The sequence below is a fragment of the Homoserinibacter sp. GY 40078 genome, from assembly GCF_008017545.1.
Classification (GTDB): Bacteria; Actinomycetota; Actinomycetes; order Actinomycetales; family Microbacteriaceae; genus Homoserinibacter.
Genome location: NZ_VRTZ01000001.1, coordinates 450,063 through 562,624, shown reverse-complemented (window position 1 = coordinate 562,624; position 112,562 = coordinate 450,063). Strand labels below are relative to the sequence as shown.

Genomic DNA, 112,562 nt, shown 5'->3' with positions numbered 1-112,562 from the left:
TGCGGTCGCCCGAGCCAGGGCGCCATCGTGAGGCCGTCCCCCGCCTGCTCCAGCTCCTCCACGAGCGTGAAGCTGCGCATGCCGCGCAGCACCGTGAGGAACGCGCACTCACCGGTCGCGTCCGCCGTCGCGGCGACGAGTTCCGCGCCCAGCCCCCGCATGAGCGGCTCGGCGACGGCACGGTGCCAGGCGTGCACGCCCCAGGAGATCCGGGCATTTCCGCTCGGCTCGACGGCCACGATCCCCGCCCGGCGGGCCGACCCGAGGATGCGATGCGCGCGATCCGCTCCGATTCCCGCGGCCCGCGCGGCGGCGGCGATCGTCCGGGGTTCGGTGGCCAGCACGTCGAGCACCTCCAGCGCTCGGCCGATGCTCGACGCCTCAGTGGTCGGGGGCGCAGGTGAGGTCGGAGTCGGCCCAGGCACCTCCGGCGTGATCAGGGTGCGCTCGAGCTCGCGTCGCGCTGCCGCGAGCGCCCGCCGCGCCCGCGGCACCCCGCCCCGCGCGCGATCGACCAGCAGCCGGACGGCGAGCACGGCGACGCAGTCGCCGTCGGGGCGGAGCACCGGGGCGGCGACCTCCACGACCCGGCCGCGCGTCGACTCCCGCACACCTCCCGCGGGATGCGCGAAGGCGAGCCGGATGGCGGATCCCGGGTCGTCCACCTCCGTGCCGAGGTCGGCGGAGGCGTGGAGCGTCCACGCCGAGCCCACGCTCGCGACGACCCGCATCCGTTCACCGCAGGCGGCGGCGAGCAGCACGGTCTCGCCGGTCTGCTGCGCGGCGAGCGTGAGCGCGAAGCGCGTCGCGCGGGCGTGGGGCGACGCCGCGCGCCCCGAGAGGCGGATGGCCGCGGGTCCCAGGCGGTAGTCGCCGTAGCCGCCCGCCCGTTCGAGCATCCCGCAGCGGTCCAACTCCGCGGCGAGGCGGGATGCGGTGCTGAGCGTCAGGCCGAGTGCGGTCGCGAGCTCCCCGACCCCGAGCGGCGCGAGCGGATCGGGTCGCTCCGCGACGAGACGCACGGCGAGCAACGCTCGTTCCAGTCGATCGGCCATGCCACCCTCGTCTCTGCAATCCTGCGCGCACCTCTTTGCAGTATCCGCGGCGTGACGATCGGGTGAAACGGGCCATCCCTACAGTGATCCCACCGCGAACCCGAACAGGAGCACACCGCATGGAGAACTTCGACGTCGCCGTCGTCGGGATGGGCGCGCTCGGCAGCGCGGCCGCGTACCACCTCGCCCGTCGGGGAGCGAAGGTCGTCGCCTTCGAGCAGTTCGAGCTGGGGCACGTGAAGGGCGCCTCGCACGACACCTCGCGCATCATCCGCACCTCCTACGGCGCCGAGCGGTACGTGCGTCTCGCGCAGTCCGCCTACCGCGATTGGGCCGACCTCGAGGCGGCCACCGGCGAGCGCCTCACGACCATCACGGGCGGCGTCGTCTTCATCCGCACGGGCGGGCCTTATGCGGCAGCCGACTTCGCCGAGGCGCTCACCGCGACCGGCGTACCGCACGAACTGCTCAGCCCGGCCGAGGTGCACGAGCGCTGGCCGCAGTTCCGCATCCCCGAGGGCGTCGAGACCGTCTACACGCCCGACTCCGGCATCGCCCACGCCGCCCGCACGGTCGCCACGCTCCAGATGCACGCACGTGTGCACGGTGCCGACATCCGCGATCGCACGCGCGTCGAGGCGGTCGAACCGGATACCGAGGGCGTCGTCGTGCGCACCTCCCGGGGCACCGTCCGCGCCCGCAAGGTCGTCATCGCCGCCGATGCGTGGACGAACGAGCTGCTCGCACCGCTCGGCGCGGAGATCCCGCTCGTCGTCATGCAGGAGCAGGTCAGCTACTTCAAGCCCGCCGACGCCGAGCCGTACGACCCCGAGCGCTTCCCGGTGTGGATCTGGGAGGACGACCACTGCTTCTACGGCTTCCCGAGCTACGGCGAGCCGACCGTGAAGGCCGCCCGCGATGTCTCGGACAACCTCATGACCCCCGACGAGCGCACCTTCGAGCCGTCCGCCGAGCTGCTCGACGAGCTCCGCGGCTTCATGGGCTCGGTCATCCCCGGGTCGGGCGAGGTGCTGCGCACCGTCACGTGTCAGTACGCCCTCACGCCCGACCGCGAGTTCGTGCTCGGGCCGCTCCCGGAGCATCCGGATGTGCTCCTCGCGCTCGGCGCGGGGCATGCCTTCAAGTTCACCCCGGCGATCGGACGCGTGCTCGCCGAGCTCGCGCTCGACGGCGAGACCTCCGACGACATCTCGGGCTTCGCCGTTCCCGTCGCCGCGGAATAGACCCCGTCCGGGATGCGTGCCGCGCAGCCGGCCGCATCCCGGACGGCCCCCCGCGCGGTGCGGGTCAGGCGGCGCGTCGAGCCGCGCGCAGGATGCCCGCGATGAGCTCGGGCCACAGTTCCCACGGGATGAGGTGCCCCATGCCGGGGTGCACCTGGAGCTCGGCGTCGGGCATCGCGTCGGCGATGTCGAACGCGGCGTACCAGTGCAGGGTGCGATCGTCGCGGCCGTGAAAGACGAACGTCGGCACCGTGACGGAGCGGAGCGCGTCGAGCCGGTCCGTCGCGCGGTAGAGCGCCGACCACTGCCGCACGAAGCCCTCGGGCGCGTAGCCGCGGTCGTACGCGAGCGCGGCCCGTTCACGGTTCCAGTCGAGCCGGGGGTCGTAGATCGTGCCCTCCGCCCACGCGAGTGCGGCGGCATCCGCGAAGCCGACGATCTGCTCCCGGGTGAAGCGCTCCGGCACCTCGATCACGGGGTGCTCGTGCAGCACGTAGCGGTCGCTCTTGTCGGGGATCGTCGAGAGCAGGCCCAGGCTCAGCACGCGGTCCGGATGGTCGATCGCGAACCGCTGCGCCATCATCCCGCCCATGGAGTGCCCCACGACGTGCGCCGCGGCGACACCCAGCTGGTCGAGCACGCGCCCGATGTCGTCGGCCATCTCCTCGAGCCCGTATCCGCCGTCGATGTCCTCCGGACCGCCGAAGCGGTGCGACATGCCGGTGTCGCGGTTGTCGAACCGCACCACGCGGAAGCCCTCCGCGACGAGCAGCGCCACGAACTCCTCCGGCCAGCTGAGCAGCTGCGCCCCACCGCCCGAGATCAAGACGATCGCGGGATGCGCCGGGTCGCCCTCGACCTCGAAGTAGATGCGGATCTCGTCGGTCTCGGTGTACGGCACGATCAGTCCTTCGCGATGGTCGTCGGCGCGGGTGCGGCCTGCACCGTGTAGGGAGTCTGCCCGGTCGGCTCGCCGAACAGGAGCACGAGCTCCGCGGGCGCGTCCGACTCGTTCCTGACGCCGTGCCGCACGCCCTCCGGGACGTACACGGCGTCACCGGGCCCGAGGGTCGCGCTCTCGTCGCCCACGGTCATGACGACCTCGCCCGAGACCACGAGGTAGAGCTCGTGCTGGGTCTCGACCGAGCAGCTGTCCGGGTCGCCCTCGAGGTGATGGTGCTCGCCCTCCGAGGTGCCCGGCTCCAGGTGGTAGAGCATGATCGACGTCGGCAGGGCCGACTGCTCGCGGAAGTACCACTCGATGCCGACCCGACCCTCGCCCCGGTAGAGCGCCCAGTCGTGGTGCTCCTCGCCGCGTCGCTGGATCAGCATCGCGCCCTCGTCAGACCAGCCCGACGGGGCTCATCGTGAACCCGAAGAGATCCTTGGGGTTCTCGGGCTCGGCCACGAGGTCGATGTCGGCCACGAGCTCGGTGCCGGTCACGTCGTCGCGCAGGTAGTGCAGCGCGGAGAAGTCCTCGATCGCGAAGCCGACGGAGTCGAAGAGAGTGATGTCGCCATCCGAGGTGCGGCCGGGCAGCCGCCCCGCGAACACCTCCCACAGCTCGGTCACCTCGAAGTCGGCGGGCTTCGACTGGAGTTCGCCCTCGATGCGGGTCTGCGGTTCGTACTCCACGAACACGCGGGCGCGGTCGAGGATGCTCGGCTCGAGCTCCGTCTTGCCGGGGCAGTCGCCGCCGATCGCATTGAGATGCACACCCGGCCGGACGTCGGCGTCGCGCAGCACGATCGCGTTGGCCTTGTCGGCCGTGCACGTCGTGATGACGTCCGCGTTGCGCGTCGCGTCGGAGGCGTCGGTCGCCACCTCGACCCGGAAGCCCAGCGGCTCGAGGTTCCGGGCGCACTTCTCGATCGCCGCGGGGTCGGTGTCCCACACACGGACGGTGTCGATACCGAGCACCTCGCGGAACGCGATCGCCTGGAACTCCGACTGGCTGCCGGCGCCGATGAGCGCCATCCGTCGCGAGTCGGGGCGGGCGAGGAGCCGCGCGACGGCGGCGGACGTCGCCGCGGTGCGCAGTGCCGTGAGCATCGTCATCTCGGCGACGAACACCGGGTATCCGTTGTGGACGTCGGCGAGCACCCCGAACGCGGTCACCGTCTGGTAGCCGCGCGCCGGGTTGAACGGGTGCCCGTTCACGTACTTGAAGGCGTAGGAGTCGGGGTCGCTGATCGGCATGAGCTCGATCACGCCGAAGGGGGTGTGGCTCGCCACCCGCTCGCGCTTGTCGAACGACTGCCAACGCACGAAGTCGGCCGCCACGCGATCGGCGATGCCGCGGATGATCGGGCCGGTGCCACGGTCGGCGATCCAGCGGGTCAGGTCGCGAACGCCCACGAACTCGGTCATCCTCCGAGCCTGTCACGCACGGCCCACGGTCGACATGGTGGAGACCGCCACGCATCCGGCTCGGAGGTGTGAGCATCACCCGTGCCCGGGCGGGTCAGCGGGCGGGCGCCCGAGCGCGTCACCGCGCCTCGCGCATCCAGCGGGCGAGCGCCGGGTTCGCGTACGGGCCCGACGACTCGAGTTCGCCGAGGATCCGCTCGACCACCTCGGCGGGCTTGTCCTGGCTCATCTTGTCCTTCGCGACGACGCGGGTCACGCGCATCCGGAAGCCGACGGTCCCGTGCACGATGCGCTCGGCGTAGGCGGCGTTCTCGAGCGTGCCGCGCATGCGGAACGGATGCGGGAGCGGGTCTTCGAAGTGGTCGACGAGGCGCTCCAGCACCGCGAGGTTCTGCTCGTCCGAGAGGATCTCGGGGGTGCCGTAGGCGTGGACGGTCGCGAAGTTCCAGGTCGGCACCGCGGGAGAGACCCCGTACCAGGACGGCGAGATGTATCCCGACGGCCCCGAGAACACGACCGCGACCTCCGATTCCCCGAGCCGGTGCAGCCGCTCGTCCGGTCGCCCGACGTGGCTCAGCAGCACGAGATCGTCATCGACCTCGTCGAGCAGGAACGGGTAATGCGAGATCACGACGCCCTCGTCGGTGGCGCTCGCGAGGGTCGCCCAGGGGTGTCGACGGATGAGGTCCTTCACCCGTTGCGGGTCGGTGAGTGCATAGCCGGGGTTCTCGCGCATCACCCCAGCATGCGGTTCTGCCGCGCCGATCGAGACCGGTGGTTCGCACACCCGGACGCCGGGGCTGTGGGTGGACTTCACATACTCCCGCGTTCACCCCCGTGATTAGCCTCGGAGCACCCGTTACACCTCCGCACCACCCTGATCGCAGCCAGAGCCGAGGAGGCCCCTTCAATGACGTCCCCTATTTCTCGCAGCCGGCGACTTGTCGCCGCAGCGGCCGCACTCACCGCGACCGCACTCGTCATCACCGGATGCACGTCCGGCGGAGGCGACGAGGACGCCCCCGACACCCTCTACATCCTGAGTACCGACACGACGATCGGCTGGGACCCCGCCACCAACGTCAACTTCCCGAGCACGTGGAACGGGCTCATCGCCCGTCGTCTCACCACGTGGAAGGTCACCGACTCCGGTGTCGAGGTCGTGCCCGACCTCGCGACCGACACGGGTACGCCGAGCGACGACGGCACGACGTGGACCTACACCCTGAAGGACGACATCTTCTTCGAGGACGGCACGCCCATCACCTCCGCCGACATCAAGTACGGCATCGAGCGCAGCTATTCGCCCGATCTCGCGGGCGGCCTGCACTACCACAACGCCATCATCGTGGGCGGCTCGGAGTACACCGGCCCGTTCGACGGCGCCGAGCTCGAGGGCATCGAGACCCCGGACGACACCACGATCGTCTTCCACCTGACGACCGCCTACGGCGACTGGCCGTGGATCGCGGCGACGAACCCGTTCGCCCCCGTGCCGGTCGGCGAGGGAACCGACCTGGCCGCATACGACGAGGACCCGGTCGCATCCGGTCCGTACCAGATCGACTCCAACGTGGCGGGCTCCGAGACGGTGCTCGTGCGCAACGAGTACTGGAAGCAGGAGACCGACGAGGTCCGCACCGCACAGCCCGACACGATCGTGATCCGGCAGAGCCAGAACCCGTCGACGACGGCGCAGGCGCTCATCTCCGACACGGGCGACGCCGCCACCTCGATCAACGCCTACCCGCTGAGCGCATCCGAGCTCGCGCTCGTGAACGCCGACCCGGCGGCCCAGGAGCGACTCGTCACCTCGGACGGCGGCGTGCTGTACTACGTGGCCCTCAACAACGACAGCGAGGAGCTCTCCAACCCGCTCGTGCGGCAGGCGGTCCACTACGCGACCGACCGCAACGCGATCGTGCTCGCGCAGGGCGGCGACCAGGCCGCCGTCGCGGCCACGACCCTGATCCCTGACGGCATCGCCGGCCACGAGGACTTCGACCTCTACCCGGAGGACGTCGACAAGGCCAAGGAACTGCTCGCCGAGGCGGGCTACCCCGACGGCGTGACGCTGGATCTGTGGGTCGCGAACGAGGACACCGCCGCGGCCGAGGCGCTGCAGCAGGGTCTGGCCCGGGCGGACATCACCGTCAACATCAACCCGCTCGACATCGGTGTGATGTACGGCGACGCGATGGGCGGCAACCCGGACTACGACATGATGCTGACCTACTGGATCGGCGACTACCCGAGCGCGAACGCGTACGTCAGCCTGATGTTCGACTCGTCGTACATCGACGGCGGCTACAACCTGTCGCGCACGAACGACCCGTCGGTCGACACGGCCCTCCACGAGGCGATCGCCGAGACCGATCCGGACACCGCGGCCGCCGACTGGACCGCGATCGACAAGCAGATCATGGGTCTCGGGTCGATGCTGCCGCTGTACCTCACGCGCAACTCCTACCTGGCAGGCAGTGATGTGGAGCCTTTCGCGGTGCCGGCGTACCCGCCGTACCCGGACTTCACCACTCTGAGCCTGGCCGGATGAGCCAGGGGGATCACGCCGAGGCCGTCCTGGCGGTGAGCGCGCTCCGCATCGCGTTCGCCCGTCAGGCCGGCCCGGCGGATCTCGCCCCGCCCGCGGTCGACCTCGTCTCGTTCGAGGTGGAGCGCGGGCGGGTGCTCGCCCTCGTCGGCGAGTCGGGTTCGGGCAAGAGCGCCACGGCGATGTCGATCCTCGGGCTCCTGCCCGGCAGCGCCGAGGTATCCGGAAGTGTCCGGCTCGAGGGCCGGGAGCTGATCGGGGCGGATGCGGCGCACCTGCGTCGGGTACGAGGCGGGCGGATCGGCACGATCTTCCAGGAGCCGATGAGCGCCTTCACCCCCGCCTACCGGATCGGATGGCAGATCGCTGAGGCGATTCGCGCGCATGATCCGCGTCGCCCGCGGGGCCAGGTGCGCGCCCGCACCCTGGAGCTCTTGGCCTCGGTGGGCCTGCGTGACCCCGAGCGCGTCGCCCGTGCGTACCCGCACGAGCTGTCCGGTGGGCAGCTCCAGCGGGCCATGATCGCGATGGCGATCTCGTGCGACCCCGTCGTGCTGATCGCCGACGAGCCGACGACCGCGCTCGACGTGACGGTGCAGGCCGGCATCCTCGAGCTGCTGCGGGGCCTGCGCGCCACGCGCGGCACGGCGATCCTGCTGATCACCCACGACATGGGCGTCGTCGCCGACCTCGCCGACGACGTGGTCGTGATGCGGCGCGGGACGGTCGTGGAGACCGGGCCCGTGCAGCAGATCTTCTCGGCCCCCGCGCACGAGTACACGCGCGAGCTGCTCGCCGCGGTCCCGACGCTCGCCACCCTGCAGACCTCCCAGCGCGACGCCGAGGAGGAGGCCGCACCCCTCGACGAGACGCTCGCGGCCGAGGTGCGCGACGCGGTGATCGCCTACGGACGACGCGGACGCGGCGGAGGTGTCGTCGCGGTGAGCGGCGCGTCGTTCCGCATCCCCCGGGGCCGGACCTTCGGCCTCGTCGGCGAGTCGGGATCCGGCAAATCGACCCTCGGGCGGGCGTTCGCGGGGCTCCTGCCGCTGCGGTCCGGGTCGATCGAGGTCGCCGGCATCGATCTCGCCGCCGCCTCCGCCTCGCGGATGCGCGCCCTCCGCCGATCGCTCGGGTACGTGTTCCAGGATCCTGCCTCGTCGATCAACCCGCGCACCCTCGTGGGCGACGCGGTGACCGAGCCGTTGCGGCTGCACACGAGCGCCTCGTCCGTCGAGCGGAGGGCGCGGGCCGCCGAGCTCCTCGACGCGGTGCACCTGCCCCGCACCACGATCGACCGCTTCCCTCACGAACTCTCGGGGGGCCAGCGGCAGCGCGTCGCCATCGCACGTGCCATCGCCCTGAATCCGACGCTCCTCATCGCCGATGAGCCCACGAGCGCCCTCGACGTGTCGGTGCAGGCGCGGGTGCTCGAGCTGCTCGCGGAGCTGCAGTCGGAGCTCGGGTTCGCGTGCCTCTTCATCAGCCACGACCTCGCGGTCGTGCAGGCGCTCGCGGACGAGGTGGGCGTCATGCGCCGCGGTGAGGTCGTCGAGATCGGTCCGGCGGATCGCGTGCTCACCTCCCCCGAGCACCCGTACACGCGGCGCCTGCTCGCCGCCGCGCCCGTCGCCGATCCGGTCGCGCAGAGCGCCCGGCGCGAGCTCTGGCTCGCGCTCGACGGCGAGGATCCGGAGGTGGCCGCATGACCACGACGACAGCGGTCCGCGACGATCTCGCGGTGCCGACCCGGAAGACCGGCTTCCGCACGCTGCTCGGCAAACTGGCCCGCGATCCGTGGGCGGTGGCGTCGTCCACGACGATCGTGGTCTTCGTGCTCGCGGCCGTCTTCGCCGACCAGCTCACCGGCATCACCGGCAACGACCCCTACACGTATCACCAGGACCTGCTCGATGCGAAGGGGCAGCCCACGGGATGGGGCGGCGGCATCGGCGCCGATCACTGGTTCGGGGTCGAGCCGCTCACGGGCCGCGACCTGTTCGCGATCGTGGTCTACGGCGCGCGCACCTCGCTCTTCATCGGCATCTCCGCCACGGTGCTCTCGGTGCTCATCGGCACGATCGTCGGCATCACGTCGGGCTACTTCGGCGGCTGGTACGACCGCATCGTCAGCCGCGGGGTCGACGTGATGTTCGGCTTCCCGACGCTCGTGTTCCTCATCGCGCTCATGGCGATCATCCCCGCCGACGTGCCGCGTCCGCCGTTCATCGCGCTCGTCATCGGCCTCTTCGGTTGGCCCGGGATCTCGCGCATCGTGCGCGGGCAGGCGCTCGCGCTGCGCGAGCGGAACTTCGTCGTCGCGTCGAAGGCCATGGGTGCCCGCTCGTGGCGGATCGTGCTCGGGCAGGTGCTGCCGAACGTCGGCGCGACGATCATCGTCGTCACCTCGATCATCATCCCCGGCATGATCGCGGCGGAGGCCGCGCTCTCGTTCCTGGGCGTCGGGGTCACCCCGCCGACACCGTCCTGGGGGCGCACCATCGGCGACGCGGTGCTCTGGGTGCGCACGAGCCCCATGTACCTCGTGTTCCCGGGAGCGGCCCTGTTCCTCATCACCCTCGCCTTCAACCTGTTCGGCGACAGCCTGCGCGATGCGCTCGACCCGCGGACGGCCCGACGATGAACTTCCTGCGCTACCTCTCGTTCCGCCTGCTCGGCATCGTGATCGTGCTGCTCATCATCGCGGTCGTCACGTTCGCGCTGTTCTACCTGCTGCCGTCCGACCCCGCACGCCTCGCCTGCGGTCGCCCGTGCACCGACGCGAACCTCGAGAAGGTCCGCGAGTACATGGGCGTCGATCAGCCGTGGTTCGTGCAGCTGGTCGAGTTCCTCAAGGGGATCCTCTTCGGGCGCACCTTCGGCTCGACCGTCACGGTCGAATGCGACGCCCCGTGCTTCGGCTATTCCTTCTTGCGCAACGCGAGCGTCACCGACCTGATCGCCGAGCGCTTCCCGGCGACGGCGTCGATCGCCCTCGGCGCGGCGATTCTGTTCCTCGTGACCGGCGTGCTGGGCGGCCTCATCGCCTCGCTCCGCCGCAACTCGGTGATCGACCGGGGCATCATGGTCTTCTCGATCGCGGGGATCTCGACGCCGGTCTACCTCGCCGGCATCCTCGTGATCCTGATCATCGGGTTCACCCTGCGCTGGCTGCCGACGTCCGGGTACGTGCCCTTCGAGGACTCGCCGATCGAGTGGTTCAGCCACCTGATCCTGCCGTGGGTCGCGGTCGCGATCGTGTCGGCGGCGGTCTACGCCCGGCTGACCCGCAGCGAGATGCTCGAGGTGATGAGCCTCGACTACATCCGCACGGCCCGGGCGAAGGGTCTCTCCGAGGGGCGGGTCATCGCGCGGCACGGCCTCCGCACGGCGCTCCTGCCGGTCGTGACCGTCTTCGGTCTCGACCTGGGCGTGCTGCTCGGCGGCGCGGTCATCACCGAGCGGGTGTTCGCGATCCCCGGGATGGGATCGTTGCTGATCGAGGCGGTCGGAGCGGTCGACATCCAATTGATCGTCGGTCTCACGATGTTCGCCGCGTTCCTCGTGGTCACACTGAACCTCGTGATCGACCTCGTCTATGGCCTGCTGGACCCCCGAGTGAGGATGGGCTGATGCTGTTCACCAATGCGACCGTGTTCACGGGAGCGGGGCCCGACTCGCGTGCCTCCGCCTTCCGCGTGGAGGACGGCGTGATCACGTGGGTGGGCGACGCCGCGGATGCCGCGGACGAGGCGGCGATCGACCTCGGCGGGCGCACCGTGCTGCCGGGCCTGCTCGACCTGCACACGCATCCGGCGCTCATGGCCGAGGCGGCGGATGCCGCCGACTGCCTGCCGCCCCGGGTCACCTCGCTCGCGGGGCTGATCGAGGTGCTGCGCGCCCACGGCGCGGAACGCCCCGACGACGCATGGATCGTGGGACGCGGATACGACGACTCCCGCTTCCCTGAGGGGCGCGCACCCACGGCCGCCGACCTCGACGAGGTGTCGGCCGACCGTCCCGTGCTCGTCTGGCGCTGCGACGGGCACTCCGCCGCCTGCAACACCCGCGCGCTGGAGATCGCCGGCATCGATCGCGAGACGCCCGACCCCGAGGGGGCGCGGTTCGAGCGCGACGCCGACGGCCATCCCACGGGCGTGCTGACCGAGCTCGCGGCGGTCGCGGCGGTCGCCGACTGCAGGCCTGAGCCCGATCACGGCGAGCTTGTGCGCCGGGTCGTGGGGCTCGATGAGCACTACCTCTCGCACGGGATCGTGGGTGTCTGCGACCTGCTGTCGAGCGTGATCCGCGAGCCGCTCGCCGTGTTCCGCGACGCGGCCGTCGCCGGATTCCGGCCTCGCGTCGCGCTCTACCCCGGCTGGGACCCCGAGGCGCTGCCGGAGACGCTCGACGACGACGCCCGAACCGGACGCATCCGGATCGCGGGGGTCAAGATCCTCATGGACGGCGCGTTCTCGAACCGCACGGCGTGGGTGCGCGAACCGTACCCGGATTCGGACGGCTGCGGCATCCAGATGATCTCCGACGAGAGCGCGCTCGCCGCGGGAGAGTGGGCTCGCCGCAACGGCGTGCAGCTCGCGGTGCACGCGATGGGCGACCAGGCGCTCGAAAGGGTGATCGAGCTCTTCGGCGACCAGGAGCCCTGGCTCGATGACGTGCCGTCGATCCGCCTCGAGCATGTGACCCTCGTGCCCGACGAGCTGCTCTCCCGCATCGTCGGCGGCCGGATGCGCTTCGGCATCGCGACCCACACCGTGTTCCTGTTCGCGGAGTACGAGGCCTACAAGCTGAACCTCCCCGATGTCTCCGACGGCCGGGCGTACCCGTTGCGGGCGCTCGCCGACACGCCCCTGCCGCTCGCGCTCTCCTCCGACCGTCCCGCGACGGCGTGGAGCGACGCCGACGACGTCTTCCTCTCGGTGCAGGCCGCGGTCGATCGTCGCGCCGCCGATGGCACGGACGTGGGGGCGCCGTCGGCCATCACGGTGGACGAGGCCCTCACGCTGTACACCTCGCGGGCGGCACGACTTGCACCCGTCGGCACCCCCGCGACCATCGCTGCGGGCGCAGCGGCGGACTTCGTGGTGCTGGACGCGGACGTCCTCACGGTTCCCGCGGACGAGATCGCACGGGTGCGCGTCGCCGAGACCTGGCTCGCCGGCGAGAAGGTGTGGGCGGCGGCTCGCTGATCCGCGGCTAGTCGAGCAGCGTGCCCGACCAGGTGGCTCGCCCGCCGACGAGCGTCGCCGCGACCGGCAGCTCGCGCAGGGCGTCGCGCGGGAGTGTCGCCGGGTCGCTCTCGACCACCACGAGGTCGGCCGGATCCCCCACGGCTACCGTCGTGCGGCCGCGGGTCGACGCCGCGAACGCGACCTCGAAGGGGAGGCGCTGCTCCGGATGCCACGCGTCGCGGTCGCCGCGGCTGCGCGAGATGGCGGCCGACATCGAGATCCACGGATCGAGTGGGGCCACCGGAGCGTCCGACCCGAGGCGCAGCTCCGCCCCCGCGGCATGCAGCGACCCGAATGCGAAGGCGCGACCCGTGCGCCCGAGCCAGTGGTGCTCCGCGACGTCGCGGTCGTCCATCGCGTGCTCCGGCTGCACGCTCGCAACCAGCCCGAGGCGCGCGAACCGCGGGAGGTCGCGGTCCGAGATGAGCTGGGCGTGCTCGACGATCCCGCTCATGCCGAGCTCTTCGAAGGCGTCGAGCACCTCCGTCGTGGCGTGGTCGCCGATCGCGTGGACCGCCGCGCCGATCTCTCCGCCGCGGGCGTGGGCCAGCAGGCGGCGCAGCTCCGCCGCCGAAGTGCTGACGACGCCGTACGCGTCGTCCGCGGTCGGCTCGGCTCCCGGGTACGGATCCCAGCACCACGCGGTGCGGGTGTTGAGCGATCCATCGACGACGACCTTGAGCCGCCCCATGCGGATGAGCCCGGAGGGCTCGAGCAGATCGCCCGTGCGGTGGCCAGCGGCGAGGGCCTCATCGAGACGATCGGGCCAGACGGCCACATCGACGCGCAGCTGATCGACGCCCTCCCGAACGCGCTCCCGCCACTCGGCCACGTTGTCGGCGTATTCGTAGTCGACGATCCCCACGACCCCACGTCGGGCGGCCGCCTCGGCCGCGTCGCGGTATGCCGAGATCGGCACTGCGTTCGCGGCCTCGAGTCGTGCGGAGGCTGCGATCCACGGTCCCTCGCGCACCACGCCGCTCGCATCGGGTTCGAGCTCCAGAAGCCGTGCTGCCGGGGTGTTCACCCAGGCGCAGTGCAGGTCGGCGCTCACGAGGGCCACCGGGACCGTCCGCGAGACGTCGTCGATGGCTGCGAGGGTCGGAGACTCGGTCCACAGGCCGTCGCGGAATCCGTAGCCCATGATCAGCTCGCCCGCGTCGAGGTCGGTGCGCCGTGCCAGTTCGGCGCGCAGCCGGTCGAGCACCTCGGCGGGGCTCGTCGTGTCGGCAAGGTCGAGCCGCCGACGCCGGATGACGTGCTGGGTGAAGTGCACGTGCTCATCCCACAGCCCCGGGAGCAGCAGGCGCCCGCCGAGCTCCACGGAGCGTGCCCCGCCCTCGGCGATCCGGCCCCGCGGCGCGATCTCGGCGATCTCGCCGCCGCGCAGCAGTACGTCGCACTCGCCGTCGAGGCGGGGGAGGCGTGCCCCGCGCAGCACGAGATCGGGCACGGTCGCAGGGGTCGTCACCCTGTCACGATACGAGCCATGGGGCGACATCCGTATGTGATGTTCAGCCACCCCCAGGGCATACTCATGTGAGTTCCGCCCTCCCGTCGCGACGGCTGCCGCACGAGACTGGAAGGGCCCGTGCACGACGGAGGACCCCGATGACCCAGGACGACGCCGCCCGGCTCGCCGACGAGGTGGATCGCCTGCGCCGCGAGAACACCCGGCTGCGTCGGCGCGAGCACGAGCTGAGCGCCCTCTTCGCGAGTGCGCGCGAGCTCGCCGAGCTGCGCGACTCGGACGCGGTGCTCGCCCGGCTCGTCCAGCGCGCCCACGAGATGATGGGCGCCGACGTCACGTATCTCTCGGAATTCGATCCCGCATCCCGCGAGCTGCGGGTGCGCGAGACGGCCGGATCGGTGAGCGCCGCATTCCAGCAGCTGCGGGTCCCCGCCGGCGCGGGCCTCGCGAGCGCCGTCGTCGAGAGCCGCGCCGCCCAATGGGTCACGCGCTACGCCGAGTACCCGAGCGACCGGCACGAGGCGGGCATCGACGACGCCGTCTCGGCCGAGGGCCTCGTCTCGATCCTCGGGGTGCCCATGCTGACCGAGGACGAGGTGCTCGGCGTGCTGTTCGTCGCCGACCGAGAGGAGCACGACTTCAGCCCAGAGGAGATCGCCCTGTTCCAGGCGCTCGCCGACCACGCCTCGATCGTGCTGCAGACGGCGCGGACCCTCCGCGACCTGCGGCGGTCGGAGGACGAGACCCGGCAGGCGCTCGACGACCTCACGGGGCACCTCACCGAGCGTGACCGCGCCAACACGGTCCACCAGGAGCTCGTGCACGCCGTCCTCGCGGGCGGCGGGTTCTCGCCCGTCGCAGAGACGCTCTCCACCGCGCTCGGCCGCACGGTCGCGATCGTCGACGCGAGCGGGCGGCTCATCGCGGCGGCGGGCCTGCCGTTGCCCGAGGGCATGGTCGAGCTCGCTCCGTCGACCCTCGCCGCGATCGACGAGAGTCGCGCATCCGCACACTGCGTGGTGGTCTCGGGTGCCTCCGGCGTGCACGGTGTCGCGGCCCTCATGGCGGGCCCCCAGTACTTCGGGACCATGCTGCTCGGCGAGGGGGACTTCGAGCTCGGCGCGGTGGACCGCCGCACGGTCGAGCGTGCCGCCCAGGTCGGAGCGCTGCTCGCGCTTCAGCAGGAGGCGGTCGCCGGTGCCGAGCATCGCACCCAGAGCGAACTCGTGGCCGACCTTCTCGACGCCGTGCCCGAGCGCCGCGCCGATGTCGAGCGCCGGGTGCGTCGCCTCGGCGTCGACCTCGATCGCCTCGACGCGCTCCTGCTCTTCGTGGTCCCCGGGGAGCACCGTGCGAACGCCGCGCGCACCCTCGCCCTGTCGCTCGATCAGCGCGCGCTCGTCGGTGAGTACCGCGGATTCGTGGTCGCCTGCTACGACGGGCAGGCGTTCTCTCCGGATGTCGAGCAGCTGCGAGCCCGCCTCGCTCGCGCCGTCCGGCACCCCGTGCTCGCGGTGGTGCCTCCGCGCTCCCCCGGTGCGCTGCCGGCCGCCGCGTCGCAGGCGCTCCGCACCGCACGGCTGCTCGCGGCGCTCGGCACCGACGGGGTCACCGCGCGCACCGACGACTACCTGCCCTATTCAGCAGTGCTGGACGCCGACGAACGCTCGCTCGCGACCTTCCTCGATGCGACGATCGGCGCCGTTCGGCGCTACGACGAGACCCGCGGCACCGATCTGCTCGGCACTCTGCGGGCGTTCGTGCGCAACAACGCGAGCCCCACCCGCACCGCCCGTGCCCTCAATTTCCACACCAACACCATCCTCCAGCGGCTCGCTCGGCTCGACGCCGTGCTCGGTGAACGGTGGCGCGACGACGAGCAGCTCTTCCGCATCGGTCTCGCGACTCGGCTGGATGAGCTGAGCGAGAGACTGCACGGCGGTTGATTCGCACACGGCATTCGCCCACGCATGGGTCGACCCCCCATACGCGGTCGCTCAGCCCGTTCCTAGGGTGAAGTCGAGGAGGTCGACCGCGAGGCGCGCGGCTCGACCGGCTCGCGATCCCGAAGGAGCACCTGTGCCGATCACCAGCCGCCTGTCGGGACTGCGCGACCTCGATCCGAGCGAGCGCCGTTCGGTCGTGACGCGTGCGGCGGAGCTCGACGAGGCCTCGCTCGACGCCCTCGATCCCGAGCACGGCCTGGGTGTCGAGGCGGCAGACCACCTCATCGAGAACGTCATCGGGATCATCGGCATCCCGGTGGGGGTCGCCACCAACTTCACCATCGACGGCGTGGATCGCCTCGTGCCGATGGCCACCGAGGAGCCGAGCGTCGTGGCGGCCGCGTCGAACGCCGCCCGCATGACCCGCCAGCACGGCGGATTCCGCACCTCCAGCACGGGCAGCATCATGATCGCGCAGATCCAGGTGGTCGACGCGGTCGACCCCGAGGGGGCGCGACTGCGCCTGCTGGAGGCGCGCGACGAGCTCCTGGCATTCGCGGATGCGCAGGACCCGGTGCTCGCCGGTCTCGGCGGAGGCGCCCGCGATCTGGTCGTGAGAACCCTCTCGACCCGCACGGGCGTGCACGTCGTCGCACATCTGCACGTGGACGTCCGCGACGCGATGGGTGCGAACGCCGTGAACACGATGGCCGAGGCCCTCGCCCCCCGCATCGCAGAGCTGGCCGGCGGGCGTTCGCTCCTGCGCATCCTCAGTAACAAGGCCGATCAGCGTCTCGTCCGTGCGCGCGCGGTCTTCGACGCCGAGCTGCTCGGCGGGCCGGATGTCGTGCGCGACATCGTGCACGCGAGCGCCTTCGCCGAAGCTGACCCGTACCGCGCGGCCACCCACAACAAGGGCATCATGAACGGGGTCACCGCGGTCGTGCTCGCCACCGGGAACGACACCCGTGCCGTCGAATCCGGCGCCCACTCCCACGCTGCGCGCGGGGGCGGGTACACGGCGCTGTCGCACTACGAGGTCGGCGCTGATGGCCACCTCGTCGGAACCCTCGAACTGCCCCTCGCCGTGGGTCTCGTGGGCGGAGCCACCCGTGCGCACCCCGCCGCCCAGGCCGCGGTGCGCCTGCTCGGCGTCGCGTCGTCGGGGGAGCTCGCGGCCACGATCGCCGCGGTCGGACTCGCGCAGAACCTCGCCGCGCTGCGGGCGCTCGCCGCCGAAGGGATCCAGCGCGGACACATGACGCTCCACGCCCGCACCATCGCGGCGTCCGCCGGCGCTCTCGGCGACGAGATCACGCGCGTCGCCGAGCGGATCGTCGCCGACCGACGCATCCGCCTCGAGCACGCGCAGGACGTGCTCGCCGAGCTGCGGGGTGCGCGATGAGCGACGCCGAACGCACCCGCCCGGTGTGGCATCCGCGCCCCCAGCCGGTCGCCGACCCGAGCCTGCCGAGCCGCGTGCGCGTGTACGAGGTGGGTCCGCGCGACGGGCTGCAGGCGGAGCCCGAGATCCTGCCCGCCGACGTGAAGATCGAGCTGTGCCGCCGCCTCTACGCGAGCGGCCTCGGCGCGGTCGAGCTCACGAGCTTCGTGCCCGCCCGCTGGATCCCGCAGCTGGCGGATGCCGAGGAGGTCGTCGGCGAGGTCGAGGTGCCGGAGGGCGCGCGCGGCGTGGCCCTCGTGCCCAACGTCCGCGGACTGGAGCGCGCCCTCGCGGCCGGGGTCCGCGAGGTGTCGGTCGTCGTGAGCGCCACCGAGACCTTCGCCCAGGCGAACCTCAACACGACGCTCGCGGGAGCGCTGGATCGCGCACGCGAGGTCATCGCCGCGGCGAGCGTCGAGGGCGTGCCGGTCCGCGGGTACCTGTCGATGTCGTTCGGCGACCCGTGGGAGGGGTCCGTGCCGATCGAGCGGGTCGCGGATCTCGCGGCGGAGCTGCACGGTGCGGGCGCCGGGACGGTCGCGTTGAGCGACACGATCGGCACCGGCACCCCCGGCCACGTGATCGAGGCGGTCGAGCGCACGGTCGCGGCGGGCGTGTCCCGCGAGCGGATCGCCCTGCACCTGCACGACACCTACGGGCAGGCGCTCGGCAACGTCCAGGCGGCGCTGCGCGTCGGGATCACAGAGTTCGACAGCTCGACCGGCGGCCTTGGGCGCTGCCCCTTCGCCAAGGGAGCGACCGGTAACCTCGCAACCGAGGACCTCGTCTGGCTGCTGCACGGGCTCGGTATCGAGACCGGGGTCGACCTCGAGTCCCTCGTGCGGACCTCGCAGTGGATGTCCCGGACCCTCGGCCGCCCGATCGCGTCGCGGGTCGCCACCGCCCTGACCGCCGCCGGGGTCTCCTGAACCGCGCGAACGGAGCCGCACCATGAACCAGCCGACACCGCATCCGCTGCTCGCCGCATCCGCGGGCTCGCTCTCGGGGGTCGTGGTGCTCGACCTCTCGCGCGTGCTCGCCGGGCCCTACGCCGGGTCGATGCTGGCCGACCTGGGCGCCACCGTCGTGAAGATCGAGAACCCCGCCGACCCGGACGTCTCCCGGGGCTTCCCGCCCTACCTGCGCCACGGCGACGAAGAGGTCAGCGGCTACTACGGGCAGTACAACCGCGGCAAGCTGGGCCTCGCGCTCGACCTCGCGAGCGACGAGGGCAAGGCCGTCCTGAAGGATCTCGTCGCGAACGCCGACATGCTCATCGAGAACTTCCGGCCGGGCACGATGGCGAAGCTCGGCGTCTCGTACGAGACGCTCGCCGAGATCAATCCGCGTCTCGTGTATCTCGCGATCTCCGGCTACGGCCAGACCGGATACCGCAGCAGGCGACCCGCGTTCGACAACACCGCTCAGGCCGCGGGCGGGATCTGGTCGATGACGGGATACGCGGATCAGCCGCCCGTCCGGGTGGGCGTGACGATCGGTGACCTGTCGGCGTCGCTGTTCGGCGTGATCGGCGCCCTCGCCGCGCTGCGTCACGCGGAGGCGACCGGCGTGGGGCAGCTCGTCGACGTCGCGCAGGTCGACAGCATCATCGCGATGACCGAGACGGCCGTCGTCGATTACACGGTCGAGGGAAAGATCGCCCGCCCGAACGGCAACGCGCACGCCTGGGTCCGGCCCTACGAGCTCTTCCCCTGCGCCGACGGCCAGGTGTTCTTCGGCGCGTACACCGACAAGCTGTGGCGCGCGAGCTGTGGGCTGTTCGGCACCCCCGAGGTGGCGTCCGACCCCGAGATCGACACGATGCGCAAGCGCTTCGATCCGGAGGTGTACGAGCGTCGGGTGAAGCCGATCGTGCTGGCATGGTTCGCCGACCGCACCCGCGCCGAGCTCGAGGAGCTCGCGGGAGACCTGATCCCGCTCACCGCCGTGCGCGATATCGGCGAGGTCGTCGACGAGCCGGGCACCGCCGAGCGCGAGATGGTCGTCGAGGCCGACTACGGCGAGTTCGGGACGCTCCGGATGTTCGGGCAGCCGATCAAGCTGAGCGCGACCCCGGCGACCCCGGCGCGCCCCGCGAACCGGATGGGCGAGCACGCCGACATCGTGCTCGCCGGCCTTGCGGGCTACGACCAGGAGCGCATCGATGCGCTGCGCGCGGGAGGCGTCGTCTGATGCCGACCCGGCGCGAGACGCTCACCACGGCTCCCGCGAGCGCCTACCGCGGAACCTTCGCCCCGCACGCGGCGGCGCCGGAGGCCGGGGCGGAGCTTCCCGCCGGCTGGGAGGGCCTCTACTTCCCCTTCGATCAGACCCTCGACGAGCTGCGCCCGGATGGCACCCCCGCACGCGACGGGGTGCTGCCCGAGTTCGACCTCCCCCGCCGGATGTACGCCGGCGAGCGCACGGTGTTCCACCAGCCGCTCCGGTACGGACAGCTCGTCGAGCAGCACGCGCGGGCGGGTGAGATCGTCGAGAAGACCGGGCGCTCCGGTCGTCTCGTGTTCGCCGACATCGTGCGCGAGTACCTGGTTGACGGTGTACTCGCGATCGAGAGCACGTGGCACGACGTGTTCCTCGAGGCCTCCGACCCGAACGCCCCCGCCCCGTCTCCGGCGACGGCGCCCGACGGCCCGGCGGACTGGGAGAGCGAGATAGCCGTCGACGCGCGGCAGCTCTTCCGCTTCTCCGCGATCACCCTCAACACGCATCGCATCCACTACGACCGCGTGTGGGCGCGCGAGGTGGAGGGGCTGCCCGACCTGCTCGTCCACGGGCCGCTGCTGCGCATCCTGCTGCTCGACGCGGTCGCGGCGCACGAGCCGGGGTTCGCCCCGCGCGTGCTCGACTACCGCTCGCACGCGCCCGTCCTCGTGGATGCGCCGGTGCGGCTGCGCGGTCGGAGCACCGAGCGCGGTGTCCAGGTGACGGTGGTCGGTCCGGCGGGTGAACTCGTGGCCCGCGGTGTCGTCGAGGGCGAGCGGCCGTGAAGCTCCGCGAGAGCCCCGCGGCGGCGCTCGAGGGCCTGCTGACCGACGGCATGACGATCGCCGTCGGCGGGTTCGGCCTCTCGGGCATCCCGGCCGATCTCATCGACGCCGTGCGCGACGCGGGCGTGACCGAGCTGACCGTCGTCTCGAACAATATGGGCGTCGACGGCAAGGGCCTCGGCATCCTCATCGAGAGCGGACAGGTGGCGCGCGTCGTCTCCAGCTACGTGGGCGAGAACCGCCGCTTCGCGGCCGACTACCTCGAGGGGCGACTGGCCGTCGAGTTCACGCCGCAGGGCACGCTCGCCGAGCGGCTGCGGGCGGGCGGGGCAGGCATCCCCGCGTTCTACACCCGCACCGGCGTCGGCACGGTGGTCGCCGAGGGCAAACCGCACGCCGAGTTCGACGGCGTGCTCTATGTGCAGGAGCGCGCGATCGTCGCCGACCTCGCGCTCGTGCACGCCCACACCGCCGACACCGGCGGCAACCTCGCCTACCGGTACACAGCGCGCAACTTCAACCCGGTGGTCGCGACCGCGGGCCGGGTGACGGTCGCCGAGGCTGAGCATCTCGTCGCGCTCGGCGAGCTGGACCCGGATCGGGTGGTGACGCCCGGCGTGTACGTGCAGCGCCTCGTACGCGGGAGCGGACGACCGAAGGACATCGAGCATCGTACCGTGCGTGCGCGCGGCTGAGTCGAGGAGGACCCATGCCCTGGACGCGTGACGAGATGGCCGCGCTCGCGGCGGCCGAGCTCGCCGACGGCGACTACGTGAACCTGGGGATCGGCATCCCCACGCTCGTCGCCAACCACATCCCCGAGGGGGTGCGGGTGACCCTGCAGAGCGAGAACGGGCTCCTCGGGATGGGCCCGAGCCCGTGGGAGGGCGAGGAGGACGCCGACCTCATCAACGCGGGCAAGCAGACGGTCACGATCCTGCCCGGCGGCAGCGTCTTCGACTCGGCGACGAGCTTCGGCATGATCCGCGGCGGGCACGTCAAGGTCGCGATCCTCGGGGCGATGCAGGTGTCGGGCACGGGCGACCTCGCCAACTGGATGATCCCCGGGAAGATGGTGAAGGGGATGGGCGGGGCGATGGATCTCGTCGCCGGAACCCCGCGCGTGATCGTGCTCACCGAGCACGTCGCGAGGGACGGCTCGCCAAAGCTCGTGGGCAGGTGCACGCTGCCGTTGACGGGTGTGGGCGTCGTCGACCGGATCATCACCGACCTCGCGGCGTTCGATGTGAGCCCCGAGGGACTCGTGCTCACCGAGCTCGCGCCCGGCGTCAGCGTCGCGGGCGTGCGCGCGGTGACGGACGCGGAGATCCGCGTCGCGCTCCGCGAGGCCTGACTCCGCGAGCGCTGACTCCGCGAGTCCTGGCGCCCTACTCCTCGCTGGGGATCGGCTCCGCGGGAAGCTTGCGCACCTTCGCCCGGCGGCGGCGGCGCTCGGGGATCATCGAGCGCATCTCCTCGAGCTTGCCGAAGCACAGCAGCCGGTCGCCCGACTCGAGCAGCTGGCCCTTGCGGGGGTTGGGGATCACGGCCGTGCCGCGGTGCAGGGTGAGCACCGTGATGTCGCGCTCCCAGAGGCCGGATTCGCCGAGCGTCTTGCCCACGAGTTCCGCGTTGGTGTGCACGAGCAGCTCGGCGACGCCGTAGCCGGTCGACACGGAGAGTCGCTGCCGCACGTCGATCTCGGGGAAGGCCACCTGCCCGGCGATGTAGTCGATGATGGCGCCCGCCACGTCGAGCTGGGTCGCCTCCTCGATGCCCTGCAGGCCCGGCGACGAGTTGACCTCCATGACGAGCGGACCGTCGTCGCCCTCCAGCATGTCGACGCCGGCGACCCGCAGACCCATGATCTGCGCTGAGCGGACGGCGGCCTGCGCGTACTCGGGCGAGAGCTCGACGCGCTCCACTGTGCCGCCGCGGTGCACGTTCGAGCGGAACTCGTCACCCCGGGCCCGGCGACGCATCGCCGCGACCACGCGGTCGCCCACGACGAGCGCCCGGATGTCGCGCCCGCGGCTCTCGCTCACGAAGCGCTGGATGAGCACGTTCTGCTTGGTCGACTGCAGCGTCTCGATGATCGCCTCGGCTGTCTTCACCTCGGGGGCGAGGATCACGCCGATGCCCTGCGTGCCCTCGAGCAGCTTGATGACGACGGGCGCACCGCCGACCTGCTCGATCGCCGGTCGCACATCCGCGCGGTTGCGGACGAACGCGGTCGCCGGCATACCGATGTTGTGGCGCGAGAGGATCTGCGTGGCCCGCAGCTTGTCGCGCGCGTTCGAGATGCCGTTCGCCGTATTCGGCGTGTAGACGTCCATCTGCTCGAACTGCCGCACGACCGCGGTGCCGAAGTAGGTGATCGAGGCGCCGATGCGCGGGATGATCGCGTCGTAATCGCTCAGCTGCCGCCCGCGGTACTGCAGGTCGGGTTCGTCGCCCGAGAGGTCGATCGCGAAGCGCAGCGTGTTGAGCACCTTCACGTCGTGGCCGCGTTGTACGGCAGCCGCCCGGAGGCGCTGGGTCGAGTAGGCGCGCGGCGCTCGGGACAGGATCGCGAGTTTCATGGGGGAGGCCCTGCCAAGATGGGTGGGTGAGCGTGACCACTCATTCAAACATCCTCGCGGGGTGGCGGGAATGGGTGCAGTTGCCCGGAATCCAGGTGCCGTGGATCAAGGCGAAGCTCGACACCGGCGCGCAGACCTCGTCGCTCCACGCCTACGACGTCGAAGGCTTCACGCGCGACGGTCAGGACTGGGTGCGCTTCGGGATCCGCCCCTGGCAGATGTCCGATGAGGACGAGGTGATCGCCGAGTGCCCGGTCGTGGATCGCCGCCGCGTCCGCAGCTCGTCGGGCCACGTGCAGGAGCGCGTGGTGGTGAGCATCCGGCTCGTCCTCGTGGGCCAGGAGGTCGACGCGGAGGTCACGCTCAGCAACCGCGATCAGATGGGTTTCCGCATGCTGATCGGCCGCGAGGCGCTCAGCCGAGGGTTCGTGGTCGACTCGAGTCGATCGTTCCTCGGTGATCGCGCCCCGCGGCCGATGCGCCGCCGCAATCGCGGCCAGTAGCGGGCGTCGCCGCAGCGTCGGTCTCGACGCGTCAGTCGGCGAGGATCAGGTAGAGCGCCCGGCGCACCTCGTCGAGCTTCTCGACGGCAGCGGCGCGCTGCTCGTCGGTCGCGGCGTGATGGAACTGCCCGACCACGCCCATGAGCTTGCCGACGCTCTCCTGGAACACGGCCTCCTGCTCGGTGCGCTTCGGTCGCGAGGACTCCCAGGCCCGAGCGAGTTCGTCTTGGTGCTCGGCGACGTACGCCTGCCCCTCGTCGGTGAGCGCGAACTCGGTGCGCTTGCCCTCGCCGGTCGGGGCGATGAGGTCTTCGTCGACGAGCTGCTGCAGCGTCGGGTAGACCGATCCGGGGCTCGGGCGCCAGGCCCCTCCGCTGCGTTCGGCGATGGACTTGATGAGCCCGTATCCGTTCGACGGACCGTCGGAGAGCAGGGAGAGGATGACGGCGCGGATGTCGCCGCGGCTGGCGCGACCGCGCCCTCGCCCGCGGGGCCCGAACCCGGGGCCGTACGGGCCGAATCCGGGGCCGAAGCCCGGACCGAATCCGGGGCCGAATCCGGCGGGTCCGAAGTGGTGCGCGGAGCGGTCGTCGTGGGAGCTGCGGCCCTCGTAGGGGTGCGGCTCGTGGTGGAACCGGGCCTGGTGGCCCAGGTGCCGGAGGTGTGACTTCTTCATGGCGTGCTGCCTTTCATGGGTGGGGGTTGAGGTCTGGATCGCGGATTGTCGCGATACGTCAACGATATATCGCAATATGTCTGGTCCGCAAGGCGGTCCGATTAGTCCCCCGGTTGACATCCATTTGTCAAGCCCTGGCCAACGAGGATTCGTCGGCGTACCGTGACTGCCAATTCGGGAACCATTCACGCTCGACCAGTCGAATGTGGGGGAATCATGGAGCCGGGGGGCGGCGTCGTCATAGACGCCACAGAGGTGAGACGCCGGGGGTGGCGCGCCGCGATCGTGGGCGCCGCGATCCCCGTGGGCGTCGGTCTCCTCGTGCTCTTCGCCCCCGGAGCCGCCCATGCGGACGACGGCGATGGCCTCGTCGGCGGGCTGCTCGACAAGACGACGTCGGTCGTGTCGAAGACGGTCGACACCGTCGTGGAGCCGATCTCGAACGTTCCGGACGTGCCCGTCGTGGGCAAGGTCGTGGATCCCGTGGTCACGAAGATCGTCGATCCGGTCGTGACGGAGGTCGTCGACCCCGTCGTGGACACGGTCGATGAGACCGTCGGCGCAACCGTCGGAACGGTCCCCATCGTGGGCGACCTGCTCGGCGACCACCCGGTGGGCGACATCGTGGACCCGGTGATCGGCACCGTGGACGAGGTCGTCGACACCGTCGTCGGAGCCGTGAGCGACGGCGAAGGCCCTGTGATCGGCGGCCCGGGGATTCTCCCCTGGAGCCCCGCCGACACCGGCCTTCCGAGCGTCGCGGTCGGCGCCGCGAACGCCCCTGAAATCTCTGCTGCCGCCGCCCTCGCCGCCGTGAGCATCGACTACGCGGCGCGGTCGTCGAGCACTTGGGCTGCCGTTGTCCGCACCGCGGGCGACGTTCTCGGCCCGGTGCTCGGCGATTCCGCACCCGTAGCCGTGCTCTCGGCGGCTGGCGGCGCCGGAGCGCTCGCCGGTGCGCTCCTCGGCAGCTTCATGCTTCCCCCGCTTCGTCGGGGATCTCTGCGTCCGGCGGTGTTCCGCGCACCTCCGGCTCCCGTCTACGCAACCGACTCCTCGCCTGACTGATCGGGGACGAGTCCGCCTGCGGCCACCGGCCGTCTGATGCGGACACGTTCCGTCGCGCCCGCCCGGACGCGATGTCGATCACTCAGGCAAGGAGCCGAAGCAATGAACAAGTACGTATCTCGAGGACTGTGGACAGTCCTCGTCACGGGGGGCTTCATGGCCCTCGGTGTCGGCGTGGCTCACGCCGACACGAACGGAGAGGACGGGGTCGCCTCCGGCACTCAGGGCATCGCGGGGATCGAGATCCCCGTCACCCTCGGGGGCAACGCGATCTCCCTCCTCGGAGACGCCGAGTCCGACGGGGCTTCCACAAGCTCGTCGTCCGGTTCGGACGCCCCGAGCGGATCCACGAGCGGCGAGGACTCGACCGCCGGCGGCACCCAGGTGCTCGGCGGCGTGGACCTGCCGGTCAAGCTCGGGGGCAACGCGATCTCGGTGCTCGGCGACGCATCCACCTCGGATTCGTCGACGACGAGCAGCGGGTCGTCGAGCGACTCCGGTGACAGCACCGCCACGACCGACGGTACCGACGGCGTCGCGAGCGGCTCGCAGGTCGACGCGGACGCCGACGCGCCCGTGACGCTCGGCGGCAACGCGATCGCCGTGTTCGGCGACGCGGCCACCTCGGGCGCCTCGACCTCCGGGTCGGGTTCGGGCGAGAGCGCGGACGGCACCGAGGGAACGACCGATGGCAGTGACGGAGTCCTCGGGGGCACTCAGGTGCTCGCGGATCTGGGGGCTCCGGTCGAGCTCGGCGGCAACGCGATCTCGGTGTTCGGCGACGCGTCGACGTCGGATTCCTCGACCTCCGGGTCGGGGACCGGATCCGAGGCTGACGGCACCGACGGCACCACCGACGGCACGGACGGGGTGCTCGGTGGAACGCAGGTGCTCGCGGACGCGGGGGCGCCCGTGACGCTCGGCGGCAACGCCATCTCGGTGCTGGGGGACGCGTCCTCGACGGGCGCGAGCACCGAATCCGGCTCCACCGCGGAAAGCGACCAGGAGGGGTCGACCAGCGGTGAGAGCGGGATCCTCGGCGGCACGCAGCTGCTGGCGGACCTGGGAGTTCCGGTGACGCTCGGCGGCAACGCCATCTCCGTCGTCGGTGACGCCACGACCGGTGGACCCGGCACGGGTGGCACGACCCCGGGCGACCCCGGCGACCCGGGCGACCCGGGCGACCCGGGCGACCCGGGTGACCCCGGCGACCCCGGCACCCCTGGTGACGGCGGTGACGGAGGAGAGGAGCCCGGTGACGGGTTCGGCGTGCTGGGCATCCAGGTCGCGAGCTACGGCCTCTCGCCGCTCGCCGCGACGGGTGCCGAGGGCAGCATGGCGACCCTCGGGCTCGCGCTGCTGCTGATCCTGGCCGGCGCGATGGCGCTCGGTCGGGCGGTCATCGCGCGCCGCCGCTGAGAGAAGCCGGGGCGGAGATCGTGAACCCTGTGATCGCGGCCTCCGCCCCGGCGGACCTCCCCTGCTGCCCGAATCCTGCCCCCCGTTGGCAGGAATCCGGCGAACGCTGACCGGTCGCCGACGGTGCGTGAGCGCCGCGCCGAATAGTGTCGCCCTATGACCCTCAGCGAGACCCCCGTATCGCCCCTCTCCGCGGATGCGCGCGAGGCGGCGATCGCTCATTTCGCCGCCAAATTGCGGTACGAGACCGACCCGTCGGACGTCGCGGCGGCACTCGCCGCGGGCGAGCGCTTCACGCTCGTCGATGTGCGCAACCACGCCTCGTGGCACCAGGGTCGCGCGGTGGGTGCGGTGCACCTCCCGCGGACGGAGGTCGCTGCGCGTGCCCCGCAGGAGATCCCTCTCGACACCCCGGTCGTCGTCTACTGCTGGAGCCCCGGCTGCAACGGCGCCGACAAGGCCGCGCTCGAATTCGCGATGCTCGGATACGAGGTGCGGCTCATGATCGGCGGTTTCGAGTACTGGGCTCGAGAGGGCTTCGACGTGGTCGACGACGCGGGCCCGGTGATCCGTTCGGCCGACCCGCTCGTCATCCCGACCGGATCGACCGACGACTGCGGGTGCTGAGAGGGGCGTCAACCCCCTCGACCGCGGCACCCGCGGCGCGTAGCGTTCGGGAATGAGTCGAGTCGCGGCAGTCGCCCCTGTGCTTCCGGACCACGAGTCGACCCAGGAGGAGATCGCCGCCGAACTCGGCGCGCTGATCACGCCCGATCCGGCCCGCCGGGCTCTGCTCGAGCGGCTGCACGCGGCGAGCGGCATCTCGACCCGCCGAACGGTCCTTCCGCTCGGCGCCTACCGCGACCTCGGCGGATTCGAAGCCGCCAATGACATCTGGATCCGCGAGGGCACGCGGCTCGCGGCGGTCGCGCTCGAGCGAGCACTTGCCGACGCCGGCATCGCCCCCGACGAGCTCGACTTCCTGCTCTTCACCTCGGTCACGGGCATGGCCGCCCCGTCGATCGACGCGCGACTTGTGCCACGGGTGGGACTGCGCTCCGACCTGAGGCGACTGCCGTCCTTCGGGCTCGGATGCGTCGCCGGTGCCGCGGGCCTCGCGCGCGTCGCCGACTACCTCGACGGTCACCCGGATCACGTGGGTGCGCTCGTGTCGGTCGAGCTGTGCTCGCTCACGCTCCAGCGCGACGATCCCTCGATGGGCAACCTCGTCGCCAGCGGCCTGTTCGGCGACGGGGCGGCTGCGGCCGTGCTCGTCGGTGAGGGCCGCGTGGAGCGGATGGCGGCGTCGGTCGGTCGCCCCCGCCCCCGGGTGATCGGCAGCCGCAGCGCTCTCTACCCGAACAGCGAAGGTGCGATCGGATGGGACATCGGCGCGAGCGGCTTCCGCATCGTGCTCACCGCGGAGGTGCCGGTGGCTGTGGAGGCCAACATCGCCGAGGGCGTCGACGCGCTGCTCGGCCAGCACGGGCTAGCGCGGGACGACATCGACCTGTGGATCGCGCATCCGGGCGGACCACGAGTGATCGACGCCTTCGCGCAGGGTCTCCAGCTCCCGGATGCGGTGTTCGCCGCGAGTCGTCGCTCGCTCGCCGAGGTGGGCAACCTGTCGAGTGCCTCGGTGCTGCACCTCCTCGCCGACGTGCTCGATCGACCCGCGGGCACCCGTGCGGTGCTGTTCGCGCTGGGCCCAGGCGTGACGAGCGAGCACGTGCTGCTGGAGTGGTCGTGATCGCCTACACGCTGCTCGTCCTCGCGACCGGCGCGGAGCGTGTCGTCGAACTCGTGATCTCGCGGCGGAACGCGGCCTGGTCCTTCGCGCGCGGGGGCATCGAGTCAGGAAGGGGTCACTTCCCGGCGATGGTGGCCCTCCACACCGGTCTGCTGCTCGCCTGCATCGTCGAGGTGTGGGCGCTCGGGCGCCCGTTCATCCCGGGTCTCGGTTGGCCGATGCTCGCCCTGACGCTCGCGTGCCAGGCGGGGCGTTACTGGGTGATCTGGTCGCTCGGCCATCAGTGGAACACACGCGTGATCGTCGTCCCGGGGCTGCCGCTCTCGACGCGAGGCCCCTACCGCTGGGCATGGCTGCGGCACCCGAACTACGTGATCGTCGCGGTCGAGGGCGTCGCCCTGCCTCTCGTGCACACCGCATGGATCACGGCGCTCACGTTCACGGTGCTCAACGCGGTGCTGCTGCTCGGCTTCCGGATCCCGGCGGAGGAGCGCGCGCTGCAGGATGCGGCCCCGGTCGCCGCCCCTGACCCCGATCCCGACGGGCGCACCCCGTGAGCGATGCGGAGCTCATCGTCGTCGGCGGGGGCCCGGTCGGGCTCGCGACGGCCATCGAAGCACGCCGTGCGGGTATCGACGCCCTCGTGGTCGAACCTCGCGAGGGTGTCATCGACAAGGCGTGCGGCGAGGGGATCATGCCCGGCGCGATCCCGGCCCTCTCGCGACTCGGTGTCGCACGGACACACGGTTCACCGATCGCCGGGATCGACTACCGCGATCCGCGTCGGTCTGTCTCGCACCGATTCGCGGGTGGTCCGGGTCTCGGCATGCGCCGCACGGTGCTTCACGCCGCACTGCTCGAGCGCGCCGCGGAACTCGGCGTGCGCTGGCGGCACGCGCGCGTGACGCGCGTCGATGCGGGCGGAGACCTCGCGACCGTGTGGACCGATGACGACGCGACCGTGCGGGCCGATTGGCTGGTCGCCGCCGACGGCCTGCACTCTCCCGTCGCTCGCTCCGTCGGGCTCGCGCTGCCCGAGCTGCGAGCGCGGCGCAGGTTCGGGCAGCGGCGGCACTTCGGCGTCGCCCCCTGGACTGACCTCGTCGAGGTGTACTGGACCCCCGCGGGCGAGCTCTACGTCACGCCGCTCGCGGGCGAGGTGGGCGTGGCTCTGCTCGCGCCGCGGGGTGTGCGCTTCGCGGATGCTCTCGCGGCATCCGGCGAGCTCGCCGAGCGTCTCGACGGGGCGGACGCGACGAGCGAGTTGCGCGGTGCTGGTCCCTTCCGGCAACGCACGCGCGCGAGGTCGCGGGGGCGGGTGCTGCTCGCGGGAGACGCCTCGGGTTACGTCGACGCCCTCACCGCCGAGGGGTTGCGCATCGGGTTCGATCAGGCACGCCTCGCGGTCGAGGCGATTCGCGCGGGCGATCCGGCTGGATACGAGCGCGCGTGGGCGCACAGCACGCGGGACTTCCGGGTGCTCACCTCGCGGCTCGTGCGGGTGGCGTCATCACCCCTGCGCGGAGCGGTCGTGCCGACGGCGGCGACGCTGCCCGGCCGGTTCGCCGCAGCCGTGGAGCGCATCGCCCGCTGAGCGGGCTCCGGCTCAGAGCCCGAGCTCGACGCGCAGCTGATCGATGTCGTCGACGACAGCGATCGCGCCGTCCGCCTCCGCGGGGTCGCCGTATCCCCAGTTCACGAAGATCGTTCCGATGCCGTGCTCGCGCGCGCCCTCCACGTCGTGGAAGCGATCGCCCACGAGCACCACGCGCGTGAGGTCGGCGCCGTCCGCCGCGAGACGCCGCAGGGCCTCCTCGACGACATCCGCCTTGCTGCTACGCACCTCGTCCTCGGAGGCACCGGTGATCTCGGTGAACGCATCCGTCGCCCCGAGGTCGTCGAGGATCAGGCGCGCCATCGACTCCGGCTTCGACGTCGCGAGCGACAGGGGGATGCCCGCCTCGCGGATCTCGTGCAGCAGATCGACCACTCCGGGGTAGGGGGTCGCGTCGAAGACGCCCTGCGTGCGGTAGCGCTCGCGGTAGATGCCGAGGGCCACCTGTGACTCCTCGGGGTCGAGCCCGGCCCGGTCGCGGAACGAGTCGAGGATCGGGGGCCCGATCCAGTGCACGAGCTCGGCCCGTTCCGGCACCGGCTTGCCGAGCTCTGCGTAGGTGTGCTCGAGCGTCGCGAGGATTCCGGGTGCGGAGTCGACGATCGTGCCGTCGAGGTCGAACAGGATGGCGGTGAAGCGGGAGGTCACGGAGTTCCGATCGTGGTGGGCGGATGCGCGGTCAGAACAGCCGGGAGTGGCCGGTCTCGAGACCGCGCATGGCGTCGTAGTCGAGCACGAGGCAGCGGATGCCGCGGTCTTCGGCGAGGGTGCGGGCCTGCGGTTTGATCTCCTGCGCGGCGAAGACGCCCGCGACCGGAGCGAGCAGCGGGTCGCGGTTCATGAGCTCGAGGTAGCGGGTCAGCTGCTCGACGCCGTCGATATCGCCGCGGCGCTTGATCTCGACGGCGACCGACACGCCCGACGGGTCCTTGGCGAGGATGTCGACCGGCCCGATGGCGGTCATGTACTCCCGCCGCACGAGGGTGTGCCCGTCGCCGAGCAGCTCGATCTGCTCCGCGAGCAAGCGCTGCAGATCGGCCTCCACGCCGTCCTTCTGCAGACCCGGGTCGACGCCGAGGTCATGCGAGGAATCGTGCAGGATCTCGTGGATCGAGATCACGAGCAGATCGGCGGTCTTCGCGTTGGCCACGCGCCAGAGCTCTACGACGCCCGCCTCGGCGCGCTCCTCATCGACCTCGTCGATCGTGAACGTCGTGGGCGGGCTCATCCAGTTGAGCGGCTTGTAGCTGAGCGAGTCCGAGTGCACGAGCACCGAGCCGTCGGCCTTCACGACGAGAAGACGTGTCGCGAGCGGGAGATGCGCGCTCAATCGACCCGCGTAGTCGACGGAACACCGGGCAACGACGAGACGCACTCCCCCAGCGTAATCGCGCCGCGAGAGGCTGGCGACTTTTCCGTATTCTCTGTCTGTCTGTCGGTGGTCGTCACGCGGCGATCGACTTAGCGTCGAGTCGTGCTCCAGAATCACCCGTCGGTTATCTGATGCCGTCCTGCCTGGTAGCGCCCCGGAGTCTGCCCAACGCTGGCGCGGAACGCCTCGACGAAACTGCTCGGACTCGACCATCCGCACAGCACCGCCGTCTCGGCGACCGTGTGCCCATCCCACAGCAGCACGAGCGCGTTCTGAATGCGCAACTGTGTGCGCCACTGGTGAAAGCCCATCCCGAGCTCATCGTGGAACAGCCTGCTCAACGTTCGTGCGCTTGCGCCCACCTCGTGGCCGAGTTCGGTCAGGGTGCGCGCATCGGTCAGGTCGGCCCGAAGGAGCGACGTCACCGCACTCAGCCGATCGTCGCGCGGCTCGGGAAGGTGGGCTGCCTCGGGCGCCGCGTCGACCAGCTCGTCGATGACCACGCGCTCGAGGCGCTCCCGAGCCTCGACGCGGAGGGGTCGGTCGCCGGTGAGCGCGAGCAGCACCTCGCGCAGCAGTGGCGACGCGGCGAACACCGCCGGCTGACTTGGCAGGCTCTCCGCGAGCTCCCTCGGGACCGCCAGGGCGGCGATCTGGGTGCGCGCCGGAGCGCGGTGGGCGTGCGGCCAGCCGGCAGGCGTCCATCCGACGCGGTTCGCCGCGGCCATCCAGGTGCCGATCTCGGTCGTGATCGCGAGCACCCCGGCGATCGGGTAGATCAGCTGGCCGTCGGCGTGCTCGTGCATCGCCTGAGGCTTGCCATCCCACCAGCCGACACCCGTGAGCGGCCAGGGCTCCTCATCGGAGTCCGGCTGGCGACTTATCTGCATTCGAACACGATATTGCGGGCGACCGCACGAACCGGAGGACAGTAATGGGAAGGGCCACCTTCACCAGCAAGACCCACGAATACGACGACGTCTACACGTTCCGCTTCCGCCAACCGGAGGCGAACTATCAGTCCGGGATGTACGTCAACCTCGTCGTCGGGGCTCTCTTCTCCGCCAAGCGGGACTTCTCCTACGCGTCGGCACCGCACGAGGGCGAGTTGGCGTTCGTCGCCCACGTGGACACGGGGAGCGCGTTCAAGCGTCGGCTCTCGGCGCTCGAGCCGGGGGATCCTGTCTGGGTCTACCGCAGGGCCGGGCATGTCCGCCTGCCGGAGACGCCCGCCCGCCCCCTCCAGTTCATCGCGGGCGGAGTCGGCATGGCGCCGTTCCGCTCGCTCATCCTGACGGCGGCCGCCCAGGGCGGGTTCGACCTGAACCTCATCCAGGTGCAGCGCGGCGACGACTTCCTCTATCGCCGCGAGCTCGAGCCGCTGCTCACCCGGTACGCGCCGGTCGCGCCCGAGCAGTTCCTCGCCGAGGTCGCCCGTGCGGCGCGCGAGCGCCCCGAGTCGATCTTCTACGTCTGCGGATCGAGTCGGCTCATCAAGGCTGTCCGCCGCGAGCTCCTCGACGCCGGCATCGACCGACGCCAGCTCATGATCGAGAACTTCTTCTAGAAGTGGAGACCGCGCTCGATCTCGGGTTGCCTCGCGGTCCAGTACGACTCGATCGTGGCCTTGTCCACCGGGAGCCCGGGATCGTCGTCGACGTCATCGAAGTAGCCGAGCCCTTGCATGATGTGGGGTAGCGCGCTGGCGGTCTTGCCGTTCTCGTACTTGCGCCGGTAGAGCACCAGGCCCTCGTCCACGGTGAGGTCGGTCGTGGTCTCGATGACCATGAGGTCGAAGTAGTCGCGGAGGGCGGCGCGGTCGCCGATGACCTTCACCTTGTTGGCGAGGATGTCGGGAAGGCTGTCGATTCGGAGGCCCGCGAACACAGTGGGCTCGTCGAGCCGACTCAGCTGCGTCGCGCGGAGGAACTGCAGCTTGGCCCGCCCGAGAACCCCGTTCACGGTGCCCTCTTCGATGCGGGTTGCGCCGAAGTCGGGGAAGTATTCGGTGAGAAGCGCGGCGAGCGTGTCGGCGTCGAAATCGCGTTCCGCGAAGAAGTCGAGGTCGCGGCTGACCCGGTGTCGCAGATGCACCGCAAGTGCGGTGCCCCCGGAAAGGTAGGCCCAGTCGGGAACGTACGGAACGATCTTGGTCCAGGCGTCGGAGGTCTCGGGCGGCAAGATCTCGGCCAGCATCGCGACCTCGTTGGCGACGAGGGTGACTTCGTGCCTCCCCATGGAGCGGCGCGTGAACGCCGCGAGCTCTCCGCGCGGCCCCCCGGTGTGCGCTGCGCTCACCTGGTCGCGTTCCAGTTCTTCACGACGGAGGTCAGCCGGGGGTCGATACCGCGCCCCGTAGAAGCGAATTCGAGGTCTGCGGCCGGGATGTTGCGCAGCGACCACTGGATGGCCGCGGGATCGTTCGAGGTGAGCATCCGGCGGGCGATGTATGCCCCGTTCCCCTGAACCGTGAGCGCTGTCGGGTCGGAGTTCCAGAACAGGTGGTAGAACCGCCGCGGTACTCGATTCGCAGGCTCCTCGGATCGCTGAGGGAGGCGGACTCGACGAACTCGGGGAGCCAGCTCCTTCCATGAGGGGGCCGTGGGGTCGAGTCGGTACACGTCTTCGTCGCGGGCGGTTCCTCTGACCACGCGCTGCCGGGTCTGCTCGACCACGCCGACCGCAACGAGTTCCCGAAGCCGCCGTGACGCCGTGGTGGGGCTGGTCCCGGCGGCAACGGCCACACGCCGGGCGCTGTGCAGCCCCAGCGGCGCGTGCATCAAGGCCGCCAGTACCCGCACGGCGCCCGACTCCGTGCTCGCCGGTTGCGCGTCCCGGAGCTTTCGGGCCACTGACGCGGGGACGATCCGTGGGCGCCCACGCCCGCTCCGGGGCACGCCCTCGCGGTCGAGAAGCGCGTGCGCAGTCGGAAGCGAAACGCCCAGGTCTCGCGCTAGAGCAGGCACAGAAGTGGCGTCCACCTCTTTATTCTATCGCCGCCCGGGACATGTGCGCGGAGAATTCTCAGCCCGGGCGATCCCGCCCGCCGCGGTCGGTCAGGCGACCGCGCGACGGCGCCGTACGGCCAGAGCCAGCGCGCCCAGCGTGAGCAGCAGCCCGCCGAGGATCGCCATGGTTCCGGACTCGACGCCGGTGTCCGGCAGCTCGTCGACGCTCGACGGGTCGCCGTCGCTCGCGGGGTCGGTGGTCGTCGGAGGCGTGAGCTCGGCCGCGGTCGCCTCGACGGCGCCGAGGTCGATCTCGTCCACCGCGACGCGCGATTCGCCGCGCTGGTCGGTGGCGGGCGCGTCCGTGATGCTCGCCGCGTCACCCGCGTCGACCACGGGGCTGCCGATCTGGGGAAGGTGCGTGAGGGTCGGGCCGCCGTTGTCGGCCAGGTCCCCCAGCTCCGGGTCGACGCCCACGATGTTGCCGGTGCCGCTGGAGAGCGCCGTGGTCGTGTTCGCGTCCGCAGACACCTCGACGAGCGAGTGAGCCACGGTGACGTTCTGGGGGTTGGCGATCAGCAGGTCGGAGGCGTCATGCCCGGCGATGATGCTGTGGTCGATGGTGAGCGAGTCGATGTTGTCCAGCCACACTCCGGGCGCGCTGAACGCGCCGATGTTGTCGACGATCGTCGACAACAGGATCGTGACCTGCTCGCCCTCAGCGGCGCCGTCGATCTCGAGAGCGGCCGGGCCGAAGCTCCCCGTCGTGTTGCCCGAGATCGTCGAGTTCGTGATGCCCACACGTGTGCCCTGATCGATCGACGCGAAGAAGCCGGAGGAGCCGTTGCCCGAGATGGTCGACTCGTCGACATCGAGCGCGGCCGACTCGGTCATGTCGATTTCGACACCGGTGTCGGAGTTGTCGGCGATGGTCGACTGGGCGACCGTGAGGTGCGCCGAGCCGGCGAGGGAGGCCGTGATGCCGTCCCCGCCGCTGCCCGTGATGCTGTATCCGGTGATGTCGACATGTCCAGACAGCTGGGCATCGATGGACAGGCCGGGGTAGTCCGTGTTGTCGGAGATCGTGCCGTTGCTGAGGTCGACGTCCGCGCCTGCCGCGACGGACAGTTCGACTCCGCCCTCGCCATTGCTCGAGGTGGTCAGGTCGTCGATCCCGAGAACCCCGGAGTCCTTCACCTCGAGGACGAGACCCGAGCTCGCGTTGTCGTTCGTGACCAGACCGTCGACCGACAGCTTGCCGCCCTGGCTGACGCCGAAGTAGACCCCCGACGAGTCGGTCGACTCGGAGCCGTCCACGTTCGTCAGGGTGAGCTTGCTGCTGCCCTGGACGTCGGTGTGGACGTTGTCGCCCGCGTTCCCGGTCGCCGTGACGTCGGTGAACTCGACGATGGCTCCTGCTCCGTTGTCGATGTCGATGCCGCGAGCCGTCGCCGAGCCCGTCGTGACGACCGTGTTCGCGTCGAGCGTCGCGGAGTCTGCCGCGTCGAGGTAGAGGTTCGTGCCGGCGTTCTCGGTCGCCGTGATGTTGGTCAGGTCGAGCCCAGTTGCCGCGCGGAGCTTGAGGTGGAGGCCCTCACCGCCGTTCGACGAGAAGGTCGAATTCGTGATGGAGTCGCGCACCGCCGCGGCACCGGCGAGGTCGATCTCGGCCCCGTCGCCGGAGTTCGACGAGAAGTCCGAGTCGCTGATGAGGAGCACGTACGGGGGGTTGCCCGGGGCGAAGCGCAGGCCGTCGTCGGCCGAGTCGTTCACCGTGATGTCATCGAGGGTGAGGTTCGTGTCCGCGGCGTAGATGCCGTCACCGCTCGCCCCGGTGATGCGCAGCCCGCTGATCGAAGGCGTGCCGCTGACCGACTGAACAACGAATGCGTCATGGCCGTTCGCGTCGATCGTGAACTGATCCGCCCCGGGTCCAACGATCTGGACGGTGTCGGTGATGGCGGGTAGATCCGCGGTGAGGGTGACCGTCCCGGTCGCCGTGATGGTAATGGTGTCGAGACCGGGGTTCGCGTTCGCGTCGTTGATCGCGGTGGTGAGCGCCGACTCCGTCGGGCTGCTCACCGAGTAGGTGGCGGCGGAGGCGGGCGCGGCGGTGAGGCCCACGAACGCGAGCCCGAGGGCGATCGATCCGGATGCGGCGAGAAGGCGGCGGGGTGTGGAGGTCACGGGTGGTCCTTCGGCTCGACGATGCGAACGCCGGGGCACGACAGATGACGCCTCCGGCAATGTGCCCCACGAACCTAGAAGCCGGCAGACCCCGGTTTGAGGGGAAACCCGAGCGTCCTACCCCCGTGAGGCGACAAGGTGTACCGTCCCCGGCAGGCCGGGGGACGTGCGCTGACGCGAGATCGGCGTCTAGGAGGCCTCGGCGATCGGAGCCGCGGCGCGCTCGTGCGCGATCACCTCGAGCAGTGTCTCGGCGGCACGCCGATCGGCGGCGGTCACGACGCCGCGTCGTGTGACGCCCACGATGAGCGCGTCCCAGCGGTGGTCGTGCAGGTCGGTGCGCACGATGCCACGGGTGGCGAGCTGAAGCAGTTCATCGAGCTCGTCACGGTCGGGGAGGGGGGTAAGCGAATGTACGGGCGGCATGGGGAGGCCTTTCCGCGGGTCGGGAGGCCCGCGCGGGGAGACGCTCACTGTACGGCCGGGTCTCGACCGTCGGACAGACCCGAGAACGGGTGATGGACAACGCGTCCCACCCCTGGCAAAAGTAAGGACGCCGCTACGCGTCTGCAGCGGCGAGTTGCCCGCAGGCGCCGTCGATCTCCTTGCCGCGGGTGTCGCGCAGCGTCGTGGGGATGCCGGCGGCCTCGAGGCGTCGGATGAACTCGGCCGTCACGTCCGGGTCGGACGAGGTCCACACGGATCCGGGCGTCGGATTCAGCGGGATCGGGTTCACATGCACCCAGCCGCGACCGCGCTCGTTGAGCTTCTCGGCCAGCAGGTCCGCTCGCCAGCCGTGGTCGTTCATGTCCTTGATGAGGGCGTACTCGATCGAGACGCGACGGCCGGTCACCTCGAAGTAGTGGCGGGCGGCGTCGAGCGCCTCGTCGACCTTCCAGCGCGAGTTCACGGGGATGAGCTCGTCGCGGAGGGTGTCGTCTGGGGCGTGGAGGCTGAGGGCGAAGGTCAGCGGGAGGTCTTCGTCGGCGAGCTTGCGGATCGCGGGGGCGAGGCCGACGGACGAGACCGTGATCTGCCGGGCCGACATCCCGAGTCCGGCGGGCTGCGGCGCCACCATCGTGCGCACCGCCTTCATGAGCCGGTTGTAGTTCGCGAGCGGTTCGCCCATGCCCATGAACACGATGTTCGTGACCCGCGGCGCGTCGTGGCCGCCGTCGCGGCGGAGGCCGCCGAGCTCGCCCGCGGCGATCGCGCGGTTCGCCGCGACGACCTGGTCGACGATCTCGGCTGCGGACATGTTGCGGGTGAGCCCCGCCTGGCCCGTGGCGCAGAACGGGCAGTTCATGCCGCATCCCGCCTGGCTCGAGACGCACAGCGTGACGCGACCGGGGTAGCGCATGAGCACCGACTCGACGAGCGCGCCGTCGAAGAGGCGCCAGAGGAACTTGATCGTCTCGCCGCCGTCGGTGCGCAGCCGCCGCACCTCGGTGAGCAACGGCGGGAGCATCGCCTCGACGAGCTCCTGACGACCGGCGGCGGGCAGGTCGGTCATCTGCTCGGGGTCGGTCGTGTAATGGGTGAAGTAGTGGGTGGCGATCTGCTTCGCGCGGAAGGCGGGAAGGCCGAGCTCCTCGACCTTCGCCGCGCGCTCGTCGGGGGTGAGGTCGGCGAGGTGCACGGGCGGCTGGGTGCGTCGAGGGGACGCGAACTGCAGCACCGGTCGGCCGTCGGCCGCGACCTTCTGCGTCCACCCCTCGGTCCGGGGTCGCACCTGCCGCACGTCGCTCATCCGTCGATTCTCGCAGACAGGCCCTGTGACGGCCCCATCCAGCGCGTACCCGCTGCGCGCACCCCGAGGGTGAGGGCGCGGATGCCGTAGAAGCCGACGCAGTATGCGAGCTGGATCGCGAGCACCGCGGCCCCCGCCCCCGCGACCTCCGAGCCCTCGGGCACCTGCGCGGCGAGCCACAGCAGCGGCAGATATACGACCAGGTTCACGAGGCCGGCGAGGGCGAGATAGTGCCCATCGGCGGAACCGATCAGCACCCCGTCGAGCACGAACACCACCGCGGCGAGGGGCATCGTGACCGCGACCACGAGGGCACCGGCAGGCACCGCCGCGATCACCCCGGCGTTTCCGGAGAACACCGCGCCGAGCCACGGCGAGGCGATCGCGAGCACCACCCCGAGGGCCACGCCCGACCCGAGGCCCCACAGCAGGAGCCGCCGGACGAGCGCCCGCACGGCATCCCGATCCCCGGTGCCGAGGTCGTGCCCGACGATCGCCTGGGCCGCGATCGCGAACGCGTCGAGCGCGAGGGCGAGCAGGAACGTCAGCTGGAAGAGCACCTGGGTCGAGGCGAGCGTGACGGTGCCCGCGGATGCCGCGGCAACGGTGGTCGCGACGAGCGCGATCCGGAGGGTCAGGGTGCGCAGCAGCATCCATCCCCCGGCGCGGGCGGCGGAGGCGACGCCGGGCAGGCCGGGCCGCACGGATGCGCCGGTGCGTCGGGCGTGCCGTACCGCGATCGCGAGACAGGCGGCGGCCATGCCCCACTGTGCGGCGACCGTGCCGATCGCCGATCCGGCGATGCCCCACCCGGCGCCGTAGATGAGCGCCGCGTTGAGGAGCGCGTTCGCCCCGAATCCGGCGACCGCGATCACGAGAGGCGTGCGGGTGTCCTGCAGGCCCCGGAGGAGTCCCGTGGCGGCGATCACGACGAGCATCGCGGGGACCCCCGCCGACGAGATCGCGACGTAGAGCGCGGCGAGGCCGGTCACCTCGTTGGAGGCGCCGAAGGCGGCGGAAAGAGGATGCGCGACGAACGGTCCGACGATCGCCAGCGCGACCCCGATGCCGAGGGCGAGCCAGATGCCGTCGATACCCGCCCGTACGGCCGCGGTGCGCTCGCCCGAGCCGAGCAGCCGCGCGACGGCGGGGGTCGTCGCGTAGGCGAGGAAGACGAGCAGGCCGATCGCTGTCTGGATGATCGTGGCGGCCACGCCGAGCGCCGCGAGCTGGTCGACGCCGAGGTGGCCGACGAGCGCCGTGTCGGTCGCGAGGAACAGCGGCTCCGCGATGAGCGCCCCGAGCGCCGGGACCGCGAGCCGCAGGATCCGCCGGTCGACCTCGCGCACGGTTCCACGGTATCCGGGCCAGGCGACAGCCGTGCGGGCGCCGGGGCGGCGGATCAGCGCATCTGCTCGGATGCCGGAGGCTCGGCGGTCGCTGGTGCCCGCGATCCCGAGCCGACCGGCCGCGCCGCGGGGGCCGCGATGGTCGCGACCACGATCAGCACGAACACGATGAGCAACGCGTTCAGCAACCCGATGTGCTCGCCGACGAAGCCGATGAGCGGCGGGCCGATGAGGAACGCGCTGTAGCCGATGGTGGCGACCGCCGAGACGCGCGCCGCCGCTCGCGCGGGGTCGTCGGCCGCCGCCGACATCGCCAGCGGGAACCCGAGCGAGGCCCCGAGCCCCCACAGCACGACCCCCGCGAGCAGCAGCGGCACGATCGGCACGAAGATGACGATCGCGAGGCCGATCGCGGCGGATGCGCCAGTGGCCCAGAGCAGACGCACCCGGCCGTAGCGGTCGACGAGCGGGCCGCCCGCCAGGCGACCGATCGTCATCGCGACGGTGAAGAGGGTGAAGGTCGCGGCGCCCTGGCCGTTGTCGAAGCCGCGGTCGTCGACCATCGCGAGCGCGATCCAGTCGTTCGCGGAGCCTTCGGTGAAGGCCATGCCGAGCACGATGACGCCGAGGAGAAGCGTGCGCGGCTCAAGCCAGATCGCCATGCGCTCGCGGAAGGAGAGCCGCACGACGGCCTGCCCCGACTCGTCGTGGGTCGCGGCCGGCGGGATGAAGCGGGGAACCACAATCGCACCGGCCCCGAGCACGACGGCCATGACGGTGAGGTGGATCGCGGGATCGACGCCTGCGAACGCCGCGGCGGTTCCGATGCCCGTGCCGACGACGCTGCCCGCCGACCACGAGGCGTGGAAGAGCGGCAGCATCGTGCGGCCGATCGCCTTCTCGACGCCCGCGCCCTCGACGTTCATCGCCACGTCGCACACGGCGGTGCCGAATCCGTACACCGCCATGGCGACGACGACCACGCCGAAACTGCCGAGCACCGAGGTGCCGATGCCGATCCCCGCGAGCGCGACCGCGCACATGCCCAGCGTGATGCCGATCACTCGACGGTCGCCGAGCCAGTGCATGAGGTGGCTTGCGAACAGCAGCCCCACGATCGACCCGACCGAGACCGAGAGGATGAGCAGCCCCACCACCGAGGTGCTGAGCTCGAGGTGGTCGCGGATCGCCGGGATGCGGATCGCCCACGTCATGGCGCCGATGCCGTTGAGGGCGAAGGTCGCGAACACGGCGTTGCGCCAGGAGGTGGCGTGGGCGGGGCGTGCGGTTCTGGTGGTCATGCGATCCGGGGTGTCCTCTGGGAGTGGAGCCTATCCGCCGAAGCGGGTCGAATCGATTCGATCGAATCGTTTCGAGTAGGCTAATGCGCGATGTCCGACACCGCAAACACCCGCCCGACGCTCTCGGCCGTCGCCGCGCGCGCAGGCGTGTCGGCCTCCACCGCGTCGCTCGTCTTCAGCGGATCGGGTCCCGTCGCCGAAGCGACCCGGGAGCGAGTGCTCGAAGCCGCGTCGGCCCTCGGCTACGCGGGCCCGAACCCCACCGCCCGCTCCCTGCGTCGCGGTCGCACCGGCATCGTCGGCGTCGTCACCGAGGACCGCCTCGGCGACGCCTTCCGCGACCCCATCAACCTGGCCCTCCTCGACGGCCTGGGCGACGAGCTCGCGGACGAGGGCCTCGGCCTCCTGGTGCTCCCCTGGTCGCCCGGATCGCGCGCCGATCTCGCCGCAGCCCCCATGGACGCTGCGGTGCTCCTCGGCTGCAGCGCCGATCTCGCCGGTTCCGTCGAGCTGCTGCGCCGTCGACGCATCCCGCTCATCGCGATCGAGGCGCCGCCACTCGATGGCGTGGTGCCCATCGACCTCGACAACGCGGATGCCACCCGTCGGGGCGCCGAACTGCTGCGCGAGCTCGGGCATGAGCGTGTCGCGCTGGTCACGCTGCCGCTCGACATCGACCGCCTCCGCGCCCCTCTCACCCCGGAGCGCGAGGCGGAGGCCACCGCCTACACGGCGATGGAGCGGATCCGCGGCGCGCGCGAGGTCTTCCCCGACGCCACGGGCGTCTCGGCCGGAGCCAGCACCGTCGCCGAAGGCTACGTCGCGGGTCGGGCGCTGCTCGACGTGCCCGGTGACCGCCCCACGGCGATTATCGCGCAGAGCGACCTGCTGGCCGTGGGGGCGATTCGAGCGGCCGAGGAGCTCGGCCTCGCCGTCCCCACGGATCTCAGCGTGCTCGGATTCGACGGCGCGCGGCTCGATGGCATCACCTCGCACGTGCTCACGACGCTCGCCCAGCCCGCGGTCGAGAAGGGTCGCGCGGCGGGTCGCGCCGTTCGGGCCTCGCTCGTCGGTGAGATGCCGGCGGGGGTCGCTCTCGGCGCCGAACTGCGCCGCGGCGAGACGGTCGCCCCGCCCCGCGCCTGAGGCGGCGGCTCAGCGGGTCAGCCCGGTCAGCTGCTCAGCCCGCGGATGCGGCCAAGCGGTCGAACGCGGCGTCGAGTTCGGCATCCACCGACCGGCGCGAGCCGTCCGCGAGGTACCACTCGGCGATCTCGCGTGCGCCCTCCTCGAAGGGAGTCGTCGCCACCCAGCCGGGCACGAGGGTCTTGATCCGTGTGTTGTCGAAGAGCACGGAGTGCGCCTTGTCGCCCACGAGGCCGGGACCCATCGCGGGGATCTCGCGGGCGATCGACTCCGACGCGATGTGCACGATCCGTGGCTCCACCCCGAGGGCGCGGCCGAGGGTGCGCGCGATCTCGTCCCAGGTGAGCGACTCGTCGCCCGTGATGTGGACGGGGCTGCCGATCGCGTGCGGATTGCCGAACAGGCCGACGAAGGCGCGTGCGAAGTCCCGCGCGTGGGTGAGCGTCCACCAGCTCGTGCCATCGCCGTGGATCACGATCGGCTTGCCGTCGAGCATCCGCTGCAGCGGCGTCCACCCGCCATCGAGCGGGATGAGCGTCTCATCGTAGGTGTGGGAGGGCCGCACGATCGTCGCCGGGAACCCGGCCTCGCGGTAGGCGGCGACGAGCAGGTCCTCGCTCGCGATCTTGTCGCGTGAGTACTGCCAGAAAGGATTGCGCAGCGGCGTCGACTCGACGATCGGCAGCTGCGCGATGGGCTTCTGGTAGGCGGATGCCGACGAGATGTAGATGTACTGCCCGGTGCGTCCGCCGAAGAGCTCGATATCGGCGGCGACCTGCTCCGGAAGGAACGAGCGGAAGTTCACGACCACGTCGAACTCGCGCTCCCCGACCGCCGCCGCGATCGATGCGGGGTCGCCCGCGTCGCCGATGAGCGTGCGGGCTCCCTCGATGGGCGGGCGCGTGCTCGAGCGGCCCCGGTTGAGCAGGGTGACATCCCACCCGAGCTCCACCGCGCGGCGCGAGACCGAGCCGCTGATGATCCCGTTGCCGCCGATGATCAGGACCGTCCTCGCACCCATGCCGCCGAGTCTACGGACGCCTCGGTCGACGCACCGGCAACGCCGGATCTCGACTACCGCGGGCGCCGGTATCGGCGGTTCTTGCTCTGAGGCGCGGCCGTCGGGACGACGGCGCCCTGATCGATGAGTACTCGCAAGCGCGGCCGGATCGCGTTCGGCGTGCTGTCGATGAACAGCGCGAGATCGTGGATGTCGGCTTCCTCGACGACTTCGAGCATTGCGATGATCTTCTCGTCAAGACTCAGCTCGGCGAATCCCGCAGGCCGCGTCGGCATCCGGGTCATCTCGAACAGCGGTGTCGATCCCCGATCGAGATGATGGGCGAGCAGCGCTCCGGGTCGGTACGGATCGCCGGGCCGCTTCGGGAACGCGAGCCACCCGCCGATGACGAGCCCGCGGAGGGTCTGTTTCGCTTCCTCGGTGTCGACGCCGAGCAGCGCTCGGAGCAATTGGTCGTGGAGGTCGAAGCCCCGATAGACCAGGGCGAGCGCGAGGCGCTCTGGTCGATCGAGTCGGCTCGCTCCGACCTCCTGAAGCCATGGTTCGACGTCCGGGCCGAGGATGCCATGACGGTCGAGCACAACCGTCATCCCGGTGATGGTCGGAAGAAAGCGCGGTGCGAGGAGGCCCGCACGGCCCATCACGCCCGTCATTCGCGGAATCCCCGAGCCCGCATTCTCGCTGACGGTCTCGCTGCGGTCGGGGAAGGGGACCTCCGTGAGCAGGCTCGCGAGCACGCGATTGCGGGACCGCGAGCTGCCGTCGTAGAGGTCGACTTCGCGTCTCCCTCCCCAGATCCCCCCAGGATTGGCGATCTCAACACGGTCGGGATACACCTCGATGCGCACCTGGTCGCCGGTCGCGTATTCGCTGTAGTCACGGTGCGCGAGCGCGTTGACGATCGCTTCACGGAGGGCATCGACGGGGATCTCCGGTTCGTCCGCTGCACCTGCACCGCGTGAGACCCGCCGCGTCTGCAAGTTCTTCAGGGTCGCGCTCACCGCGTCGTCGACCATCAACGGAATCGAACCCTCGATGATGCGGCGGTCGAGCATTCGCACGTCGCCTCGCACGTCGGCTTTGTCGTGACCGGGATATGCGGCAAAGCTGATCATCAGCTGGGGGAGGAAGTGCTGAGGGTAGCGACCGAACGACATGAGCCCCGCGAGCGTCGGTGTTGACCGATCAGCTGAGAGGACGTTGTGTCGTGTGAGGATGTCGCGTTCATCAGTGAGGTCGGCGACGGATCGCGGCCGGGTCTCTCGAAGCCTGGTGACGAAGCGCGCAACCTGAGCGGGGTCGAGGTCATCGATCGTGGCGCCGTCTACCGGCCGCAGGTCATCCGTCGGCTGCTGCGCGGAGGTGCTGAGGAGGAATACCGCGTAGGTGCTCATTCGGCGATCGCCGTCGCCGACGCGCTCGAAGCTCCCGCTCTCCTTGCCTTTGCTCGACACGAAACATGGTTTCTGATCAGGCGGAAGCTCGTCGACATCGACCACGACGATCGGCCGGCCGTCGATCGTGTCGATTTCTATGGTTCCCTGCGCCCGGGGGGTGACGGGGCCATCCGGCTCATGCGCGCGGCGCGGGCGGAAACCCTCGGCGACCGCGTCGCGAATCGAGGTGGCGTCGAACCCGGGGGCGGGCGCGAAGTTGGCCCCCTCATCGAGGCCGAGGAGGATCACGCCACCGCCGTCGTTGCTGAAGGCCGAGACCGTCTCCCAGATCGATACGGGGAGTCGGCCGACCGCCGCCTTGGCCTCGACGTGGGTGAGGTCGGTCTTCGCGGCACGAAGGCGCTCGACGACGACCTCAAGGCTCCCTTGGCTGGTCTCCCACATCACTGACTCCTCACTGATGCATCACTATACCCTCAGTGATGCTGGTTGTCGGCCGGCATCCATTCGCGATGTAGATCGACGTCGGTAGTGAGTTCAGTGCCTAGGCTGACATCCATGAACGACCATGCCGCGGCCTCCATCGACGTGACGCATCGCAGTGCATCCGGCATCGCCCTCGACGAGCTCGACCCCAGCATCCGCCCGCAGGACGACCTGTTCCGCCACGTCAACGGAAAGTGGATCGACCGCACCGAGATCCCCTCCGACAAGGCGCGCTACGGGTCCTTCTACCTGCTCGCCGAGGCGGCGGAGCAGGCGGTGCGCGAGATCATCGAGGAGGCGCAGGGCGCCGAGCCCGGCACGGAGGAGCGCACCTTCGGCGACCTCTACGCGAGCTTCATGGACGAGGAGCGCATCGACTCCCTCGGGTGGGAGCCGCTGCGAGCCGACCTGGCGTCGGTCGCCGGACTGCTCGACATCCCGTCGTTCCTGCGTGCGCTGGGCGCCTTCGAGCGCACCGGCGTCGGCGGGTTCTTCGCCGCCTTCGTCGACAACGACCCCGGCGACCCGGAGCGCTACCTCGTGTTCCTCGAGCAGGCGGGGCTCGGGCTTCCCGACGAGTCGTACTATCGCGAAGAGAAGTTCGCGGGCATCCGCGAGGCGTACCTGGCCTTCCTCGAGCGGATGCTGACCCTCGCCGGGTTCGACGAGGCCCCCGCCCGCGCGGCCCGGGTGCTCGAGCTGGAGACGGCGATCGCCTCGCACCACTGGGACAACGTGCGCACGCGCGACAGCCAGGCCACCTACAACCCGATGACCTGGACCGAGACGGCCGCCCTCGGGGCTGACGCGCCGCTCGGCGTGTGGCTCGAGGGGCTCGACGTGCCCGCCGGGGCGTTCGAGGCGGTCGTCGTCCGCGAGCCGAGCTTCGTGACGGGACTCGCGGGCCTCCTCACCGAGAACCGCCTGGAGGCCTGGCGTGACTGGCTCCGATTCCAGCTGATCCGCTCGGTCGCGCCCTACCTGCACTCGGAGGTCGTCGCCGCCAACTTCGACTTCTACGGCAAGACCCTCACCGGAACCCCCGAGCTGCGTGCCCGCTGGAAGCGCGGGGTCTCGCTCGTCGAGGGCGCGATGGGTGAGGCGGTCGGTCGTATCTACGTCGAGCGTCACTTCAGCCCGGCCGCGAAGACCGCTATGGATGAACTCGTCGCGAACCTCGTCGAGGCGTACCGCGGCTCGATCGCCGAGCTCGACTGGATGACCGACGAGACCCGCGCGCGTGCCCTCGACAAGCTCGAGAAGTTCACCCCCAAGATCGGCTACCCCGTGAAGTGGCGCGACTACTCCGCGCTCTCCGTCGACGCATCCGACCTGATCGGCAACGTGCGGGCGACCGCCGCCTTCGAGTTCGCGCGCGAGCTCGGCAAGATCGGTCGTCCCATCGACCGCGACGAGTGGTTCATGACGCCGCAGACGATCAACGCGTACTACAACCCGGGATTCAATGAAATCGTCTTCCCGGCGGCGATCCTGCAGTTCCCGTTCTTCGACGAGACCCGCGACGCGGCCGCGAACTACGGGGCGATCGGCGCGGTCATCGGGCACGAGATCGGGCACGGCTTCGACGACCAGGGGTCGCGCTTCGATGGCGACGGCAGGCTCACCGACTGGTGGACCGCCGACGACCGCGCGGCGTTCGAAGAGCGCACCTCGAAGCTCATCGCCCAGTACGACGCCCTCGAGCCTGCGCAACTGACCGGCCACCACGTCAACGGGGCGCTCACGATCGGCGAGAACATCGGCGACCTGGGCGGGCTCGGCATCGCATGGAAGGCCTACCTGCTCTCGCTCGGCGGAGAGGAGCCGCCCGTGGTCGACGGCCTCACCGGCGCGGAACGGTTCTTCCTCAGCTGGGCGCAGGCATGGCAGATCAAGGTGCGCGATGAAGAGGCGCTGAGGCTTCTGTCGATCGACCCGCACTCCCCCAACGAGTTCCGCTGCAACCAGATCGTGCGCAACATCGACGTCTTCCACGAGGCGTTCGGCGTGAGCGCGGACGACGCGCTGTGGCTCGCTCCCGACGACCGGGTGGCCATTTGGTAGACGCCCCCCTCCTGCGCGACCGCCGCGCGCGCGTGCCTCAGGTGCGCGTGCCGCGGCATCGTGCCGAGCACCCGGAGCCGAGCTTCGGGGGCGCGTTCACCGCGTTGGGCGAGTTGGCGTACGGCGGAGCGCAGGTGTCGGCATCCGTCATCGACCTCGACACCGGGGCACGCGTGCTGTCGATCGACGACCGGATCGTGCTGCCGACCGCGTCCGTCGGGAAGATCCTGCTGCTCATCGAGGTCTCCGCTCGGCTGAGCGCGAACGAGAACCCGGTGCTCGAGACGCTCGACAAGACGCCGCGGGACGCCGTGGGCGATTCGGGGCTGTGGCGGCACCTGCAGGCGCGGTCGCTTCCGCTCTCCGACCTTGCAACCCTCGTCGGCGCCACGAGTGACAACCTCGCGACGAACGTGCTGCTGCGAGAGGTGGGTCTCGATGCGGTGCGACACCGCACCGAGCAGCTGGGCCTCCTGCGGACGGCCCTCATCGACCTCGTGCGCGACACCCGCGGCCCCGACGACGCCCCGCAGCTGTCGGTCGGATCGACCGCGGAGCTGTCGTGGCTCTTCGCGGCGCTCGCCCGCGGCCAAGTGGTGGACTCGCTGACCTCATCTCGGGTGCTCGGATGGCTCTCTCTCAACACCGACCTCTCGATGGTGGCGAGCGCGTTCGGCGTCGACCCGCTCTCGCATCGCGGAGTGGATCACGGCCTCCAGCTCGTCAACAAAACGGGCACCGACGAGGGCGTGCGGTCGGAGGCGGGCATCCTTCGCGGGCCCCGTCGCGGGGTCGCGTACGCCGTCTCCGTGCAGTTCGCCGACACCTCGATCGCGGCGCGACTCCGGGTGCTGGACGCGTTGCGGATGGTCGGTCTCGATCTGCTGGAGTACGTGCACTGAGCGGTCGGCGCGTTCTACCCCCGTTCGGCAACCAACCGGTGTTCGGCCTTGCCTCGTCGGCGTGGCGGGCCCTAGGTTGAGGATCGCACCGCTATAGCCCGTCCCCACGGGCCTCCCGAAGCCGTGCGACCCGAACACCCCGAAATACCCGAACACCCCCGAATATCCCCCCACATCCCGATCTGCTCTCATCGAGCGCACCCCCACCGGTTCCCTCCGGCGCGCTCGAGGGTGGGTCCTTGCCCGTGCGCTGCCATACGCGCGGGTCCCCCTGCAAGGACTGTTCATCGTGCTCAAAAAGTCAGTGGCGACGCTCGTCGCCTTCCTCCTCGCCCTCGGGCTCTCGATCGCCGCGTTGTCCCCGTCGTACGCCGACGACGCGACGCCGACGGAGCCCGTCGCCACCGAATCGCCCTCGTCCGAACCTCAGGAAGAGCCGGCGGCCGACGAGTCGCCCGCTCCCGCCGAGGAGGACGCCGGCGACGAGGCTCCGCCCGCGCAGACCTCGTCTGCCGCGCGCTCCGCATCGGCGGCCACCTCGTACCCGACCACCCCTCCTGCGCAGGTCGATCCGATCCCGACGGATCCCACCTGTGAGAGCGACGGCAGCATCCTGCTGCCGGACGTGGCCGGTGTCACCTGGTACGTCAACGGCACCGTGACGGCGGCCGGCACGGTCCCCGCCGCGGCCGGAGACAACATCGTGGTGAAGGCCGAGGCCGCCAGCGATGGCGTCATTCCGGGCGCGACCCGTGACTCCCGCACCGGCAAGTGGACCCGCACCTGGACGTTCTCGATGCCGTTCGTCGAGTGCGAGCCCGAGCTGACGGGCGAGATCTCGGCGATCTGCCTCAACGACGCCCCGTACATCCACTACAGCGTCACGCTCATCGACCCTGATCACCTCTCGACGAGTGACCAGGCGGTGCTGACCCTCGCCGCGGGCAGCGACAGCTTCACCTACTCCCCCGCTCTCGGGACGATCACCGACGGCACCACCCTCGAGGGCGACCTGCTGTGGCCCGGCGCGAGCGTGGATCCGATCACCGGTGAGGCCAACGGCTGGCCGGGCTGGGAGTACGCGGGCGGCGTGTGGCAGGAGACCACCGGCAACTACGCCTGGTCGCGTGACGGCGTGACGGCGACGATCGCGGTCAACCCCGAGCTCGTGGCATCGCTCGAGTACCCGCCCGGCAACCCCGACTGCTACCCCGGCCCGCAGGAGGTGACCCCGACGCTCACGACCGTCGAGACCGACTGCGACGCCGTCGGCACCTACACGCTCGACGACATCGAGGGCATCCAGTGGTGGGTCGACGGTGTTCCGGTCGACCCGGACACCTACCCGGGAAGCATCTCGGCGACGGCCCACGTGACCGCCACCGCGACGGGGCCGTACGTGCTCGATCCCGATGCGACGACGAGCTGGGATCTCGACTTCCCCGTGGGCGAGGATTGCCTCGGCCTCGTCGGATCGAGCGCGACGGGCACCTGCGAGGCGGGTTCGCCGTGGATCCACTACCAGGTCGTGCTGACCGATCCGTTCGGTGAGGCCACCAGCCACGACGCGGAGCTCATCATGAGCGACGGCACCAACACCGTCACGATCCCGCTCGGCACGATCGACCCGACCACGCTGAGCCTGTCCGGCGACGTGCTGTGGCCCGGCGCCAGCATCGATCCCGTGACCGGAGAGCCGAACGGCTGGCCCGGATGGGAGCTCGTCGACGGCGAGTGGCAGGAGACCACCGGCAACTACGCCTGGACGCGCAGCATCACCTCCGCCACGATCTCGGTGAACCCGACCATGACGGTGGCGCTCGCCTACCCGACCGCATCGCCCGACTGCCTGCTCGACCCGCCCTCGGGTGAGCTGCCGACCGACGGCCTCTTCCCGACGAGCGCGACGCTCTCGGAGCAGTGCACGACCGACGGCAGCGGGGTGCTCACGCTCGGGCTCGTCGACGGGGTGTCGTTCTTCGAGGACGTCAACTACTTCGTCGACGGCGTGCCGGCCGCGTCCTCCACGGTGTACCTCAGCAAGGGCGTGCACCAGGTGACCGTGACCACCAAGTCCCCGACGGATGGCCTCGACGGCCCGACCGCCTGGCAGATCGTGGTGACCGGCGGGCAGACCTGCGGTCAGCTCGACACCCTTGCCCTGACGGGCGCTCCCACGGGCGGCTGGATCGCCGCCGTGGGTGCGCTGCTCGCGATCGTCGCGGGCGCCGTCCTCGCCCGGAAGCGTCCCCGCACCGAGGCGTAAGTCCCGCGACCCCACCCGCTGCAGGGGCGGGTGGGGTCGCGGTCATCCTGTCACCCCCCGTGCGGGCGAGTGGCGGATCAGGCGGATGCGATCCCGTCGGTCTCGGTCTCGGCGTGCGTCGGAGCGGTCGGCGTGATCCCGTAGACGGCGTCGAGTCCTGCCGCGAAATCGTCGATGCGTCCCTCGGATGCGAGCAGGCGTGCGCGTTCCGACGGCCCGTGCACGAGAACGCCCGCGAAGTGCCGCAGCGCCGTCTCGATGCGACCGTCGTCGCCGCGGGTGCGGGCGCGACCGATCTCGGCCTCGAGCACCTCGTCGATGTGCCGGCGCAGCGCGACGATCGCGGGTGCCGCCGTCTCGTCGGCGGTGAACTCGGCGACCGCTCCCCCGACGAGGGCGTGCGCCGAGTCGGCGAGCTCGGGGAGCGGCGCGTGGAGGGCCAGCAGCTCGAGGTCGATCAACTCGACGCCGGGGATCGCGCCGACGGCGGGGTCGACGTTGCGCGGCAGGCCGAGGTCGATGACGAGCAGCGGGCTCCCGCCCGGGATCGCATCCGGAGTCACGGTGTAGCGCGCCGTGCAGGTGATCACGACGTCGACGTCGCGGAGTGCCTCGGTGAGTGTGGTCTCGGGCCGGACGCCGTATTTGGCCGCGAACATCGCGGCACGTCCGGTCGCGGAGTAGACCCGCACGTCCGCGGCGCCGCGCGCTCGTAGGGAGGCGATGGTCGTCGCGGCGTACCGGCCCGTGCCGACGAGCAGCACGCGTGCGCTGCCCCAGTCGGGGATGCGCGCGGATGCGAGGTCGAGCGCGAGCCGGGCGAGCGAACGGTCGGCACCGCTCAGGTCGCCAGCCGAGCGCACGGATCGCGAGGTCCGCGCCGCCTGCTGGAAGAGCCGGTCGAGCGGAGAGCTCACGGTGCCCGCGCGGCGGGCGTCCTGCGCGGCACGCTGCACCTGCCCGGCGATCTCCTCCTCGCCCACGACCATCGACTCGAGACCGGACGTCACCGCGAAGAGGTGCCGCACGGCGGAGTCGCCGGTGTGGGCGTGCGCCGATTCGCGCAACGCCTCTGCATCCTCGGCGGTGAGCTCGGCGAGTGCGCCCACGACGGCCTCCGCGGCGATCGCGTCGGCCGCGGCGAGCGGATCGTCGAGGTCGAGGTACGCCTCGAAGCGGTTGCACGTGGAGAGCACGACCGCGCCGCGCACGAAGTCCAGCTCGGCGAGTCGGGTCGCCGCCTCCGACGCCGGGATACGAGACACCCGATCGAGGAGGGCGAAGTCCGCGTTCGCGTGATTCGCCGTCAGACAGAACAGCACGCGCTCCATGCTAACCGGCACCGGTGCGAGGATGGTCGGGTGCTCTCCCCCCTGCATCCTCTCGTCGACGGCCGAACCACTGACGCGGCGTTCGTGCGCGCCCTGCGCGGCGAGCGTCCCGACCGCACTCCGGTCTGGTTCATGCGGCAGGCGGGTCGTTCGCTGCCCGAGTACCGGGCGGCGCGCGAGGGCACCGAGATGCTCGACGCCTGCCTGCGGCCGGACCTCGCCGCCGAGCTGACGCTCCAGCCCGTGCGTCGGCACGGCGTCGATGCGGCGATCCTGTTCAGCGACATCGTCGTGCCGGTCCTGCTCGCGGGCGTGGACGTGCGGATCGTCCCCGGCCGGGGTCCCGTGATAGACGATCCGATCCGCACCGCGTCCGACGTGCTGCGCCTGCGGCCGGTCGACCCGGAGGCGTTCGCCCCGATCGCGGAGGCGGTGGGGCTGATCGTCGCCGAGCTCGGCAGCACGCCGCTCATCGCGTTCGGCGGCGCGCCGTACACGCTCGCGTCGTATCTCGTCGAGGGCGGCCCGTCGAAGGACCAGTTGCGCGCCCGATCCCTCATGTACGCAGACCCGCACACCTGGGCCGCGCTCCTGAACTGGTGCGCTGATGTGACCGGGGCGTTCATCCGCGCCCAGGTGGAGGCCGGCGCGAGCGCCGCCCAGCTGTTCGACTCGTGGATGGGCTCGCTCTCCCGCCGTGACTATCAGCGGCGGGTCGCGCCGCACTCGGCACGGGCGCTCAGCGCGCTGCGGGGGCTCGATGTGCCGCGCATCCACTTCGGCGTCGGCAGCGGCGAGATGCTCGATCTGCTCCCCGGCCTCGGGGTGGACGCGGTGGGCGTCGACTGGCGGATCCCGCTCGACGAGGCGAGCGCGCGTCTGGGTGGGGGAGTGCCGCTGCAGGGCAACATCGATCCCGCGTTGCTGGCCGCCCCGTGGAGCGTGCTGAGCGCGCACCTCGAGGATGTGCTCGATCGCGGTCTCGCCGCGCCCGCGCACGTCGCGAACCTCGGCCACGGGGTGCCGCCCGAGACCGACCCGGACGTGCTGACCCGCGTCGTGGAGTTCGTGCATGCCCGAGCCTGAGCTGCCCGTTGCGATCGTGGTCGGCGGCGGGATCGCCGGTCTCGTAGCTGCGCGCGAGCTCGTGTTCGCTGGGCGCAGCGTCGTCGTGCTCGAGGAGCGCGACCGCCTCGGCGGACAGGTGGCCAAGCATTCCGTCGCCGGAATGGACCTGGACGCGGGCGCTGAGGCGTTCGCCCGCCGGGGCGAGGAGCTGCCGCGGCTGCTGCGCGCCCTGCACCTCGACGATCAGGTGGTCTCCCCCTCGGGCGCTCCCGCGTGGGTCTATCGGGCGCGCGGTGCGGCGCCGCTTCCCGCCGCGAGCCTGCTGGGCATCCCCGGAGTCCCGCTCGCCCGCGACGTGATCGATGTGATCGGCACCGGTGCGGCGCTGCGTGCCCAGCTCGACAACCTCCTCCCGTCGCTCGTCGCCTCGAAGGCGGAGACGGTCGGCGAGCTCGTCCGTCGGCGGATGGGCGCGCGCGTCGTCGACGAGCTCGTCGCCCCGGTGACCCGTGGCGTGCACTCGCTCAGCCCCGACGAGCTGCCCGTCGATCGCGCGGCCCCCGGCCTGCGAAGCGCTCTCCTGCGGAACGGATCGCTCGCCGCCGCGGTGCGGGCGATGCGCGAGCAGGCCCCCGCCGGCGCGCTCGTCGCAACACTTCGCGGCGGCATGTTCCGGCTCGTGGAGGCGCTCGAGGCCGAGCTCGATCGCTTCGGTGTCGAGGTGCGGACGGGCGTGCGCGTCACCGGATGGGATTCGTCGGGCGTCGAGACGGACGTGGGGGAGCGCATCGAGGGCGAGGTCGTGCTCGCGGCGCCCCTCGGGATCGATGCGCCGCGGACTCGGGTGCAGGTGGCGACGCTCGCCGTCGACGCACCGGAGCTCGCGACGGCTCCCCGGGGCACCGGAGTGCTCGTGGCCGCCGGCGTTCGCGATGTCGCGGCCCGAGCGCTCACCCACGTGACGGCGAAGTGGCCTCACCTGGCCGAGCAGACCTCCCTGCAGATCGTGCGGCTGTCCTACGACGAGGGAGTCGACGTGACCGCCGAGCGCGCACGATCCGACGCGGAGGCCCTGCTGGGGGTTCGGCTCCCGGCGCCCGTCGACTCCGCGATCGTGGTGTGGGAACGCACCGGGCGTCGGTCGGATCCGTCTCATGCCATTGACGGAATGCGTCGGGTGGGGGAGGCTGAATCGGGCACGGGATTGGCATCCGTCGTCACATACGCGCGAACCGTGGCCGGCGCAATCCCCTCGGACGGACCGTCTACCGAGGGTTAAGCTGGGACATGAGCCCCCTGGGAGCCACCAGAACCGCGACAACCTCGCGAGATCGGAGTGCACCGTGAAAGGCAAGATCCTCTTCCTCGCCGGACTCGGCGTCGGGTACGTGCTGGGCACCCGCGCCGGCCGCGAAAGGTACGAGCAGCTGAAGTCGACAGCGTCGCAGCTGTGGAACGCGCCGCTCGTGCAGAAGCGGGTCGACACCGTGCAGGACTTCGTGCGCGACAAGACCCCGGAGGTGGTCGAGTTCGTCGCAGAGGGCGCCAAGAAGGTCGCCGCTCAGGTGTCCGGCCGTACCACGTCGCGCACACAGGGCTCCGGCTCGCGCAGCACGGCGTCGAGTTCGTCGGCTGCCAAGAAGTCCGGGACGACGAAGTCGAGTTCGGGCGGATCGAAGTCCGGGTCGAGCACCGCCAAGAAGTCGTCGAGCACGCGCAAGCCGGCCTCCGGCTCCTCGTCCTGATCGGAGCGGCGTGATGACCGACACCCCCACCGGTCCCGAGACCACCAAGCCGCGCAAGCGCTCGCTCATCGACCTGCTGACCGCACTGCCACAGCAGGTGCAGGAGCTCGTGCAGCGCGAGATCGACCTCGTCAAGGCCGAGCTCATCGCGAAGCTCAAGGCGCTCGGCACGGGCGCTGGATTGCTCGTCGGCGCGCTGGTCGTGCTGCTCTTCTTCATCGGGGTGCTGCTGACCCTCGCGATCATCGGGCTCAGCTACGTCATGCCCGACTGGGCGGCCGCGCTCGTCGTCGCCGGCGTGCTGCTCATCGTCGCGGTCATTCTCGGGCTCGTCGGCTACCGGACGCTCATGCGCGGCATCCCGCCTGTTCCCACCGAGGCCATCGAATCCATCCGGAAAGACATCCACGCCGTCCGCGGCGTGGGGAAGCGAGGCGGATCATGAACGCAACCGCAGACGCCAAGGCGGCAGCCACGAAGGCCCGCCACGACCTGGCCGACACCCTCGATGCTCTCGAGGACAAGCTGAACGTCCCCAAGCGTGCGGGCGAGCTCGGCCGGAAGGCCAAGAGCGCATACGAGAAGAACCCCGTTCCGTGGATCGTGGGCGGCGCCGCCGTCGCGATCATCGCGGTCGGCCTCGTCGCCTGGGCCGTGTTCGGCGGCGACGACTGAGCCGTCCGAACTCGATGCACCGCCGCGATTCGCGGCATTCGCGGGATCGGGGGAGGATGAAGGGGTGACATCCGCTCCCCATGCCTCCTCGTCCCCCGGCTCCGAGGAATCGGGGCCGTCGGGGTTCGCCCTGTGGGCGATCTGGCGACGCGACCCGGCTCGGCCGGACGCACCCGGCATCGAAGGCCTCGCCGAGGCGATCGCCGAGATCGAGTCCACCGGAGTCGTCGTCCGCGGGCTCTACGACGTCTCGGGGCTTCGGGCTGACGCCGACCTCATGGTGTGGCTGCACGGGCCGGTCGCCGAAGACCTCCAGGCAGCGGTCCGCACCCTGCGACGGGTCCCCGCGATCGGCGCACTTCTGCCCACCTGGAACGCGCTCGGCGTTCATCGCGACGCGGAGTTCAGCCGCTCGCACGCACCCTCCTTCCTCCGCGGGCTCCCGCCCAAGGAGTGGGTGACCGTCTACCCGTTCGTGCGCAGCTACGACTGGTACCTGCTGCCCGACGACGAGCGACGCGCGATGCTCGCCGACCACGGACGCAAGGGCTCGGAGTACCCGAGCGTGCAGGCGAACACCGTCGCGAGCTTCGCCCTCGGCGACTACGAGTGGATCCTGGCGCTCGAGGCCGATGAGGTGGTCGAGCTCGTCGATCTCATGCGGCACCTGCGCAAGACGGAGGCGCGCATGCACATCCGCGAAGAGGTGCCGTTCTTCACGGGGCGCCGTATCGGCGTCGACGAGGTGGCGGAGGTGCTCTCGTGACGATCACGAACGGCGAGGCGCCCGGCTACGTGCGCGCGGCGACGCCCGCCGCATCCGCCGGTCCGGAGCACGTCGAGGAGCCCGTCGCCTACGACGCGATCATCCTCGCCGGGTTCGGTGGGCCCGAGGGTCAGGACGACGTCATCCCGTTCCTGCGCAACGTCACCCGGGGCCGCGGCATCCCCGACGAGCGGCTGGAAGAGGTGGCGCACCACTACCGCCACTTCGGTGGCGTGAGCCCGATCAACGAGCAGAACCGTCAGCTGAAGGCCGCGCTCGAGGCGGAGCTCGCCGCGCGCGGCATCGACCTGCCGGTCATCTGGGGCAACCGCAACTGGGATCCGTACCTCGCCGAGGCCGTCCAGGAGGCGCACGACCGCGGGTTCCGCACCCTCATCGGACTCGCGACGAGCGCCTACTCGAGCTTCTCGAGCTGCCGCCAGTACCGCGAGGACTTCGCGAACGCGCTCGAGCAGACGAGCCTCGGCGACGAGCTCCGCATCGACAAGGTGCGCCAGTTCTTCGACCACCCCGGATTCGTCACGCCGTTCGTCGAGGGTGTGCGCGATGCGCTCGCCGAGCTCGCGGACCGCGGAATCACCGGATCCGAGATCCGCGTGCTGTTCGCCACGCACTCGATCCCCACCGCCGATGCCTTGCGCTCGGGGGACCGCACCGTCGACTACGGCGAGGGCGGCGCCTACGCCGCGCAGCACCGGGCGGTCGCCGAGGTCGTGATGCGCGAAGCCGGATCGGACGTCGCGTGGGAGCTCGTCTACCAGTCGCGCTCGGGTCCGCCGACCCAGCCGTGGCTCGAACCGGACGTCAACGACGTCATCGAGGGTCTGCCCGCTGCCGGTGTGAAGGCGGTCGTCGTGGTCCCGCTCGGCTTCGTCTCGGATCACATGGAGGTGCTCTGGGACCTCGACACCGAGGCCACCGAGACCGCCGAGGAGGCGGGGCTCATCGCGATCCGCACGCCCACGCCGGGCACGCATCCGGCGTATGTGCGCGGTCTCGTCGACCTCGTCATGGAGCGCGTCAACGGCACCCCGACCGGCGAGCGCCCGGCGCTCACCGCGTACGGGCCCTGGTTCGACGTGTGCCGACCGGGCTGCTGCGAGAACGTCCGAGCGGGGTTCAAGCCGGCGATCGCGGGGCTCCAGCCGTGAGCCCGCTGCGCCTCGGCACCCGGGGGAGCGCGCTCGCGCTCGCTCAGGCGGGCGCCGTGGCGACCCGGCTGGGGGCCGAGCTGGTCGTGATCGAGAGCGAGGGCGACCGCACGGATGCCCCCCTCGCGGACCTGGGCGGTGCGGGCGTCTTCGCCGCGGCCCTGCGCGAGGCTCTGCTCGCGGGCGAGGTGGATGCCGTCGTCCACTCCTACAAAGACCTCCCGACGGCCCCGCTGCCGGGGCTCACGGTGGCGGCCGTGCCGAAGCGGGCGGATGCGCGCGACGCGCTCTGCGCATCCGGCGGGCACGACCTCGACGGCCTCCCCGAGGGCGCACGGGTCGGCACCGGGTCGCCTCGGCGACGGGCGCAGCTGCTCCAGCGTCGCCCCGATCTCGAGGTGATCGACATCCGCGGCAATGTGGATACGCGCCTCGCCAGGCTCGAGTCCGACGATCCCGACCGCCGTCTGGACGCGGTGGTGCTCGCCTCCGCCGGGCTCGAGCGGCTCGGACGTTCCGAGGCCGCGACCGAGCGCCTGAGCCTGGACTCCTGGCCCACCGCGCCCGCTCAGGGCGCGCTCGCCGTCGAGACGCGCACTGGCGACGAGAAGCGGGTGGCGAAGCTCGAGCACCGACCGAGCAGGCTCGCCGCCGAGGCGGAGCGCGATGTGCTCGCGCGCCTCGAGGCCGGCTGCGCGGCGCCGCTCGGTGTGAGTGCGATCCTCGACGACGGCCTCCTGTTCCTCTCCGCCCGCGTCTACGCCCTCGACGGATCGTCGTACCTCACCGCCTCGCACGCGTTGTACCCGGAGGACTCGCTCCACCCGGGCGCCGAGCTCGCCGAGCGCGTGGCCGACGAGCTCCTCGCGGCAGGCGCCGCCGAGCTCGCACCCCTCGGAGGGAGCAAGTCGTGACCCCCACCACCGCCGTGAAGCCGCTCGCCGGATGGCGGGTGCTGGTGCCGCGCGGCGGCAAATGGGGCGACGGGGTCGCGGCGGCCGTTCGCGGATACGGGGGCGTCCCGGTGATCGCACCGCTCATCAACTTCGCCTCCACCGAAGACCCCACCACCCTCGCCAATGCGCTGCACGAGCTGCAGGACGGCCAGTTCGCGTGGCTCGTCGTGACGAGTGCGACGACGGTCGACGTGCTCGTGAGTCAGCGGGTGAAGGTGCCGGATGCGACGCGCATCGCCGCCGTCGGCGAGACGACCGCGGCCGCGCTTCAGGTCGCCGGGTACCGAGTCGACTTCGTCCCCACCTCCGACAACTCGGCTCGCGGGCTCGTGAAGGAGTGGCCCGACTCGGGAATCCGTGGGCGTGTGCTCATCCCTCAGTCGGACATCGCCGAGCCCACTCTCGTGGCGGGGCTCTCACGGCTGGGCTTCGAGGTGGAGTTCGTGGCTGCCTACCGCACCGTCGGCGTTCCCGCCGCCGAGCCCGTGAAGGCCGACGTGGCATCTGGCCGCATCCGCGCGATCCTCGTGACCTCCGGGTCGGTTGCGCGCCAGGTCTCCGAGCAGCTGGCCCCGCTTCCCGAGCAGACGGTCGTGGCCTGCATCGGGCCGCGCACCGCGTTCGACACGCGCGCGGCCGGACTGCCGGTGCACGTCATCGCCGAGGAGCGCAGCGTCGACTCCCTCCTCTCGGCGCTCGTCGAATACGCGGAGGACGAATGAGCGCGCCCCACATCCGGCCGAGGCGTCTGCGACAGAGCCCGGCATGGCGCCGGCTCGCGCGCGAGACGCTAGTGCATCCGGCGCAGCTCGTGCTGCCCGTGTTCGTCGCGGAGGGCGGCGATGAGCCGCGCCCCATCGCCTCGATGCCCGGCGTCGTGCAGCATTCGCTCGACTCGCTGCGTGCCGAGCTCGTGCGTGCGGCGGAGGCCGGCATCGGGGGAGTGATGCTCTTCGGCGTGCCGGTCGAGAAGGACGCGCGCGGATCGGGCGCGACCGACCCGGACGGCATCCTGAACGTGGCGACACGGGCCGCCGTCGCCGAGGTGGGCGATGCCCTCGTCGTGCAGACGGATCTCTGCCTCGACGAGTTCACCGATCACGGGCACTGCGGTGTCCTCGACTCCGAGGGTCGGGTCGACAACGACGCGAGCCTCGTGAGGTACCGCGAGATGGCGCTCGCCCAGGCGGATGCGGGATCGCAGCTGCTCGGACTCTCGGGGATGATGGACGGCCAGGTCGCCGCGGTGCGCGACGAGCTGGATGCGGCCGGTCGCCACGACGTGCCGATCCTCGCGTACGCGGCCAAGTACGCATCCGCGTTCTACGGGCCGTTCCGCGAGGCGGTGCAGTCGTCGCTGCAGGGCGACCGGCGCAGCTACCAGCTCGACCCCGGCAATCGACGTGAGGGCCTGCGCGAAGTGCAGCTCGACGTGGAGGAGGGCGCCGACGTGGTGATGGTCAAGCCGGCGATGAGCTTCCTCGACGTGCTGGCCGACGCCGCGGATGCTTCTCCCGTGCCGGTGTGGGCGTACCAGGTCAGCGGCGAGTACGCGATGATCACGGCCGCCGCGCAGAACGGCTGGATCGACGGCGACCGGGCGGTCGACGAGTCGCTCCAGAGCATCGTGCGCGCGGGAGCGGACGCGGTGCTCAGCTACTTCGCGCTCGACGCGGCCGAGCGATGGGCGGGGGAGCGCCGATGACCTCCGCGAACGACGCCGCGTACGCGCGGGCGCGCTCGGCGCTGCCCGGCGGCGTGAACTCGCCGGTGCGCGCCTTCGGTTCGGTCGGCGGTACCCCCCGCTTCCTCGTCTCGGCGCGCGGTCCGTACGTGACGGATGCCGACGGCCGCGAGTACGTCGACCTCGTCGCGTCGTGGGGGCCGGCGCTGCTCGGGCACGCGCATCCGGACGTGGTCGCCGCCGTCCAAGAAGCGGCCGCACGGGGGCTCTCGTTCGGGGCGTCGACGCCCGCCGAGACCGAGCTCGCCGAGCTCGTGCGCGACCGCCTCGGCCCCGCGAGCGGCGTGGAGCTGCTGCGGCTCGTCTCCACCGGCACCGAAGCGACGATGACGGCCATCCGCCTCGCCCGCGGCGCCACCGGCCGCGATCTCATCGTGAAGTTCGCCGGCCACTACCACGGCCACTCGGACGGCCTGCTCGCCGAGGCGGGTTCTGGCGTCGCGACGCAAGGGTTGCCCGGTTCGGCGGGAGTTCCCGAGCCGATCGCCGCCCAGACGCTCGTGCTGCCCTACAACGACCTCGATGCGGTGCGCGCCGCGTTCCTCGCGCATCCGGGGCGCATCGCCGCAATAATCACGGAGGCCGCGGGGGCGAACGCGGGAGTGCTCGCCCCCGCCCCAGGGTTCAACGCGGCCCTCGTCGAGGTCGCTCACGCCGAGGGCGCGCTGCTGATCCTCGACGAGGTGCTCACCGGATTCCGTGTGGGCCCGGCCGGATGGTGGGGCCTCGACGGCGACGGCTGGGCGCCCGACCTCTTCACGTTCGGCAAGGTCGTCGGCGGGGGGATGCCGCTCGCGGCGCTCGGCGGACGCCGCGAATTCATGGAGCTGCTCGCACCGCTCGGCCCCGTGTACCAGGCCGGCACGCTGAGCGGGAACCCGCTCGCGGTCGCGGCGGGTCTCACGACGCTCCGCGCCGCGGACGCCGCGGTCTACGCGCGGATCGACGCGGCTGCCGAGCTGGTCGCGACGGCGGTCTCTGAGGCCCTCACCGCGGAAGGAGTCGCCCACGTGATCCCCCGCGCCGGGAGCCTCTTCTCGATCGCGTTCCGCGACGCTCCCGTGCGCGACTACTCCGACGCCCGCGATCAGGAGTCGTGGCGCTACCCGCCGTTCTTCCACGCCCTCCTCGACGCGGGGGTTTCCGCGCCCCCGAGTGTGTTCGAGGCGTGGTTCCTCACGGCCGCCCACGACGAGGCGGCCCTGGCGCGGATCGCGGAGGCGCTCCCGGCGGCCGCCCGAGCCGCTGCCTCGGCCGCGCGCCCGGGAGGGCATGCGTAGCCGATTGGCTTAACAGGTCAGCCATATGGCATGGCCTTCTGAAGGGCGGCGTTCGCCGCCGGGACGGAGATCACATTCATGAAGAAGACCAGCATCCTCGCGGGAGCGATTGCGGCGATCGTGCTCGCCGCGGGCGCCGCCGTTCCCGCTCAGGCATTCAGCGGATCGCGCACGGTCACACTCCCGGGGACGAGCATCAAGCTGCAGGCGAACGCCTGGAGCCCCAACATCCTGTCGGGCGGCCGGATCGATTTCGCGACCTCGTCCAAGACGACCCTCAACGGGAAGTCGAAGAACGTCGAGCAGATCCGCAACACGGCCACCATCGAGGCGCGCGGGATCAACCCCTCCGTCTCCCTCCCGAAGGGCGTCGGCGGAAGCGGCACCGCCAGCAGCAAGTCGATCGCGTGGACCAACAAGAACTCGTGGATCTCCGACCTCAGCGGCACGGCGTCGTACTCGGGGCTCACGATCTCCGTTCACGTCAACTCGTCCGCGTTCGCCCTGCACCAGGGAGTCAAGAAGTACGTCGACGTCTGGTCGTGGTGACCCGAGCATCCATGAGGCGGTGGGCGGCGGCCCTCGCGACACTGACGGCCGCCGCCCTCGTCGTCGGCTGCAGTGGCGAGGTGGATCAGACGCAGCCGACGATGTCGGCGGATGAGGCGCGGGCGTATGTCGCGCAGTTGCGCGCCGCCGATGACCTCGTACACGCGTCGTTGGAGCATCCGCCCGCCGCGTCGCTCGCCGGGCTGAGCGCGATCGCCGTCGCCCAGCGCTACGCCGAGGTCGAGGTCGTCACCATCGACGACACCGACCTCGAGCGTCTCTCTGCGCGCGCCATTGAGGACGCGGTGGCGACATACGCGCAGCTGTGCGAGATCGTGGGCGGCGAGGCCGACCGTGCGGCGCGTGCGTTGCCGACCTCGTCGCGAGGTGCCATCGATTCGCTGAGCTGGGCATCCGTCGGTCGGATCGGAAACGAGAACGAGGCCGCGCTCGCGGCTGACATCGTCGCTGCGATCCGCTGTCGCGACGGGGAATCGGTCGCGGTGCCTCAATCGCTCCGCGAGCAGCTGTGGGACGCGACGAGAGATCACTCGCTGCCGTTCGTCGCGATGCGTGCGCAGGGGGTGATCCCCGCCGACGCCGTGCCGAACCTCTCGGATGACCTCGTCGAGGACATCGCGCAGTCGCTTCGGGAGTCTGGCTGCGACGAATGGGTGCAGGTCTACGCGAACATCGTGCGGAGCGCCGGCCGAGCGGATGATGCGCTTGCGCAGTGCGCCGGTGAGTCGCCCATCGTCTCCGATCCGACGGTACTCAGGTACCTCGCCGCATCCGGGGCGTCCCGGTCGGTCGTCGCGCGCGTCCTCGCGGCCAACGCCGCCTCGATCGAATCGTGGAGCACCGCGCGCGCGACCTTCTCCGAGGTCGGAGATTCGCCGGTGGGGGCAGGCACCCTGGCCTCCGCACGCGACGCGGTCGCACTCCTTGCGGTCACAGGTGCCGGGCAGCCTCCGGAATGGCTTCGCGCGGGCGTGGGAGGCGCGGTCGCGGCCGCGGGTGAGGTGAGCGATGGCCCGCTCACGAGCGACATCGTGTTCCTCTGCGCCCGGTTGACGGGTGTGTGCCCCCGAGACGTGGACTCTGCGGCGAGAGAGCGGGTACGCGCGGCGATGGCCGACCTCGACCTGACACAGGGTGACGACCTCACGACGGCACACATGATCGAGGCAGCCACGGAAGCGGGGATCGAGGTGCCGGACTGCGACGCCTCGGACGTCGACGCATGGTTCGCCGCCGCACCCCTCGCCTTCGCGACACTCGCGGTCGCCGCGGACGGGTGCGCGGAGGCGCTGAATCTCACGGACGACGAATACCTCGCCCGCGGCATCGCCGCGCTGGAGGGTGAGCGGTACGGGTCGGCGCTCGGGTACGTCATGATGCGCAGCCTCGCGAACGACCCGCGACCCGACCCCGACTTCCGCGCCGCGATGGTCGAGGCATTGGACGAGCTCGTCGCCCGCATCGACGCGGCCGAGGGAGACCGGTACGTGGAGCGAGCCCGCCCACTCGCCCTTGAGCTGCTACGCGCTCGCATCGAGAACTGGAGCTGACGATGCTCATCGTCGAACGACTGAATTACGCCTACGACGCAGTCGAACGGGGTGTCCGAGACGTCACGTTCTCGGCTGCCCCCGGGGCCGTCACCGCCCTCGTCGGGCCCTCCGGCGCGGGGAAGTCGACGGTGCTCGCGTGCGTCGCCGGTGTGCTCACGCCGGAATCCGGCGACGTCCGGGTGACGAGCGGGGCGGCAAGCCGGGTCGGTGCGCCGTGCGCCCTCGTCACCCAGAACTGCGTCGTCTTCGAGCGCCTCACCGTGTGGGAGAACGTCGCCCTGGCGTGGGGGAGGCCGACGTCCCGATCACGTGCGCGCGCGATGGGGGTGCTGCACGAGCTCGGCATGCGGGGTCTCGGCGACGAGTTGCCGTCGTCGCTGTCGGGCGGACAACGCCAGCGGGTGGCGATCGCCGCCGCGCTCGCGGGCCGCCCCTCCGTGCTCCTCGCGGACGAGCCGACGGGAAGTCTGGATGCTCTCAGTACGTCGCGCGTGATCGCGAGCCTCCGTGGTGCCGCGGCGGCCGGATCGGTGGTGCTCGTCGCGACCCACGATCGCGCCGTGATCGACACGGCCGATGCCGTCATCGAGATGACAGGAGCACAGCCATGAGGTTCCCCGGCCCGGCCAGCTGGCTCGGGATCTCGATACGCCGCCGTTTCTCGATCGCGCGGTCGCTCGTGCTCACCGTGGCTGGTGCGAGTCTCGTGGTCAGCGCCCTCGTCACGCCCACCGCGGCTCTCGCCGGAAGTGTCGCGGACTCGCTCGGCGGTGAGTCCGCGCTCGCACAGATCGAGGTGGCCGCCGCCGATCTCGCCGCGAGCGGCATCACCTCGGCGCAACTGGATCGGATCCGCGAGATCCCCGGAGTCGCCGACGTTCGAGCCGATGCATCCGTCGGTGTCTACGGCGCGGACGGCGAAACCTGGTCGATGACCCTCCAGGTGCTGAACCCGGCGCTGCTTCCCCCCGACGCGCCTGCCGACCTCGACGCCGCCGTACGCGGCCCCGCGATCGTCGTGCCGACCGCTGTCGGGGGCACCACCCTTGAGGTCAGCCCCGGCGACGAGCTCCGCGTGACCTACTCGCGGCTCGGATCGGATGGTGCGGGCAGGCTCGAGGAGCGCGCGCTCCCCGTCGTCGCCACCTACGCGGCCGACTGGCAGGGCTACGGGCCGGACGCCGCGCTCGCCTCCGAGGCGCTGGTCGTCGAACTCCTCGCCGCGCGCTCCGGGCTCAGTGCGGACGACTTCCTCCGCACGCAGGGAATCCCCGCGGCGACCGTCGTCGCCGACTCCGCGGATGAGGTCTCCGCGATCACCGAATCCATCCGCGACCTAGGGCTCACCGCCGTGCCCGTGCGTGACCGACTCGGCGAGCTCCCCGGCATGTTCGCGATCTTCCCGGCGCTCCTCGCCGTCGTCGGCGCGGCCGTCGGCATCCTGCTGGTTCTGCACCTGAATCGCGCGATCCGCACGGCCGTCGCACGCCGCACCGACGAGTTCGCGCTGCTGCGCATCCGCGGATGGACGAAGGGGCAGGTGACGCGCCTCGTGATCGCCGACGTGGCACTCGGGGCGGCACTCGGCGCTGTCCTCGGGACGATCGCCGGCGTCGGGCCGGGCGCCCTCCTGATCTCCTCGCTCGCGCCGACGCTCGAGCCTCAATGGGATCGCGTCGTCCTCGCCGCGGGCGGGCTGGCGGCCCTCACCGCGCTCATGTGCGCCGCGGCGGCATGGCTGGTCGCCGTGCGCGTGCTGCGGGCCGATCCGTACCTCACGGCGATGTCGCGGGACCGCTGAGCCCCGGACCGCTGAGCGCCCGGCGCCGCTGGGCCGAGGGGCTCAGCTGGCAGGTGCGCTGATGTACTCCGCGAAGGAGATCGAGAGCAGCACGATCGCGACGAGCGGGGCCAGACCCTGCGCGAGTACCGCCCGCAGCATCCCCGGACGCGACAGCAGCAGCACGAGCGAGGCGAGCACCATGCTCGCGCACGCGTAGAGCGCGATCGCGAGGCCGGCCTCGACCAGACCAGACAGCGCGAGCGACACCCCCGCCCCGGCTCCGAACGCGAGGAAGAGGTTGTAGAAGCCCTGGTTGTACGCCATCGTGCGCAGCACCTCGCCCTCTTCGCGAGTGCGCACGCCGAAAGTCCGCTGTGTTCCCTCGGTGCCCCAGCGGATGCTCTCGAGGATCCAGATATAGACGTGGATGCCCGCGGCCAGAGAGGCCACGCCAGCACCGACACCCAGCAGCAAGGGGTCCACGGGTGTCAGTCTCCCACCTCTACGACGAAACGGCCACGATTTCTCCCCGTGAGGATATCCGCGGCGCGCTCGACGACGTCGTTCAGCGGGATCGTCGTCGTGAGCGCATCGAGACGGTCGACGTCGATCCGCCGCTCCAGAAGGTCCCAGACGCGGGCGCGTTCGGCGGCATCCGCTTCGACCGAGTTGATGCCGAGCAGCGCGACCCCGCGGAGGATGAACGGCATCACCGTCGTGTGCAGTTGAGGGTCCTCGACGAGGCCGCACGCGGCGACCGCGCCGCCGTGCCGGGTCTGCGCGAGCAGGGTCGCGAGGGTCGAGCCGCCCACGACATCCACCGCCCCCGCCCACCGGGCCGACTGCAGCGGCCGCCCGGACTGCTGCAACTCCGTGCGGTCGATGATGGTGGACGCGCCGAGCCCGCGGAGGTAGTCGGCACCAGCGGGGTCGCCCGTCGCGGCGGCGACCGTGCGTCCGCCTGCCGAGAGCAGCATCACGGCAACCGAGCCCACGCCGCCCGTCGCGCCGGTGACCAGCACGTCGCCATCCGGGATCCCGCGGTCGTCGAGCGCGAGCACGGACTGCCCCGCGGTGAAGCCGGCGGTGCCGATCGCGGCCGCCCGTCGCATCCCGAGCGCAGCGGGGACGCGGATGAGGAGCTCGCCCGAAACACGCGCCCGGCGGGCGTAACCCCCGTTGCGGGTTTCGCCGAGCCCGGCACCGGTGAGCACCACCTCGTCGCCCGGACGCCACCGGGCGTCGTCGGACTCCGCGACCGTGCCGACGAGGTCGATGCCCGGGATCAAGGGGCTCACGCGGGCCACCCCGCGGTCGCCCCGCAGTGCGAGGGCGTCCTTGTAGTTCAGGCTCGAGAACGCGACATCCACGAGCACGTCGCCTTCGCCCAGTTCCGTCTCGGGAACATCGACGAAACCGGTCGAGACGTCGTCGTCATCGCGGGTCACCTGCACTGCACGAACCATACGCCCCACCCTAGGCGGGTGCGCACGGGGCTCAACCGAAGAGGATCGCCGCCTCGTCGTAGCGCGACTGCGGCACCGTCTTCAGGCGGCCGAGGGCATCCTCGAACGGCACGGTGACGATCTGGGTGCCGCGCAGCGCGACCATCTTGCCCCACTGCTCCTGCAGAACCACGTCGACCACGGCCATGCCGTAGCGGGTCGCGAGCACGCGGTCGTAGGCCGTCGGGGTGCCGCCGCGCTGGATGTGGCCGAGCGTCGTGGCGCGGGTCTCGATGCCGATGCGCGCCTCGATCTCGGGCGCCAGCATGTCGCCGATACCCCCGAGGCGCGGACGCCCGAAGGCGTCGAGGCCGCGCTCGGAGTGCGCGTCGTCCATCGTGTCGAGCTTGAAGCCCTCGGCGACCACGATCAGGGGCGCGCGTCCGCGGGCGCGGGTCGAGTCGACCCATCCGCAGATCTCGTCCATGCTCGTCTTGCGCTCCGGGATGAGGATCGCGTGCGCGCCCGCCGCCATGCCCGAGTGCAGCGCGATCCACCCGACGTGCCGACCCATCACCTCTGCGACCATGCAGCGGCCGTGCGAGTCGCCGGTGGTGCGCAGCCGATCCATCGCCTCGGTCGCGATCTGCACCGCCGTGTCGAAGCCGAAGGTGTAGTCCGTCGCCGAGAGGTCGTTGTCGACCGTCTTCGGCACGCCCACGATCTGCACTCCCTCGTCGGTGAGGCGCTTCGCGGCCGCGAGCGTGCCCTCACCGCCGATCGCGATGACCGCATCCATGCCGGTGTCGCTCATCACCTCTTTCACCCGCTCGACGCCCCCGTACTCGAAGGGGTTCGTGCGCGAGGTGCCGAGGATGGTGCCGCCCTGCTTCGAGATGCCCATGACCTGCGGGCGTCCGAGCGGGTGCAGGTCTGCTTCGACGAGGCCCTTCCACCCGTCCTTGATGCCGACGAACTCGAGGTCGTCGTGCTGGGTGAGGCCCGCGAGCACTGCGCCGCGGATCACCGCGTTCAGGCCGGGGCAGTCGCCGCCACTGGTGAGGATTCCGATCTTCACCCGCTCATCATGGCGCATTTCCGGGGCTGCCTCTCCCGCCGAAGGTCCCGCGAAGGCTACAGTTCGTCAACGAACGGCCATCTCGTCGCCGCAACCACCATTTTCAAGGAGAGTCATGACCGACCCCGTTGACCCCGCCGTCCCGCCCGTCCCGCCGGCGCCCCCGGCTCCGCCGCAGCCGGCCGCCGCGCCCGACACCTACCCGGGCAAGGGCCTCGGCATCGCGGGCCTCATCCTCGCGATCTTCCTGCCCCTGATCGGCCTGATCCTCAGCATCGTGGCCCGCTCGCAGTCGAAGAACGCGGGATACAAGAACACCCCCGCCACCGTCGGCATCGTGATCGGCATTGTGCTGATCGTCATCGGCATCATCGTCAGCATCATCATCGGCGTCGCAAGCGCCGCGATCATCAGCACGACCGACCTCAACTACTGAGCACAGCCCGCCGACGTCTGGGACGTCGCGGGAATCATCGACACCCACAGCTGAGCAGCTGAGCAGCTGACCACCGCTGGCCCGGGCGCTGAGCTCGGGCCAGCGGCGTCTTCTGCCACGACGAAGGAGACCCATGACCCACCCCGACGCCCCCACGCCGGCGGATCCGCCGTCGCCCGCCCCGGCAGGCCCGCCGCCTTACTCCACCGGCGCGCCGGCCTACGTCGCGGCGGAGCCGCCCGCTCACGCCGGGCAGGGGCTCGGACTCGCAGCGCTGATCGTCGGGCTCGTGGGCCTCGTGGTGTGGTTCGTGGCGCCGATCGCCGCGATCATCCTGGGCGGGATCGCGCGCTCCAAGGCGAAGGCGGCGGGGGCGCGCACCGGTACCGGCACCGCGGGGCTGATCATCGGGATCGTGCTCGTCGTGATCCACACGCTGATCGTCGTCGGTTTTGCGCTCTTGCTGGCACAGACCATCCAGACCTGCCAGGAGCTCGGCCCGGGCGTCTGGCACCAGGGCGGCGTCACCTACACCTGCGGCGACGTCCGGTAGCGAGAGTCGCGGGCGTCCGCGTCGGCGCCCGGGGTTAGCCTGACCCCGATGGACGCGATCACCACCCGGTATGCGCCGGCCGAGCCGGTCGCGCTCCGGCTCGTGCTCGCGCCGCTCGTGCAGGGATCGACCGACCCGGTGGCCCGCCGCACGGCCGACGGCTGGTGGCTGACGGCACGGTTCGCATCCGGAACCGCGACGCTGCTGCTGCGCAAACTCGCCGACGCGATCGAGGCGCGCGCGTGGGGCGCCGGAGCCGCGGAGGCGATCGAGGGGGTGCCCGCGCTGCTCGGCGCGGAGGACGACGCATCCGGATTCGACCCCTCGCGGCATCCGCTCGTCGCCCGGCTGCACCACGAGCTCCGCGGCCTGCGTCTGCCGCGCGCGGGCCGCATCCTGCCGTACCTCGTGCCCACGGTGCTCGGGCAGAAGGTCACCGGCATCGAGCAGAGGGCGGCGTGGCGGCAGCTCGTCGTTCGGTACGGCGATCCGGCACCCGGCCCCGCACCCCTCGGCATGCGTGTCGTGCCGAGCGCGGAGGTGTGGCGACGCATCCCGTCGTGGGTGTGGCATCGCGCCGGCGTCGGGCCGCAGAGATCCGACACGCTCATGCGCATCTTCGCGGTGGCCGACTCGCTCGAACGCGGTGCGCGCATGCCCTCGCTCGAGGCGGGGCGGCGCCTCGGAACGATCCCGGGGGTGGGCCCGTGGACGGTCGCCGAGACGCTGCAGCGTTCGCACGGCGACCCCGACCTCGTGAGCGTGGGCGACTTCCACGTCTCCAAGCGCGTGGGGTGGGCCCTCGTCGGCGAGCGCGTCGACGACGACGGCATGCTCGAACTGCTCGAGCCGTGGCGCGGTCACCGGCAGCGGGTGGTGCGGCTCATCGAGGCGGCCGGCATCGGCTACGAACGCCACGGACCGCGGATGGCGATCCCCGCCCATCGCACGCGCTGATCCGCGCGCCGTGTTGTCGGATGCGTACATCGGGAATGCGATCCGCGTCACGGAGTCCTAGCGTTCCCGAGTGGGATTCATCCGACGCTTCTCGCGCCTCGTCTGGCTGAGCACGCGCGCCCCTAAGCTGCCGCCGCTCGACATCTACGACGTCTGCCGCTCACCGCGGCGGGTGCTGCTCGGCGACCTCGACGAGCTGCGCCACATGAACAACGGCGCCTACCTCTCGAACCTCGACCACGCACGGCAGGAGCTCGTGGTGCGGACGGGCCTCTGGAAGCGGATGCGCGACGCGGGCATGTACCCGGTGGTGGGGGCCCAGACGATCGCCTACCGCAAGTCGCTCACCCTCGGTCAGCGGTACGTCATCGAGTCGCGCTTCCTCGGGCTCGACGACCGCGCCGCGTATCTCGAGCAGCGTTTCGTGGTCGATGGGGAGGTGTACGCCCGCGCCTGGGTGCAGGGCCGGTTCCTCTTCGATGCGGGCGGAACCGTGCCGATGGACGAGCTCGCGCGCGTGAGCGGCATGGACCCCGTGTCGCATCCGATCCCCGGATGGCTGCACGAGTGGGCAGCGCAGGTGCGACTTCCGGGCACCCGGCAGCCCGCGCCGAGCAACTGGGAGTGAGCGACTCCGTCCTGGTTGGGCTTCACGAATGAAGTCGATCCGCCTTCCCTGTCGCGCGGTGGCTTCGGCGCTCAACTGTCCGTAGCCCGTGTTACCAATGCTCATGTAGATCTGTTCGATCAGCCACGAGGCTGAGGATCGAATGTCGGGCTCCCACCGCGAGTCCTCATATATTGTCAGCAACGCGAGTCGAGGGGTGGTCAGCATGGTCGTACGCGTGCCCGTCAAGCCAGCCCTGCTGACGTGGGCCGCGGATCGTTCGGGCCTAGAGCGCGACGTCTTGAGCAAGCGATTTCCGAAGCTGGACGTATGGGAATCGGGTGATCTTGATCCGACCTTCAATCAGCTGCAGGACTTCGCGTCTGCTACTCACGCCCCTCTGGGGTTCCTTTTTCTGGACGCCCCGCCCGAAGAGCCATTGCCGATTCCCGATTTCCGCACGATCAAGAACGCATCTCTTCGTCGTGCGAGCCCCGACCTATTGGACACGATCTACCTGTGTCAGATGAGGCAGGACTGGTACCGCGAACATGCCATCGCGGAAGACTATGACCCGGTTCCCTTCGTAGGATCCGTTAGCGTCGGCGATCCAGTGGAGAGGGTCGCGGACGACATTAGGCGCGCAATCCGCTTCGGTCTCGATGAACGATCCAGGTTCTCCAACGGTGAGGCCGCACTTCGAGGCCTCATCGATCTGATCGAAGACACCGGGGTGCTTGTGATGGTCAGTGGGATCGTCGGGAGCAATACTCATCGTGGCTTGGATGTCGACGAATTCAGAGGATTTGCGCTTTCGGACCCAGTTGCACCTCTGATCTTTGTCAACGGGGCCGACACGAAGGCTGCACAGATCTTCACCCTCATTCATGAACTCGTACACGTGTGGTCGGGCGATACGGCGCTGTCTGATGCGCGTATGGCGCAGAACGTGGCCAATGACGATGAACTTTGGGCGAATCAGGTTGCGGCCGAAGTACTTGTGCCACTCGAGAGCATCGCGGCGGACTACACGAATTCCGATGTTGTCGAACTCGAGCGTCTCGCGAAGCGTTATCGGGTGAGCACGCTCGTGGTGCTGAAGCGCATTTACGACGCCGGGTTTTTGTCGTGGAAGGCTTATCGCGAACAATACGACGAGGAACAAGGCCGCATAATGGCGATCGTCGATTCGAGTAGGCAAAGTGGAAGCGGGGGAAACTACTACTACACGCAGCCGATCCGCATCAGCCGCCAATTTGCGCGCGCGGTGATAGTCGATGCCCTTGAAGGTCGCACACTTTATCGGGATGCCTATCATCTGCTGGGGGCGGCGAAGCACGAGACCTTCACCCATCTCGCGGCGGAACTTGGGGTGGCGCCCTGATGTATCTACTGGACGCGAACATCTTCATCCAGTCCAATAGGGCCCATTACGGGCTCGACTTTGTGCCCGGCTTCTGGGACTGGCTTGATCGAGAGCATGAGGCGGGCGTGCTCTGCAGCATCGAGAAGATCGCAGATGAGATCAACGCTGGAACCGACGATCTTACGAAGTGGGCGGCCGGCCGCAAGCCGATGTTCCTGAAAATGGACGGCACGGAGGGCCCGAGCCTCGCGGCCCTGTCGGCGTGGGCGAACTCGGGTGGTGTCGGGTACACGCCAGCTGCCGTCGCGACATTCCTGGCAAGCGGCGACTACCAATTGGTCGCATACGCGCACTCGCACGGCCACACGGTCGTCACCTACGAAACTTCGGCGCCCGAATCGAGGAAGCGTGTCAAGATCCCAGACGCGTGTGCCGCGCTCGACGTCCCGTGGCTTGATCCATTCACAATGCTCCGCCGAGAAGCGGCCCGTTTCGACTTGCGCTGAAAGCGCGGATGACGCCGCGCCGGCCGCCCCGCTCAGCCCAGGCCGAGCTCCGCCAGCACCTCGGAAGCCGTCGCCTCGCCGGAGCGCACCGCGCCCTCCATGTAGCCGCTCCACACCGGTGAGCACTCGGTGCCCGCCCAGTGGATGCGTCCCACCGGCTCGCGCAGCGCGGGGCCGAACGCCGTCCAGGTGCCCGTGGTGAAGTGGGCTCCGTAGCATCCGCGGCTGAACTCCTCGGCGGCCCAGTCCTGTTCGACGTACTCGACCGGATGGCGGGCCTCCTCGCCGAAGTAGCTCACGAGGTTCGCGATCATCGCGTCGCGCCGCTCCTCGCGCGTGCGTCGCGCCCAGTGGCGTCCGTCGTCGCCCTCGAAGAACCCGAGCAGGATGCCGCGGTCGTATCCGGGCGGTGTGTTGTCGAACACGACCTTCACGGGGCCTTCGTCTGACCCAACCTGCCCGTTGAGGCCGGCGTCGCGCCAGAACGGGCGGTCGTAGACGCAGTACGCCTTGATGACCGTGCCGGCGGGGGTGCGCTGCACGAGCTGGTCGCGCCACGAAGGCAGGATCGGCGCATAGTCGATGCGCCCCGCGAGAGTCGGCGGGGTTGCCACAATCACGCGCGCAGCCTCGAACGTGCGCCCGTCGCGGGTCGTGACGACCACGCCGCCCTCCGCGTCTGCCGGGTCGTGCGCGATCGATCGAACCGGGGCGCCGAGCACGACCGCGTCGCCCAGCGCCGCCGCCAGCAGCTCGGCCACGCGCACCGAGCCGCCCGCGATGCGGTCCTGTTGGGCGCCGCGGTCGACGGCCATGAGCGTCTCGATGTCTTGGCCGGAGCGCATGTAGAACGCGGCATGCAGCACCGAAAGGTCGTCGGGGTCGGCCGAGAAGAGCGCCTCGCACGCGATCTGGAAGTACGCGCGCCCGCTCGGGGTGCGCAGGTTGCGCCGGATCCAGGTGCGGAAGGTCTCGCCGTCGAGCCGTTCCGCATCCGGAGCCTCCCACGGGGCGTCCAGAGGGATGCGGTTTGCGAGGGCGGTGAAGCGCGCGAGCCCCTGCGCCAGATCCGCGAGCGCGAACGGGCTGAGGCGGGGCACGGCCCCCTTCTTCTCGCCCATCAGGGAGCTGCGGCCCCCCAGCCGGATCACCGTCTTGCCGGTGTTGTAGGTCGGCACGACGTCGAGCCCGAGTTCGGCGACGAGCTCGTACATGCGGTCTTGGGTGGGGCCGATCCACTGGCCGCCGAGCTCGACCCACTGCCCGTCGCTCAGACGACCGCCCATCGTGCGTCCGCCGACGCGGTCGCGGGCCTCGAGCACCCGCACCGTCGCACCTGCTGCGGTGAGGCTCCGCGCGGCGGCGAGGCCCGCGAGCCCCGCGCCGACCACGATCACATCCGTTCGGCTCATGTCGTCCCGTTTCTCTTCTGAGGTGCCGCGCCCTCGGCGGCGTCGAGGTGTGCCCGCACGAGCGCGGGTACGTCGGTGGTGATCTCGTCGACGCCGGCGGCGAGACAGTCGCGCACACCGTGCTCGTCGTCGACCGTCCACACCCGCATGCGGAGGCCGGCGTCGCCCCACGCGGCGATCCGCTCCGGATGGGCGCGCACGAACTCGAGGTCGGGCCCGACCCAGCCGACCGCGCCGGCGTCGAGCAGCTCGCGCCCCGCCTGGAGCGCTGCGTCCAGCTGGGCTGCGAGGTCGGCGGACCCCGCAGGATCGAGGTCGGGCGGCAGCTCTGCCGTGATGTCTTCCACGCGGATGTCGGCGGTAAGCAGCATGAGGTGCTGCGCGGGCACGACCGGGGAGAGGGCGGCGACGCTGTCGGGGTTGAAGCTCATGAGGCTGACGGTGAGCGATCCGAGGCGCGCCGTCTGCGGATCCCACCGATACTCGCCGAGCACGCGCAGCACTGCCTCCTCGAGCGCCGTGCCCACGGGGTTCGGATGCTTCAGCTCGATCGCGAGCACCAGCTCCCTGCCCGCCGCCGTCAACAGCTCGATGAGATCGCCGAGCGTCAACAGCTGCGTCTCGCGGGGCACATCCGCACCCGCTCGGAAGTCGAGCGTGCGGAGCTCGGCGAGGGTCAGCTCGTGCACGGCACCAGAGCCGTCGCTCGTGCGGTCGACGCTCGCGTCGTGGATGCACACCACCTCGCCGTCGGCCGTCATCCGCACGTCGCACTCGACGCCGTCGGCACCCTCGTCGAGTGCGCGCAGGTAGGCCGCGCGGGTCTGCTCCGGAAGTTCGCTGTGCGATCCGCGGTGCGCGATCACGAGGGGTCGTGTCACCGGGCACCGCCCAGCGGGAACGGGTCGTCCCAGCGCCGATGCCCCACGTGCGCCGCCCAGCTCGTCCAGGCGAGGTATCCGGCGACGCTCGCCATCGCCGCGCCCGTCACGACGACGCCCGTCTGCGGGTCCCACGACTCGCACGCGAGTCCGCCATCCATCGGGGTCTCCACGAAGGCAGCGAGCGGGTCGCCGAGGTCGTCGACTCCGGTGAGGATGCGGTTGCCGAGGTCAAACGACGACGGCGACGCGAAGTGGGGTGCCCCGGCGCCCGGGAACGGTCCCGGGTAGTGATGCGGGTAGCCGCCGATGAGCCAGCGGGAGGTCGCGGCGAGGGCGGATGCGGCATCCGCGCGCTCGGGGTCGTCGACGCCGTCGAGTATGCCGAGGTAGGGCAGCAGGCGGAGTCCGAGAGGCGGCTCGTCGCGCCATTCGGGCTCACCGGCGGCGTCGATGGCCCAGGCCCAGCGCCGCTCGCCGTCGATCTCGTGCACGAAGGCCCGGCGCACTGCCGCGCGCAGGGCACGGGCCCGAGCGGTGTGCGGTGGGCTCTGCTGGAGCCGCCCGACGATGTCGAGAGCGACCGCCACGAGGGCGTTCCCGGTGGCGGTGAACGGATGCGTGACCGGGTCGTCGGTCGGAAGCAGGAACGTTCCCGCGAGGCCGGTTCGGGAGTCCGTCCACTCGCGGAGCTCACGGTCGAGCAGGGCGACGAGCGCGTGCCACTCCGGTGCAGTGAGCACGCTCCGGTCGCCGGTCGCATCGACGTAGCGCCAGACGGCGAGCACGGGGGCTGCGAGCTGGTCGAGCTCGAAGCCCGGGTAGAGGCGCGTGCCCGTCACGTAGAGGGCGTGGTGTGCCACGTGCTCACCGGCCGCGGCGAGGGTCGAGAGAAGGAAACGCCGGGCGCGGGTCGCATCCGCGAGCAACAGCGCCGGGAACGACCACCAGTACGCGTCGCGGCTCCAGAAGGCGCCGCTCACGTAGTAGCGCGGGCTGCGCGAGGTGAGGCCCACCGTGCGACCGGTGTCGACGGTGTCGGCCTGGGCGAAGAAGTGCGAGAAGAACAGATTGGAGCGCAGGCGCGCGTCGAGCGCCGCGTCGCCGGTGCGCGCGGGGGCGGCGTCGAGGTGGGCCCGGGTGGCCGTGTGCAGGGCATCCGCGCCGCGCCGTCGGAGGTGCAGGGCTGTCGCGCTCGCGCCATCCGGCTCGCCCGCGACGCCCACATAGACCTCGAGCTCGAGCCGTTCTCCTGGGTCGAGCACCCCGTCCCGCGCGACCGACCATCCGTGATCGGGCTGCACCGGATCGAAAGCGGCGCCCGGCCCCGGTCGCCATGACACCGCGAGCAGAAGTCGGTCCTCGCCCGCGTACACGACGCGGGCGCCCGTCCAGGTGTCGTCGCGCTCGCGCAGACCGAGCGCGAGCTCCTTCGCGCGGAAGTGCTGAACGACGGTGGAACCCCACTGGCCGCTCCACCGCAGCTCCACCTTTCGCGGTGCAGCGCCCGGGTTCGTCACGGCGATCCGCGCAAGCAGCCCCTGCTCTCCGTCGGGAGCCAGGTAGTCGAGCCGCAGAGCGAGCCCCGAGACGTCGGCCGATGCGGTGGGAATCCAGTCGGACACCCGCTGCCACCCCCACTCGGGTGCGAGCGGTTCGCCATCGACGCGCAGCTCCGGAACGAGCAGCCCCCCACCGGCAGGGGCGATGGCAGCCACGACGCCGCGCTCCGCCTCGCTCACCACGCTGATGCTGCGACAGCGGCCCGCGTCGTCGATCTCGGGCAGGCTCACGAGCAGGTTCCCGGTCGGATGCAGCGACTCGATGTCGTCGACCACCGGTGCGAAGGTCGTGAGCTGCTCGGTCATCGTGCGCCGTCCGCCTCGCCCGCGCTCGAGGTCGCGCCGACGGTCGGCAGCTTCAGCAGGCGCGCCGCGTTGTCGTGGAAGATCAGCGACAGGTCGCTGTCGGGGATCCCGACCTCGGCGACGGCGGCGAACTGGGTGTCGTAATACTTCCGGGCGAGGCCGCGGGGAAACGACGCCGAATCCGACCCGAACAGGATGCGCTCGGGGCCGACGGTCTCGTAGAAGCGGCGGAACAGATCCGCCACGGTGAGCTCGTACGGCATCCACCGGATCCACTCGTTGTTGCCCGAGGTGTCGACGTGCACGTTGCGACACGCCCACGCGAGGTGCAGCAGCTCACGCGGATACCCGCATCCGAAGTGCGGGATCACGAAGGGCACGTAGGTGAAGGCCTTCGCCACGTCGTGAAGGCGCAACGGCGAGATGTTCTCGTGCCACGCGGTGCCGCCGCCCCCGTCGAGCGGCCCGAAGTGCACGAGCACCGGAATGCCGAGCTCCTCCGCCGCCGCCCACACCGGGCGCAGATCGGGGTGGTCGATGGGGCCGCGCAATGCGGGAGCGATGAGCTTGTAGCCGCGCATCCCGTCGTCGACCACTGCGCGGCGCAGCTCGTCGGCGGCGCCCGGCGCGAACGGGTCGTGGTGGGCGAAGCCGACCATCCGCGGGCTTGGCGCCACGATGCGTGCGAGCTGGGCGTTGCCCCCTCCCGTGACGAAGACCACCGCGTCGAGCTGTGCCGACTCGATCTCGGCCTCCCAGCGCGTGCGCTGCACATCCTCGGGCGGCTCGATGTCTTCGGGGAAGGGGAAGCCGTAGGCGGTCCACCACTGCTCCTGGTACCAGCGCCAGTCGTCACGGAGCTTGGCGAGCTTCTCGGCACCGTTCGCGGCCGCGTAGGCGGCGTCCGCGTCGGGCGTGAACTCCTCGGGCACCGGGAAGTGACAGTGGAAGTCGATCACCGGGCGGCCCCAAGCGCTCACGCGGCCGTCGAGCTGCTGGGCGCTCACGAGGTCACCCGAGGTGTCGTCGAGCGCCGCAGGTCGGCGTAGATCGCCGTCTCGACGTAGCCGTTCTCGATCGGCGACCCCGATCCGGGCGCGAGTGCGGCGGTCACCGCCATCAGCTCGTCGCGGTCGCCGTCGGGCACCACCCAGGGCGCCACGGCGAGGAACTCCGCCTTGTCGCCTGCGTATACGGCGTACTCGGCGGGGTCGAGCGGTCCCGGTGCCTGGTCACCGACGAATCGCGTGGGCACGCCCCGATGCTCTCGCGAGGTGATCGACGACTGCCCGTCGAACATCAGGTCGAGCAGGTTGCCGGTCATCATCGGCGTCACGTTGTAGGTGAACCTCACGGTCGGATCGGCCACAGCACGCCAGGTGGAGCCCATCCACTCGAGCGGCTGCCAGGCGCCGCTCGCGACGGGTGCAGCCCACGGGCCCGGGTTGGCGTCCGCCTGGATCATCACGTCGACGCCCAGGGCGTCTTGGGCGGCCGCGTAGCTCACCCGAAGGTCGGCGAACGGATCGAGATCTGCGGGACGATCGCCGAACGGATACCCGTAGGCGAAAGCCGGGAGGCTCGTGGCGAAACCGACGCGGAAGCCCTCCACCTCGACCCAGCCGGCATTGCGCCGCGCCGCGTCGCCGGTGTCCGGGCCCTCCGCGAGCGCGAGCAGCTCGTGTTCCATGTCGGTGAGGGGGATCTTCTCGTTGCGGAAGAGCAGGTTGCGCTCGCCGGAGGGCGCCTCGGGGTCGACCTCGTGCGGTGCCCAGAGGAAGGTGGCGTTGGCCACCCGGGGCTCGACGGGCACGAACGCGACACCGTCGTTCGACTCCGGATCGCCGAAGGTGGCGACCTCGGCCCGTTCCCGGCTCTCGCGGTAGCGCGGCTGCGCGTTCCCCGCGACGACGTACACGCCGTAGTCGCGCGCGATCTCGGAGAACACGAGCGAGACTGCGCGCACGGAGGTGTCGGTCGCCGCGAGTGGCAGAAGCGCACGCGGATCGATCTCGCCGAAGAGCTGGAGGCACGCCATGATCTGAGGCTGGTAAGCGGCGGCGAGCTCTCCCATTGCCTCGAGCAGCGAGGCGGGAAGTTCGCTCGGCGGGGGCACGGGAGCTGCCGCCCGCTCGCGGAAACTCGCGCCTCGGGCGCCGAGCGCGAGAGCGGGAAGCCCCACCGACTCCGGGAACACGACGAGCGCGGGGCGCCCCTCGACCAGATGCGGAACCACCAGTTCGTCCATCGCCCGGCGCAGGTGCGCGCGCCACGTGGCCAAGTCGACGGTCGCGGTGACGTCGATCCGCAGCTGCACCGCGAAGACACGCAGCTCACCTGCCGGATCGTCGTGGCCGCTGACGGGCCGTCGCCCCGGGCGGGCTGCGGTGAGGAGCTGCTCGTGCATGAGTCCTTCTTCGGGCGTCGACTTCGACGTCGACGGACGCCTGTTGTCCGTCGGCTGGTGGCGTGCTACAACTGACCCACCAAGCAGGTCACAAAGTGTCCTACCGCAGAGCTTAGCCACAGAGGAGCGCACGTGGTCACCGAAAAAACCACTCCCGCAGTGGCGGGAGGGCGCGCCGGAATCTTCGGCTATTCGCTCGGCAACCTCGCGATCATGCTGCCGAGCACGGCCTTCTCGCTGTTCTATTCCTTCTACTACATCGACACCCTGGGGCTGCCGGTGGCGATGTACACCCTCGCCCGCAGCATCTACGTCGTCTGGGATGCCGCCGTGCAGCCGCTCAGTGGCTACCTCTCCGACCGCACCCGCACGCGCTGGGGGCGCCGGCGGCCGTGGATCATCGTCGGCATCCCGTTCTATGCGGGGCTGTTCATCCTGCTCTACAGCGTTCCGGACGGGCTCGTCGACTGGGGCCTGTTCGGGTGGTTCCTCGCGTTCCAGCTGCTGTTCGAGACGTCGATGGCGATCGTCTCGGTGAACTACCTCGCGCTCTACCCCGAGTTGTTCACCGACCCCGCCAAGCGCGCCCGCGTCTCCGTCGTGCAGCAGGCGTTCTACATCGTCGCGTTGCTCGTCGGCACCGCGGTCACGCCGATCCTCTACGACTCCATCGGCTTCTCGGGCATGGCGCTCATCTACGCGATCGCCTTCGTCGTGCTCATGCTCGTGAGCATCCTGCCGATCCGCGAGAACCCGGCCGCCAGCCTCGAAGAGCCGCTCCGCATCCGTCAGGCGTTCACCGTGACGCTGCGCAACGGACCCTTCTGGGTGTTCAACATCTCGTGGATGCTGGCGTCGGCGGTGCTCGGCCTCATCTCGGCGAGCATCGCGTTCTTCGCCAAATACGTGCTCGGCATCGAAGGCGCCATGGTGTCGGTGCTGCTGCTGACGACCTTCGTCGCCGTCATCCCCACGTCGGTGCTGTGGTATTTCGTGGTCAGGCGCTGGGCGCCGCTGCGCAGCTACCAGATCTCGATCGCCGTCTTCGCGCTGAGCGTCCTGCCGATGTTCTTCGCACGTGACCTCGTCTCGGGGCTCGTGGCGGGAGCTGTGCTCGCGGTGGGACTCGGCGGGCACTTCGTGGTGCCGGTCATCCTGCAGGCACAGATCATCGACGTCGACGCGGCCCGCACCGGACGCCGACGCGAGGGCATCTTCACCGCCGTCAGCAACTTCGTGGTCCGCTGCTCAGCGCTCGTGACGGCGGTCGCGTTCCTCATCGCCGGTGGACTGTACGGCTACGTGAGCGGCGAGGAGCCGGGCCAGCACCCCGCCGACGCCTTCATCTTCCTCACCTCGACGGTGCCGCTTGTGCTGCTCATCCTCTCGTTCGGCGTCGCGCTCCTGCTGCGGCCGACGCACGTCGCTCTCCCGGAGGCACCGGAGGGTGGCCCGGATGCCGATCAACCGGATGCCGACCCCACGGCGCTCCCGGTGACGCCCGACCTGCGGTGAACGGGCCCACCGAGGTCACGGCGGGTGCGCCGGGGCTGCTCAAAGCGATCAACATCCGGGCGGTGCTCGAGACGGTCGACCGACACGGACCGCTGACGCGAGCGCAGTTGCGCCGCGCAACGGGGCTCTCGAAGACGGCCATCGCGCAGACGGTTCCGGAACTGCTCGAACGCGGTGTCGTGGTCGACGTGGGGTTCGACGATGAAACCGGGGGACCCGCGGCCGTGCTCTACGCGATCGCCCGCGGTGCTGCCACCGGCGGCGCGCTCGACATCACGCGCGGCACGGTGAGGGCGGCCGTCTTCGACCTCGGCACCGGCGTACGAGGACGCGCCGTCGAGTCTGCTGCCGAGTCCGCGGTCGACATCGCGGATGCCGCGTTCCGAGCGCTCGAACGCGCCGCGACCGACGCCGGGCTCACTGTCGACGGACTCGATCACATCGTCGTGGGGGTGCCGGGCGTCGTGGGGCCTGACGACGTCATCCGTCTCGCTCCGGGCCTTCCCGACGACGGGGCGGGCCTCGCGAGCGCACTGCGGCACCGACTCGGCGACCGGGTGACCCTCGAGAACGACACCAACCTGGCCGCCGTCGCCGAGCTGCGCCTCGGGGCGGCACTCGGCGTCGCCGACTTCGCGTTCCTCTTCGTCGGGGAGAGCGTGGGATCGGGTCTCGTGCTCGATGGCCGACTTCACCGCGGTCGACGGGGCGCCGCGGGCGAGGTGGCCTACCTGCCCGGGCCCGCCGGTGAGACGGACGCGAGCCTCGGGATGGCGAGCGTGCGCAGCGACGCCGAGGCTCTCGGGGCCGAGGCTCCCACCGATCCCGCTGAGCTCTTTCTCCGTGCGCGCATCGACCCGCAACTGGCTGCCGTCGTCGAGCACACCGCCGAACGCGTGGCCAGAGCGACGGCGGCCCTCGGCCTCGTTCTCGACCCCGAACTCGTCGTCCTGGGCGGGTCGATCGGAGCGGGTGATCCGTCGTTCGTCGAGGCAGTGTCGCGCATCCTCGTCCGCGATCACCCGGAGGTCGACGTGGAGATCGTGGCGAGCGATATCGGAACCGATGCGGTACTGCGGGGTGCTGTGGAACTCGGGCGCGACCGCATCCGCGACGCCGTCTTCGCTGCGGCCGCGGCGGGCGGGTCGGACGGCGACTGACGGCGCCGCGGTGTCGAGGCGTCGCGGAAGCTCAGCCCTCCAGCAGCGCCATCGCCGCGTGGAACCCGCCGAGACCCGACACGGCACCGCCACGTCGGCTGCCGGATCCGCACATGAGGATGCGCGGATGGTGCGTCGCCACGCCCCACCGCTCGGCGGACGTGGCGAGCTCGTCATCGTCCTCGGCGAAGGGCCACTCGAGCGGGCCGTGAAAGATGTTGCCGCCCGGCATCCGCAGGCCTTCCTCCAGGTCGCGCGTCGTCGCGGTCTCGATGCACGGCCGACCGTCGGCGTCGGTCCACAACAGCTCGGCGAGCGGCTCCGCCAGCACCGAGTCGAGTGAGCTCAACGCGGCGCGCTGGAGGGTCTCGCGCAGCGTGTCCGGGTCGGCGCCGTCGAAGAGGCGGTCGGGGGTCTGCAACCCGAACACCGTGAGCGTGTGGGCACCGGCGTTCTGCAGCGCGGGCGACAGGATGCTCGGGTCGGTGAGCGAATGGCAGTACGTCTCGAGGGGGAGGGGCGTGGGGATGGCGCCCGCGCTCGCTCGGGTGTGGGCATCCTCGAGCGCCCCGAACGACTCGTTGACGTGGAAGGTTCCCGCGAAGGCGGCGCGGGGGTCGACCGCGTCGTCACGGAGGCGGGGGAGGCGGCGCAGCAGCAGGTTCACCTTCACCTGTGCGCCCTCCGGCCGTGTCGGAGTCTCGCCGAGCAGCCGGGCGAGCTCGGCAGGCGCGACCCCCGAGAGCACGCTGTGGCCGACAAGCTTGCGCTCGTCGTCGCCGACCTGGAACCCGACCTCGCCATCCGGGGTCACGGAGGTGACCTCCGCGCCGGTGATCAGCTCCGCACCCGCCTCGCGCGCAGCTCGGGCGAGGGCGCCGCTCACAGCGCCCATGCCCCCGACGGGCACGTCCCAGTGGCCGGTTCCGCCGCCGATCACGTGGTACAGGAAGCAGCGGTTCGCGGCGAGTGTCTCGTCGATGGTGGGCGCGAACGTTCCGATGAGCGCGTCGGTGAGGACCACGCCGCGCACAGTGTCGTCGGCGAAGCGGCGCGCGATCGTGTCTCCGATCGGGGCCTCCATCACGTCGTGCCAGATGCGGTCGTCGCCCACGGCGCGGCGGGTCTCGGCCCGGGTGAGGAGCGGCCCGGTGATGGTTGGCCAGATCGCCGCCGCGACCCGGGCCGTGTCGTCGCCGAAGTCACGGAATGCGCGGATATCGGCATCCGCTCCGATCGCCGCGAACGACGCATCCGTCGCGGCGGGGTCGTGGGTGTCGACCAGGAGGCCGCGATCGGTGCCCGGCACGGGCGTGTACGAGGAGTAGCGGCGGCGGGCGAGGCGGATGTCGAGCCGCAGGTCGCGGCGGATGCGCTCGGGGAGCAGGCTCACGAGGTAGGAGTAGCGCGAGAGCCGGGCATCGACTCCGGGGAACACCTCCGCCGAGATCGCCGCGCCCCCGGGCTGCGGCCGGCGCTCGAGCACCGTGACGCTGCGCCCCGCGCGAGCCAGGTACGCCGCCGCGACGAGCGCGTTGTGCCCCCCGCCGACGATGACGACGTCGCGCGCCCCCGTCTCCATACCGTGAGAGTACGCACTTCTGCGTGCTCTCACGGTTGAGAGGCCGCAGAAGTGCGTACTCTCACGGGGTCGGGGTCGGGGTCGGGGGCGGGCCCGGGGCCGGGGTCAGGGGGTCGGGGTGGGGATGAGGCGGGCGCCCGCCACCTCGGAGGTCGGCGCCGTGAGTACGCCCGCGAGAGTGGCGGCGAGCTCGGCGGCCGAGATGCCGCCCTCCCCGATCGAGCGGATCGCGACGACCGTCGCCGCGCCGCCGGATGCCGCGAGCACCGGTGCCGCCGAGCCGAGCACGAGGCGCTCCGCCGCGGCCTTGGCCCGCGCGTACGAGCTGTTCGGCTCCTCGCCCGGCACGACCGCCGTCGAGCTGACGAGCACGAGTCGCCCCGCGGATTCCGCCAGAGCGGGCATGAACGCACGGATCGCGGAATCGAGAGTTGTGACGAGCCGGGGGCGCAGCCATGCATCCGCCTCCGGGGTGTCGCCGGGCTTCCAGCCGCCCACGAGGTGCAGCAGTGCATCGACGCGCCCGTGCTGCGCGACGATGTCGGCGGCGAGCGCCTCGGCGGCGGCGGCATCCGTCAGATCCACGACGCGGTGCTCCGCGGCGACCACGTCGGTGAGCCGCCCCTCGTCCGTGCCGAGCGCGATCACCGTGTCGCCGCGCTCGGTCAGCAGCCCGCTCAGCTCGCGTCCCGCCTCGCCCGTCGCACCCGCGACGACGACGATCATCCGGTGATGCCCTTGGTCGACTCGATCACGTCGACCATCTTCCTCCCGAGGGCCTCGTAGAACATCGACAGCGGGAATTCGTCATCGAGGACCTGGTCGGTGTAGCCCTTCGGCGGCCCCGCGAGCACCTCATCCGGCAGGCCGCGGGCCCACACGGATGCCGGATTCGGTGCGAGGGTTCCCCGCACCAGCTCGTAGGCGGCCAGCCAGTGCGCCGTCTTCGGTCGGTCGATCGAGCGCCAGTACAGCTCGTCGATCGCATCCGAGAGCGCGATGACGGCGGCGGGCACCGCATCCCAGTCGAAGGCGAGCTGGGTGTCGGTCCAGTGCAGCACACCGTGCTGGTGCAGCCACGCGAAGAGCAGCTGACCGCCGAGCCCGTCGTAGTTGCGCACCCGCGAACCCGTGAGCGGGAAGCGGAAGATGCGGTCGAAGAGGATCGCGTGCTGCACGTGGAGCGCCCGATCGCGCGTGTGCGCGTCGGCGCTCTCGTCGGCGGCGAGCTTCACGCACTCGCGGAACGCGGTGAGGTCGCACCGCAGCTCCTCGAGCGAGTACAGGAAGTACGGCATCCGCTGCTTGATCATGAACGGATCGAAGGGCAGGTCGCCGCGCATGTGGGAGCGGTCGTGGATGAGGTCCCACATCACGAAGACCTCCTCGGCGAGCGCCTGGTCGTCGAGCAGCCGGCGCTGACCGGGTAGCAGTTCGAGCTTCGTGATCTCGGCCGCCGCGTCGACCACGCGTCGGAAGCGGGCCGCCTCGCGGTCTTGGAAGATCGCGCCCCAGGTGAACGGCGGGATCTCGCGCATCGCGACGGTCTCGGGGAACAGTACCGCCGAGTTGGTGTCGTAGCCCGGGGTGAAGTCGATGAGACGGAGCGATACGAACAGCGCGTTGGTGTATCGCTCCTCGAGTCGCTCGATGAACTCCGGCCAGATGACCTCCGCGATGAGCGCCTCGACGTGACGATCCGGCGATCCGTTCTGCGTGTACATCGGGAACACCACGAGGTGGCGCAGCCCGTCGATGCGGTGCGCGGCGGGGGCGAAGGCGACAAGCGAGTCGAGGAAGTCCGGCACGCCGAAGCCGCCGTCGGCCCATCGACCGAAGTCGCCCGGGAGGGCGTCGAGGTAGGCGGCATCGTGGGGGAACGCGGGGGCCAAGGCGCGGATGCCGGCGACGATGCGCTCGACGTAACCGCGCGCGGCGTCGTGGTCGCCCGCGTCGGGGATCGAGCCGTCCTTCTGCTGCAGCTGCTGGAGGGCGATCGTCGCGTCCTTGAGCTGCCGCCAGGCGGGGCTCTGCTCGGCGGTGGAGGCGTCCTCGACGACCTCCGGTTCTCCGATGACGGACGGGGTGCGGGCGGTCGTGTTCATGGGTGCCTCCTCTCGATCTTTCAGCCTACGAAGGATCGTTGTGCAGAGGGTTGCCGTAAGCGCGGGATCGTTGCGTGAGAGGCGCTCGGACGCAGGAATCACGATCCCAGGGTGGCGAGCGCTACGGAGTTCGCCAGACCACCTCGAAGCGCTCGAAGACGACCTCCAGGTCTTCGCTCCACGTGAATCCGAGGCGTTCGGCGGCGCGCGACCAGTAGCGGCGATGTCCGTCGCGCCACGAATCGAGGGTGCGGTCGTCCTCACCCTCGTCATAGGCGAACGCGGCATCCACGCTCGAGAACGGGCCGATTCGCAGTTCGGTGCTGCGCAGGATCGCCCGCGGCCGACCCGTGGAGTCGCAGGCGACCCAATGGTCACCGATGCGCGGGAGCGGCTCGCCCTCCGCGGCGAACTCGGCGACGAGAGCGGCTGTTGCGCGCTTGGGTCCGTGGAGGACGAGCTCGATGAGCTCGTCGGTGAGGTCCGAGTTGTCGCCGAACTGCTCGACGGCGCCTGGCTCGGCGACATCGGCGAGTTCCGGTCGCGTCTCGGCATACTCGCGCCACACGCGGATGGCGGCGTCGCGGTCGACGGGTGCGTTCTCCATGGTCGACAGGGTACGACCCTCGATACGATCCATCGCGTGGCGGTGACATCGGGGCGGTTCCGCCCGGAGACGTGGATGGCTGTCGTCTTGGTCGTCGGCGGCCTCGCCATCGCTTGCGCTGGCGGCTTCGGCATCGCGGACGCACTCCAGGGCGGACCTCCCGTCGGCCTCATCGTCGGTTCGCTGTTCGGCGCCGGCGGAGTCCTCCTCGCCGTGCGGAGTCTCCTCGTCCGAGTCGAGTTCGACGAGCACCGTGTGCGCATCGTGGGCCATCTTCGATCACGAACGATTCCGCGGGAGCGCGTGATCGAGGTCGATCACGATGTAGCGCTGCCCGTGGCGAAGTGGGTCGACGGGCGCGGCCGAGTCCGCTGGACGATCCTGAGCCCCGTCATGCTCTCTGAGACACGACGACGTTCGGATGCGTGGCGGCGTCGGCACAAGTTCCTGCAGATTCTCGCGACCTGGGCGAGGGGCGACCGCGCGGACGCGAGGGGCCGTGGGGCTGCCGAAGCGACCGCGGACGCGTTGGTGAACGCCCTCGAGTGGTTCGAGGGGCGAGCGCGGGCGCGCGTGATCCTCTCGATCGCGCTCGCCTTGGTGGGTGTCACGCTCTACGGCCTGTTGTGGTGGCTGCTCCTCACCTCCGGGCCGCCGACCACGTACCGCGGGTCGTTCGTGTTTCTGCTTCCGATGCTGTTCGGTGCCGCGGCCCTCGGGGTGTGGCCGCGCCTAGCCAGAGCGGAGCTGGTCGTGTGGCCGGTCATCATCGTGCTCTCCTTTGCTCAGCTCGCGGCCGCCTGGGTGGTCCCGTTGAGCGCGGCGCCGCACCCATAGGCTGATCGGGTGGGTGGGGTGCTGATCGGGTTCGCGATCATCGCCGTGATCATCGGCACCGGGTACCTCATCGGACGCTTCGACATCGTCGGAGAGAACGCCCACCAGGTGCTCAGCCGTCTGGCCTTCTTCGTGCTGTCGCCCGCACTGCTGTTCACGGTGCTCGCCGAGGCCGATCTGCGTTCGCTCTTCTCCGTGCAGCTGCCCGTGGCGGCGGTCGCGGCGCTCGTCCCGATGGTGGCGTTCCTCGTGGTGGCGCTCGGCATCTGGCGCAGGCGCGTGCCCGAAGCGACGATCGGCGCGCTCGCCTCCAGCTACATCAACGCCAACAACATCGGGATTCCGGTCGCGGCATACGTGGTGGGCGATGCGGCCGCATCCGCCCCCGTGATCCTGCTGCAGCTCATCGTGTTCGCCCCGATCGCACTGACCGTGCTCGACGTCACGACCTCCGGGCACGTATCGCTCGGGCGGATTCTCAGCCAGCCGGTGCGCAATCCGCTGATCATCGGGTCGGTGCTCGGTCTCATCGTCGCGCTCACCGGCATCGACCTGCCCGATCCCGTGCTCGCGCCCTTCGAGCTGGTGGGAGCGGCGGCCGTGCCGGTGATCCTGCTCAACTTCGGGATGTCGCTGCACGGCCGGCGCATCCTCGACACCCCGGGTTCCCGGCGGGACGTCGTGCTCGCGGTCGTGCTCAAGCTCATCGGTATGCCGCTCGTGGCATGGGCCGTCGCGAGGTACGGGTTCGGTCTCACCGGGCACGAGCTCTTCGTCGCCGTGGTGCTCGCCGCGCTGCCGAGCGCACAGAACGTCTTCAACTACGCCCAGCGGTATGGGCGCGGCGAGGTGCTGGCGCGGGATGCCGTGCTGCTCACGACGCTGCTCTCGCTGCCGGTCATCGTGGTCGTCGCGGCTGTGCTTTACGCGTAACGCCTAGGCTTCGGCTGCCGCATGCAGTCGCGCGGCGAGCACGCGCAGCTCATCGCGGAGCTGCGGGGGCTCGTCGATCACGAGGGGGCTGCCGAGCCCGGCGATCGCCGCCGCCACCCAATCGAGACGCTCGGCCTGCAGAACGATGCGCCACCAGCCGTCCCCTGCCTCCTCGACCTCGGCAACTCCGGGAGGGAAGCGCCGCAGCACATGTTCGAGCGGTGCCGCGACCCGCACCTCGACGCGGTGGGCGCGCGGCACCGACGCGAGGCTCGCGATGAGGTGCGATCGCGCATCGAACCCGGTGGGGGCCCGAAAGACGGCGTCACGTGTCCGCTGACGGAGCACGCGGTCGATCCGGTACACGCGGGGCGCATCGTCGTCGACCGAAGCCGCCACCAGGTACCAGCGGCGATCATGTGCCACCACGCCATATGGTCGCACGATCCGATCGAGGCGGGTGCCGTCACCCCGTGTGTAGACCAGCTGCACCTCGCGGTGCTCCCGCACGGCGTCGGCGAGATCGAGAACCGTGCGGGTTGCGGCGGGGGTGGTCGGAAGTGCGGATCCCGTCGCGGCCACCGAGGTCAGCAGGGCATCGACCCGCCGTCGCAGGGCAGGCGGCAGGGTGCGCCTGAGTTTGGCGGCGGCGCTCGCGGCCGCGCCGTCGGCGTCGCGCAGGAGCCCCGCCTCCCCCGCGAGCAGCAGGCCGACCACCGTGGTCAGCGCCTCGTCGTCGGTGAAGAGCAGCGACGGCGTGCGATATCCGGGCGTGATCCGATAGCCGCCGCGCCTCCCGCGCACCGACTCCACGGGAACGCCTGCCTCGAGCAGCAACTCGATGTCCCGCCGGATCGTGCGCTCGGCGACGGCGAACCGCTCGCGCAGTTCCGTCACCGGATGCGTTCCACCGGACTGCAGAACTTCGAGCACGGCAAGGGCGCGTGTGGCCTGGTGCATCGCAACCTCGATTCCACATACCGGGCATCAGCTGACCGGTATTGCTCCTAGCCTGCCCGCACGAACCATCGAAAGGAAATGCGCATGCAGTTCGCATCCGTCCGCATCATCACCGACGACGTGCCCCGGCTCGCCGACTTCTACGAGGCGCTCACCGGCCTCACCCCCGAGCGCGTCGGCGAGGTGTTCGCCGTCTTCCGAGCCGACACGGGCACCCTCGCGATCGGGCATGTCGCGACGACGGCGAGCTTCGCGGACGCGATGCCGGCACCGGGCAGCCGAGCTCCGCTTCTCGTCGAATTCCTCGTGGACGACGTCGAGGAGGCGTGCGACCGCGCTCGTCAGCTCGGGGCCGAGGTCGCGCTCGAGCCGACGACCATGCCGTGGGGCAACCGCTCGGCGATCGTGCGCGATCCGGACGGCACGCTCATCAACCTGTTCGCGCCGCCCGCGTCCTGAGGCGCGCTACGCCGAGCGTCGGGCGAGCCAGTCGCGCAGCTGCGCGGTGAACCGCTCCGGATGCTCGACGCTCGGCAGGTGCGCCGCGTCCGGGAAGCGCAGCTCCTCGGCATCCGGGATGCCCGCGAGAAGCACGTCGGCGGCGACCCGGCAGTCGGTCACGTCGTGATCGCCGATGACGACGAGCGTCGGCACCGCCACCTCCCCGAGGCGGTCGATCGCGGGATGCTCGGCAGGCACCGGTGTCCCCGCGAAATCCCAGTGGGCGGCACCGACGTTGAGCTCGATCGCACGCTCGACGAACGCGGGATCCACGTCGTCGACGTCGCGATCTGGCCCGAGATCCCACAACTGGACCTCGATGCGCACGAGGGTGTCCACGTCTTCCGCCGCCTCCGCGGCAGCCATCGCGCGCTCCAGCTCCCGCTCGCTCTCGGTGTAGACGATGTCGTCGTCGGACATCCCGCTCGGAGCGGCGCCGATGAGCACGAGACCCGAAACCCGATCCGGATGGGCGAGAGCAGCGTCGAGCGCGAACCCACCACCGCGCGAGGCGCCCACGACGGTTGCGCGCTCGACTCCGGCGGCGTCGAGCACCGCCACGAGGTCCTCGACCTCCGAATACGGGTTCGCATCGCCGGGTGAGTCGCCGTACCCGCGGGTGTCGTACCGGATCACGCGGTAGTCGCGCGCCAGGTCGTCGAACTGCGGATCCCACATCGCGCGCGTCGCGACGCCCGCGTGCACGAAGAGGACGACGGGCGCATCGTCCGGGCCTGCGACATCGAACGCGAGCGCGGCACCGGATGCGTGGGCGACGGGGGACATGCCCCCAGGCTAGGCGCGTGCCGCCCTGGGCGACAGGGGTCTGTCCGCGTTGACGCGGCTCTGCTGACTTTTGCCATCACCGGAACCGCGATCAGCGGCGGGATGCGGCGATGATGACGCCGAGCACTCCCGACCCGATGATGAGCCACCCGATCCCTCGCACAATCTGCGCACCGGTGTCTGGAATCCCGGCGTCGTCGCTGTAGACGACATCCTGCGTGCCGAAGATGTAAACGCAGCCGACCACCGTCGCGATGATTGCCCAGAGCACTGCGCCCACGAGTACTCGGTTGCCCGCCGCGGTACCGGCCGCGCGATCCGTGCCTGCGGTGTCGGCACGACGCTGCGAGGTGTCGCTGCTCCGGGGCGACGTGCCCGGTGCCGGCTCCGCTTTGCCGACATGCTTCGCGCCGTACTTGACGGTTGCAGCGTCCGGACCGAGGCGGGCCAGGAGCGTCCATCGTTCTCCGTCCCACTGCCGGAAGACCTCCGGGTCGAATGGGTCGGGGTAGAAACCCGCGGGGACTGAGGTGGTCATGGCCGGGACCATACCGCTTGGCTGGGGCGTGTGAACAGGGATTCGGTTCGCGTCCACGCGGATCTACGGACCCTCGCGCCAGTCGGTGGCGGCGAGCACACTGATGCCATGACGACACCCATCACCCCCATCGATCCGCCCGGCATGTTCACGAGTCCCGCCTTCGCCCAAGGCATGGTCGTGCCCGCGGGGCCACTGGTCTTCGTGGGCGGTCAGAACGGCATCGACGCCGACGGCACGCTCGTGGACGGTCTCGGGCCGCAGACCCGGCTGGCGTTGCGCAACCTGAAGGCGGTGCTGGCCGAGGCGGGCACCTCGCCCGAGCACGTCGCCAAGCTGACGATCTTCCTCACCGTCGGCGTCGACGCGAACGAGGCCTACGCCGCCAGCGCGGCCGAGTGGCCGGTGCGCACTGCGGTGACGGTTGTCGCGGTGCCCATGTCGCGACCCGGGGTGCTCGTCGAGATCGAGGCCGTCGCGGCGATCCCAGCCCCCGACCCGGCCTAGAAGATCATCGGACGGTCGTCGTCATCGACCTCCGAGAGATCGAGGTCGACCACCACCGGAACGTGGTCGCTCGGGCCGTCGCCCTTGCGCTCCTCGCGATGGATCGACGCGTCGACCACGCGATCGGCGAAGGTGCGCGATCCGAGCACGAAGTCGATCCGCATGCCCTCGTTGCGGGGGAAGCGCAGCTGCTTGTAGTCCCAGTAGGTGTAGCCCTCGGGACGGATCGGCCGCACCACGTCGGCGAGACCGGCCGCCGCGAACGCCGCGAACGCGGCTCGCTCCGGCGGCGAGATGTGGGTCGAGACGCCCTGCACGAACGTCGGATCGCCGACATCCGAATCCAGCGGCGCGATGTTGAAGTCGCCCATCAGCGCGAGCGGAAGCTCGGGGTCCTGGTCGAGCCAGTCGTGAACGTCGCCCGCGAGCGTCGCGAGCCAGTCGAGCTTGTAGGCGTAGTGCGGGTCGTCGAGCCCGCGCCCGTTCGGAACGTAGAGGCTCCAGAGCCGCAGCCCCTGCACGGTCGCCCCGATCGCCCGCGCCTCGATCGGGAGGTCGGTGCCTTCATGCCCCTTCAGGAATCCGGGCTGGCCGGGGAACCCGACCTCCACATCCTCGATCGCGTGCCGCGCCGCGATCGCCACCCCGTTCCACTGGTTCAACCCGTGCAGCACGACCTCGTAGCCCGCATCCTCGAACGCCGCGAACGGGAACTGCGCCTCCGTGCACTTGATCTCCTGGAAGGCGACGACATCCACGTCTTCCCGCACCATCCAGTCGATGGCGCGGGCGTGCCGCGTGCGGATCGAGTTGATGTTCCAGGTCGCGATGCGCATGGGCCAACGCTAGCGCCAGCGTCCGATCCGGCCGTGCGCACCCTAATCTGGTGTGCGTGACCGACCCCCGCACCCAGCTCATCGAGCACATCACCGACGAGGCCGTCTTCCACGGCGACTTCACGCTCACGAGCGGCAAGAAGGCCAGCTACTACATCGACCTGCGCAAGGTGAGCCTCGACCACCGCGTCGCACCGCTCATCGGACAGGTCATGGTCGACCTCATCGCCGAGGTGCCGGAGGTGGATGCGGTCGGAGGGCTCACGATGGGCGCCGACCCGATCGCCGCGGCCGTCCTGCACCAGGGCGCGGCCCGCGGCCTCGCATACGACGCGTTCGTGGTGCGCAAGGAGCCGAAGGACCACGGTCGCGGCAAGCAGGTCGAGGGTCCCGACCTCGAGGGCAAGCGGGTCATCGTGCTCGAAGACACCTCGACCACCGGCGGCTCGCCGCTCAAGGCGATCGAGGCGCTCGAGAAGGTCGGCGCGCAGGTCGTCGCGGTGGCCGTGGTGGTCGACCGGGCCACCGGCGCGCAGGAGCGCATCGAAGCCGCCGGATACCCGTACCTCGCCGCCATCCGACTGGCCGACCTCGGCCTCGAACCGCAGTAGAGGCGCCGATGAGCCCGCGCGACGGCGACGACGACGAGCAGCAGTCCGGCAGCGACTGGCTCGCCGCGCAGTTCGGGGCGCACGACGAGGACGACGGGAAGGGCGAGCCGACCGAGAGGCGTGGCGCGGCGGCGACGCCGGAGCAGACGACGCCCGCGTCCGAGCGATCCGCGCCGTCTGGGCCGCCCGCACCGTCTGGGCCCCCCGCACCGCAGCAGCCCGCATCCGAGCCGCCCGCGCCCGGCCAGCCCGGCGGATTCGCCTGGGGGCTTCGCCCAAGTGCGAGCACACCGCCGGTCGTGCCGCCGCCCGCGGCCGCCCCTCCGGCCCCGCCTGTGCCGCCGGCAACGCCAGCATCCGCAGAGCCGCCGGCGCTCATCGAACCTTCGGAGCCCCCGCAGCCCCTCACCTTCGCGTGGACGCCGCCACCCGTCGAGCCGCCACCGACCGTCGCCTGGACCCCGCCGGTGGAGCCCGCACTCGAGGGCGCCGAGCCGCCCGGAGCGGCCCCCGAGTCGCCGATGCCGTTCGAGACCGCCCACCTCTCCGAGGTTGCACCGGATGCGGCCGACGCGCCGTCCTGGGATCAGCCCACGCAGGCGATGGCCGCGGTTCCGCCCGAGCCCGAGCCCACCGAGGCGGTGCCGCAGCCCATCGTCACGGGCGAGGCGCTCGCCGAGCTCGCCGCGACCGAGCGGCTGAACGCATCGTCACTTGCCGCGGATCCGAGCACGGCATCCGATCTCGACTCGCTGTTCGGCGAGGACAATTTCCGCGACTACGAGGCGGAGCAACCCCCCGTGCGTGCGGCCCGCTCGCCGCGGGCCGGCCGCTCCGAGAGTGCGCCCACGGGGATCACCCCGGCCCAGAAGGTGCTGCTGGGGGTGGCCGTCGGGGCGGTCGCCATCCTCGCACTCGTGGCGTTGTTCCTCCTCGGCACGAGACTTCCGGCGATCTTCGCGGCGACGCCGACGCCGACACCGACCCCCAGCGACACCCCCACCCCGACTCCGCTTCCGACGGCGCTGCCTGCTGGGCCGGTGGCGCCCGGGCTGTGGGCGTGGGATGAGTTGCTCGGCGGCGAATGCCTCGACCCCTTCGATGACCCCTGGGCCGAGGAGTTCACCGTCGTCGATTGCGGTGAGGCGCATCCGGCGCAGCTCGTCGTGCGCGAGCTCGTGCTGCCGAAGGAGGGATCCGTCGAAGACGATCCGTGGCCCGGCGTCGAGGCGCTGCAGAAGAAGGCCGCGAAGCTCTGCGACGGAGACGAGGTCGACCTCGCCGCGGCGCGCGACTACACCGACCTGCAGATTCAGGGCACCTACCCGGTGACCGAGGAGCAATGGAACGACGGTGAACGGTCGATCTTCTGCTTTGTGAGCCGTTCGTCGGGCGAGCCGCTCAGCGGATCGGTGGCGCCGTCCGCGGAATGACGTCCCGCGACACGGCGCACGGCCTCACGGCAGCAGCTCGTGCACCCCGTGCAGGATCTCGTCCGGACGGAACGGGTAACGCTCGATCTCGGACTGGTCGCTGATGCCCGTCAGCACGAGCACCGTGTGCAGGCCCGCCTCGATGCCCGCCACCACGTCGGTGTCCATCCGGTCGCCGATCATCGCGGTGGTCTCCGAGTGGGCGTTGATCTTGTTCATCGCCGAGCGGAACATCATCGGGTTCGGCTTGCCCACGATGTAGGGGTCCTTGCCGGTGGCCTTCGTGATGAGCGCCGCGATCGCGCCGGTCGCCGGGAGCACGCCATCCGCCGAGGGGCCCGTGGCATCCGGGTTCGTCGCGATGAAGCGGGCGCCGCCGATGATCAGGCGGATGGCCTTGGTGATCGCCTCGAACGAGTAGTTGCGCGTCTCGCCGACGACCACGAAATCCGGGTTCGTCTCGGTCAACACGAAGCCGGCCTCGTGCAGGGCGTTCGTGAGACCCGACTCGCCGATCACGAACGCGGAGCCGTTGGGGATCTGGCTGCGGCAGAACTCGGCCGTCGCGAGCGCGCTGGTCCAGATGCGCTCCTCGGGCACCTCGAGACCGGATGAGCGAAGGCGCGCGGCCAGGTCGCGCGGCGTGAAGATCGAGTTGTTGGTGAGCACCAGGAACGGCGTGCCCGACTCGACCCACTGGTGAATGAGCTCGGGAGCGCCGGGGAGTGCCTTGTTCTCGTGGACGAGCACGCCGTCCATGTCGGTGAGCCAGCTCTCGATGTGCGGGCGGGCGTCGTGACGCGGATTCATGTGCTCAGGGTATCGGCGTCAGCTGTCGACGCCCCGTGGCTCCCACGCATCCGGGTCGTGTCAGGCGGTAAGGAATCGCGCCTCCGGCAGCCGGGATCGCATGACCTCGACGGCATCCGGATTGGCGTCGACGAGCAGGAAGCGCCGGCCGAGGGTGCTCGCCACGGCGCCGGTCGTGCCCGAGCCCGCGAAGAGGTCGAGCACGGCGTCGCCCGGCGCCGTGGAGGCCTGCACGATGCGCCGCAGCACGCCCTCCGGCTTCTGCGTGGGGTAGCCGGTGCGCTCGCGGCCGTTGGTCGTGACGATCGTGTGCCACCAGACATCCGTCGGGAGCTTGCCGCGGGCCGCCTTCTCAGGGGTGACGAGCCCAGGCGCCATATAGGGCTCGCGGTCGACGGCGGCGTTGTCGAAGTAGTACGCGGTGGGGTCCTTCACGTAGACGAGGATCGTGTCGTGCTTGGCGGGCCAGCGGCGGTTCGACTTGCCGCCGTAGTCGTACGCCCAGATCAGCTCGTTGAGGAAGCTCTCGCGTCCGAAGAGCGCGTCGAGCGCCACCTTCGCGTAGTGGGCCTCGCGGTAGTCGAGGTGCAGGTAGAGCGTGCCGCGCCGGTCGAGCAGCCGCCACACCTCGGCCAGGCGCGGCTCGAGGAAGCCCCAGTAGTCCTCGAAGCGGTCGTCGTATCCGTAGAGCGTCTGCACGACGGTGCGGTAGCGCTCGCCGCCGAAGCCCGCGCGGTCGCCTTCGGCGTCGCGCACCGTGCGGATCGCGCGGTGCCGCTGAGTGCGGCCGGTGTTGAAGGGCGGGTCGAGGTAAACGAGGCGGAAACTCTCATCGGGCAGCGCCCGGGCGATTTCGAGGTTGTCGCCGAACACGACCGTGTCCGGGCTCGCGGCATCCCACGAGCCCGGATCCCAGGTCGGGTCGGTGGGCATGGGGCGAGATTAACAGGCCGGATGCCCGCGCCCGGTCAGGCGTCGAGGAGCGCGTCGAGCTTGTCATAGCCCTCGCTCATGCCGCCCTCCATCCCGGCGGCGACCATGCCATCGCGAGCTTCCATGCTCGGATACACGGCGTGGCCGACGAGGCGCGTGCGGCCGCCGCCGACCTCGACGAAGCGCAGCGACTCGATGCTGACGACGTCCGGCACCCGGAGGAACTCGAACGTCTGGATGGCCAACTCGTTCTCGCGGACCGTGTGGAAGGTGCCGCGGAACTCGTAGCGCGTGTCGCCGTCGATGTTCGTCATGCTCCAGCGCCCGCCGCTCGTGAAGTCCCACTCGCCGATCTCGGTGCCGTAGCGGTCGGGCCCCATCCACTGGGCGACGAGCGCAGGGTCGCGGTGGGCGTTGAAGACGGCGCTCACCGGGGCGTCGAACTCGCGCTCGAAGTCGACGTACGGCAGGCCCTCGGGGGCGGTGACCTTCAGGGCGTTGCTCATTTCTCCTTCTCCTTGGTGGCGGTCGTGCCGCCGTCGGCGGATGCGAGGAGGGTGTCGAGGCTGCGGAAGCGGCGCTCGGCGTCGAGGCGGTAGCGGTCGATCCACGCGGTGAGCCGTTCGAGCCGCGCGGGCTCGAGATGCACCGGGCGGCGTTGCGCGTCGCGGGTGCGGCTCACGAGCCCGGCCTGCTCGAGCACCTGGATGTGCTTCGACACCGCCTGGAGGGTGATGTCGAACGGCTCGGCGAGCTCGTTGACCGTGGCCGGCCCCGTGCTGAGGCGGGCGACGATCGTGCGTCGCACCGGGTCGGCGAGGGCGAGGAACGCGCGGTTCAGCTGGTCCTCGGGGTCTCTCTCGTCATCCACTATTCAACTATACCATTGATCAACTGATCTGTTGAGTAAGATAGGCGCGTGTGCGGTATCCGTCAAGCCCCGTACGCTCGGGGCGTGGATGCGGGCGAGTCGGATCGGGCACCGATAGGGGTCGGGCCCTGGCCGGGTGGGCCCGCGGCGTGGCCCTCCGATCCGCGGTACGACCCGGAGCTGCTGGAGCACGGCGACACGCGCAACGTCGTCGACCGGTACCGGTACTGGCGTCTCGACGCGATCGTCGCCGACCTCGATGGGCGCCGGCATCCGTTCCACGTGGCGATCGAGAACTGGCAGCACGACCTCAACATCGGCTCGATCGTGCGCACCGCGAACGCGTTCACGGCGGAGGCCGTGCACATCGTCGGCAACCGGCGCTGGAACCGGCGCGGGGCGATGGTGACCGACCGCTACCAGCACGTGCTGCAGCATCCGACGATCGACGACCTCGTCGCGTGGGCGCGCGAGCGGGGGCTGCCGATCGTGGCGGTCGACAACACGGACGGCGCGGTGCCGGTCGACGAGTTCGCTCTGCCCGAGCGTTGTGTGCTGCTGTTCGGGCAGGAGGGCCCGGGGCTCACGGCGGCGGCGGTCGCGGCCGCGGATGCGCACGTCGAGATCCGCCAGTTCGGATCGACCCGCTCCATCAACGCCGCCGCGGCCGCCGCGATCGTCATGCACGAATGGATCCGCGCCCACGCGGCCCCGCCCTCCCTCCCCTGAGGGGTCGCAAACTGTCCAAGACACGGCGTGTCTGGCGCAGTTTGCGACCCCTCAGGGGAGAGAGCGCCGCGCGGGAGCGCGGGCCGATAGGGTGGGGTGTAATCCCGTCCGCGTCCCGAGGGAGAAGCTATGCCCGCGATCGTGCTCATCGGCGCCCAATGGGGCGATGAAGGCAAGGGCAAGGCGACCGACCTGCTCGGCGATCGCGTCGACTACGTCGTCAAGTTCAACGGCGGCAACAACGCCGGACACACCGTCGTCGTCGGCGACCAGAAGTACGCGCTGCACCTGCTGCCGTCGGGCATCCTCAGCCCGGGCGTGGTGCCCGTGATCGCCAATGGCGTCGTCGTCGACATCGAGGTGCTCTTCGATGAGCTCGAAGCGCTCAGCGCTCGCGGCGTCGACGTCTCCAAGCTCCTCGTCTCGGCCAACGCCCACGTGATCACCGCGTACCACCGCACCATCGACCGCGTCACCGAGCGCTTCCTCGGCAAGCGTCAGATCGGCACCACCGGCCGCGGCATCGGCCCCGCGTACGCCGACAAGATCAACCGCGTCGGCATCCGGATCCAGGACCTCTTCGACGAGAACATCCTGCGTCAGAAGGTCGAAGGCGCCCTCGACCAGAAGAACCACCTGCTGCTGAAGGTCTACAACCGCCGCGCGATCGCGGTCGACGAGGTGGTCGACGACCTGCTCTCGTACGTCGAGCGCCTGCGCCCGATGGTGGCCGACACCGGCCTTGTGCTCAACCAGGCGCTCGACGCCGACAAGACAGTGCTCTTCGAGGGCGGTCAGGCCACCATGCTCGACGTCGACCACGGCACCTACCCGTTCGTCACGAGCTCCAACGCGACGAGCGGCGGCGCCGCCACCGGATCCGGCGTGGCACCCAACCGCTTCGACCGGGTCATCGCGGTCGTGAAGGCCTACACGACCCGCGTCGGTTCCGGCCCGTTCCCCACGGAACTCCTGGCGCGCGAGGGCGAGTGGAGCTACACGGCCGAGGCGGGCGAGTTCCTGCGGAGCGCCGGATTCGAGTTCGGCACGACCACGGGGCGCCCGCGCCGAACCGGCTGGTACGACGCCCCGATCGCCCGGTACGCGGCCCGCGTCAACGGAGTCACCGACTTCGTGCTCACGAAGCTCGACGTTCTCACCGGCCTCGAGCGCATCCCGGTCTGCGTCGCTTACGACGTGGACGGCACGCGCTTCGACGAGGTGCCGGTGAACCAGTCCGACTTCCACCACGCCGCGCCGATCTACGAAGAGCTCCCGGGGTGGAGCGAGGACATCACCGGTGCGCGCAGCTTCGCCGACCTCCCGAAGGCGGCACAGGACTACGTGGTCGCGCTCGAAGAGATGTCCGGATCGCGGATGTCGGCGATCGGCGTCGGCCCCGGCCGCGACGCGATCGTCGTGCGCCACGACCTCATCTAGCGGGGTCATCCGGTCGCTTCCCGCGACGCTCGCCCTGCCTCGATTCAGAAATGCAGGAGATTCTTGCCGCGAACGGGCCTGGATCCCGGATCCGCGGTCAGCGGAGGGCGGATCTCCTGCATTTCGGGGATGAGGGGGCGATGAGCCCGGTGATCCGACGGCGGGTGACATCGGCGCGCGGGAGGGTGCCGCCGACACGGGATGATGGTGGGGTGGATGCGACCCAGCCCGAGCGCGAGCCGCTCGTCGGCCGCTTCGTGCGGCTCGACCCGTTCAGCTATGACGACCTGCCCGGCCTCTGGGCGGCACTCGGCCACCCCGAAGTCTTCGCGGGCGGATACGGCGGCGGACCCGCGGGGCTGCCCGCCGACGAGGCGGCTTTCGCCGAGTGGGCGCCCGGGTACTTCCCGCACGAGCGCGGCAATACCTACGTCGTGCGGCTCATCTCCGGTCCCCATGCGGGCGAAATCGTGGGGGCGTCGAGCCTCGCCGACTTCGACCTCGCCAACCAGACCGCCCACATCGGCTGGACCGCCTACTCGCCCCGGGTGTGGGGCACCCAGGTGAACGTCGAGGCGAAGCTGCTCATGCTGGGCCTCGCGTTCGAGCATGGATTCGGCCGGGTGAAGCTGCAGGCCGACTCGGTGAACTCCCGCTCGCGCGCCGCGATCGAGAAGCTCGGAGCGCGTTTCGAGGGCGTGCACCGCCGCGACCAGCGCCGCCCCGATGGCACGTGGCGCGACACCGCGGTCTTCTCGGTGCTCGCCGAGGAGTGGCCCGAGGTGCGCGCCGGGCTGGAGCGCCGCCTCGAGGACTGGGGCGAGCGTCCCGTGCTCTACCGCTCGATGCCCTCCGCCTGAGCCTCGCCCTCGCCGCCCGCCTCCGCCGCGTCGATTGCACGCGCGGCCGTGAGCGCGGTGAGCGCCGCCGCGGCCGACCACGCCTGGGGGCGACAGGCCGCCGGATACGGGATCGGCCGTGCCGTCTCGCTCGCCGGGTCGCCGGAGTGCAGCTCCGGCATCCGGTAGCCGAACCCTTCGGCCGCCGCCGCGAGCCCGTTCACGAGCGACCCGGCGACGTCGAGGTGCCCCTCGGCGACCAGCCCGCGGATGGCGATGGCCGTGTCGTGCGCCCACACCGATCCGCCGTGGTAGCTGAACGGCCAGTAGCCGGCCGAGTCCGTCGACATCGTGCGCAGGCCGTAGCCCGAGTCGAGCACGGGCGATCCGAGTCGGGCTGCGACGAGGCGCGACTGCTCCGCGTCCAGCAGACCGGTACCGAGCAGGTGCCCGAGGTTCGAGGTGACCGTGTCGACCGGGCGCTTCGCGGCATCGAGGGCGATCGCCGGGTACGGTCCCAGATCGCCCGTGATCGCCGGGTCGGTGATCCAGAACTCCTCGTGGAACCTTTCGCGCAGGCGCGCAGCCCAGGCACGCCATCCGGCGGCGCGATCCTCGGCGGACGCACCCGCCGCATCCGCCCCGCCGAACCGCTCGAGCAGCTCGGCACCCGCGAGGGCCGCCTGGTAGGCGTACGCCTGCACCTCGCAGAGCGCGATCGGTCCCTCGGCCAGACGCCCGTCGCGCCACTGCACGCTGTCGCCCGAGTCCTTCCACCCCTGGTTGGCGAGGCCGTGACCGGAGCGGTCGATGTACTCGAGCAGGCCGTCGCCGTCCGCGTCGCCGTGGTCGCGCATCCACCCGAGGGCTGCCTCGAGCGCGGGCATCAGCTCACGCACCTCCGATTCGGCGAGGCCCGCCTGCCACGCCTCGTGCAGCAGGCACACCCAGAGCGGCGTCGCGTCGACGGTGCCGTAGTAGAGCGGCGGCAGGACGGTGCCGTCGTCGACCACGAGGCTCTGGCGGCGGATCTCGTGCATGATCTTGCCCGGCTCCTCAGCCGTGGCGTCGTCGCGCTGGCCACCCTGCAGCCGCGCGAGCACGTGCAGGGTGTCGCCCGCGAGCCGCACGCCCCACGGCAGCAGCAGGCGGGCGGCCCAGATGGAGTCCCGGCCGAAGAGGGTGAAGAACCAGGGCGCGCCCGCGGCGAGGAATTGCCGCTCGGGGTCCACGGCGAGGGTCATACGCAAGGCGTCGAGGTCGTCGAGCGCGCGCGCCCCCCAGCGCGCGAGGCGCGGGTCGGTGCCGGAGAGGTCGGGGTCGCCCCAGGGGCGCGGCAGGTGGGTGCCGCGCACGGCGCCGCCCGCGTCGGTGAAGCCGATGCGCCATGAGACCGACGCCGATCCGCGTGCGGGCACGGCCAGTTCGGCGGTGAGTCGGATGCGGTGCCCGTCGAGGGCGAGCGCGAACCCCTCCGCGTCGAGTGCGGCGCTCACGCCGTCGCCCGACCAGCTTGCGCGTGCGCCGTCGAGGGTCACCTCGGGTGCCGCACCCGCGGCGACGCCCTGTTTGAGTGCGTCGACGAAGGTGGCGTCCGGTTCGATCAGCACTTCGATGCGGGCGGTGACCGGCTGGTCGTGACGGGTCCGGACGGTGAGCGTCTCGCTCCAGTCCTCCGGCCCCACGCGCCGGTCGATCGCGAGCCGCACGCCCGGATCGGGCGTCGGGTCGTCGAGCTGACGCAGCAGCGCGTGGATCGTCACGTGGTCGGCCGCGTCGACGCTCGTCCCGAGGTGCTCGGCGGTGGCACCGCCGACGCGGACGTCGAGCTCGCGCACCAGCCGCACATCCGAGAACGCGACGCCGTGGATCGGGCGTGCGCCCATCGATCCGTCGGGTGCCGACCACAGCTGGGTCGGGGCGCGGAGCACGACGAGCTCGTCGTGGAGCAGGGGCTGGAGCGGAGGCGTGGTCATGGGACTCCTCGGGAGGGCGGGATTGAGGTCGGTCAGAGAGGTCAGAGGGGGAGGATGACGATGCGGCCGGTATCGACGCGCGCCGCGAGCGGCTCGTCGAGGCTCGCGATCGCGATGGCGATGCGGTCGCCGTCGGGATGGACGGCGCAGTCGTAGCAGCCGACGGGCCCGGCTCCCGGGCCGTCGGGGATCGCGGGAGCTCGATGGATCGACCGGGGACCGTCGGCGCCGATCCTCACGACCTCACCCGCGAAAGCGAGAGCGACATGGACGATGCCGTCCGGTCCGATCGAGAGCCCGTCGGGGCCTGCGCCGGGTGCGAGGGCGACCTCGCGCAGCCGGACCGACGCCTCGGCGTCGAGCACCGACACCCGGTCGGCGAAGGTCTCGGCGACCACGAGGGTTCCGTCGGCGGCGCGCTCGCAGCCGTTCGGGAAGACGAGCTCGGCGGCCGTCTCGGCGCAGGTGCCGTCGGGATCGATGCGCACGAGGCGGGAGGCGCGCGGCGCATCCGTCTCGGGGTCGAATCCGTAGCCGCCGACCCAGGCCGTGCCGTCCGGGTCGACGTGCATGTCGTTCGCCGGGTGCTCCATGAAGGAGCTCAGGTCGGCGTGCGTCGTGACCGTGCCGTCGGATCCGCGGCGCAGCACCCGACGCCCACCCGTGTCGACGACGAGCAGGTCGCCGCCGAGCCCCCCACCGCCCGGCAGCCACCCGATCCCGCCGGGCACCTCCGGTCCGCCGGATGCCTGATCGAGCACCGTCTCGGCAGGCTCACCGGGCGTCCAGCGCATCACGCGACCGCGGAACATGTCGCTGAACCAGAGTGCGCCGTCGCGCCAGCGCAGCGCCTCCGGGAAACCGAGTCCCTCCAGCACCGCGAGCGGGGTCGCATCGATCGTCATGGTGGTCCTAGAAGGTTGTCGTGAGACCGCCGTCGACGGTCACCACCTGGCCGGTCGTGTAGCTGTTCTCGCGCGAGGCGAGGAACGCGACAGCGGGCGCGATCTCCTCGGGCAGCGAGCCTCGACGCAGCGGCAGCCGCCCCGAGTCGAGGTACTGGGCGCGGAACTCGTCGGTGTCGGTCTCGTCGACGCCGTCGGGCAGGAGGCTCATGGGGGTCCGCACGAATCCGGGTGCGACGGCGTTGACGAGCACCCCGTGCGGGGCGAGGTCGAAGGCGGCGGAGCGGGTGGCGGCCTCGAGTCCGGCCTTCGCGACGGCGTAGGCGAGGGCGCTCGGCTGCGCGAAGCGGGCGTGCACGCTCGTGATGTTGACGATGCGCCCGAAGCCCTGCTCCACCATCCCGGGCGCGACGAGCGCGGTGAGCTCGATGGGCGCCTCGAGGTCGATGGCCCAGAGCGCGCGCCAGTCGTCGAGGCCCGAGTCGAGCACGGAGCCCGCCCGCCACACCCCGGCGACGTTGACGAGCACGTCGATGCCGCCGAGTCGTTCGCGTGCCTCGGCGATCGCGGCGGATCGCGCGGCCGGGTCGGCCAGGTCGGCGGCGACGATGCCGTCGGCCGCCGCGCGGTCGATGCCGAGCACGTGATCTCCGCGCGCGGTGAGGTGTGCGGCGATCGCGTGCCCGATGCCGCTCGCGGCTCCCGTCACCACGGTGCGCAGGGTGGTCATGCGGCGTCTCCTTCCTGCCAGCGGACGCGGAGCCGGCAGCTCCAGCGGATGTGCTGCCCCGGAGCGAGTTCGAGGATCCCCACGTCGTGGGCGGTGCCCGCTCCGTGCGGTGTCGTGGTCGGCTCGATGCCGAGCGCGTGCACCTGGCCGTCCCACGGGGGATCGGGGGTGGCTCCGAGCTCCTCCCAGAGGAGCGCGTGGGCGAAGGCGTCGCCCTCCCACGAGACCTCGACCGAGACGTGGTCTCCGCGGATCCCGAGCGATCGCGGCACGGGGACGGTCAGCGCGGCGACACGGGCCGGGGTGCGCTCGTCGACGCTCGCCCACGCCTCATCAGCTTCGCCCGGCCAGGCGAGCGCATCGCCCGCGGGGTGGCCGGCGTAGTCGAGCGGCGCGACCCGGGTGCCCTCGGGGGGAACGATCTCGAGCGCACCGGCGAGCACGTCCTGCCCGAGCACGAGGTGCTCGGCGATGGCGACGCGTCGTGGCGTGGGGCCGGCGTTCCACGCCTCGGTTCGCGCTTCGAGGCCGTCCTCGTGGAGCGTCCAGTTGCGGCGCGCCCCGATCCTATCGCCCTCCCACGCGAGCCACGCGCGTGTGCGGTCCTGAGCGAGCACCTGCCACGCGGCCTGCGAGGCGACCCCGTGGAAGCCCTGTGCGATCGCCGCGGAGGTGTCGGCTTGACCCGCGGTGGGGAAGCACAGCTGCCATCCGCCGCGCCACGCACGCACCCAGTCGTCTTCGGTGACGGCGACCGGGCGGGCGCGCTCGGCCTCGCCCGCGACGCGGGTCGTGCTCAGCACGTCATGTCCGCTGACCCGCAGCGAGGCCGCCACGGCGCCCTCCTCAGGAAGGATGCGTGCGGCGCAGCCGCCGCGGGTCAGCTCGATCACGTCGTGTCCGAGCCGGGTCTGCGCTCGTGCTCGCCGCCGAGCGCGGCGATGAGCGAGCTCTTGCCCTCGAGCACGGCGTCGAGCATCGCCTCCGCCGCCTTCTCGCCCTCGCCGCGGTCGATGGCGCGGTAGATCTCGGCGTGGCTCGCGACGTCGTCGACGAGTCCGGCGGGGTCGGCGACCTCCTGCTGGATCGTGAAGGTGAGGTACATGAAGTCGGCGATCACGTTGCCGAACTGCCGCATGAGCACGTTGTGGGTCGCCGCGTACACGGCGAGGTGGAACTCGACATCGGCGTGCGCGTACGCCTCGACCGAGTCGGTGGAGGCGTCCATCGTGCGCAGCGCATCCGCGATCCGGCGCAGGTCGGCCATGCCCGCGCGACCGGCGGCGAGGCGGGCAGCGGCCGGCTCCATCACCTGACGCACCTCGACGAGGTCGCGCATGACGACCTCGCCGAGCCCGACATCGCTGTGCCAGCGCAGGATGTCGGTGTCGAAGACGTTCCAGAGGTCCTGCGGCCGCACGCGCGTGCCGACCTTCTGGCGGATGTCGACGAGCCCCTTCGCGGCGAGCACGCGCATCGCCTCGCGGATGGAGGTGCGGCTGGCCTCGTGCTCCTCCGTCAGCTCCGCTTCGCGGGGCATGAGGTCGCCCGGCCGGTAGCGTCCGCTGATGATCTGCCGGCCGATGGCGTCGATGATCTCGCCCTGGCGGCCTCGCATGGCGTAGCCGGTGCTGCGGTCGGAAACGATCTCGGCCATGAGGAACCTCTCGTGAGCGCGGTACCGCGGGGCGGTTAAGCGGATTTCCTCACGTTAGCCGTCGCCGTCGGGCTCGCGTAGACCGGGGCCCCGTCGATGCGGATCTCCACCTCGCGCAGGTAGGGCCGGATCGCGTCGAGGTCGACGTCGATGCCGAGACCGGGAGCGTCGGGGGCGCGGATCTCGCCATTCGCGTCGAGGGCGAGGTGCTGGACCGAGATGTCGAGGGCGAGCTGCTTGGGCTCGACCGGGAACTCGCAGATGCGGTGATCCGCGAGCCCGGCGAACGGCTGGAGCGAGGCCGAGAGCGCCAGGTGCGAGGTGAAGGTGTGGTTCACGAACGTCACCCCGCGCGCCTGGGCGTGGCGGGCGACCCGCAGGGCCGGCCCGATGCCGCCGATGCGCGCCGTGTCGACCTGCACGAAGCTGATGCCGCCGAAGTCGATGAGGTTCTCCGCCATCTGCGGGGTGTGGGCTCCCTCGCCGCCGGCGATGCCGACGGTCCGGGCGCGGGATGCGAGCGCCGAGTATGCGGCGAACGCGTCAGGGAGGAAGGGCTCTTCGAGCCAGACGGCTCCGGATGCCTCGAGTGCGTCGAGTCGCGCGGCCGCCGCCTCCACGTCTTCGCCCCAGACCTGTCCGGCGTCGACGAGGAGCACGCCGTCGTCGCCGAGGCCTTCGCGCGCCGCGGCCACGTGATCCGCGTCGTCGGCGACAGAGCCCTCGCCGTATCCGCCCCAGCCGAGCTTCACCGCGCGGAAGCCGCGCTCACGGGCGGCGCGGGCGCGCTCGAGGGTGTCCTGTGCGGTCGTGCCGCGGAGCATCGAGGCGTACGGGGTCTTGGGGTGGTTCTCGGTGTAGCCGAGGAGGCGCCACACGGGCTCTTCGCGCATGCGGCCGAGGAGGTCCCACAGGGCGATCTCGATGCCCGACCATGTGTGGGCGGCCTGCAGGAGGTCCATGCTGTTGCGCTCGACGAGCGCGGCGATCCGCGCGATGTCTTCGGGGCCGTCGAGGCGCTCACCGAGCACGCTCGCCGAGACGGGCTGACACACACCGTGCGATCGGGGTGCGACGAACGCGGCGATCGAGGTGAGGGGCGACGCCTCACATTCGCCCCAGCCGATGTATCCGCCGGCGGTGACGCGCACGAGCAGGGCGTCCTGGCTGCCGTCAGCCTCCAAGGTGACGTGCGGCATCGCGGCGTAGAAGAAATCCACGGAGTCGATGTTCATGCTGTGCTGCTGCCTTCGTTGGCGGGACACGATCCCCCGCGCGGACGGTACTTGCGGAGCTGGGTGGTGCGCCCGCATCGGTGATTGGTATGACCTTAGCACGGCTGTGCTCGATCACTATGGACCAATTCAGGGTAGAAATCTGTCGCAAATCGCGCTAGGTATGATCTAATGATGTCGGAACGTGGTGGCGAACAGCCGCCCCGAACTGGAAGCTGAGGGACGGCGATGTCACCGGATTCACGTAGAGAGGCGCAACCGCGCTGCTCCGTGCGCTTCCGGGTCGCGCCTCATGCCTCCCCCACCCTCGTCGGCACACAACCCGATGTGCCGCACCCGCGTGCGACGGCAGGTGAGCGTCATCGCAGACGCTCCACCGAACGTGTGCGCATATCCGCGTCGGCCCGGGTCGACGTCACCCTGAGGAAGGACACACAGCAATGAAGATTCGCAAAGCGGGGGCGATGCTCCTGACGTTCAGCGTCATCGCTGGTCTGAGCGCATGCTCTTCCGGCGACGACACGGACGGCCCGGTCGAGATCGTGGTGTGGGACACCGGACTTCTCGCCAAGAACAACGAGGACGGCTCGGTGGGCGACAACTCGTTCCTCCACGCCGCGGCCGAGAAGTTCGAGGACGAGAACCCCGGCATCACCATCGACATCGTGCAGCAGGGCGGTGACATCAGCGCCAACGCCGCCCAGTTCCAGGCCGCGTCGATCGCGGGTAACGGCCCCGACATCCGCGTGCAGTACGCGGGTGGACCGACGCTCTCGTTCGAGGACTTCTTCGTCGACCTGAGCGACGTCTTCGACCAGGAGACGCTCGACGACATCACCGGCTGGGACACGGTCCGTGCCGGATACGACACCGACGGCGCGATCCTCGCGCTCCCGTACGGCTCCGGCTCGTACTTCACCGTCTTCTACGACAAGGACCGCCTCCGCAACGCCGGCATGGACCCCGACGTGGAGCCCACCTCGTGGGAGGAGATGCTCGAGATCGGCGAGGAGTACACCGCAGCAACCGGCGCCGCTCCGATCTGGTTCGCGAACCTCGAGGGCTACGTCGGCGCCTGGGTCGTGGCGGCTCTCGCCGGCGGCGAGCTCGGCAGCTCGGCCTTCACCGACATGTACCGCGGAGACACGAAGATCGACAGCCCGGAGATGGCGGCGGCCTACCAGACCTATGCCGATCTCTACGCCGACGGTCTCACGAACCCCGACGCCGGTGAGGTCTCCAACGGAGACAACCTGTCGGGCTACCTCGCGGGCGACCAGCTCTACTACTTCTCCGGAATGTGGGACGACGTCGTCGTGACCGAGAACATCAAGGACCCGGGCGTCTTCTTCATCCCGATGCCGGAGGACTCGGCCTACACCTCGGTCGCCGCGGGCGGCCCGAACGTGGCGGTCTCGGTCACCAACTACTCCAAGCACCAGGAGGAGGCCGAGGAGTTCCTGAAGTTCCTCGCGCAGCCCGAGATCCAGGACATGTACGTGGAGATGTACCAGGTCGAGCCGTCGAACAGCCGGTCGGCCGACCCGAGCGTCATCCAGAACCCGCTCCTGCAGGAGCAGGCGGCTGAGCTGCAGAACATCGAGACGTTCGTCTACCCGTTCGACAACGTCATGCCGCAGGCGGTGATCGACCTGTTCTACCGCCTCAACGCGAGCACGTTCCTCGGAACGACGACTCCGGACAGCGCCGTAGAGCAGCTCCAGGCGGCCCTCGACGCGGAGCAGCAGTGACCCTCGTCCACAAAGCGGGCGCGGCGGCCGGTCACCCGGCCGCCGCGCCCCGGCCGCGCAAGTCGGCGATGAAGCGGCGCGAGCGCACCGTCGGGTTCCTCGCGGTGCTCCCCGCGCTCGTCGTCGTCGTCGGCTTCATGCTGTATCCGACCCTCTTCGCGCTCTACATCTCGTTCACGAAGACGAACGGCATCTCGTTCAAGTGGGTGGGCCTCAACAACTACGTGCAGTTGCTGACCGATCCGCTCGTGCACACCGTCTTCATCAACAACCTGAAGTTCCTGGTGTCGATTCCCCTCGTGATCTTCCTCGCGCTGATCGTCTCGGTTCTCATGTTCGAGCGGATCCGCGGGTGGAAGTACTTCCGAGTGATCTTCTTCCTCCCGAACGTGCTCTCCGCCGTCGTCATCGGTGTGATGTTCAAGCAGCTGTTCGGCTACTACGGCGTCGTCAACACGATCGTCGTCGGCCTCGGCGGTGAGCGGATCGAGTTCTTCACGAACGGATCGCTCGCGATCATGGTGATCATCCTGGCCCTCGTGTGGTCCGGATTCGGCTACCAGGCGCTGCTCCTGCTGAGCGGTCTCGAGGCGATCGACCCCGCGGTCTACGAAGCCGCCGCCCTCGACGGCGCCGGATGGTGGAAGCGACTCTGGTACATCACCCTGCCCAACATCCGTCGGGTCCTCGGGTTCGTGTTCATCATCAACGTGCTCTATACCTTCAGCTCGCTCTTCGGGTTCGTGTTCGTCATGACGGCCGGCGGCCCGGGATACGACACGACCACGATCGACTACCTCGTGTATCTCAAGGCGTTCTCGACCTCGAACCTCGGACCGGGTGCCGCGCTCGCCGTGCTCCTGTTCGTGTTCATCGGCATCCTGACCGTCCTGCAGAACCGCGCGTTCCGCATCCAGGAGGACTGACCCGTGACAAGCCTCAATTCGCGCGTCCGCTGGCCGATCTTCCTGCTGCTCGTCCTCATGGCGGCGACGATCATCTACCCGCTGTTCTTCCTCGTGTCGTCGTCGTTGCGCACCAACTCGGACTACCTGAACAATCCGCTCGGGTTGCCCAGTTCGATCAGCTTCGAGAACTTCGTCGTCATCTGGAACACGTACGGCGCCGGCCCGGCCTTCCTCAACAGCCTGTACGTCGTGACGATCGCGATGATCATCACGATCCTGCTGTCGACAAGCGCGGGCTACGCCCTCGCGAAGCTCCCGGTGCCGGGCGCGAAGCTCATCACCGGGTCGTTCGTCTCGGTGATGCTCATCCCGGGACAGGTGCTGATCCTCCCGATCTACCTGATGCTCTCGCGCCTCGGGCTCGTGGGCGACTTCTCGGGCCTGATCGTGGTCTACGTGGCCACGAGCCTGCCGTTCGCCGTGTTCTTCCTGTCGGTGTCGTTCCGCGCGATCCCGGATGAGCTGCTGGAAGCCATCCGGCTCGACGGCGCCGGGTTCTTCCGGACGATCCGGTCGCTCATCCTGCCGGTCGGCGGTTCGAGCATCGCCACTCTCGCGGTGCTGCAGTTCCTCGGCATGTGGAACGAGCTGCTGTACGCGTTCATCCTGCTGCCGGACGACAGCAAGCGACTGCTGACGCCCGCCCTCGCCCAGATCGGCGACCGGTACCTGAACCAGCAGCCGCTCGTCTCGGCGGGCCTGCTGCTGACGGCGTCCGTGCCGATCCTCCTGCTCGTGCTCGCCTCGCGCTACGTGATGCAGGGCCTCGCCGCGGGCGTGAGCCGCTGACCCCCGCCCGCGCGGGTGGCGACGGGCCTCAGGCCTCGAACCACCCGCGCGGATGCTGGGTCGCGTCGATCGGCTCGGTGCGCGTCACGGGGGCGGCCCAGCGCACACCGTTCGCCAGCACCCGGCGGATCGCGGGGTGGTGGTAGACGGGGTATTCCTGGTCGCCGGGCGAGAAGTAGAACACCTTGCCGAGACCGCGGCGCCAGGTCGCGCCGGAGCGGAACACCTCGCCACCCGTGAACGACGAGATGAAGACGAGCTCGTCGGGCGTCGGGATGTCGAAGAACTCGCCGTACATCTCCTGCTGGTCGATGACGATCGGGTCGGGAACGCCCTCGGCGATCGGATGCGTGGGGGCCACGGTCCACACCAGTTCGCGGTCGCCGTCGTTGCGCCACCGCAGCGAGCAGGTCGTGCCCATGAGCTTGCGGAAGATCTTCGAGTAGTGCGCCGAGTGCAGCACGAGCAGCCCCATGCCGCCGAGCACGGCGTCGTACACGCGTTGTACGACGGCGTCGTCGACTCCCGGGTGGTCCTCGTGGCCCCACCACAGCATCACGTCGGTCGTGTCGACCACCTCGGCGGGGAGCCCGTGCTCGGGCTGATCCATCGTCGCGATCCGCACCTCGACCTCACTGCCGAGCAGCTCCTCGAGGCCTGCGGCGATCGCGCCGTGCATGCCGTCGGGGTAGAGCTCGACCGTGCGCGAGCCGGCGCGCGTCTCGTGGATGTTCTCGTTCCAGACGGTCACGCGCAGCGGCGCGGAGGCGGTCACAGCACGACCTCCCGTCCCTCGGCGGCGGAGCGGTAGCAGGCGTCGAGCACCTCGGTGCGGTGCAGTGCGAACTCGCCGTGGTGTCCTGACCAGTCGCCCGAGCGCACGATGTCGACGAACTCGGCGATCACGGTGGGGTGCTCGGAGCCTGCGACGTGGACCTCGGGCGCGATCGTGAGGTTCACACCCGCCTGGTCGCGGTAGATGCGCAGGGTGTCGTCGGTCTTGTAGCGCGGCACGAAAAGGCGGATCCCGGCGTCGACGCCCAGCAGCTCGATCGAGATGTCCTCGTCGTCGACGGTGTGACCCGCCCAGCTGATCTCGAAGGCGACGCTCGAGCCGTCTTCGAGTCGGAGGAGCGCGCTCGCGAGGTCCTCGACCTCGAAGAGGCCGGTGTCGCTCGCCATCTGCTCCTGCCGGTTCATGGCGCCGTACCCGGCGCGGCCGAGCTCGCCGTGGGTGACGGCGCTCACTGCGACGACCCGCGGCTCGCCCATGAGGTAGAGCAGCGAGTCGAGCACGTGGGGCCCGAGGTCGATGAGTGCGCCGCCTCCTGCGAGTGTGGGGCTCGTGAACCACGACCGGAGGCCGGGGATGCCGGCACGGCGCTTCCACGAGGCGCGCGCGTGATAGATACGACCAATACCTTCGGTCTCGATATAGGAGCGAGCGAAGCGCACGTCGGCGCGGCGGCGGTAGTTGAACGCCACCTCGAGCACGCGGTTCGCGCTGCGGGAGGCGTCGACCATCTCGCGCGCCTCGGCTGCGGTGAGCGCGAGGGGCTTCTCGCAGAAGACGTGCTTGCCGGCGCGCAGTGCGGCGAGGCTCACCGGCGCGTGGAGCACGTTCGGGGTGGCGACCGAGACGACGTCCACATCCGGCAGGGCTACGAGGTCCTGCCAGTCCTCCACGAGGTGCGGGATCTGATGGGCGGCGCCGAGGGATGCGAGGCGGTCGGTCTCCTTGCCGGCGAGCGCGACGACCTCGACTCCCGGGATCCCGAGGAACGAGGTCAGGTGCGTCGTGCCGGCGTAGCCGAGCCCGACGACACCGACGCGGAGGGGCTGAGAGGACGAGGGCGACGGATGGGTCACGATGCTTCTCCGATGAAGGACTCGAAATGGCACTCAGCCATTAGGTATGATGAAATAACTCTACCGTGAGGACCCGTCGATGACCAACGCAGCGCTGCGTGCCCGCCCCCAGGATGGTGGCCTCCTCTCCGTCCTGTTCGGCGAGGCTGCGATCAGCACGACCGCCCCGATCACCGTCGACGCGAACCGTCGCACCGTCTCCACGTGGAGCTCGTGCGAGGTCCGCGAGTCGGGCGACACTCTCGAGATCTTCGGCTCCCTCGATGGCGCCCCCCTCGATGCCCGCTGGAGCGCTCGCCGCATCGCGGGCGAGGACGTCTTCGAGTTCTCGCTCGAACTGCGCAACACCTCGTCCGCTCCGGTGTCGGTCACCCGGATGGACCCGCTCGCGCTGCTCGTCGGCGGCGACTGGACGACGCACTCGTACTGGAGCGGCTGGGGCGACGAGTTCCGGCCGCGCACCGGTCGCAGCGCGCACGACCTCGTGCTCGAGAGCCGCGCGGGCCGCAGCTCGCACGGCATGTCGCCGTGGCTCGGACTCGAGCGTGCGGATTCCGCGGTGGTCGTGAGCCCCGCGTGGAGCGGCAACTGGCACATCCACGCGATGTCCGGAGGCAACATCACGGCGGGCATCTCGCCGTGGCAGTTCGAGGTCGTGCTGGCACCCGGCGAAGCCGTTGACGCGCCGAGCGTCGTGGTGGCCGTCGCATCCGACCTCGACGAGGCGGGCCTCGCCATCCAGCGCGCAGCCGGCGCGGACTGGATGCCGCGCACCGCCTTCACCGACAGCGTCCCCGTCGAGTGGAACCACTGGTGGCCCTACGAAGACCAGGAGGTCACCGAGCAGGTCATCTTCGACAACGCGCGGATCGCCGCGGACCTCGGCATCGCGGTCGCCACGGTCGACGCGGGCTGGTTCGGTGCCGCCGAAGCGGACACCTCCTGGAGCCAGCAGCGCGGCGACTGGACGCGCATCAACACCGCGCGCTTCCCCTCGGGTCTCGTCGCGCTCGGCGACGGCATCCGGGCGGCGGGCGCCCTGCCCGGCATCTGGATCGAGGCCGAGGCGGTCGGCTACGCCTCGCAGCTGCGCCGCGAGCATCCGGAGATCATGGCGCACGCGGTCGACGGCCGCCGCCCCGACCCCTCCTACGGCGTCATGACCGAGTCGCTCGACCCCGACGACCCGACGTTCCTCGGCTACGTGTGCCTCGGATCCCCGGCGGGCCGTGAGCACGTGCTCGGGTCGATGTCGTGGCTCGTCCAGCAGGTGGGCGCCCGGTGGATCAAGCTCGACTTCAACGTCGACCCGGATGCCGGCTGCACCCGCACCGACCACGGCCACGGCGCGGGCGACGGCCTGTTCCGCCACTACGAGGGCCTCTATGAAGTGCTGCAGCAGTTCCGCGAGCGCCACCCGGAGGTGCTGCTCGAGTCGTGCTCGTCGGGCGGGCTCCGCTTCGACCTCGGCATCGCGCGCCAGGTGCACGGCAGCTTCTTGAGCGACCCCGACTACACCGAGCACCACCTCGAAGTGCTGTGGGGCGCTGCGCGCTTCATGCCGCCCGCGGGGATCCTGCACTGGTCGTGGTCGCAGTGGCGCGGCGACTTCCCCGGCAATCAGAAGGACTGGGCAAGCGTCGAGGTGCCCGAGTTCGACCGGATGCTGCGCGCCGCGATGCTGCACCGCTTCGGTGTGAGCCTGCGCCTGACCGAGCTGCGGCCGGAGCTCGCGGATCGGCTGCGGGAGCACGTGCGCCTGTTCCGCGAGGTGGTCACGCCGTTCGTGCGGGACGGCGTGCTGCGGCCGCTCACCGCTCCGCCGGAGCGGGGCGGCTTCGGCGAG

Annotated in this window: 109 protein-coding genes and 1 pseudogene (2 of these 110 cut by a window edge); 61 read left to right on the top strand and 49 right to left on the bottom strand. The window is 70.7% G+C overall.

Going from position 1 to position 112,562, the window contains the following annotated elements; genetic code table 11:
• Window positions 1-1,055, bottom strand: partial view of a helix-turn-helix domain-containing protein gene (locus tag FVQ89_RS02710; RefSeq protein WP_147900381.1) — the 5' portion only. 406 nt of this gene lie to the left of the window's left edge; the window shows 1,055 of its 1,461 coding nt (coding positions 1-1,055); it begins with the start codon at window positions 1,053-1,055; its stop codon lies beyond the left edge, outside the window.
• 119 nt (window positions 1,056-1,174) lie between these two features.
• On the opposite strand from FVQ89_RS02710, the gene solA reads away from it, so the two are divergent.
• Window positions 1,175-2,299, top strand: coding sequence for an N-methyl-L-tryptophan oxidase (solA, locus tag FVQ89_RS02705; RefSeq protein ID WP_147900380.1), 1,125 nt, complete (start codon window positions 1,175-1,177; stop codon window positions 2,297-2,299).
• Window positions 2,300-2,363: 64 nt separating this feature from the next.
• Here the strand turns inward: solA and FVQ89_RS02700 are convergent, their stop codons facing one another.
• The 4 genes from FVQ89_RS02700 to FVQ89_RS02685 form a co-directional block, all read right to left on the bottom strand.
• On the bottom strand, window positions 2,364-3,200 hold the full coding sequence (locus tag FVQ89_RS02700) for an alpha/beta fold hydrolase (RefSeq protein ID WP_187264868.1): 837 nt from the start codon (window positions 3,198-3,200) through the stop codon (window positions 2,364-2,366).
• A 2-nt stretch (window positions 3,201-3,202) separates the two neighbouring features.
• Window positions 3,203-3,631 carry a cupin domain-containing protein gene (locus tag FVQ89_RS02695; protein ID WP_147900378.1) on the bottom strand — a complete coding sequence of 143 codons (429 nt, stop codon included), beginning with the start codon at window positions 3,629-3,631 and terminating at the stop codon, window positions 3,203-3,205.
• A gap of 10 nt (window positions 3,632-3,641) precedes the next feature.
• Window positions 3,642-4,670: an ornithine cyclodeaminase gene (locus FVQ89_RS02690; protein ID WP_147900377.1), complete on the bottom strand. Its 1,029-nt coding sequence runs from the start codon at window positions 4,668-4,670 to the stop codon at window positions 3,642-3,644.
• Between the two features lie 118 nt (window positions 4,671-4,788).
• A complete protein-coding gene (locus FVQ89_RS02685; protein WP_147900376.1) occupies window positions 4,789-5,406 on the bottom strand; it encodes an FMN-binding negative transcriptional regulator in 618 nt (205 codons plus the stop codon).
• Between the two features lie 174 nt (window positions 5,407-5,580).
• Between FVQ89_RS02685 and FVQ89_RS02680 the strand changes: the two genes are divergently transcribed.
• Genes FVQ89_RS02680 through FVQ89_RS02660 form a run of 5 tightly spaced genes read left to right on the top strand, consistent with a single transcriptional unit; the run spans window position 5,581 to window position 12,431 of the window.
• Window positions 5,581-7,224 carry an ABC transporter substrate-binding protein gene (locus FVQ89_RS02680; RefSeq protein WP_147900375.1) on the top strand — a complete coding sequence of 548 codons (1,644 nt, stop codon included), beginning with the start codon at window positions 5,581-5,583 and terminating at the stop codon, window positions 7,222-7,224.
• Window positions 7,221-8,930, top strand: a complete 1,710-nt coding sequence (locus FVQ89_RS02675) for an ABC transporter ATP-binding protein (RefSeq protein ID WP_147900374.1) — start codon at window positions 7,221-7,223, stop codon at window positions 8,928-8,930. The genes FVQ89_RS02680 and FVQ89_RS02675 overlap by 4 nt, the downstream gene beginning before the upstream one ends.
• The gene (locus FVQ89_RS02670) at window positions 8,927-9,865 is read left to right on the top strand and encodes an ABC transporter permease (RefSeq protein WP_147900373.1); all 939 of its coding nucleotides are present in this window, start codon (window positions 8,927-8,929) and stop codon (window positions 9,863-9,865) included. Before FVQ89_RS02675 ends, FVQ89_RS02670 begins: the two co-directional genes overlap by 4 nt.
• Window positions 9,862-10,854, top strand: coding sequence for an ABC transporter permease (locus tag FVQ89_RS02665; protein ID WP_147900372.1), 993 nt, complete (start codon window positions 9,862-9,864; stop codon window positions 10,852-10,854). The genes FVQ89_RS02670 and FVQ89_RS02665 overlap by 4 nt, the downstream gene beginning before the upstream one ends.
• Window positions 10,854-12,431, top strand: a complete 1,578-nt coding sequence (locus FVQ89_RS02660) for an amidohydrolase (protein ID WP_147900371.1) — start codon at window positions 10,854-10,856, stop codon at window positions 12,429-12,431. The genes FVQ89_RS02665 and FVQ89_RS02660 overlap by 1 nt, the downstream gene beginning before the upstream one ends.
• Window positions 12,432-12,438: 7 nt before the next feature.
• Here the strand turns inward: FVQ89_RS02660 and FVQ89_RS02655 are convergent, their stop codons facing one another.
• Window positions 12,439-13,944, bottom strand: coding sequence for an amidohydrolase (locus tag FVQ89_RS02655; RefSeq protein WP_255513379.1), 1,506 nt, complete (start codon window positions 13,942-13,944; stop codon window positions 12,439-12,441).
• A 140-nt stretch (window positions 13,945-14,084) separates the two neighbouring features.
• Between FVQ89_RS02655 and FVQ89_RS02650 the strand changes: the two genes are divergently transcribed.
• From FVQ89_RS02650 to FVQ89_RS02620, 7 genes are all read left to right on the top strand, one after another.
• On the top strand, window positions 14,085-15,890 hold the full coding sequence (locus FVQ89_RS02650) for a GAF domain-containing protein (protein WP_147900370.1): 1,806 nt from the start codon (window positions 14,085-14,087) through the stop codon (window positions 15,888-15,890).
• A gap of 133 nt (window positions 15,891-16,023) precedes the next feature.
• Entirely contained in the window at window positions 16,024-17,295 is a 1,272-nt protein-coding gene (locus FVQ89_RS02645; RefSeq protein ID WP_147900369.1) for a hydroxymethylglutaryl-CoA reductase, degradative, read from the top strand.
• Window positions 17,292-18,263 carry a hydroxymethylglutaryl-CoA lyase gene (locus FVQ89_RS02640; protein ID WP_147900368.1) on the top strand — a complete coding sequence of 324 codons (972 nt, stop codon included), beginning with the start codon at window positions 17,292-17,294 and terminating at the stop codon, window positions 18,261-18,263. Before FVQ89_RS02645 ends, FVQ89_RS02640 begins: the two co-directional genes overlap by 4 nt.
• A 22-nt stretch (window positions 18,264-18,285) precedes the next feature.
• Entirely contained in the window at window positions 18,286-19,527 is a 1,242-nt protein-coding gene (locus FVQ89_RS02635; RefSeq protein WP_147900367.1) for a CaiB/BaiF CoA-transferase family protein, read from the top strand.
• Window positions 19,527-20,342, top strand: coding sequence for a hypothetical protein (locus FVQ89_RS02630; protein WP_147900366.1), 816 nt, complete (start codon window positions 19,527-19,529; stop codon window positions 20,340-20,342). Before FVQ89_RS02635 ends, FVQ89_RS02630 begins: the two co-directional genes overlap by 1 nt.
• A gap of 50 nt (window positions 20,343-20,392) precedes the next feature.
• On the top strand, window positions 20,393-21,037 hold the full coding sequence (locus FVQ89_RS02625; RefSeq protein ID WP_147901455.1) for a CoA transferase subunit A: 645 nt from the start codon (window positions 20,393-20,395) through the stop codon (window positions 21,035-21,037).
• A gap of 14 nt (window positions 21,038-21,051) precedes the next feature.
• Entirely contained in the window at window positions 21,052-21,696 is a 645-nt protein-coding gene (locus tag FVQ89_RS02620) for a 3-oxoacid CoA-transferase subunit B (protein WP_147900365.1), read from the top strand.
• Between the two features lie 34 nt (window positions 21,697-21,730).
• On the opposite strand, the gene FVQ89_RS02615 is transcribed toward FVQ89_RS02620, so the two are convergent.
• Entirely contained in the window at window positions 21,731-22,924 is a 1,194-nt protein-coding gene (locus FVQ89_RS02615; RefSeq protein ID WP_147900364.1) for a RimK family alpha-L-glutamate ligase, read from the bottom strand.
• Between the two features lie 26 nt (window positions 22,925-22,950).
• On the opposite strand from FVQ89_RS02615, the gene FVQ89_RS02610 reads away from it, so the two are divergent.
• Window positions 22,951-23,427 carry a RimK/LysX family protein gene (locus tag FVQ89_RS02610; RefSeq protein WP_147900363.1) on the top strand — a complete coding sequence of 159 codons (477 nt, stop codon included), beginning with the start codon at window positions 22,951-22,953 and terminating at the stop codon, window positions 23,425-23,427.
• 31 nt (window positions 23,428-23,458) lie between these two features.
• Here FVQ89_RS02610 and FVQ89_RS02605 read toward each other — a convergent pair whose 3' ends face one another.
• Window positions 23,459-24,103, bottom strand: coding sequence for a PadR family transcriptional regulator (locus FVQ89_RS02605; RefSeq protein WP_147900362.1), 645 nt, complete (start codon window positions 24,101-24,103; stop codon window positions 23,459-23,461).
• A gap of 255 nt (window positions 24,104-24,358) precedes the next feature.
• Here FVQ89_RS02605 and FVQ89_RS02600 point away from each other — a divergent pair, with 255 nt between their 5' ends.
• From FVQ89_RS02600 to FVQ89_RS02575, 6 genes are all read left to right on the top strand, one after another.
• The gene (locus FVQ89_RS02600; protein WP_147900361.1) at window positions 24,359-25,171 is read left to right on the top strand and encodes a hypothetical protein; all 813 of its coding nucleotides are present in this window, start codon (window positions 24,359-24,361) and stop codon (window positions 25,169-25,171) included.
• 102 nt (window positions 25,172-25,273) lie between these two features.
• A complete protein-coding gene (locus tag FVQ89_RS02595; protein ID WP_147900360.1) occupies window positions 25,274-26,590 on the top strand; it encodes a hypothetical protein in 1,317 nt (438 codons plus the stop codon).
• 156 nt (window positions 26,591-26,746) lie between these two features.
• A complete protein-coding gene (locus tag FVQ89_RS02590; RefSeq protein ID WP_147900359.1) occupies window positions 26,747-27,217 on the top strand; it encodes a rhodanese-like domain-containing protein in 471 nt (156 codons plus the stop codon).
• A gap of 52 nt (window positions 27,218-27,269) precedes the next feature.
• On the top strand, window positions 27,270-28,340 hold the full coding sequence (locus FVQ89_RS02585; RefSeq protein WP_147900358.1) for a type III polyketide synthase: 1,071 nt from the start codon (window positions 27,270-27,272) through the stop codon (window positions 28,338-28,340).
• Window positions 28,331-28,897: an isoprenylcysteine carboxyl methyltransferase family protein gene (locus FVQ89_RS02580; protein WP_370454440.1), complete on the top strand. Its 567-nt coding sequence runs from the start codon at window positions 28,331-28,333 to the stop codon at window positions 28,895-28,897. The genes FVQ89_RS02585 and FVQ89_RS02580 overlap by 10 nt, the downstream gene beginning before the upstream one ends.
• The gene (locus FVQ89_RS02575) at window positions 28,894-29,934 is read left to right on the top strand and encodes an NAD(P)/FAD-dependent oxidoreductase (RefSeq protein ID WP_147900356.1); all 1,041 of its coding nucleotides are present in this window, start codon (window positions 28,894-28,896) and stop codon (window positions 29,932-29,934) included. The genes FVQ89_RS02580 and FVQ89_RS02575 overlap by 4 nt, the downstream gene beginning before the upstream one ends.
• A gap of 12 nt (window positions 29,935-29,946) precedes the next feature.
• Here FVQ89_RS02575 and FVQ89_RS02570 read toward each other — a convergent pair whose 3' ends face one another.
• The 3 genes from FVQ89_RS02570 to FVQ89_RS02560 all read right to left on the bottom strand — a co-directional run bounded on the left by FVQ89_RS02570 (window position 29,947) and on the right by FVQ89_RS02560 (window position 32,217).
• Window positions 29,947-30,603 carry an HAD hydrolase-like protein gene (locus tag FVQ89_RS02570; protein ID WP_147900355.1) on the bottom strand — a complete coding sequence of 219 codons (657 nt, stop codon included), beginning with the start codon at window positions 30,601-30,603 and terminating at the stop codon, window positions 29,947-29,949.
• Window positions 30,604-30,634: 31 nt separating this feature from the next.
• Window positions 30,635-31,330 carry an endonuclease NucS gene (nucS, locus tag FVQ89_RS02565; RefSeq protein ID WP_147900354.1) on the bottom strand — a complete coding sequence of 232 codons (696 nt, stop codon included), beginning with the start codon at window positions 31,328-31,330 and terminating at the stop codon, window positions 30,635-30,637.
• Window positions 31,331-31,440: 110 nt separating this feature from the next.
• On the bottom strand, window positions 31,441-32,217 hold the full coding sequence (locus FVQ89_RS02560) for an AraC family transcriptional regulator (protein ID WP_147900353.1): 777 nt from the start codon (window positions 32,215-32,217) through the stop codon (window positions 31,441-31,443).
• A 44-nt stretch (window positions 32,218-32,261) separates the two neighbouring features.
• Between FVQ89_RS02560 and FVQ89_RS02555 the strand changes: the two genes are divergently transcribed.
• Window positions 32,262-32,894 (top strand): ferredoxin--NADP reductase, encoded by a 633-nt coding sequence (locus tag FVQ89_RS02555; protein ID WP_147900352.1) that lies wholly within the window; start codon window positions 32,262-32,264, stop codon window positions 32,892-32,894.
• Here the strand turns inward: FVQ89_RS02555 and FVQ89_RS02550 are convergent.
• The 7 genes from FVQ89_RS02550 to FVQ89_RS02520 form a co-directional block, all read right to left on the bottom strand.
• Complete coding sequence (locus FVQ89_RS02550; RefSeq protein WP_187264866.1) at window positions 32,891-33,625, bottom strand: nucleotidyl transferase AbiEii/AbiGii toxin family protein; 735 nt, start codon at window positions 33,623-33,625, stop codon at window positions 32,891-32,893. The two genes, FVQ89_RS02555 and FVQ89_RS02550, sit on opposite strands and share 4 nt — an antisense overlap.
• A complete protein-coding gene (locus FVQ89_RS02545) occupies window positions 33,622-34,179 on the bottom strand; it encodes a winged helix-turn-helix domain-containing protein (RefSeq protein WP_147900350.1) in 558 nt (185 codons plus the stop codon). Before FVQ89_RS02545 ends, FVQ89_RS02550 begins: the two co-directional genes overlap by 4 nt.
• 204 nt (window positions 34,180-34,383) lie before the next feature.
• A complete protein-coding gene (locus tag FVQ89_RS02540) occupies window positions 34,384-36,462 on the bottom strand; it encodes a right-handed parallel beta-helix repeat-containing protein (RefSeq protein ID WP_147900349.1) in 2,079 nt (692 codons plus the stop codon).
• 189 nt (window positions 36,463-36,651) lie between these two features.
• Window positions 36,652-36,888, bottom strand: coding sequence for a hypothetical protein (locus FVQ89_RS02535; RefSeq protein WP_147900348.1), 237 nt, complete (start codon window positions 36,886-36,888; stop codon window positions 36,652-36,654).
• Window positions 36,889-37,021: 133 nt separating this feature from the next.
• A complete protein-coding gene (rlmN, locus tag FVQ89_RS02530; RefSeq protein ID WP_147900347.1) occupies window positions 37,022-38,212 on the bottom strand; it encodes a 23S rRNA (adenine(2503)-C(2))-methyltransferase RlmN in 1,191 nt (396 codons plus the stop codon).
• Window positions 38,209-39,561: an MATE family efflux transporter gene (locus tag FVQ89_RS02525; RefSeq protein WP_147900346.1), complete on the bottom strand. Its 1,353-nt coding sequence runs from the start codon at window positions 39,559-39,561 to the stop codon at window positions 38,209-38,211. Before FVQ89_RS02525 ends, rlmN begins: the two co-directional genes overlap by 4 nt.
• A 53-nt stretch (window positions 39,562-39,614) precedes the next feature.
• Entirely contained in the window at window positions 39,615-40,862 is a 1,248-nt protein-coding gene (locus FVQ89_RS02520) for an MFS transporter (protein WP_147900345.1), read from the bottom strand.
• Window positions 40,863-40,952: 90 nt separating this feature from the next.
• On the opposite strand from FVQ89_RS02520, the gene FVQ89_RS02515 reads away from it, so the two are divergent.
• Entirely contained in the window at window positions 40,953-42,008 is a 1,056-nt protein-coding gene (locus tag FVQ89_RS02515) for a LacI family DNA-binding transcriptional regulator (protein WP_147900344.1), read from the top strand.
• A gap of 34 nt (window positions 42,009-42,042) precedes the next feature.
• Here FVQ89_RS02515 and FVQ89_RS02510 read toward each other — a convergent pair whose 3' ends face one another.
• Together FVQ89_RS02510 and FVQ89_RS02505 are read right to left on the bottom strand one after the other, a co-directional pair.
• Window positions 42,043-43,029, bottom strand: a complete 987-nt coding sequence (locus FVQ89_RS02510; protein WP_147900343.1) for an NAD-dependent epimerase/dehydratase family protein — start codon at window positions 43,027-43,029, stop codon at window positions 42,043-42,045.
• A 53-nt stretch (window positions 43,030-43,082) separates the two neighbouring features.
• Window positions 43,083-44,870, bottom strand: a complete 1,788-nt coding sequence (locus FVQ89_RS02505; RefSeq protein WP_147900342.1) for an ATP-binding protein — start codon at window positions 44,868-44,870, stop codon at window positions 43,083-43,085.
• Between the two features lie 114 nt (window positions 44,871-44,984).
• Between FVQ89_RS02505 and FVQ89_RS02500 the strand changes: the two genes are divergently transcribed.
• The 3 genes from FVQ89_RS02500 to FVQ89_RS02490 all read left to right on the top strand — a co-directional run bounded on the left by FVQ89_RS02500 (window position 44,985) and on the right by FVQ89_RS02490 (window position 50,144).
• On the top strand, window positions 44,985-46,976 hold the full coding sequence (locus FVQ89_RS02500; protein WP_147900341.1) for a M13 family metallopeptidase: 1,992 nt from the start codon (window positions 44,985-44,987) through the stop codon (window positions 46,974-46,976).
• Window positions 46,970-47,878, top strand: coding sequence for a serine hydrolase (locus FVQ89_RS02495; protein ID WP_147900340.1), 909 nt, complete (start codon window positions 46,970-46,972; stop codon window positions 47,876-47,878). Before FVQ89_RS02500 ends, FVQ89_RS02495 begins: the two co-directional genes overlap by 7 nt.
• Before the next feature lie 289 nt (window positions 47,879-48,167).
• Window positions 48,168-50,144 (top strand): hypothetical protein, encoded by a 1,977-nt coding sequence (locus FVQ89_RS02490; RefSeq protein WP_147900339.1) that lies wholly within the window; start codon window positions 48,168-48,170, stop codon window positions 50,142-50,144.
• 77 nt (window positions 50,145-50,221) lie between these two features.
• On the opposite strand, the gene FVQ89_RS02485 is transcribed toward FVQ89_RS02490, so the two are convergent.
• A complete protein-coding gene (locus tag FVQ89_RS02485; RefSeq protein ID WP_370454455.1) occupies window positions 50,222-51,475 on the bottom strand; it encodes a glutamyl-tRNA reductase in 1,254 nt (417 codons plus the stop codon).
• Window positions 51,476-51,505: 30 nt separating this feature from the next.
• Between FVQ89_RS02485 and hemE the strand changes: the two genes are divergently transcribed.
• The 15 genes from hemE (at window position 51,506) to FVQ89_RS02410 (ending at window position 64,805) form a co-directional block, all read left to right on the top strand.
• On the top strand, window positions 51,506-52,561 hold the full coding sequence (gene hemE / locus FVQ89_RS02480; protein ID WP_147900337.1) for a uroporphyrinogen decarboxylase: 1,056 nt from the start codon (window positions 51,506-51,508) through the stop codon (window positions 52,559-52,561).
• On the top strand, window positions 52,548-53,822 hold the full coding sequence (locus FVQ89_RS02475; protein ID WP_147900336.1) for an NAD(P)/FAD-dependent oxidoreductase: 1,275 nt from the start codon (window positions 52,548-52,550) through the stop codon (window positions 53,820-53,822). The genes hemE and FVQ89_RS02475 overlap by 14 nt, the downstream gene beginning before the upstream one ends.
• 64 nt (window positions 53,823-53,886) lie before the next feature.
• Entirely contained in the window at window positions 53,887-54,288 is a 402-nt protein-coding gene (locus FVQ89_RS02470; protein WP_147900335.1) for a YtxH domain-containing protein, read from the top strand.
• A gap of 13 nt (window positions 54,289-54,301) precedes the next feature.
• A complete protein-coding gene (locus FVQ89_RS02465; protein ID WP_147900334.1) occupies window positions 54,302-54,733 on the top strand; it encodes a phage holin family protein in 432 nt (143 codons plus the stop codon).
• Window positions 54,730-54,963 carry a DUF3618 domain-containing protein gene (locus FVQ89_RS02460; RefSeq protein ID WP_147900333.1) on the top strand — a complete coding sequence of 78 codons (234 nt, stop codon included), beginning with the start codon at window positions 54,730-54,732 and terminating at the stop codon, window positions 54,961-54,963. The genes FVQ89_RS02465 and FVQ89_RS02460 overlap by 4 nt, the downstream gene beginning before the upstream one ends.
• Window positions 54,964-55,027: 64 nt before the next feature.
• Window positions 55,028-55,729 (top strand): hydrogen peroxide-dependent heme synthase, encoded by a 702-nt coding sequence (gene hemQ, locus FVQ89_RS02455; protein ID WP_147900332.1) that lies wholly within the window; start codon window positions 55,028-55,030, stop codon window positions 55,727-55,729.
• Window positions 55,726-56,901 (top strand): ferrochelatase, encoded by a 1,176-nt coding sequence (locus tag FVQ89_RS02450; RefSeq protein ID WP_370454439.1) that lies wholly within the window; start codon window positions 55,726-55,728, stop codon window positions 56,899-56,901. Before hemQ ends, FVQ89_RS02450 begins: the two co-directional genes overlap by 4 nt.
• On the top strand, window positions 56,898-57,815 hold the full coding sequence (gene hemC, locus FVQ89_RS02445; protein WP_147900331.1) for a hydroxymethylbilane synthase: 918 nt from the start codon (window positions 56,898-56,900) through the stop codon (window positions 57,813-57,815). The genes FVQ89_RS02450 and hemC overlap by 4 nt, the downstream gene beginning before the upstream one ends.
• Window positions 57,812-58,579, top strand: a complete 768-nt coding sequence (locus tag FVQ89_RS02440; RefSeq protein ID WP_147900330.1) for a uroporphyrinogen-III synthase — start codon at window positions 57,812-57,814, stop codon at window positions 58,577-58,579. Before hemC ends, FVQ89_RS02440 begins: the two co-directional genes overlap by 4 nt.
• Window positions 58,576-59,562 carry a porphobilinogen synthase gene (gene hemB / locus FVQ89_RS02435; protein ID WP_147900329.1) on the top strand — a complete coding sequence of 329 codons (987 nt, stop codon included), beginning with the start codon at window positions 58,576-58,578 and terminating at the stop codon, window positions 59,560-59,562. The genes FVQ89_RS02440 and hemB overlap by 4 nt, the downstream gene beginning before the upstream one ends.
• Window positions 59,559-60,881: a glutamate-1-semialdehyde 2,1-aminomutase gene (locus FVQ89_RS02430; RefSeq protein ID WP_147900328.1), complete on the top strand. Its 1,323-nt coding sequence runs from the start codon at window positions 59,559-59,561 to the stop codon at window positions 60,879-60,881. Before hemB ends, FVQ89_RS02430 begins: the two co-directional genes overlap by 4 nt.
• Window positions 60,882-60,959: 78 nt before the next feature.
• Window positions 60,960-61,430 (top strand): hypothetical protein, encoded by a 471-nt coding sequence (locus FVQ89_RS02425; RefSeq protein WP_147900327.1) that lies wholly within the window; start codon window positions 60,960-60,962, stop codon window positions 61,428-61,430.
• Window positions 61,431-61,441: 11 nt separating this feature from the next.
• Window positions 61,442-63,001 (top strand): hypothetical protein, encoded by a 1,560-nt coding sequence (locus FVQ89_RS02420; protein ID WP_147900326.1) that lies wholly within the window; start codon window positions 61,442-61,444, stop codon window positions 62,999-63,001.
• 2 nt (window positions 63,002-63,003) lie between these two features.
• Window positions 63,004-63,615, top strand: a complete 612-nt coding sequence (locus tag FVQ89_RS02415; RefSeq protein ID WP_147900325.1) for an ABC transporter ATP-binding protein — start codon at window positions 63,004-63,006, stop codon at window positions 63,613-63,615.
• Window positions 63,612-64,805 carry an ABC transporter permease gene (locus FVQ89_RS02410; protein ID WP_147900324.1) on the top strand — a complete coding sequence of 398 codons (1,194 nt, stop codon included), beginning with the start codon at window positions 63,612-63,614 and terminating at the stop codon, window positions 64,803-64,805. Before FVQ89_RS02415 ends, FVQ89_RS02410 begins: the two co-directional genes overlap by 4 nt.
• A 42-nt stretch (window positions 64,806-64,847) precedes the next feature.
• Here FVQ89_RS02410 and FVQ89_RS02405 read toward each other — a convergent pair whose 3' ends face one another.
• The 3 genes from FVQ89_RS02405 to FVQ89_RS02395 are packed head-to-tail and all read right to left on the bottom strand — an operon-like array spanning window position 64,848 to window position 67,310.
• Window positions 64,848-65,270 (bottom strand): DUF1304 domain-containing protein, encoded by a 423-nt coding sequence (locus FVQ89_RS02405; protein WP_255513376.1) that lies wholly within the window; start codon window positions 65,268-65,270, stop codon window positions 64,848-64,850.
• 5 nt (window positions 65,271-65,275) lie between these two features.
• Complete coding sequence (locus FVQ89_RS02400; RefSeq protein WP_147900323.1) at window positions 65,276-66,253, bottom strand: MDR family oxidoreductase; 978 nt, start codon at window positions 66,251-66,253, stop codon at window positions 65,276-65,278.
• 31 nt (window positions 66,254-66,284) lie between these two features.
• Window positions 66,285-67,310 carry a 6-phosphofructokinase gene (locus FVQ89_RS02395; protein WP_147900322.1) on the bottom strand — a complete coding sequence of 342 codons (1,026 nt, stop codon included), beginning with the start codon at window positions 67,308-67,310 and terminating at the stop codon, window positions 66,285-66,287.
• A gap of 115 nt (window positions 67,311-67,425) precedes the next feature.
• Here FVQ89_RS02395 and FVQ89_RS02390 point away from each other — a divergent pair, with 115 nt between their 5' ends.
• The 6 genes from FVQ89_RS02390 to FVQ89_RS02365 all read left to right on the top strand — a co-directional run bounded on the left by FVQ89_RS02390 (window position 67,426) and on the right by FVQ89_RS02365 (window position 71,735).
• A complete protein-coding gene (locus tag FVQ89_RS02390; RefSeq protein WP_147900321.1) occupies window positions 67,426-67,746 on the top strand; it encodes a hypothetical protein in 321 nt (106 codons plus the stop codon).
• A 133-nt stretch (window positions 67,747-67,879) separates the two neighbouring features.
• Window positions 67,880-68,299, top strand: a complete 420-nt coding sequence (locus FVQ89_RS02385; protein ID WP_147900320.1) for a DUF4190 domain-containing protein — start codon at window positions 67,880-67,882, stop codon at window positions 68,297-68,299.
• Window positions 68,300-68,347: 48 nt separating this feature from the next.
• On the top strand, window positions 68,348-69,256 hold the full coding sequence (locus tag FVQ89_RS02380) for a DNA-3-methyladenine glycosylase (RefSeq protein WP_147900319.1): 909 nt from the start codon (window positions 68,348-68,350) through the stop codon (window positions 69,254-69,256).
• 70 nt (window positions 69,257-69,326) lie between these two features.
• On the top strand, window positions 69,327-69,884 hold the full coding sequence (locus FVQ89_RS02375; RefSeq protein WP_222706029.1) for a thioesterase family protein: 558 nt from the start codon (window positions 69,327-69,329) through the stop codon (window positions 69,882-69,884).
• Window positions 69,885-70,089: 205 nt separating this feature from the next.
• Entirely contained in the window at window positions 70,090-71,247 is a 1,158-nt protein-coding gene (locus tag FVQ89_RS02370) for an ImmA/IrrE family metallo-endopeptidase (RefSeq protein WP_147900318.1), read from the top strand.
• On the top strand, window positions 71,247-71,735 hold the full coding sequence (locus FVQ89_RS02365) for a DUF4411 family protein (RefSeq protein ID WP_147900317.1): 489 nt from the start codon (window positions 71,247-71,249) through the stop codon (window positions 71,733-71,735). The genes FVQ89_RS02370 and FVQ89_RS02365 overlap by 1 nt, the downstream gene beginning before the upstream one ends.
• A 32-nt stretch (window positions 71,736-71,767) precedes the next feature.
• Here the strand turns inward: FVQ89_RS02365 and FVQ89_RS02360 are convergent, their stop codons facing one another.
• Genes FVQ89_RS02360 through FVQ89_RS14360 form a run of 5 tightly spaced genes read right to left on the bottom strand, consistent with a single transcriptional unit; the run spans window position 71,768 to window position 78,303 of the window.
• Window positions 71,768-73,147 (bottom strand): flavin monoamine oxidase family protein, encoded by a 1,380-nt coding sequence (locus FVQ89_RS02360; RefSeq protein WP_147900316.1) that lies wholly within the window; start codon window positions 73,145-73,147, stop codon window positions 71,768-71,770.
• Window positions 73,144-74,028, bottom strand: coding sequence for a glycerophosphodiester phosphodiesterase family protein (locus FVQ89_RS02355; protein ID WP_147900315.1), 885 nt, complete (start codon window positions 74,026-74,028; stop codon window positions 73,144-73,146). Before FVQ89_RS02355 ends, FVQ89_RS02360 begins: the two co-directional genes overlap by 4 nt.
• Window positions 74,025-75,896, bottom strand: a complete 1,872-nt coding sequence (locus FVQ89_RS02350; protein WP_147900314.1) for a hypothetical protein — start codon at window positions 75,894-75,896, stop codon at window positions 74,025-74,027. Before FVQ89_RS02350 ends, FVQ89_RS02355 begins: the two co-directional genes overlap by 4 nt.
• Window positions 75,893-76,903, bottom strand: coding sequence for an amidohydrolase family protein (locus FVQ89_RS02345; protein ID WP_187264865.1), 1,011 nt, complete (start codon window positions 76,901-76,903; stop codon window positions 75,893-75,895). The genes FVQ89_RS02350 and FVQ89_RS02345 overlap by 4 nt, the downstream gene beginning before the upstream one ends.
• Window positions 76,900-78,303, bottom strand: coding sequence for a hypothetical protein (locus tag FVQ89_RS14360; RefSeq protein ID WP_187264864.1), 1,404 nt, complete (start codon window positions 78,301-78,303; stop codon window positions 76,900-76,902). Before FVQ89_RS14360 ends, FVQ89_RS02345 begins: the two co-directional genes overlap by 4 nt.
• Window positions 78,304-78,435: 132 nt before the next feature.
• Here FVQ89_RS14360 and FVQ89_RS02340 point away from each other — a divergent pair, with 132 nt between their 5' ends.
• Both FVQ89_RS02340 and FVQ89_RS02335 read left to right on the top strand, forming a co-directional pair.
• Window positions 78,436-79,818, top strand: coding sequence for an MFS transporter (locus tag FVQ89_RS02340; protein ID WP_222706028.1), 1,383 nt, complete (start codon window positions 78,436-78,438; stop codon window positions 79,816-79,818).
• Window positions 79,815-80,978 carry an ROK family transcriptional regulator gene (locus FVQ89_RS02335; protein ID WP_147900312.1) on the top strand — a complete coding sequence of 388 codons (1,164 nt, stop codon included), beginning with the start codon at window positions 79,815-79,817 and terminating at the stop codon, window positions 80,976-80,978. The genes FVQ89_RS02340 and FVQ89_RS02335 overlap by 4 nt, the downstream gene beginning before the upstream one ends.
• A 31-nt stretch (window positions 80,979-81,009) precedes the next feature.
• Here FVQ89_RS02335 and FVQ89_RS02330 read toward each other — a convergent pair.
• From FVQ89_RS02330 to FVQ89_RS02315, 4 genes and pseudogenes are all read right to left on the bottom strand, one after another.
• A pseudogene (locus FVQ89_RS02330) lies at window positions 81,010-82,599 on the bottom strand (phytoene desaturase family protein); the annotation flags it as partial.
• Between the two features lie 66 nt (window positions 82,600-82,665).
• Window positions 82,666-83,286, bottom strand: a complete 621-nt coding sequence (locus tag FVQ89_RS02325) for an SDR family NAD(P)-dependent oxidoreductase (protein WP_147900310.1) — start codon at window positions 83,284-83,286, stop codon at window positions 82,666-82,668.
• Complete coding sequence (locus FVQ89_RS02320) at window positions 83,283-84,665, bottom strand: DUF6421 family protein (RefSeq protein ID WP_147900309.1); 1,383 nt, start codon at window positions 84,663-84,665, stop codon at window positions 83,283-83,285. Before FVQ89_RS02320 ends, FVQ89_RS02325 begins: the two co-directional genes overlap by 4 nt.
• A 121-nt stretch (window positions 84,666-84,786) precedes the next feature.
• The gene (locus FVQ89_RS02315) at window positions 84,787-85,272 is read right to left on the bottom strand and encodes an ASCH domain-containing protein (protein ID WP_255513371.1); all 486 of its coding nucleotides are present in this window, start codon (window positions 85,270-85,272) and stop codon (window positions 84,787-84,789) included.
• 36 nt (window positions 85,273-85,308) lie between these two features.
• Here FVQ89_RS02315 and FVQ89_RS02310 point away from each other — a divergent pair, with 36 nt between their 5' ends.
• On the top strand, window positions 85,309-86,109 hold the full coding sequence (locus FVQ89_RS02310; RefSeq protein WP_147900307.1) for a hypothetical protein: 801 nt from the start codon (window positions 85,309-85,311) through the stop codon (window positions 86,107-86,109).
• A gap of 9 nt (window positions 86,110-86,118) precedes the next feature.
• Window positions 86,119-87,042 carry an AEC family transporter gene (locus FVQ89_RS02305; protein ID WP_147900306.1) on the top strand — a complete coding sequence of 308 codons (924 nt, stop codon included), beginning with the start codon at window positions 86,119-86,121 and terminating at the stop codon, window positions 87,040-87,042.
• A gap of 3 nt (window positions 87,043-87,045) precedes the next feature.
• Here the strand turns inward: FVQ89_RS02305 and FVQ89_RS02300 are convergent, their stop codons facing one another.
• Window positions 87,046-88,002: a YafY family protein gene (locus FVQ89_RS02300; protein ID WP_147900305.1), complete on the bottom strand. Its 957-nt coding sequence runs from the start codon at window positions 88,000-88,002 to the stop codon at window positions 87,046-87,048.
• 84 nt (window positions 88,003-88,086) lie between these two features.
• Here FVQ89_RS02300 and FVQ89_RS02295 point away from each other — a divergent pair, with 84 nt between their 5' ends.
• Window positions 88,087-88,461 (top strand): VOC family protein, encoded by a 375-nt coding sequence (locus FVQ89_RS02295; RefSeq protein WP_147900304.1) that lies wholly within the window; start codon window positions 88,087-88,089, stop codon window positions 88,459-88,461.
• A gap of 6 nt (window positions 88,462-88,467) precedes the next feature.
• Here FVQ89_RS02295 and FVQ89_RS02290 read toward each other — a convergent pair whose 3' ends face one another.
• Window positions 88,468-89,289, bottom strand: coding sequence for an alpha/beta fold hydrolase (locus FVQ89_RS02290; protein ID WP_147900303.1), 822 nt, complete (start codon window positions 89,287-89,289; stop codon window positions 88,468-88,470).
• Window positions 89,290-89,380: 91 nt separating this feature from the next.
• The gene (locus FVQ89_RS02285) at window positions 89,381-89,827 is read right to left on the bottom strand and encodes a DUF2510 domain-containing protein (protein ID WP_187264862.1); all 447 of its coding nucleotides are present in this window, start codon (window positions 89,825-89,827) and stop codon (window positions 89,381-89,383) included.
• A gap of 108 nt (window positions 89,828-89,935) precedes the next feature.
• Here FVQ89_RS02285 and FVQ89_RS02280 point away from each other — a divergent pair, with 108 nt between their 5' ends.
• Window positions 89,936-90,334, top strand: coding sequence for a RidA family protein (locus FVQ89_RS02280; protein WP_147900301.1), 399 nt, complete (start codon window positions 89,936-89,938; stop codon window positions 90,332-90,334).
• On the opposite strand, the gene FVQ89_RS02275 is transcribed toward FVQ89_RS02280, so the two are convergent.
• On the bottom strand, window positions 90,331-91,170 hold the full coding sequence (locus FVQ89_RS02275) for an exodeoxyribonuclease III (RefSeq protein WP_147900300.1): 840 nt from the start codon (window positions 91,168-91,170) through the stop codon (window positions 90,331-90,333). The two genes, FVQ89_RS02280 and FVQ89_RS02275, sit on opposite strands and share 4 nt — an antisense overlap.
• A 56-nt stretch (window positions 91,171-91,226) precedes the next feature.
• On the opposite strand from FVQ89_RS02275, the gene pyrE reads away from it, so the two are divergent.
• Window positions 91,227-91,781: an orotate phosphoribosyltransferase gene (gene pyrE / locus FVQ89_RS02270; RefSeq protein WP_187264861.1), complete on the top strand. Its 555-nt coding sequence runs from the start codon at window positions 91,227-91,229 to the stop codon at window positions 91,779-91,781.
• Between the two features lie 8 nt (window positions 91,782-91,789).
• Window positions 91,790-93,214 (top strand): septum formation family protein, encoded by a 1,425-nt coding sequence (locus tag FVQ89_RS14665; protein ID WP_147900298.1) that lies wholly within the window; start codon window positions 91,790-91,792, stop codon window positions 93,212-93,214.
• Between the two features lie 24 nt (window positions 93,215-93,238).
• Here FVQ89_RS14665 and FVQ89_RS02260 read toward each other — a convergent pair whose 3' ends face one another.
• From FVQ89_RS02260 to FVQ89_RS02245, 4 genes are read right to left on the bottom strand one after another with little or no spacing between them, the layout of a single operon-like run.
• Window positions 93,239-94,024 (bottom strand): HAD-IIA family hydrolase, encoded by a 786-nt coding sequence (locus FVQ89_RS02260; RefSeq protein ID WP_147900297.1) that lies wholly within the window; start codon window positions 94,022-94,024, stop codon window positions 93,239-93,241.
• Window positions 94,025-94,084: 60 nt separating this feature from the next.
• On the bottom strand, window positions 94,085-94,957 hold the full coding sequence (locus FVQ89_RS02255) for a site-specific DNA-methyltransferase (protein WP_147900296.1): 873 nt from the start codon (window positions 94,955-94,957) through the stop codon (window positions 94,085-94,087).
• 35 nt (window positions 94,958-94,992) lie between these two features.
• Window positions 94,993-95,463 carry an SRPBCC family protein gene (locus FVQ89_RS02250; protein ID WP_147900295.1) on the bottom strand — a complete coding sequence of 157 codons (471 nt, stop codon included), beginning with the start codon at window positions 95,461-95,463 and terminating at the stop codon, window positions 94,993-94,995.
• A complete protein-coding gene (locus tag FVQ89_RS02245) occupies window positions 95,460-95,828 on the bottom strand; it encodes a helix-turn-helix transcriptional regulator (RefSeq protein ID WP_147900294.1) in 369 nt (122 codons plus the stop codon). The genes FVQ89_RS02250 and FVQ89_RS02245 overlap by 4 nt, the downstream gene beginning before the upstream one ends.
• Window positions 95,829-95,912: 84 nt before the next feature.
• Between FVQ89_RS02245 and FVQ89_RS02240 the strand changes: the two genes are divergently transcribed.
• The 3 genes from FVQ89_RS02240 (at window position 95,913) to FVQ89_RS02230 (ending at window position 98,857) form a co-directional block, all read left to right on the top strand.
• Window positions 95,913-96,557 carry a TrmH family RNA methyltransferase gene (locus tag FVQ89_RS02240; protein WP_147900293.1) on the top strand — a complete coding sequence of 215 codons (645 nt, stop codon included), beginning with the start codon at window positions 95,913-95,915 and terminating at the stop codon, window positions 96,555-96,557.
• A gap of 129 nt (window positions 96,558-96,686) precedes the next feature.
• On the top strand, window positions 96,687-97,997 hold the full coding sequence (locus FVQ89_RS02235) for an adenylosuccinate synthase (protein WP_147900292.1): 1,311 nt from the start codon (window positions 96,687-96,689) through the stop codon (window positions 97,995-97,997).
• Window positions 97,998-98,209: 212 nt separating this feature from the next.
• Window positions 98,210-98,857: a GNAT family N-acetyltransferase gene (locus FVQ89_RS02230; protein ID WP_147900291.1), complete on the top strand. Its 648-nt coding sequence runs from the start codon at window positions 98,210-98,212 to the stop codon at window positions 98,855-98,857.
• On the opposite strand, the gene FVQ89_RS02225 is transcribed toward FVQ89_RS02230, so the two are convergent.
• From FVQ89_RS02225 to FVQ89_RS02200, 6 genes are read right to left on the bottom strand one after another with little or no spacing between them, the layout of a single operon-like run.
• The gene (locus tag FVQ89_RS02225) at window positions 98,833-100,812 is read right to left on the bottom strand and encodes a glycogen debranching N-terminal domain-containing protein (protein WP_147900290.1); all 1,980 of its coding nucleotides are present in this window, start codon (window positions 100,810-100,812) and stop codon (window positions 98,833-98,835) included. The genes FVQ89_RS02230 and FVQ89_RS02225 overlap by 25 nt on opposite strands.
• Window positions 100,813-100,853: 41 nt before the next feature.
• Window positions 100,854-101,717 (bottom strand): SMP-30/gluconolactonase/LRE family protein, encoded by an 864-nt coding sequence (locus FVQ89_RS02220; protein ID WP_147900289.1) that lies wholly within the window; start codon window positions 101,715-101,717, stop codon window positions 100,854-100,856.
• 7 nt (window positions 101,718-101,724) lie between these two features.
• Entirely contained in the window at window positions 101,725-102,447 is a 723-nt protein-coding gene (locus FVQ89_RS02215; protein ID WP_147900288.1) for an SDR family NAD(P)-dependent oxidoreductase, read from the bottom strand.
• The gene (locus FVQ89_RS02210; protein WP_147900287.1) at window positions 102,444-103,340 is read right to left on the bottom strand and encodes a hypothetical protein; all 897 of its coding nucleotides are present in this window, start codon (window positions 103,338-103,340) and stop codon (window positions 102,444-102,446) included. Before FVQ89_RS02210 ends, FVQ89_RS02215 begins: the two co-directional genes overlap by 4 nt.
• Window positions 103,337-104,104, bottom strand: a complete 768-nt coding sequence (locus tag FVQ89_RS02205) for a FadR/GntR family transcriptional regulator (RefSeq protein WP_147900286.1) — start codon at window positions 104,102-104,104, stop codon at window positions 103,337-103,339. The genes FVQ89_RS02210 and FVQ89_RS02205 overlap by 4 nt, the downstream gene beginning before the upstream one ends.
• Before the next feature lie 35 nt (window positions 104,105-104,139).
• Complete coding sequence (locus FVQ89_RS02200; RefSeq protein ID WP_147900285.1) at window positions 104,140-105,339, bottom strand: mandelate racemase/muconate lactonizing enzyme family protein; 1,200 nt, start codon at window positions 105,337-105,339, stop codon at window positions 104,140-104,142.
• A gap of 440 nt (window positions 105,340-105,779) precedes the next feature.
• On the opposite strand from FVQ89_RS02200, the gene FVQ89_RS02195 reads away from it, so the two are divergent.
• Genes FVQ89_RS02195 through FVQ89_RS02185 form a run of 3 tightly spaced genes read left to right on the top strand, consistent with a single transcriptional unit; the run spans window position 105,780 to window position 108,847 of the window.
• On the top strand, window positions 105,780-107,090 hold the full coding sequence (locus FVQ89_RS02195; RefSeq protein WP_147900284.1) for an extracellular solute-binding protein: 1,311 nt from the start codon (window positions 105,780-105,782) through the stop codon (window positions 107,088-107,090).
• Window positions 107,087-108,016, top strand: coding sequence for a carbohydrate ABC transporter permease (locus FVQ89_RS02190; RefSeq protein WP_147900283.1), 930 nt, complete (start codon window positions 107,087-107,089; stop codon window positions 108,014-108,016). Before FVQ89_RS02195 ends, FVQ89_RS02190 begins: the two co-directional genes overlap by 4 nt.
• Window positions 108,017-108,019: 3 nt before the next feature.
• Complete coding sequence (locus FVQ89_RS02185) at window positions 108,020-108,847, top strand: carbohydrate ABC transporter permease (RefSeq protein WP_147900282.1); 828 nt, start codon at window positions 108,020-108,022, stop codon at window positions 108,845-108,847.
• A gap of 28 nt (window positions 108,848-108,875) precedes the next feature.
• On the opposite strand, the gene FVQ89_RS02180 is transcribed toward FVQ89_RS02185, so the two are convergent.
• Together FVQ89_RS02180 and FVQ89_RS02175 are read right to left on the bottom strand one after the other, a co-directional pair.
• Complete coding sequence (locus FVQ89_RS02180; RefSeq protein ID WP_255513370.1) at window positions 108,876-109,622, bottom strand: ThuA domain-containing protein; 747 nt, start codon at window positions 109,620-109,622, stop codon at window positions 108,876-108,878.
• Window positions 109,619-110,716 carry a Gfo/Idh/MocA family protein gene (locus FVQ89_RS02175; RefSeq protein WP_147900281.1) on the bottom strand — a complete coding sequence of 366 codons (1,098 nt, stop codon included), beginning with the start codon at window positions 110,714-110,716 and terminating at the stop codon, window positions 109,619-109,621. The genes FVQ89_RS02180 and FVQ89_RS02175 overlap by 4 nt, the downstream gene beginning before the upstream one ends.
• Window positions 110,717-110,795: 79 nt before the next feature.
• Here FVQ89_RS02175 and FVQ89_RS02170 point away from each other — a divergent pair, with 79 nt between their 5' ends.
• A protein-coding gene (locus FVQ89_RS02170; protein ID WP_147900280.1) for an alpha-galactosidase crosses the window boundary here: on the top strand, window positions 110,796-112,562 show its 5' portion. 249 nt of this gene lie beyond the right edge of the window; only the first 1,767 of its 2,016 coding nucleotides appear in the window; the start codon lies at window positions 110,796-110,798; the stop codon falls past the right edge of the window.

Coding starts and splice junctions, on each gene's coding strand:
- FVQ89_RS02260 (WP_147900297.1), bottom strand. CDS start 94,024: ATGAATCCGCGTCACGACGCCCGCCCGCACATCGAGAGCTGGCTCACC.
- FVQ89_RS02680 (WP_147900375.1), top strand. CDS start 5,581: ATGACGTCCCCTATTTCTCGCAGCCGGCGACTTGTCGCCGCAGCGGCC.
- FVQ89_RS02295 (WP_147900304.1), top strand. CDS start 88,087: ATGCAGTTCGCATCCGTCCGCATCATCACCGACGACGTGCCCCGGCTC.
- FVQ89_RS02630 (WP_147900366.1), top strand. CDS start 19,527: ATGCCGACCCGGCGCGAGACGCTCACCACGGCTCCCGCGAGCGCCTAC.
- FVQ89_RS02685 (WP_147900376.1), bottom strand. CDS start 5,406: ATGCGCGAGAACCCCGGCTATGCACTCACCGACCCGCAACGGGTGAAG.
- FVQ89_RS02385 (WP_147900320.1), top strand. CDS start 67,880: ATGACCCACCCCGACGCCCCCACGCCGGCGGATCCGCCGTCGCCCGCC.
- FVQ89_RS02660 (WP_147900371.1), top strand. CDS start 10,854: ATGCTGTTCACCAATGCGACCGTGTTCACGGGAGCGGGGCCCGACTCG.
- FVQ89_RS02380 (WP_147900319.1), top strand. CDS start 68,348: ATGGACGCGATCACCACCCGGTATGCGCCGGCCGAGCCGGTCGCGCTC.
- FVQ89_RS14665 (WP_147900298.1), top strand. CDS start 91,790: ATGAGCCCGCGCGACGGCGACGACGACGAGCAGCAGTCCGGCAGCGAC.
- FVQ89_RS02205 (WP_147900286.1), bottom strand. CDS start 104,104: ATGGCCGAGATCGTTTCCGACCGCAGCACCGGCTACGCCATGCGAGGC.
- FVQ89_RS02560 (WP_147900353.1), bottom strand. CDS start 32,217: ATGCAGATAAGTCGCCAGCCGGACTCCGATGAGGAGCCCTGGCCGCTC.
- FVQ89_RS02665 (WP_147900372.1), top strand. CDS start 9,862: ATGAACTTCCTGCGCTACCTCTCGTTCCGCCTGCTCGGCATCGTGATC.
- FVQ89_RS02400 (WP_147900323.1), bottom strand. CDS start 66,253: ATGGTTCGTGCAGTGCAGGTGACCCGCGATGACGACGACGTCTCGACC.
- FVQ89_RS02350 (WP_147900314.1), bottom strand. CDS start 75,896: ATGACCGAGCAGCTCACGACCTTCGCACCGGTGGTCGACGACATCGAG.
- FVQ89_RS02505 (WP_147900342.1), bottom strand. CDS start 44,870: ATGTGGGAGACCAGCCAAGGGAGCCTTGAGGTCGTCGTCGAGCGCCTT.
- FVQ89_RS02500 (WP_147900341.1), top strand. CDS start 44,985: ATGAACGACCATGCCGCGGCCTCCATCGACGTGACGCATCGCAGTGCA.
- FVQ89_RS02620 (WP_147900365.1), top strand. CDS start 21,052: ATGCCCTGGACGCGTGACGAGATGGCCGCGCTCGCGGCGGCCGAGCTC.
- FVQ89_RS02365 (WP_147900317.1), top strand. CDS start 71,247: ATGTATCTACTGGACGCGAACATCTTCATCCAGTCCAATAGGGCCCAT.
- hemB (WP_147900329.1), top strand. CDS start 58,576: ATGAGCGCGCCCCACATCCGGCCGAGGCGTCTGCGACAGAGCCCGGCA.
- FVQ89_RS02235 (WP_147900292.1), top strand. CDS start 96,687: ATGCCCGCGATCGTGCTCATCGGCGCCCAATGGGGCGATGAAGGCAAG.
- FVQ89_RS02200 (WP_147900285.1), bottom strand. CDS start 105,339: ATGAACATCGACTCCGTGGATTTCTTCTACGCCGCGATGCCGCACGTC.
- FVQ89_RS02670 (WP_147900373.1), top strand. CDS start 8,927: ATGACCACGACGACAGCGGTCCGCGACGATCTCGCGGTGCCGACCCGG.
- FVQ89_RS02635 (WP_147900367.1), top strand. CDS start 18,286: ATGAACCAGCCGACACCGCATCCGCTGCTCGCCGCATCCGCGGGCTCG.
- solA (WP_147900380.1), top strand. CDS start 1,175: ATGGAGAACTTCGACGTCGCCGTCGTCGGGATGGGCGCGCTCGGCAGC.
- FVQ89_RS02485 (WP_370454455.1), bottom strand. CDS start 51,475: ATGGAGCGCGTGCTGTTCTGTCTGACGGCGAATCACGCGAACGCGGAC.
- FVQ89_RS02585 (WP_147900358.1), top strand. CDS start 27,270: ATGAGTCGAGTCGCGGCAGTCGCCCCTGTGCTTCCGGACCACGAGTCG.
- FVQ89_RS02255 (WP_147900296.1), bottom strand. CDS start 94,957: ATGCCCACCGACCCGACCTGGGATCCGGGCTCGTGGGATGCCGCGAGC.
- FVQ89_RS02460 (WP_147900333.1), top strand. CDS start 54,730: ATGAACGCAACCGCAGACGCCAAGGCGGCAGCCACGAAGGCCCGCCAC.
- FVQ89_RS02220 (WP_147900289.1), bottom strand. CDS start 101,717: ATGACGATCGATGCGACCCCGCTCGCGGTGCTGGAGGGACTCGGTTTC.
- FVQ89_RS02215 (WP_147900288.1), bottom strand. CDS start 102,447: ATGACCACCCTGCGCACCGTGGTGACGGGAGCCGCGAGCGGCATCGGG.
- FVQ89_RS14360 (WP_187264864.1), bottom strand. CDS start 78,303: ATGCACGAGCAGCTCCTCACCGCAGCCCGCCCGGGGCGACGGCCCGTC.
- FVQ89_RS02555 (WP_147900352.1), top strand. CDS start 32,262: ATGGGAAGGGCCACCTTCACCAGCAAGACCCACGAATACGACGACGTC.
- FVQ89_RS02615 (WP_147900364.1), bottom strand. CDS start 22,924: ATGAAACTCGCGATCCTGTCCCGAGCGCCGCGCGCCTACTCGACCCAG.
- FVQ89_RS02360 (WP_147900316.1), bottom strand. CDS start 73,147: ATGAGCCGAACGGATGTGATCGTGGTCGGCGCGGGGCTCGCGGGCCTC.
- FVQ89_RS02595 (WP_147900360.1), top strand. CDS start 25,274: ATGAACAAGTACGTATCTCGAGGACTGTGGACAGTCCTCGTCACGGGG.
- FVQ89_RS02285 (WP_187264862.1), bottom strand. CDS start 89,827: ATGACCACCTCAGTCCCCGCGGGTTTCTACCCCGACCCATTCGACCCG.
- FVQ89_RS02590 (WP_147900359.1), top strand. CDS start 26,747: ATGACCCTCAGCGAGACCCCCGTATCGCCCCTCTCCGCGGATGCGCGC.
- FVQ89_RS02275 (WP_147900300.1), bottom strand. CDS start 91,170: ATGCGCATCGCGACCTGGAACATCAACTCGATCCGCACGCGGCACGCC.
- FVQ89_RS02475 (WP_147900336.1), top strand. CDS start 52,548: ATGCCCGAGCCTGAGCTGCCCGTTGCGATCGTGGTCGGCGGCGGGATC.
- FVQ89_RS02320 (WP_147900309.1), bottom strand. CDS start 84,665: ATGAACACGACCGCCCGCACCCCGTCCGTCATCGGAGAACCGGAGGTC.
- FVQ89_RS02625 (WP_147901455.1), top strand. CDS start 20,393: ATGACGATCGCCGTCGGCGGGTTCGGCCTCTCGGGCATCCCGGCCGAT.
- FVQ89_RS02425 (WP_147900327.1), top strand. CDS start 60,960: ATGAAGAAGACCAGCATCCTCGCGGGAGCGATTGCGGCGATCGTGCTC.
- FVQ89_RS02430 (WP_147900328.1), top strand. CDS start 59,559: ATGACCTCCGCGAACGACGCCGCGTACGCGCGGGCGCGCTCGGCGCTG.
- FVQ89_RS02325 (WP_147900310.1), bottom strand. CDS start 83,286: ATGATCGTCGTCGTCGCGGGTGCGACGGGCGAGGCGGGACGCGAGCTG.
- FVQ89_RS02225 (WP_147900290.1), bottom strand. CDS start 100,812: ATGACCACGCCTCCGCTCCAGCCCCTGCTCCACGACGAGCTCGTCGTG.
- FVQ89_RS02695 (WP_147900378.1), bottom strand. CDS start 3,631: ATGCTGATCCAGCGACGCGGCGAGGAGCACCACGACTGGGCGCTCTAC.
- FVQ89_RS02515 (WP_147900344.1), top strand. CDS start 40,953: ATGTCCGACACCGCAAACACCCGCCCGACGCTCTCGGCCGTCGCCGCG.
- FVQ89_RS02510 (WP_147900343.1), bottom strand. CDS start 43,029: ATGGGTGCGAGGACGGTCCTGATCATCGGCGGCAACGGGATCATCAGC.
- FVQ89_RS02290 (WP_147900303.1), bottom strand. CDS start 89,289: ATGTCCCCCGTCGCCCACGCATCCGGTGCCGCGCTCGCGTTCGATGTC.
- FVQ89_RS02195 (WP_147900284.1), top strand. CDS start 105,780: ATGAAGATTCGCAAAGCGGGGGCGATGCTCCTGACGTTCAGCGTCATC.
- FVQ89_RS02315 (WP_255513371.1), bottom strand. CDS start 85,272: ATGGAGAACGCACCCGTCGACCGCGACGCCGCCATCCGCGTGTGGCGC.
- FVQ89_RS02415 (WP_147900325.1), top strand. CDS start 63,004: ATGCTCATCGTCGAACGACTGAATTACGCCTACGACGCAGTCGAACGG.
- rlmN (WP_147900347.1), bottom strand. CDS start 38,212: ATGAGCGACGTGCGGCAGGTGCGACCCCGGACCGAGGGGTGGACGCAG.
- FVQ89_RS02420 (WP_147900326.1), top strand. CDS start 61,442: ATGAGGCGGTGGGCGGCGGCCCTCGCGACACTGACGGCCGCCGCCCTC.
- FVQ89_RS02370 (WP_147900318.1), top strand. CDS start 70,090: ATGGTCGTACGCGTGCCCGTCAAGCCAGCCCTGCTGACGTGGGCCGCG.
- FVQ89_RS02605 (WP_147900362.1), bottom strand. CDS start 24,103: ATGAAGAAGTCACACCTCCGGCACCTGGGCCACCAGGCCCGGTTCCAC.
- FVQ89_RS02690 (WP_147900377.1), bottom strand. CDS start 4,670: ATGACCGAGTTCGTGGGCGTTCGCGACCTGACCCGCTGGATCGCCGAC.
- FVQ89_RS02390 (WP_147900321.1), top strand. CDS start 67,426: ATGACCGACCCCGTTGACCCCGCCGTCCCGCCCGTCCCGCCGGCGCCC.
- FVQ89_RS02535 (WP_147900348.1), bottom strand. CDS start 36,888: ATGCCGCCCGTACATTCGCTTACCCCCCTCCCCGACCGTGACGAGCTC.
- FVQ89_RS02410 (WP_147900324.1), top strand. CDS start 63,612: ATGAGGTTCCCCGGCCCGGCCAGCTGGCTCGGGATCTCGATACGCCGC.
- FVQ89_RS02640 (WP_147900368.1), top strand. CDS start 17,292: ATGAGCGACGCCGAACGCACCCGCCCGGTGTGGCATCCGCGCCCCCAG.
- FVQ89_RS02465 (WP_147900334.1), top strand. CDS start 54,302: ATGACCGACACCCCCACCGGTCCCGAGACCACCAAGCCGCGCAAGCGC.
- FVQ89_RS02650 (WP_147900370.1), top strand. CDS start 14,085: ATGACCCAGGACGACGCCGCCCGGCTCGCCGACGAGGTGGATCGCCTG.
- FVQ89_RS02520 (WP_147900345.1), bottom strand. CDS start 40,862: ATGACCACCAGAACCGCACGCCCCGCCCACGCCACCTCCTGGCGCAAC.
- FVQ89_RS02300 (WP_147900305.1), bottom strand. CDS start 88,002: ATGCACCAGGCCACACGCGCCCTTGCCGTGCTCGAAGTTCTGCAGTCC.
- FVQ89_RS02675 (WP_147900374.1), top strand. CDS start 7,221: ATGAGCCAGGGGGATCACGCCGAGGCCGTCCTGGCGGTGAGCGCGCTC.
- FVQ89_RS02250 (WP_147900295.1), bottom strand. CDS start 95,463: ATGAGCAACGCCCTGAAGGTCACCGCCCCCGAGGGCCTGCCGTACGTC.
- FVQ89_RS02280 (WP_147900301.1), top strand. CDS start 89,936: ATGACGACACCCATCACCCCCATCGATCCGCCCGGCATGTTCACGAGT.